93 protein-coding genes and 2 tRNA genes (1 of these 95 cut by a window edge) are annotated in these 99914 nt (G+C 61.4%); 55 read left to right on the forward strand and 40 right to left on the reverse strand.

From position 1 onward, the window contains the following. The 9 genes from TSA66_RS09190 to TSA66_RS09230 form a co-directional block, all read left to right on the forward strand. A protein-coding gene (locus TSA66_RS09190) for an SDR family NAD(P)-dependent oxidoreductase (RefSeq protein WP_040039781.1) crosses the window boundary here: on the forward strand, nt 1-337 show its 3' end. 410 nt of this gene lie to the left of the window's left edge; only the last 337 of its 747 coding nucleotides appear in the window; the start codon falls outside the window, past its left edge; it ends in the stop codon at nt 335-337. A 9-nt stretch (nt 338-346) separates the two neighbouring features. Further along, the gene (ybgC, locus tag TSA66_RS09195) at nt 347-778 is read left to right on the forward strand and encodes a tol-pal system-associated acyl-CoA thioesterase (RefSeq protein WP_040039782.1); all 432 of its coding nucleotides are present in this window, start codon (nt 347-349) and stop codon (nt 776-778) included. Nucleotides 779-843: 65 nt separating this feature from the next. Next, nucleotides 844-1533, forward strand: a complete 690-nt coding sequence (gene tolQ, locus TSA66_RS09200; RefSeq protein ID WP_040039783.1) for a protein TolQ — start codon at nt 844-846, stop codon at nt 1531-1533. Further along, entirely contained in the window at nt 1533-1973 is a 441-nt protein-coding gene (locus tag TSA66_RS09205; protein ID WP_040039784.1) for an ExbD/TolR family protein, read from the forward strand. The genes tolQ and TSA66_RS09205 overlap by 1 nt, the downstream gene beginning before the upstream one ends. A 5-nt stretch (nt 1974-1978) precedes the next feature. Then, complete coding sequence (gene tolA / locus TSA66_RS09210) at nt 1979-2917, forward strand: cell envelope integrity protein TolA (RefSeq protein ID WP_040042371.1); 939 nt, start codon at nt 1979-1981, stop codon at nt 2915-2917. 6 nt (nt 2918-2923) lie between these two features. Beyond that, complete coding sequence (gene tolB / locus TSA66_RS09215) at nt 2924-4192, forward strand: Tol-Pal system beta propeller repeat protein TolB (protein ID WP_040039785.1); 1269 nt, start codon at nt 2924-2926, stop codon at nt 4190-4192. A gap of 43 nt (nt 4193-4235) precedes the next feature. Next, complete coding sequence (pal, locus tag TSA66_RS09220) at nt 4236-4760, forward strand: peptidoglycan-associated lipoprotein Pal (RefSeq protein WP_040039786.1); 525 nt, start codon at nt 4236-4238, stop codon at nt 4758-4760. A 3-nt stretch (nt 4761-4763) separates the two neighbouring features. Continuing rightward, nucleotides 4764-5513 (forward strand): tol-pal system protein YbgF, encoded by a 750-nt coding sequence (gene ybgF, locus TSA66_RS09225; protein WP_040039787.1) that lies wholly within the window; start codon nt 4764-4766, stop codon nt 5511-5513. A 91-nt stretch (nt 5514-5604) separates the two neighbouring features. Continuing rightward, a tRNA-Lys gene (locus tag TSA66_RS09230) sits at nt 5605-5680 on the forward strand. Nucleotides 5681-5791: 111 nt separating this feature from the next. On the opposite strand, the gene TSA66_RS09235 is transcribed toward TSA66_RS09230, so the two are convergent. The 8 genes from TSA66_RS09235 to TSA66_RS25480 form a co-directional block, all read right to left on the reverse strand. After that, nucleotides 5792-6835, reverse strand: a complete 1044-nt coding sequence (locus tag TSA66_RS09235; protein ID WP_040039788.1) for a hypothetical protein — start codon at nt 6833-6835, stop codon at nt 5792-5794. Nucleotides 6836-6984: 149 nt separating this feature from the next. Further along, a complete protein-coding gene (flhD, locus tag TSA66_RS09240) occupies nt 6985-7302 on the reverse strand; it encodes a flagellar transcriptional regulator FlhD (protein ID WP_040039789.1) in 318 nt (105 codons plus the stop codon). A gap of 17 nt (nt 7303-7319) precedes the next feature. Further along, on the reverse strand, nt 7320-7640 hold the full coding sequence (locus TSA66_RS09245) for a type II toxin-antitoxin system PemK/MazF family toxin (protein WP_040039790.1): 321 nt from the start codon (nt 7638-7640) through the stop codon (nt 7320-7322). Beyond that, nucleotides 7634-7888: an AbrB/MazE/SpoVT family DNA-binding domain-containing protein gene (locus TSA66_RS09250; protein WP_040042372.1), complete on the reverse strand. Its 255-nt coding sequence runs from the start codon at nt 7886-7888 to the stop codon at nt 7634-7636. The genes TSA66_RS09245 and TSA66_RS09250 overlap by 7 nt, the downstream gene beginning before the upstream one ends. A gap of 280 nt (nt 7889-8168) precedes the next feature. Next, complete coding sequence (locus TSA66_RS09255; RefSeq protein WP_040039791.1) at nt 8169-9149, reverse strand: hypothetical protein; 981 nt, start codon at nt 9147-9149, stop codon at nt 8169-8171. 430 nt (nt 9150-9579) lie between these two features. Beyond that, nucleotides 9580-10839, reverse strand: a complete 1260-nt coding sequence (locus TSA66_RS09260) for a L,D-transpeptidase family protein (RefSeq protein WP_084199442.1) — start codon at nt 10837-10839, stop codon at nt 9580-9582. Then, nucleotides 10839-11987 carry a nuclear transport factor 2 family protein gene (locus TSA66_RS09265; protein WP_040042374.1) on the reverse strand — a complete coding sequence of 383 codons (1149 nt, stop codon included), beginning with the start codon at nt 11985-11987 and terminating at the stop codon, nt 10839-10841. Before TSA66_RS09265 ends, TSA66_RS09260 begins: the two co-directional genes overlap by 1 nt. 280 nt (nt 11988-12267) lie before the next feature. After that, nucleotides 12268-16257 carry a hypothetical protein gene (locus TSA66_RS25480; RefSeq protein ID WP_052452198.1) on the reverse strand — a complete coding sequence of 1330 codons (3990 nt, stop codon included), beginning with the start codon at nt 16255-16257 and terminating at the stop codon, nt 12268-12270. A gap of 396 nt (nt 16258-16653) precedes the next feature. On the opposite strand from TSA66_RS25480, the gene TSA66_RS09285 reads away from it, so the two are divergent. Continuing rightward, complete coding sequence (locus tag TSA66_RS09285; protein ID WP_157691641.1) at nt 16654-17094, forward strand: Hpt domain-containing protein; 441 nt, start codon at nt 16654-16656, stop codon at nt 17092-17094. A 2-nt stretch (nt 17095-17096) separates the two neighbouring features. Beyond that, on the forward strand, nt 17097-18788 hold the full coding sequence (locus TSA66_RS09290) for a putative bifunctional diguanylate cyclase/phosphodiesterase (protein WP_040039793.1): 1692 nt from the start codon (nt 17097-17099) through the stop codon (nt 18786-18788). On the opposite strand, the gene TSA66_RS09295 is transcribed toward TSA66_RS09290, so the two are convergent. From TSA66_RS09295 to TSA66_RS09330, 8 genes are all read right to left on the reverse strand, one after another. Further along, nucleotides 18789-19775, reverse strand: a complete 987-nt coding sequence (locus TSA66_RS09295) for a succinylglutamate desuccinylase (RefSeq protein ID WP_040039794.1) — start codon at nt 19773-19775, stop codon at nt 18789-18791. A gap of 14 nt (nt 19776-19789) precedes the next feature. Continuing rightward, on the reverse strand, nt 19790-24541 hold the full coding sequence (locus TSA66_RS09300; protein WP_040039795.1) for an NAD-glutamate dehydrogenase domain-containing protein: 4752 nt from the start codon (nt 24539-24541) through the stop codon (nt 19790-19792). Between the two features lie 357 nt (nt 24542-24898). Then, complete coding sequence (gene astB / locus TSA66_RS09305) at nt 24899-26245, reverse strand: N-succinylarginine dihydrolase (RefSeq protein ID WP_040042378.1); 1347 nt, start codon at nt 26243-26245, stop codon at nt 24899-24901. Nucleotides 26246-26258: 13 nt separating this feature from the next. Continuing rightward, the gene (gene astD / locus TSA66_RS09310; protein WP_040039796.1) at nt 26259-27722 is read right to left on the reverse strand and encodes a succinylglutamate-semialdehyde dehydrogenase; all 1464 of its coding nucleotides are present in this window, start codon (nt 27720-27722) and stop codon (nt 26259-26261) included. Beyond that, nucleotides 27715-28752: an arginine N-succinyltransferase gene (astA, locus tag TSA66_RS09315; protein ID WP_040039797.1), complete on the reverse strand. Its 1038-nt coding sequence runs from the start codon at nt 28750-28752 to the stop codon at nt 27715-27717. Before astA ends, astD begins: the two co-directional genes overlap by 8 nt. 8 nt (nt 28753-28760) lie before the next feature. Further along, on the reverse strand, nt 28761-29789 hold the full coding sequence (locus tag TSA66_RS09320; RefSeq protein ID WP_040039798.1) for an arginine N-succinyltransferase: 1029 nt from the start codon (nt 29787-29789) through the stop codon (nt 28761-28763). A 98-nt stretch (nt 29790-29887) separates the two neighbouring features. Then, entirely contained in the window at nt 29888-31393 is a 1506-nt protein-coding gene (gene amaB / locus TSA66_RS09325) for an L-piperidine-6-carboxylate dehydrogenase (RefSeq protein WP_040039799.1), read from the reverse strand. Nucleotides 31394-31408: 15 nt separating this feature from the next. Further along, nucleotides 31409-32500, reverse strand: a complete 1092-nt coding sequence (locus TSA66_RS09330) for a saccharopine dehydrogenase family protein (RefSeq protein ID WP_040039800.1) — start codon at nt 32498-32500, stop codon at nt 31409-31411. A 129-nt stretch (nt 32501-32629) separates the two neighbouring features. Here TSA66_RS09330 and TSA66_RS09335 point away from each other — a divergent pair, with 129 nt between their 5' ends. Next, entirely contained in the window at nt 32630-33076 is a 447-nt protein-coding gene (locus TSA66_RS09335) for an Lrp/AsnC family transcriptional regulator (RefSeq protein WP_040042379.1), read from the forward strand. A 51-nt stretch (nt 33077-33127) separates the two neighbouring features. Next, nucleotides 33128-33466 (forward strand): hypothetical protein, encoded by a 339-nt coding sequence (locus tag TSA66_RS09340; protein ID WP_040042380.1) that lies wholly within the window; start codon nt 33128-33130, stop codon nt 33464-33466. A 3-nt stretch (nt 33467-33469) separates the two neighbouring features. On the opposite strand, the gene TSA66_RS09345 is transcribed toward TSA66_RS09340, so the two are convergent. Then, entirely contained in the window at nt 33470-34462 is a 993-nt protein-coding gene (locus TSA66_RS09345; protein ID WP_040039801.1) for a serine/threonine protein kinase, read from the reverse strand. Between the two features lie 245 nt (nt 34463-34707). Between TSA66_RS09345 and TSA66_RS09350 the strand changes: the two genes are divergently transcribed. The 6 genes from TSA66_RS09350 to TSA66_RS09375 are packed head-to-tail and all read left to right on the forward strand — an operon-like array spanning nt 34708 to nt 42114. After that, nucleotides 34708-35169 carry a type IV pilin protein gene (locus TSA66_RS09350; RefSeq protein ID WP_269748370.1) on the forward strand — a complete coding sequence of 154 codons (462 nt, stop codon included), beginning with the start codon at nt 34708-34710 and terminating at the stop codon, nt 35167-35169. Between the two features lie 11 nt (nt 35170-35180). After that, entirely contained in the window at nt 35181-35705 is a 525-nt protein-coding gene (locus TSA66_RS09355; protein ID WP_040042382.1) for a GspH/FimT family pseudopilin, read from the forward strand. A 12-nt stretch (nt 35706-35717) separates the two neighbouring features. Beyond that, nucleotides 35718-36137, forward strand: coding sequence for a type IV pilus modification PilV family protein (locus TSA66_RS09360; RefSeq protein ID WP_040039802.1), 420 nt, complete (start codon nt 35718-35720; stop codon nt 36135-36137). After that, entirely contained in the window at nt 36134-37195 is a 1062-nt protein-coding gene (locus tag TSA66_RS09365; RefSeq protein ID WP_040039803.1) for a PilW family protein, read from the forward strand. The genes TSA66_RS09360 and TSA66_RS09365 overlap by 4 nt, the downstream gene beginning before the upstream one ends. Next, nucleotides 37192-37818 carry a pilus assembly PilX family protein gene (locus tag TSA66_RS09370; RefSeq protein WP_040039804.1) on the forward strand — a complete coding sequence of 209 codons (627 nt, stop codon included), beginning with the start codon at nt 37192-37194 and terminating at the stop codon, nt 37816-37818. The genes TSA66_RS09365 and TSA66_RS09370 overlap by 4 nt, the downstream gene beginning before the upstream one ends. A 9-nt stretch (nt 37819-37827) precedes the next feature. Further along, nucleotides 37828-42114, forward strand: a complete 4287-nt coding sequence (locus TSA66_RS09375) for a pilus assembly protein (protein ID WP_040039805.1) — start codon at nt 37828-37830, stop codon at nt 42112-42114. Between the two features lie 118 nt (nt 42115-42232). On the opposite strand, the gene TSA66_RS26825 is transcribed toward TSA66_RS09375, so the two are convergent. Continuing rightward, a complete protein-coding gene (locus tag TSA66_RS26825; protein WP_157691642.1) occupies nt 42233-42859 on the reverse strand; it encodes an energy transducer TonB in 627 nt (208 codons plus the stop codon). A 272-nt stretch (nt 42860-43131) separates the two neighbouring features. On the opposite strand from TSA66_RS26825, the gene TSA66_RS09385 reads away from it, so the two are divergent. Continuing rightward, on the forward strand, nt 43132-43827 hold the full coding sequence (locus TSA66_RS09385; RefSeq protein ID WP_040039807.1) for a UPF0149 family protein: 696 nt from the start codon (nt 43132-43134) through the stop codon (nt 43825-43827). Between the two features lie 25 nt (nt 43828-43852). On the opposite strand, the gene TSA66_RS09390 is transcribed toward TSA66_RS09385, so the two are convergent. After that, entirely contained in the window at nt 43853-44359 is a 507-nt protein-coding gene (locus TSA66_RS09390; RefSeq protein ID WP_040039808.1) for a glycine zipper 2TM domain-containing protein, read from the reverse strand. 203 nt (nt 44360-44562) lie between these two features. Next, nucleotides 44563-44793 (reverse strand): hypothetical protein, encoded by a 231-nt coding sequence (locus TSA66_RS09395; RefSeq protein WP_040039809.1) that lies wholly within the window; start codon nt 44791-44793, stop codon nt 44563-44565. A 370-nt stretch (nt 44794-45163) separates the two neighbouring features. Here TSA66_RS09395 and TSA66_RS26830 point away from each other — a divergent pair, with 370 nt between their 5' ends. From TSA66_RS26830 to TSA66_RS28195, 6 genes are all read left to right on the forward strand, one after another. Further along, the gene (locus TSA66_RS26830) at nt 45164-45415 is read left to right on the forward strand and encodes a hypothetical protein (RefSeq protein ID WP_157691643.1); all 252 of its coding nucleotides are present in this window, start codon (nt 45164-45166) and stop codon (nt 45413-45415) included. A 186-nt stretch (nt 45416-45601) separates the two neighbouring features. Beyond that, on the forward strand, nt 45602-46009 hold the full coding sequence (locus TSA66_RS09400; protein ID WP_198358753.1) for a hypothetical protein: 408 nt from the start codon (nt 45602-45604) through the stop codon (nt 46007-46009). A gap of 398 nt (nt 46010-46407) precedes the next feature. Continuing rightward, nucleotides 46408-46665 carry a DUF1488 family protein gene (locus TSA66_RS09405; RefSeq protein ID WP_052452201.1) on the forward strand — a complete coding sequence of 86 codons (258 nt, stop codon included), beginning with the start codon at nt 46408-46410 and terminating at the stop codon, nt 46663-46665. Between the two features lie 260 nt (nt 46666-46925). Then, a complete protein-coding gene (locus tag TSA66_RS09410) occupies nt 46926-47234 on the forward strand; it encodes a hypothetical protein (protein ID WP_040039811.1) in 309 nt (102 codons plus the stop codon). Nucleotides 47235-48323: 1089 nt separating this feature from the next. Then, nucleotides 48324-49448: a mechanosensitive ion channel family protein gene (locus TSA66_RS09415; RefSeq protein WP_084199450.1), complete on the forward strand. Its 1125-nt coding sequence runs from the start codon at nt 48324-48326 to the stop codon at nt 49446-49448. A 262-nt stretch (nt 49449-49710) separates the two neighbouring features. Continuing rightward, entirely contained in the window at nt 49711-50151 is a 441-nt protein-coding gene (locus TSA66_RS28195) for a J domain-containing protein (protein ID WP_040039812.1), read from the forward strand. Between the two features lie 24 nt (nt 50152-50175). Here the strand turns inward: TSA66_RS28195 and TSA66_RS09425 are convergent, their stop codons facing one another. Next, nucleotides 50176-50553, reverse strand: coding sequence for a hypothetical protein (locus TSA66_RS09425; protein WP_040039813.1), 378 nt, complete (start codon nt 50551-50553; stop codon nt 50176-50178). Between the two features lie 90 nt (nt 50554-50643). Then, nucleotides 50644-50961, reverse strand: coding sequence for a hypothetical protein (locus TSA66_RS09430; protein WP_040039814.1), 318 nt, complete (start codon nt 50959-50961; stop codon nt 50644-50646). Nucleotides 50962-51149: 188 nt separating this feature from the next. Here TSA66_RS09430 and TSA66_RS09435 point away from each other — a divergent pair, with 188 nt between their 5' ends. From TSA66_RS09435 to TSA66_RS09445, 3 genes are all read left to right on the forward strand, one after another. Then, a complete protein-coding gene (locus TSA66_RS09435; protein ID WP_157691644.1) occupies nt 51150-51905 on the forward strand; it encodes a substrate-binding periplasmic protein in 756 nt (251 codons plus the stop codon). 62 nt (nt 51906-51967) lie between these two features. Then, the gene (locus TSA66_RS09440) at nt 51968-52174 is read left to right on the forward strand and encodes a hypothetical protein (RefSeq protein ID WP_040039815.1); all 207 of its coding nucleotides are present in this window, start codon (nt 51968-51970) and stop codon (nt 52172-52174) included. Between the two features lie 2 nt (nt 52175-52176). Continuing rightward, nucleotides 52177-52641: a thermonuclease family protein gene (locus TSA66_RS09445; protein WP_040039816.1), complete on the forward strand. Its 465-nt coding sequence runs from the start codon at nt 52177-52179 to the stop codon at nt 52639-52641. A 45-nt stretch (nt 52642-52686) separates the two neighbouring features. Here the strand turns inward: TSA66_RS09445 and TSA66_RS09450 are convergent, their stop codons facing one another. Continuing rightward, complete coding sequence (locus TSA66_RS09450) at nt 52687-52848, reverse strand: type II secretion system protein (RefSeq protein ID WP_157691645.1); 162 nt, start codon at nt 52846-52848, stop codon at nt 52687-52689. Nucleotides 52849-53000: 152 nt separating this feature from the next. Between TSA66_RS09450 and TSA66_RS09455 the strand changes: the two genes are divergently transcribed. Both TSA66_RS09455 and TSA66_RS09460 read left to right on the forward strand, forming a co-directional pair. After that, on the forward strand, nt 53001-53405 hold the full coding sequence (locus TSA66_RS09455) for a cupin domain-containing protein (protein WP_040039818.1): 405 nt from the start codon (nt 53001-53003) through the stop codon (nt 53403-53405). 217 nt (nt 53406-53622) lie between these two features. Next, nucleotides 53623-54102 carry a GDP-mannose mannosyl hydrolase gene (locus tag TSA66_RS09460; protein WP_040039819.1) on the forward strand — a complete coding sequence of 160 codons (480 nt, stop codon included), beginning with the start codon at nt 53623-53625 and terminating at the stop codon, nt 54100-54102. Nucleotides 54103-54150: 48 nt separating this feature from the next. Here the strand turns inward: TSA66_RS09460 and TSA66_RS09465 are convergent, their stop codons facing one another. Beyond that, a complete protein-coding gene (locus tag TSA66_RS09465) occupies nt 54151-54702 on the reverse strand; it encodes a phasin family protein (protein WP_040042386.1) in 552 nt (183 codons plus the stop codon). A 41-nt stretch (nt 54703-54743) separates the two neighbouring features. Continuing rightward, nucleotides 54744-56459 carry an AMP-binding protein gene (locus tag TSA66_RS09470; protein WP_052452204.1) on the reverse strand — a complete coding sequence of 572 codons (1716 nt, stop codon included), beginning with the start codon at nt 56457-56459 and terminating at the stop codon, nt 54744-54746. A 321-nt stretch (nt 56460-56780) separates the two neighbouring features. On the opposite strand from TSA66_RS09470, the gene TSA66_RS09480 reads away from it, so the two are divergent. The 4 genes from TSA66_RS09480 (at nt 56781) to TSA66_RS09495 (ending at nt 59333) form a co-directional block, all read left to right on the forward strand. Beyond that, a complete protein-coding gene (locus TSA66_RS09480; protein WP_198358755.1) occupies nt 56781-57605 on the forward strand; it encodes an OBAP family protein in 825 nt (274 codons plus the stop codon). Nucleotides 57606-57634: 29 nt separating this feature from the next. After that, on the forward strand, nt 57635-58045 hold the full coding sequence (locus tag TSA66_RS09485; protein ID WP_040039821.1) for a DUF2892 domain-containing protein: 411 nt from the start codon (nt 57635-57637) through the stop codon (nt 58043-58045). Nucleotides 58046-58069: 24 nt separating this feature from the next. Further along, complete coding sequence (locus TSA66_RS09490) at nt 58070-58819, forward strand: MBL fold metallo-hydrolase (RefSeq protein WP_040039822.1); 750 nt, start codon at nt 58070-58072, stop codon at nt 58817-58819. Nucleotides 58820-58880: 61 nt separating this feature from the next. Then, nucleotides 58881-59333, forward strand: coding sequence for a methyltransferase family protein (locus tag TSA66_RS09495; protein WP_040039823.1), 453 nt, complete (start codon nt 58881-58883; stop codon nt 59331-59333). A gap of 10 nt (nt 59334-59343) precedes the next feature. Here TSA66_RS09495 and ppsA read toward each other — a convergent pair whose 3' ends face one another. After that, a complete protein-coding gene (gene ppsA / locus TSA66_RS09500) occupies nt 59344-61779 on the reverse strand; it encodes a phosphoenolpyruvate synthase (protein WP_040039824.1) in 2436 nt (811 codons plus the stop codon). A 149-nt stretch (nt 61780-61928) separates the two neighbouring features. Further along, nucleotides 61929-62375 (reverse strand): Hsp20/alpha crystallin family protein, encoded by a 447-nt coding sequence (locus TSA66_RS09505; protein ID WP_040039825.1) that lies wholly within the window; start codon nt 62373-62375, stop codon nt 61929-61931. A gap of 330 nt (nt 62376-62705) precedes the next feature. Here TSA66_RS09505 and TSA66_RS26835 point away from each other — a divergent pair, with 330 nt between their 5' ends. Next, the gene (locus tag TSA66_RS26835) at nt 62706-62858 is read left to right on the forward strand and encodes a hypothetical protein (protein WP_157691646.1); all 153 of its coding nucleotides are present in this window, start codon (nt 62706-62708) and stop codon (nt 62856-62858) included. Between the two features lie 49 nt (nt 62859-62907). On the opposite strand, the gene TSA66_RS09510 is transcribed toward TSA66_RS26835, so the two are convergent. The 3 genes from TSA66_RS09510 to TSA66_RS09520 form a co-directional block, all read right to left on the reverse strand. After that, entirely contained in the window at nt 62908-64050 is a 1143-nt protein-coding gene (locus tag TSA66_RS09510) for a 6-phosphofructokinase (protein ID WP_332309940.1), read from the reverse strand. Nucleotides 64051-64177: 127 nt separating this feature from the next. Further along, nucleotides 64178-64381, reverse strand: coding sequence for a hypothetical protein (locus TSA66_RS09515; RefSeq protein WP_040039826.1), 204 nt, complete (start codon nt 64379-64381; stop codon nt 64178-64180). Nucleotides 64382-64487: 106 nt separating this feature from the next. Further along, nucleotides 64488-65375: a mechanosensitive ion channel family protein gene (locus TSA66_RS09520; protein ID WP_052452206.1), complete on the reverse strand. Its 888-nt coding sequence runs from the start codon at nt 65373-65375 to the stop codon at nt 64488-64490. Nucleotides 65376-65718: 343 nt separating this feature from the next. On the opposite strand from TSA66_RS09520, the gene TSA66_RS09525 reads away from it, so the two are divergent. Continuing rightward, complete coding sequence (locus TSA66_RS09525; protein WP_052452207.1) at nt 65719-66558, forward strand: hypothetical protein; 840 nt, start codon at nt 65719-65721, stop codon at nt 66556-66558. A gap of 22 nt (nt 66559-66580) precedes the next feature. Here the strand turns inward: TSA66_RS09525 and TSA66_RS09530 are convergent, their stop codons facing one another. Together TSA66_RS09530 and TSA66_RS26840 are read right to left on the reverse strand one after the other, a co-directional pair. After that, on the reverse strand, nt 66581-66931 hold the full coding sequence (locus TSA66_RS09530) for a hypothetical protein (protein WP_040039827.1): 351 nt from the start codon (nt 66929-66931) through the stop codon (nt 66581-66583). A 167-nt stretch (nt 66932-67098) separates the two neighbouring features. Continuing rightward, the gene (locus tag TSA66_RS26840) at nt 67099-68901 is read right to left on the reverse strand and encodes an SLC13 family permease (RefSeq protein ID WP_040039828.1); all 1803 of its coding nucleotides are present in this window, start codon (nt 68899-68901) and stop codon (nt 67099-67101) included. On the opposite strand from TSA66_RS26840, the gene TSA66_RS27295 reads away from it, so the two are divergent. Together TSA66_RS27295 and TSA66_RS25485 are read left to right on the forward strand one after the other, a co-directional pair. Beyond that, nucleotides 68900-69163 carry a hypothetical protein gene (locus TSA66_RS27295; RefSeq protein ID WP_198358757.1) on the forward strand — a complete coding sequence of 88 codons (264 nt, stop codon included), beginning with the start codon at nt 68900-68902 and terminating at the stop codon, nt 69161-69163. The two genes, TSA66_RS26840 and TSA66_RS27295, sit on opposite strands and share 2 nt — an antisense overlap. A 28-nt stretch (nt 69164-69191) precedes the next feature. Then, entirely contained in the window at nt 69192-72740 is a 3549-nt protein-coding gene (locus tag TSA66_RS25485) for a sensor domain-containing protein (protein ID WP_198358760.1), read from the forward strand. A 112-nt stretch (nt 72741-72852) separates the two neighbouring features. Here the strand turns inward: TSA66_RS25485 and TSA66_RS09545 are convergent, their stop codons facing one another. The 4 genes from TSA66_RS09545 to TSA66_RS09560 form a co-directional block, all read right to left on the reverse strand. After that, complete coding sequence (locus TSA66_RS09545; protein ID WP_040039829.1) at nt 72853-73926, reverse strand: porin; 1074 nt, start codon at nt 73924-73926, stop codon at nt 72853-72855. A gap of 29 nt (nt 73927-73955) precedes the next feature. Further along, nucleotides 73956-75302, reverse strand: a complete 1347-nt coding sequence (guaD, locus tag TSA66_RS09550; protein ID WP_232429437.1) for a guanine deaminase — start codon at nt 75300-75302, stop codon at nt 73956-73958. Between the two features lie 140 nt (nt 75303-75442). Further along, entirely contained in the window at nt 75443-75649 is a 207-nt protein-coding gene (locus tag TSA66_RS09555) for a hypothetical protein (RefSeq protein WP_040039830.1), read from the reverse strand. Nucleotides 75650-75699: 50 nt separating this feature from the next. After that, nucleotides 75700-76083, reverse strand: a complete 384-nt coding sequence (locus TSA66_RS09560; RefSeq protein WP_040039831.1) for a DUF427 domain-containing protein — start codon at nt 76081-76083, stop codon at nt 75700-75702. Between the two features lie 377 nt (nt 76084-76460). Between TSA66_RS09560 and TSA66_RS09565 the strand changes: the two genes are divergently transcribed. Beyond that, on the forward strand, nt 76461-76769 hold the full coding sequence (locus TSA66_RS09565; RefSeq protein WP_040039832.1) for a hypothetical protein: 309 nt from the start codon (nt 76461-76463) through the stop codon (nt 76767-76769). A gap of 31 nt (nt 76770-76800) precedes the next feature. After that, the gene (locus tag TSA66_RS09570) at nt 76801-77073 is read left to right on the forward strand and encodes a hypothetical protein (RefSeq protein WP_040039833.1); all 273 of its coding nucleotides are present in this window, start codon (nt 76801-76803) and stop codon (nt 77071-77073) included. Between the two features lie 368 nt (nt 77074-77441). Here TSA66_RS09570 and TSA66_RS09575 read toward each other — a convergent pair whose 3' ends face one another. The 3 genes from TSA66_RS09575 to TSA66_RS09585 all read right to left on the reverse strand — a co-directional run bounded on the left by TSA66_RS09575 (nt 77442) and on the right by TSA66_RS09585 (nt 80390). Further along, nucleotides 77442-78869: an amidase gene (locus TSA66_RS09575; RefSeq protein WP_040039834.1), complete on the reverse strand. Its 1428-nt coding sequence runs from the start codon at nt 78867-78869 to the stop codon at nt 77442-77444. 103 nt (nt 78870-78972) lie between these two features. After that, a complete protein-coding gene (locus tag TSA66_RS09580) occupies nt 78973-79893 on the reverse strand; it encodes a delta(1)-pyrroline-2-carboxylate reductase family protein (RefSeq protein ID WP_040039835.1) in 921 nt (306 codons plus the stop codon). Between the two features lie 23 nt (nt 79894-79916). Beyond that, nucleotides 79917-80390, reverse strand: coding sequence for a CreA family protein (locus tag TSA66_RS09585; RefSeq protein ID WP_040039836.1), 474 nt, complete (start codon nt 80388-80390; stop codon nt 79917-79919). A 304-nt stretch (nt 80391-80694) separates the two neighbouring features. On the opposite strand from TSA66_RS09585, the gene TSA66_RS09590 reads away from it, so the two are divergent. The 7 genes from TSA66_RS09590 to TSA66_RS09620 all read left to right on the forward strand — a co-directional run bounded on the left by TSA66_RS09590 (nt 80695) and on the right by TSA66_RS09620 (nt 87349). Beyond that, nucleotides 80695-81132, forward strand: coding sequence for a hypothetical protein (locus TSA66_RS09590; RefSeq protein ID WP_040039837.1), 438 nt, complete (start codon nt 80695-80697; stop codon nt 81130-81132). 257 nt (nt 81133-81389) lie between these two features. Then, a complete protein-coding gene (locus TSA66_RS09595; RefSeq protein WP_040039838.1) occupies nt 81390-82712 on the forward strand; it encodes a dicarboxylate/amino acid:cation symporter in 1323 nt (440 codons plus the stop codon). An 8-nt stretch (nt 82713-82720) separates the two neighbouring features. Further along, nucleotides 82721-83086 (forward strand): GlpM family protein, encoded by a 366-nt coding sequence (locus tag TSA66_RS09600; RefSeq protein WP_232429438.1) that lies wholly within the window; start codon nt 82721-82723, stop codon nt 83084-83086. Between the two features lie 79 nt (nt 83087-83165). After that, complete coding sequence (locus TSA66_RS09605) at nt 83166-83927, forward strand: sulfite exporter TauE/SafE family protein (protein ID WP_040039839.1); 762 nt, start codon at nt 83166-83168, stop codon at nt 83925-83927. A gap of 69 nt (nt 83928-83996) precedes the next feature. Further along, nucleotides 83997-85883 (forward strand): ATP-binding protein, encoded by a 1887-nt coding sequence (locus TSA66_RS09610; RefSeq protein ID WP_040039840.1) that lies wholly within the window; start codon nt 83997-83999, stop codon nt 85881-85883. Beyond that, nucleotides 85876-87213, forward strand: coding sequence for a sigma-54-dependent transcriptional regulator (locus TSA66_RS09615; RefSeq protein WP_040039841.1), 1338 nt, complete (start codon nt 85876-85878; stop codon nt 87211-87213). The genes TSA66_RS09610 and TSA66_RS09615 overlap by 8 nt, the downstream gene beginning before the upstream one ends. A 60-nt stretch (nt 87214-87273) precedes the next feature. Next, nucleotides 87274-87349: transfer RNA gene (locus TSA66_RS09620), tRNA-Asn, on the forward strand. A 57-nt stretch (nt 87350-87406) separates the two neighbouring features. On the opposite strand, the gene TSA66_RS09625 is transcribed toward TSA66_RS09620, so the two are convergent. After that, on the reverse strand, nt 87407-87760 hold the full coding sequence (locus tag TSA66_RS09625) for a hypothetical protein (RefSeq protein ID WP_040039842.1): 354 nt from the start codon (nt 87758-87760) through the stop codon (nt 87407-87409). Nucleotides 87761-87904: 144 nt separating this feature from the next. Here TSA66_RS09625 and TSA66_RS27300 point away from each other — a divergent pair, with 144 nt between their 5' ends. From TSA66_RS27300 to TSA66_RS09665, 7 genes are all read left to right on the forward strand, one after another. After that, nucleotides 87905-88765 (forward strand): hypothetical protein, encoded by an 861-nt coding sequence (locus tag TSA66_RS27300; RefSeq protein ID WP_198358762.1) that lies wholly within the window; start codon nt 87905-87907, stop codon nt 88763-88765. A gap of 253 nt (nt 88766-89018) precedes the next feature. Then, nucleotides 89019-91781, forward strand: a complete 2763-nt coding sequence (locus TSA66_RS27995; RefSeq protein WP_157691648.1) for a bifunctional diguanylate cyclase/phosphodiesterase — start codon at nt 89019-89021, stop codon at nt 91779-91781. A gap of 248 nt (nt 91782-92029) precedes the next feature. Beyond that, the gene (locus tag TSA66_RS09640) at nt 92030-94231 is read left to right on the forward strand and encodes a carboxy terminal-processing peptidase (protein ID WP_052452210.1); all 2202 of its coding nucleotides are present in this window, start codon (nt 92030-92032) and stop codon (nt 94229-94231) included. 782 nt (nt 94232-95013) lie between these two features. Beyond that, complete coding sequence (locus TSA66_RS09650) at nt 95014-95703, forward strand: acetate uptake transporter (protein ID WP_040039844.1); 690 nt, start codon at nt 95014-95016, stop codon at nt 95701-95703. 59 nt (nt 95704-95762) lie between these two features. Beyond that, nucleotides 95763-97412, forward strand: coding sequence for an acyl-CoA synthetase (locus TSA66_RS09655; protein WP_040039845.1), 1650 nt, complete (start codon nt 95763-95765; stop codon nt 97410-97412). Between the two features lie 92 nt (nt 97413-97504). Further along, entirely contained in the window at nt 97505-97990 is a 486-nt protein-coding gene (locus tag TSA66_RS09660) for a MaoC family dehydratase (protein WP_052452211.1), read from the forward strand. 25 nt (nt 97991-98015) lie between these two features. After that, a complete protein-coding gene (locus TSA66_RS09665; RefSeq protein WP_040039846.1) occupies nt 98016-99806 on the forward strand; it encodes an acyl-CoA dehydrogenase in 1791 nt (596 codons plus the stop codon). The last annotated feature ends 108 nt before the right edge of the window (nt 99807-99914 follow it).

Genomic DNA, 99914 nt, shown 5'->3' on the forward strand with positions numbered 1-99914 from the left:
CACCTACCCTTATCCGGGCGGGAATGTGTATGGCGCGACCAAGGCTTTTGTCGACCAGTTCACACTGAACCTGCGCGCCGATCTCGTGGGCACTGGCGTACGGGCCACCAATATTGCGCCCGGCTTGTGTGGCGGCACCGAATTCTCGAACGTACGCCTGAAGGATGACGCCGCTGCTGCCAAAGTCTATGAAGGCACAGTACCGCTGACAGCCGCCGACATAGCGGAAACCGCCTACTGGATTGCGACGTTGCCGCCGCATGTGAATGTCAATTACATCGAATTGATGCCATCCTGCCAAGGTTTTTCCCCCTTTGCGATCAAGCGGAGCATCTAGGCAGCCGATATGCAATCCGATTTCACCTGGACCGTACGCGTCTATTACGAAGACACCGATACGGGCGGCATTGTCTTTTATGCAAATTATCTGAAATTTTTCGAGCGTGCCCGTACCGAATGGCTGCGTGCGGCGGGCATCGGGCAGCAAGCATTGTCGGAGTCGCACCATGCAATGTTCGTCGTCAAGAGCACAGCCGTCGATTATCATGCTCCAGCGAAACTAGATGATGAACTGAAACTCACCGTCGTTGTCGAACGGCTCGGACGTGCCTCAATGCAATTTATTCAGGAGGCTTGGCGCGTTGGCGGCGAGCAGCCGCAATTACTCACCAGCGGGCGCATCAAGGTCGGCTGCGTGAGTACCGAAACTTTCCGGCCCTGCCCGATACCGGACGAGGCGCTTGAACGCATAAAAGGCACCGGATCGATTTCCAGTTAGGGAGCGCAGCCCGGTTGTTGCCACGGGCCGCTTTTTATAATTACAAATCAGAGTTGAACGTTTCAATGACCGTCACCCAAGATCTCTCCTTCCTTTCCCTAATTACCAATGCATCACTGCTGGTGCAGCTCGTCATGGCACTGCTGCTGCTGGTGTCCGTGATGAGCTGGTCATATATCTTCCGCAAGATGTTCGCTATTAAAAGCGCGCGCAGCCAGACCGAGGAATTCGAACGCGCGTTCTGGTCAGGCGGCAATCTCGGCGCCCTGTATGAGGAGGCCGGCTCCAATCGCCGCCGTACCGGCGCCCTGGAACGCATCTTCGAGTCCGGCATGGGCGAGTTCAACAAGGCCCGCGCAGCCTTCGGCAGCAAGAGCATGGTCGACGCCGGCGGTGTCATCGACGGCGCGCGGCGCGCCATGCGGGCAGCCTACCAGCGCGAGATGGATGCGCTGGAATCGCACCTGGCCTTCCTGGCATCTGTCGGCTCGGTTTCCCCGTATGTCGGCCTGTTCGGCACGGTATGGGGCATCATGAATGCTTTCCGCGGCCTGGCTAACGTGCAGCAGGCAACGCTGGCGGCAGTCGCGCCCGGCATCGCCGAAGCGCTGATCGCTACTGCCATCGGCTTGTTCGCGGCGATTCCCGCCGTCGTCGCCTATAACCGCTATTCGCACGATATCGACCGGCTGGCGATTCGCTTCGAGAGCTTCATCGAAGAATTCTCCAACATCTTGCAACGGCAGGTCCGCTAATGGCAGGCTTCAGTTCCATGCGCGGAGGGCGCGGCCGCAAGCTCAAGTCCGAAATCAACGTCGTGCCGTATATCGACGTGATGCTGGTGCTGCTGATTATTTTCATGGTTGCCACACCGGTGTCGAATCCGGGCGTGGTCAACCTGCCGACTGCGGCCAAATCAGCGCTGCCGCCGACCGAATACATCCAGATCGCGCTCAAGCCCGACACCACCGCCACCATCGGCATCACTGGCGGCAAGGACAGCCGCCAGCAGGCCGAATCTGTGCCCGGACGCAGCGCACTGATGCAAAAGCTGCGCACGATGCACGAGGCCAATCCTGAACTGCCTGTGATGATCGCAGGGGACAAGGACATCAAGTACGACGACGTCATCCAGGTGATTTCGGAAGCGAAAAAGCTCGGCGTCAACCGCGTGGGGCTGGCAACCAAGCAATGAAACCGATGACTGACGCAATGCCGTACACCGTACCGCAGGAGCCGGGACGCTGGCGCGCCATCATCCTGGCGGCGCTGGTGCATGCTGCACTGCTGGCCTTTCTGTGGGTCGGCGTGCGCTGGCAGAACGAAGCGCCGACCACGATCGAAGCGGAAGTATGGAGCCCGCAGCCGCGTGAAGCTGCCCCTCTGCCCGAACCTGCCGCCGAAAAAGAGCCCGAACCGGCGCCCGTGATCAAGGAAGCGCCGCGCGAACTCCCGAAACCGCAGGTGGAAGAGCCGCCAGTCGTCAAGCCGGACATCGCCCTCGAGCAGGAAAAGAAGCGCAAGGAACTGGAAAAGAAGAAGCGCCCGGAAGAAGAACAGCTGGCCAAGCAGAAGAAGATCGAGCAGGAGAAGCTAGCGCAAAAGAAAGAGCGCGAAGAACGCGAGGCGAAGCTAAAGAAAGAGGAAGAGCTGGCAAAGAAGAAGGCGGAACAGGAACGCCTAGCCAAGCAGGAAGCCGAGAAGAAGGAAAAGGACAAGAAGGCCGCCGACGCCAAGCGCAAGCAGGAAGCTGAAGACAAGAAGTTCGCAAAGCTGCGGGACGAGGAAATGCGACGCCTCGCCGGCGGCGTGACTGGTACAGGCGGCAGCGGCGAAGCGGCCAAGTCTCAGGGTGGCCGCGCCGATTCCGGCTATGCGGGACGGGTAGCAGCCAAAATCAAGTCGAACATCGTGTTCAACGTGCCCGAAGGAGTGGCCGACAACGCCCCGGTCGAATACGAAGTCAACCTGCTGCCGGACGGCTCGATTGCCGGCATGAAGAAGATCAAATCCTCCGGCGTGCCCGGCTTCGATGAAGCCGTTCGCCGCGCCATCGAAAAATCGCAGCCGTATCCGAGAGATAAATCGGGTTCGGTCCCGTCCAGTTTCATTGGAACCCACAGACCCAAAGACCAGTAAGCACTTATGAAAAAACTATTCTTGCGCTGCATACTGTTGATCGGCGTCGCCGCAGGCTCGCTTGCGCACGCACAGTTGCGGATCGAAACCTCCGGCGTCGGCGCCACCCAAATCCCTATCGCCATCGCCGGCTTTGCCGATGAATCGATCGTGCCGCAGCAGGTCTCCGGCATCATCAAGGCCGACCTTGAGCGCAGCGGCTACTTCAAGATCATCGATACCGGCAATGCCATCTCCGAAACCGCGCCGGTCAATTACGGCGAGTGGAAATCGCGCGGCGCCGACGCGCTGGTGGTGGGTAGCGTGCAGCGCCTGGCCGATGGCCGCTTCGATGTGCGCTACAAGCTGCTCGACACCATCAAGTCCGCCAGCCTGTCCAGCATCGGCCTGGCGACCTCGCCGAACCGGGTGCGCGTGGCTGCCCACAAGATCGCCGACGACATCTACGAAAAACTGCTCGGCGTGCGCGGTGCGTTCAGCACGCGCATCGCCTACGTCACCAAGTCCGGCCGCGACTATCGCGTCGAGATCGCCGATGCCGACGGCGCGGACATGCAGGTTGTGCTGACCTCGAAGGAGCCGATCATTTCCCCGGCATGGTCACCCGACGGCACCAAGGTCGCCTACGTTTCCTTTGAAAGCAAAAAGCCAGTGGTCTACGTACAGGACCTGGTCACCGGCAAGCGCGCCGTCGTCGCCAACTACAAGGGCAGCAACTCCGCGCCCGCCTGGTCGCCGGACGGTACGAAGCTGGCTCTGGCACTGTCGCGCGACGGCCTGACCCAAGTCTATGTCGTCAACGCCGACGGCGGCGGTTTGCGTCGTCTGACGAATACCGATGGCATCGATACCGAGCCGCAATTCTCCCCCGACGGCCAATCCATCTATTTCACCAGCGATCGCAGTGGCGGACCGCAAATCTACCGCATGAACGCAAGCGGCGGATCGGCGCAGCGCGTGACATTCCGCGGCAGCTATAACATCAGCCCGCGCATCTCCCCTGACGGCAAGACCCTCGCCTATATTTCGCGCCGCGACGGCCGTTTCCAGCTGTATGCGCTCGATTTGACCAGCGACCAGGAAATGCGCCTATCCGACACGGCCAAGGATGAATCGCCCAGCTTCTCGCCCAACGGCAAGTACATCATGTATGCAACCGAGTCCGGGCGGCGCGGAACGCTTGCCGTGGTGTCGGTCGACGGCAGGGTCAAACACACCCTGACCACGCAGGCAGGCGATATCCGCGAGCCCACATGGGGCCCATTCATGAAATAATGCCGTTTTACAACAACACCGCTTCACTCCAGGAGAAATTTTCATGCGTAAATTCACGACTTCCGCCCTCATTCTTTCCAGCGCACTCGTGCTGGCGGCCTGCGGCTCGTCCGTCAAGCTTGACGACAAGGCCAAGGTCGAAGAACGCAATCCCGTCCCGACCGCCGGCGCAGACACCCGCACGGTGACTCCGGTTGCCGCCGTCACGACCGACCCGCTCAACGACCCGAAGGGCGTGCTTGCCAAGCGCAGCGTGTACTTCGACTTCGACAGCTACATTGTCAAGGATGAGTTCAAGCCGGTAGTCGAGGCGCACGCCAAGTACCTCGGCTCGAACAAGGGACGCAAGATCGTCATCCAGGGCAATACCGACGAACGCGGCGGCCGCGAATACAACCTGGCGCTGGGCCAGAAGCGTGCCGAAGCAGTGCGCAAGTCGCTGGCGACGCTGGGCGTGTCGGAATCGCAGATGGAAGCGGTTTCCTTCGGCAAGGAAAAGCCGAAAGCGACCGGCAGCGATGAAGCATCCTGGGCAGAAAACCGCCGCGCCGATATCGTCTATCAATAAAATATGAACAAGATCATCAAATCTTCGATTGCTGCGGCCTTCATGGCCGCATTTTCTTTGGCCCCGCTCGCGGCGCAGGCAGCACTGTTCGAGGATGACGAAGCGCGCCGCGCGATTCTCGAAATCCGCAAGCGGCTCGACGGCATGCAGGGCGACCTCAACACCAAGGCCGACAAGAGCAGCAACTTCGACTTGAACAACCAAAACGAACAGTTGCGGCAGGAAATTTCGAAGCTGCGCGGGCAGATTGAAGTGCTGACCAACGAGCTGGCGAATCAACAGCGGCGCGAGAAGGATTTCTACGTCGACCTCGACACTCGTCTGCGCAGGCTGGAACCGCAGAAGGTCACGATCGACGGCAAGGAAGTTACGATGGAACCGGGCGAGCAGAAAGCGTATGACGCGGCGCTCGGCCATTTCAAGACCGGCAGCTACAAAGAAGCTGGTGCAGCGTTTTCCGACTTCCTGCGACGCTATCCACAATCCGGGCTCGCCCCATCGGCGCAATACTGGCTGGGCAATACCTATTACGCACTGCGCGACTATCGCAGCGCGATCAGCGCGCAACAAGTGGTAGTGAAAAATTATGCCGATAGCCCGAAGGTTGCCGATGCGCTGCTCAACATCGCAAGCTGCCAGATGGAACTGAAGGACAAGACCGCCGCGAAAAAGACGCTGGAAACACTGATTGCGCAACACCCGGAATCGCAAGCGGCACAGACGGCGAAAGAACGTCTGACAGCGCTGAAGTAGGATGTCTTGGCCGGACTGTGCGAATGCATGCAAATGATTCCGCAAAGCATTTGACAGAACAACCAAAACTTCTCTATAATCTTTGTCTCTCGGGTCGTTAGCTCAGTCGGTAGAGCAGCGGACTTTTAATCCGTTGGTCGCGTGTTCGAGTCACGCACGACCCACCAAAATCAGGGGCTCAGGTAAAAACCTGGGCCCTTTCTGTTTTCTGCCGCCCCTCTTCTCTTCATTGCCCGACACGGCAACACGCTGCGTCAGCAAAGCGCGCTTGACCAGCGTCAGTCAAACACCCGCATGACGATGCAGTACACGACAATCGCCACGCATACCAAGGCCAGATGCGACAGGTGGAAGACCAGTTTTCTCTTGTCGCGAATCGCGAATTTCACTTTCAGCTTGTCGCGGATCAGCCCCGTCGATATCTTGCGCACGAGGCCAGCCTTCGGTTCCGATACTCTCGTCTCCGGCGGCGCTGCTTCCTGCTTTCTCGGGGTCGGTTCGGCCACCACGGCTGGCGCTTTCGGCGGATACAGGTTTTCTGCCATTTCCGGCCGCCGCGGCTGAATCTCCTCCGGGGGCTTTACACGGCCTGTGGTCAGCATGAAGTGCAGCTCGGATACGGAGGGCTTGCGGCTATGAACTTTTTCCCAGGCCTGCACGAGGTTGACGTAGCCTTCCCCAAGCAAGGCGTCGTAAAGATGATTACCCATCTCGCGCCCTTTTTCGAAGGCCTTCGCGAGCTGGTTCTCATGCACGTCGCGCTCATTCCCGCTTATGGCTTGGGCCGGCACATCCTCTGCATATTCGACTGGTCCGTTGATCTGCACTGCCGGCTCAAGGATGACTTTGATGTCGATCCCCTTGAGTTCAAGCAGCGCCTGCACTGCGGCATCGACGCGCAGGCCGGAACCGGCGGCTGCGTGCTCGGGAAACAGTGCTGATGCACGGTAGCCGCGCAGGAAGGATAGCCAGGGCTCCATGTCGGCCCTGGGCAGGGAAAACGGCTTGCTCCAGGTTGCGCCATCCGCATCATCAATAGGGATCAGCGCGGAGCGCATGTCGGGGACGCTACGCAGCGGGACGACAAATTCGGCAGGAGGCGGCATTTCGTCGCTAGGTAGCGGCAGCGCATGATCCTGCCGCCCCTCCTCCCGCAATTCTCCCCGCTGTGGAACGGGCATCGCCGGCAGCTCGTCGAGCCTCGGCTCGATTCGGCGCACACCGCCCTGGCGCATGCGCACCTTCTCCTGCTCGACAGCCTTTCGGGCTTCCTCCAGGAGGCGCCTCTGCCGTTCGGTTTCCTGCTGCAGGAGATCGTTCAAAGCGATTTGCCCCTACGCCGATCCAGAGCTTCGGATTACCCCCGTAACCATGGAATGCAAGCGCACGCAAGCCGCATCCAGTGGAGTGTGGCTTGCGGGTGCAGAATCATGGTCGGACATAATCGGAAGATCTCGAAGGAGGTTCCGGCTTACACGATCGTTTCCGGAGCCTGGGATGCCATCAGGATGGATGCGTGCACCATGGCCGCAGCTGTGCCTGCTTTATCGTTCAACAGGGCCGACAGAATCGTGGTGTCATTGAAGCGGAATCGCGACAGCATCATGTTGCAACTGGCCAGCTTCAACACTTGTGCATTGCTCATTCCCGCGATCAGGTCTGCGATTTCGCCGCTGATGCCGAGCCGGAAAATCGCCTCAGCCCGATCTTGCCGGATCATTTGTTGCGCGATCATCAGGTAGCTCAGGTTGACGTCGCGAATTTCGGATGTGTAATCGTTATTCGACATGGCAGTCCATCCCTTTTTCAATGAGCAAAAACTTCTTGTAATGCGTCGAGTATCTTGGCCAAGGTTTCATTGCTGACCGTGCCCAACTTGCGGACCAGCCGCGTCTTTTCCGTCGCGCTAATTTGATCCAGCAAAATCAATCCGTCTTTCCCCATAAAACTTATGGGAATCCGGAAAGGTGCCGGCAAGTCCAGCGTACTCATCGGCGCCACGATCAATGTGTTGAGATGCTCGTCCATCTCTTCGGGCGAGACGACGACGCAAGGCCAGCGCTTTTGCGTCACGCTGCCGATCGGCCGGTCAAAGTCAATCAGCCATATCTCTGCACGCATCACCATGAAAATTCCACGTCCGACTCCTTCGGCAGAAGCGGCCAGACAATCGCTTGTTCAGCGGAATGAGCGGCGATCAGCTGGCATGCCTGCGCCCATCCTTCGCGCGATTTCTTTTTCGGCTTGCGGATCACAATTGCGTCCTTTTCCACTTGCAGGTCTACTTCCCCGATGTCGAGGCCCGCTTGCAGCAAAAAGGGCTTGGGGATCAACACGCCTTGCGAGTTGCCCATTTTGCGAATTGTGGTCTTCATCACAACTTCCTTTAACAGCATGTTCTCATATAGTGCGTTAAATTACCACAAGGCAAGTTACATATGGACACATTGTTGTTACAAGGCATCCATTTGTTCTTACATTGTTTCCACTAAACAACAAAACATGGGATATTGGTAATAACAACGTGAAAACGCGAGGCCACCCTTGGACGTACAGCGGTACCGGACATGGATGAACCCAGACTGCGAGGAATGGTGAGATGCCGCGCGGCAATGCGCTCTGACAATGCAGCAATGTGGAATGTAAGCAGCCTAATCAGTACGGCTTCGCATGGGCATAAGATGGGCAACCATTCTTTCCCCACATGCCACTGCATAAGCGCCACTTGCATTGTTCGCGCCGGATCAAATTGCCGGCACGCGTGCATTTGGCCAATTTCGGCTGCATGTGCGCTGAGTTGAGCGAATCGTGGCGCCTCACATCTTTTTCGGCTACGTGGGAAGATGGCGCACGGGAGCGGGTCCGTGCTTCGTTTAAGGTCCGACTGCGCTCAGATTTTTTTTTTAGTTCTTCATCGGCCTGCTGCCGAATCCGTTCGATCTCGCGGTCCTTCATTCCCCGCGCCGCGGAACGACTTCTTGGGGTCTTGTGCGGCGCGGCTTGCAACTGTGCTTTGGCCCGCTCGGACAAGGCGGCCTGCCCAGTGGCGGCACGCATTGGCTGGTTCGCCGCCTTCGCCTTTCCCGCATCCACTTCAACGTGGCTTTGCTTGCCTTCGTCGGGCTGGCCACTGTATGGCAACTCGCCCGGATTCAGTATGGGAACAGATGAGTCCATGCTCGTGGCAGGTGGCTTGCGACCATCATACGGCAACTCACTGGCGCTGATCCCGCTGCGCGCCGACGCCGGCGACTGGCTATCCCTGGAAGCCGAAACAGTCGACAGCGGCCCGGAAAGACTCGGTGGCAAAGGCCTTGTTCTGGCGCCGGAAAACCACCATGTTGCCGCCAGGCCGACGCCAGCGCCGAGTGCGAAGATAAGCAGCATGAGAACTGTGCGATACACGGAGCGACGCTTCATCCGCTGCGGCTGCTCATAGAGCGCCGCGAGTGCCCTTAACCGTTCATAGTCGGGTGCGGCGAAATCGCCAGCGTTGCCCGCCGAGCGCGGCTCCGGAATGGAAGTGTGCCCGCCCTCATTGAGGGCGTCGGCAGCATCCGTCGGCGCCGCACTTTGGCTTGCAGAATCACGGTCTTCCTGGCCCGATAATGGCCGTCGCGATGTGGCACTCGTCAATCGGCTTGTCCTCGCAGGTTTTCCGGGACGTGCATGTTCCGGATTCAGTCTGGATGGGGATAACGTCCACCTCTGCCGCCGAGCATGCTCGCATATTTTTTCCGAATTGCTATTGCTGGTTCGGCAGCGACATGAGCTTCTTGTAAGACACGCAAATCCGGGCAGATGCGACATTTTCTAGGCCGCAATGTCAGCATTGCATTTCAAGCAGCTTCGCCCATCAAGGCGGTCTTAATGAAATGACAGCAAGAAGTAAAAGTAAGTTCACTTGGAGCAGCATGTCCGGCGACCATCAGATTGTAGGAAACCGGACAAATCTGCTGTTGAGGCGGGTCATGCCGTCAGGCGGCTGTCGGCAACGTTACTTGCTGCACGAAAAAAAAACGGCTGCCGAAATGGCAGCCGTTCGCATCGGCAAGAGGGATAACGCTTAGATATTGAGCTCGTAAACGATTTTCCATTGCGCGCCTTCCTTGGCCCAGTACTGGCGCTTGCGTGTCAGGCTCTTGCTGCGGCCGACCGATGTCTCTTCGGTAAACGTGCTGACGATCATGTCGTCATGCCCCGGGTAAAAGAAATACGTCGCATCGCTCAGCTTGACCGACAAGTTCTTTACGCCGCTCATGAACGGCAGATGCCTGGCCAGCCAGGCTTTCACATCCTCTCCGCGGTCGGATTTGAACTTGCGCGAATAGTTTTCCATCACGCGCGTCGTACTCCGGCTTTCCATGTCGCGCCGCCAGTCTTCGACCAGCCTGGCTGCGGTATGCCGATCACTGTCCCATTTGGACTTGCTGACGAACTCCACGCTCTCGCTGATGACCACCGGTGTCTTGCCGATCTCGACCGAGCTGGTCAGCTGGTACAGGTCGGGATTGGTCAGCACCACGCAGCCGTCGGACGACAGCGGCGGGCGGCTATAAGTGTCCGATGGCGTGCCGTGCAGCCAGATGCCGGATCCGCTGCGGCCATGGAGCTTGTCCCATTCGTTCGGATAATTGATCGGCAAGGCGCCTGAGCCGTAAAAGTCAGGCAGCCGCGCGCCGGACAGCTGGCTGGTGATGTAGTAAATGCCGACTGGCGTTTTCTGGTCGCCCTCTTTCAGCTTGTTGACACCGAGCTTGCCCTGACTGATGTAGTAATCGGTGACGAACTTCGGACGCCCGCCATGGTTCTCGTACACGTACAGGCGCGAGCGTTTGGCGTCGACCACCAGCGCATGCTTCTGGTCCTCGCGCAATTGCAGCAGAGAACGCGGGATCAGCGCCGGGTCAGGCCGCTCGCGCAGCGACTTCAGGCGCACCATCGCTTCGTCACGCAGATTCTTGAGCTTGTCTTGCGGGCCGTCGATCGCCCCCAGGGTCTTGATGGGGCGCGTGTGCATCAGCAGCAGGTCGCCCCTGATCAGATGCCCCAGGCGGAAATTCGGATAGGCCTCGACCAGCTGGTCAGCCTTCTCCTGGGCGGTGCGCAGGTGATTGGCACCAAGCTCCTTGTACACCCCGATCAGCAGGGTTTCCGGATCCGGCTTGTTGGCGGCCAGGACATCCTGCACGGCCTGCACGGCCGAGTTCCCTGCCAATGCCGCCGGCGCCAATACGGCGCCGCCCACGGCCAGCAGCCAGGACAATATCAAAACCCGCTTGGCTCTCACGTTGATCCGGCAGTCGGTTGATTCAGAACGATACATCAGCTACCCGTGCTCTCCTGCTTGATGAGCCACTTGCCGCCATGCTTGGTCAGGGTCAGCGTCTTGCGGGTATTCGCCGTCAGACGATCGGACGCATACACCTGGCGGAATTTCACGGTGGCCGAATTGCCGTTCACCGCGACCTGCGGCGACTCGACCTTGACACTGATGCGGCCCTTGCCAGCGATGCGCGCGCGGCGATCGTCTTCCCACGCCTTGCGAGGCTGCCCGTTCGGCGTCTGGAAATCGCCGCCATAGAAATTCAGATACGACTTCACGTCTTGCGCGCTCCACGCCTTGGCCCAGCCGTGCACCGCATTCAGCACGTCGTCGCGTTCGACATTGGCGGCCGGAGTTGGTTTCGGCTCGCGCTTGACCGGTTCCGGTTTGGCGGCCTCCGGCTTGATAGCATCCTGCTTGGCGACGACGACCGGCTTAGCCGGCACCGCCACAGGCGCCGGCTTGGCCGGAGCTGCCGGGGCCGGTGTGACAGCGGCCACCTTCGGCACACTGGCGGGCGCAGCCGGAGCTGGAGCTGGAGCCGGTGTCACCTTGGCGATGGCCGGCGCGCTCGGCGCAGCAGCGGCCTTCGGCGCGCTGCCGTTGAGATTGCCGACCAGCGAGCGCACCAGCGTCAGCTTGGATTTTGCGACTGAATTAGCGGAGTCGAGCTGCAGCGCCTTGTCGTAGGCCTGGCTTGCCAGTTTCGCATGCACGTCCCCCAGGTTCTCGTATGCGGTGGCATAGCTCGGATTGGTGCGGATCGCTGCGTCAAGTGCGGCGCGCGCCTTCTCATATTGTCCTGCCGCCGCGTACAACACGGCGAGGTTGTTGTACGGCTCCGGCAGCGCCGGATAGTCCTCGGTCAGCTTGGTGAACACCGTGATCGCTTCATTCGACCTGTTCTGTTCGGTCAGGATCACGCCTTTCAGGAATCGCATCTGGGCGTCGCGCGGATTCTTGCCAAGGAATGCGTCGGCGCGGTTCAATGCTTCAGCATATTGTCCGTTCTTCACCAGCCGGGTCACATCGGCCAAATCATCCGCAAAAACGGGCGCCGCCAGCAGCGCGGCCAGCAAGCCGGACAGTGCGACAGTTTTGTTCAGGGCTGGGCGCAGATGGGTCATGCAGCGCGAGGAGAATGTCATGTTTGTCATTGATGTAATGGACGGCAGGTCGAAAGCAGTGTCTCCGGACGCCTGATCCTGCCGGTCGCCGTTGCGGCCATCCGTTCGCGGGGAATGACGCTTTCGCAATGTGATTCGCAAGAGCGGCGCCAATCCTGCACGGCCAGATTTTTGATCTGCTGCATTCTATACTTACTGGGCCAAATTCGCCATTTGGCGCCGCGTTTGTGCCTGTTCATGCAACGAAGTGGACAGGACAACAATGGCTGCACGCAGCGCAATGCCGCGCTCGGGCATTGCGCTACTCCTTGGCCAATTGTTCCGGCCTGGCCGGCTCGCCTTGCGGCTGGTCGGCAAGCTGGTAGCTGATCTGCAGCTTCGACCGTTCCGGCACAGGGGCGGCGGCGAGGTGAGATGGTGCCGGCGCCGGCGCTTGCCCGGCCACCGTGATGACACCGGCAGCCTGCGCCATCCGGTGCGCCGTTTGCGGCTCCTGCACGATCCACACTACCGTGGCCGCCACGCCGACGACGAATGCCGATCCGCCGAGCAGCGCCGCCAGCGAGCGCCGCACCACCTTCGGCCGCGAGATCGATTCCGGGGCCTGCGCCAGCACTTGTTCGGCGCGTCCCCGCCAGTCGGCGATCTGCTCGTATTTGTGCGCCATGCGCTCGATGAGCTGGCGCGCCGTCTCCTGCGCCTGCGCTTGCTCGTTTCTGCATTTTTCGCGCAGCGCCCTGGCCTTCGCCGTTGCGGCCGCGTCGGCTTCCTTCTGCCGGCGCGCAGCCTTGAGCGCGCGCTGCTCCACCTTCGCGCGCTTTTCGTTCTCCGCCCTGGCTTCGGCTTCCTCCGCCTGCCGCTGCCGGGCCAGCTCAAGCGCTTCGCGTTCGGCCTCGGCGCGCTTCTGCGCCTCGGTGCGGGCAGCATCCGCCGCACGCACCTTGTCTTCAAGGAGGGCAAGCGCCTGCTGTTCCGCCTTGGCGCGAGCCTGCTCGATGCGCGCAAGTTCGATTGCCTTGCAGGCCTTGGCCTCGGCTGCCTCGGCCGCGATGCGCTGCAGACCGGCCAGTTCCTCCGCCTTTTCCAGCATCTGCCTTTCGGCGGCAGCGCACGCTTCTGCCGCCAGTCGGGCGGCGCGGGCGGCGCGCTCACGCACCCGCGTGATCGCAGCCTGCTCTTCTTCAATTCGCGCCCGTTCCTCCGCCTCGGCGCATGCGCCCTTTTCGGACGCGAGCTGCTCCTGCGCCGCTGCCGCGGCCTTCTGCTCGGCCACGGCGCGCGCGCGTTCCGTGCGCAGTTTTTCCTGCAGGTCCTGCAGCGCGGCCTGCTCAGCATCGGCGCGCTCGCGCTCAACCTTCGCCAGCTCGATTGCTTCGCGCGCCTTGGCCTGTGCAGCCGCGGCTGCCTCGCGCTGCGCCTCGGCCTGCTCGGCAGCCTTCTCCAGCAATTGTTTTTCGGCGCTGCATTGCGCTTCGCCAGCTTCACGCGCGGCACGTTCGATATGTTCGCGCGCTTGCGCCGCCTGCGCCGCTTCCAGTTCGGCACGGGCGCGTGCTTCAGCCTCGCTTTGCGCCGCCTTTTCGGCAGCCAGTTTCTGCTGCAACGCTTCGAGCACCTGCTGTTCGGCCGTGGCCCGCTCCTGCTGCACGCGCGCCAACTCGCCCGCCTCACGCGCCTTGGCCTCGGCTGCATCGGCCGCCAGGCGCTCCTGTTCTGCTTCGCGCAATGCGTCTGCCAGCATCCGCTTTTCGGCTTCGCATTTCGCTTCGATCGCTTCGCGCGCGGCACGCTCGGCCTGTTCGCGCTCGCGCATGGCTTGCGCATGCTCGCTTTCGGCACGTGCGCGGGCTTCGGCGCATTCTTTCGCTGCCTGCTCCGAAATGCACAGCTGCTGCGCCGCTTCCAGCGCCTGCTGTTCGGCCAGCGCGCGTTCCTGCCGGGTGCGCGCCAGCTCTACGGCTTCGCGTGCCGCCGCTTCGGCTGCCGCCGCTGCCTGGCGCTCGAATTCCGCCTGCTGCTCGGCCTGTTCCAGCAGCTGTTTTTCGGCCGCATGTCTGGCTTCGATCGCCAGACGCGCCTGTCGCTCTTCCCCTTCGCGCGCGCGCAATGCCTGCGCCAACTCCTGGTCAGCGCGCTCGCGCGCTTCCGCTTCGGCGCGGGCCGCTTCGTCCGCCTGGCGCTTCTGCTCGGCGGCCAGCAGCGCACGCTGCTCGGCCTCAGCCCGCTCGCGCTCGGCGCGCGCGGCCTCGGTCAGTTCGCGCGCCTTCTTCAGCGCGATCTGGGCCGCCTTGCGCTGCGTCTCTACAGCGGTTTTGGTCTGGTCCGCGGCATGTCTGGCCGCCGTGGCCTCCGCCTCGCGCGCCAGTCGCAATTCGCGATCAGCCTGCTCGCGCGCGCGTAATGCTTCTGCCTGATCCTGTTCGGCACGCAAGCGCGCCTGCTCTTCGGCAAGCGCAGCCTGCTCGGCAGCGAGTTTTTCCTGCGCCGCCTTCAGCGCCTGCTGCGCCAGCTCGGCGCGCTCGCGCTCGATTTGCGCCTTTTGCCGTAATGCGTCAAGCGCCGCCTGCTCATCCTGGGCGCGCTCGCGCTCCACGCGCGCCAGCTCGACCGCCTCGCGCGCCTTCTCCAATGCCGCCTGGGCTGCCTTGCGCTGCAGGTCGGCACGCTCCATGGCCTTGTCGAGCGCCAGCTTGGCGGCTGCACACTCTTCTTCCTTGGCGATGCGCGCGGTCGCATCGGCCTGCTCCTGCATGCGCAGCATCTCGGTGTGGCGCTGCTCGGCAGCCACGCGCGCCTTGGCCTGCGTGCCGGCAGCTTCTTCGGCACGCACCTTGTCCTTCAACGCCGCCACGGCCCGCTGTTCGAATTCGGCCCGTTCGCGCTCCACGCGCGCCAGCTTGACTGCTTCGCGCGCCTTTTGCGCGGCTGCTTCCGCCGCCTTCTGCCGCAGTTCCGCCTGTTCGGCCGCCTTGGCATACGATTCTTCCTCGGCGGCGGCCTGCTCGGCAGCCTTCAGGGCGGCGACGCGCTCCAGTTCGACGCGCTTTTCCGCCAGCTGGGCGGCGCGCTGCTCTTCATCGCTGCGCATGCGCGCGGCTGCGGCGGCCTGCTGTTCGGCTTCGGCGCGCTGGCGCGCGTCGGCCGCTGCCTTGGCTTCCGCATTGGCGCGGGCGCGCGCTTCGGTCTCGGCCTGGTGTTCGGCCTCGACCCGCGCCAGCGCCAGCTCCTGCAATTCCCGTTCGGTGCGCACACGCGCTTCGGTCGCCTCGCGGATGCGCTCTTCGGCCTCGGCGCGCGCCTTGGCGGCTGCCGCTGCGACGGATTCCGCATGATGACGGCGCACGGCGGCTTCGCGCATTTCCGCTTCTGCATCCAGGCGCATCTTGAGCGCCTCGGCGGCCCGGCGCTCCAGTTCGATGCGGGCCTGCGCGGCCGATTCGCCTTCCTGCTCAGCCAGCGCGCGGGCGCGCGCTTCTTCCCTGGCGCGCACTTCGGCCGGCACGCGGTTCAATGCAGCCTGCAGCGCGAGTGCTTCGGCGCGCTCACGTTCGCGCGCCACTTCCAGCGCCTCGCTGCGCGCCTGGGCCAGCAATTCCGCGGTCTGGCGCGCTTCCCTTTCGCGCCGCTCCCTTTCGCGCGTCAGTTCCAGCATGCGCGCTTCGGCGCGGGCGCGCGCCTCAGCCTCTTCCTTGGCCGATTCGGCGACGGCCAGGCGTTCCACGGCCTGGCGGCGCGCCTGTTCGCTGTCCTTGGCCACCTGCTCGACGGCGGCTGTGGCACGGGCCACCAAATCAGCGTCGGCAGCCATCTGCTCGGTGGCACGCTTGCGTGCTTCTTCTTCCAGTCGGGCGCGCTCTTCCGCCAGGCGTCTGGCCTCAATATCTGTAGCGGCGCGGGCTTGCATTTCGGCGGTTTCACGCTTGGCTGCGGCAGTGAGCGCTTCGCTGGCTTCGCGCGCCTGGCGCTCTGCTTCGAGGCGTGCGCGTTGAGCGGCAATCGCCTCTTCCGATGCCTTGGCGTTCTGATGGGCTTCGGCGGCAGCGGCCGCTTCCAGGCGTGCGCGTTCCTCGGCGAGTGCGCGGGCGCGCGCTTCCGCATGGGCGCGGTTTTCGGCGGCGACCGTGGCCTTGGCTTCTGCCTCGACGCGCGCAATCGCCTCGCGAATGGATTTCAGGTCGACGCGCGCGTCGACGGCACCCGACTGTGCGGCCAAGCCGCTGTCGGACTGCTCGCCCTCCGGGGATTTGCCCTCGAGATCGCGTTTTTTGCGCATCGCCTGGTTCGTTTCCATGTTCGACTCCTGCTGTATACCGATTCCGTGGTTTTCATTGTGAACACGCTGGCCGGAATTTCTTACTTCGGGATTATCCGGAGAGTTCCGTCAAGCCAGCCCTGAAAAAGAAGGAGAAATCCCGATCACTTTGCACTTATGCGCAGGCCCAGAGTAAAGAGCCCTGCCGGCGCCGGCCACGGCAACTGTGGCGAAAGTGTCACGTTTCGATGTGCCAGCCATGCCCGTGGCGCTGTTTTTCGAGATGGAATGACTTTTATTCGCGTTGCACCGCAGTATTTCCATACAGAAACGTGACAGCTGTCGCTATACTTCGAGTGTTTGTTATAGGAAACTTGCTTTTTATATAATTTCCAGCAAGTTCCCGAGGAATCAATGCGCCCAAATCACAACAACATGAAGAGACATCAGGACGCGCAGGGAGAAATGAGGGAAGACTCCGCGCCAGCGCTAGGCGCGGATGCCGGCGCCTGCGCGGAGGAACTGGACGTGGTGCGCGGCATGTTCGGCGCCGCTTTCGCGGAGCTGGCAACACTCTACCGCAACGATGGCATGCCGCGCATCGAGTCCCTGCGCCATGCCGGCGCGGCCCGCGACTGCGCGCATGTGGCCAAGATTGCCCACGCACTCGGCGGCAGCAGCATATCGATCGGCGCCAGCGGTCTTGCCTTGCTGTGCAAGGAGCTGGAGCTGTGCGCCAAGGCGGGCGAGCTGGGCGATTTCGGCACCAGACTGGCGGCCATCGAAACCGAATATGGCCGCATCAGCCGCAAGCTGCAAGCAATGCTCCAGGCGGACACGATCGACAATGGAATGACATTCAAGCAGCAAGGATAACTATGTCTATGTTCGACGGTAGCGTACCCGACGATAACGATAGCCCGGCAAAAACCGCCCTGGTTGTCGACGACGGCCCGGTGGAGCGGCTGGCCGGCAAGGCAATGCTGGAAAAGCTGGGCTTTGCGGTGGCGACTGCAACCAGCGGCGAGGAAGCGCTGCAGCTGCTCAACGGCCAGGCCGTGGACCTGGTGCTGTGCGATATTTCCATGCCCGGCATGAGCGGCCTCGCCTTGCTGGAGGCTACGCGCGCTCACGCACGGCCTCCGCTGTTCATTATGTCGACCAGTCATGACGACGCCGAAAGCGCGCTGGCGTCCATGCGCAGCGGCGCCTACGGCTACCTGACCAAGCCGCTGCGCTTCGATTCCCTGCGCCTCACCGTGGCCGATGCAATCGCCAAATACCGGGCCGAGCAAAGCCATCTCGCACCGCAGGCCGAGACGCCACGCGACGCGCTCACCGGACTGATCAATAGGCACGAATTCACGCGCGTACTGACCGAACGCATGCAGAATACGCAGCCCGGCGCGCCGTGCGGTGCGGTACTGTTCGTCAAAATTTCAGGGCTCAACCACATCAATCATAGTTACGGTCGCGCCGAGGGGAACAAGGCGCTGCAGGCGTCGGCCCGCATCCTGTCCGGGCTGGTGCGCCAGGACGATCTGCTGGCGCGCTTCGGCGGCGACCTGTTCGCCATCCACTTCAACGGCATCGATGAAAAGCAGATGGAAGTGCGCACCGCGAGCGTGGTGGAAACCATCGAAGGCACCAAGATGGCGCTGGCCGGCGACGCGTTTTCATTGACCGTGGTAGCCGGCGGCGCCTGCGGGCAGACCGGCATGGAGCCGGAAGAACTGCTCAACCGTGCCGACTTTGCGCTCCATCTGGCGCGCGACCGCGGGCGCAAGCGCGTCCACATCTACAGCGAAGCCGACGAGGTGCACAAGCGGGAATTGTCGCGCCAGCTCAACCTGCTGGCGCAGGCGCGCGCCGCGCTGCACGACCCGAAGCGCATGGCGATGCATTACCAGCCGATCAACGATCTGGTCACCGGCAAGGTCAGCCATTATGAAGCGCTGCTGCGGCTCCTCGACGAGCATGGCAAGCCGTGCAATACCGGCGAGCTGATCAAGGTATGCGAAGTATTCGGCCTGATCGGCCAGATGGACCGCGCGGTGGTGAAAGCGACGCTGCTGGACATGACGCGCCTGCCCGGCAACGCGAACGTGGCGATCAACCTGTCGGGGCAGTCAATCGGCGACCCTGACCTGCTGCAATTCATCGAAACCGAGATGAACGCGCTGAAGGTCGATCCGGCGCGCGTCATCTTCGAGCTGACCGAAACCGCCGCCTTCCATAATGTCGATGAAGTGCGCCAGTTCGTGCGCCATATCAAGAGCCTCGGCTGCCGCTTTGCGCTCGACGATTTCGGCGTCGGATTCTCCTCGTTCTACTACATCAGGGAGCTCGACTTCGATTACCTGAAGCTGGACGGCTCCTTCATCGCCAAGCTGCCGCACAGTCCGAACGACCAGGTGTTCGTGCGCGCGATGGTGGAGATTTCGCGCGTGTTCGGCCTGGCGGTGATCGCCGAATGGGTGGAAGACCATGCGACGGCGGTGATGCTGCGCGATTTCGGCGTCGCGTTCGGACAGGGCTACCACTTCGGCAAGCCGGCGCCGCTCACCTAATTACTCCACGCGCACCACCATCAGCCCGGCGCGCAGCCCGATGCGTACATCAGGGTTGGGAAACACCACATATTCCGTCTCGGCGCCAACGCGATAGATGGCTGCGCCGTCCTGCGCGACCACCATACCCGGCTGGAATGCGGCAAAGTTCGGCGTGTCCCGGTCAAAAGCCAGGCGAAACGACTCGCTGCGCTTGACCAGTTCCTGCGCCACCTTGAACACGTGCGGCATGCCGGCGCTGGCGGGCGGCGCTCCGCCGCGCAGGAAAGCGGCGAGCGCGGCGCGCGCTGCATCGAATCGGCTCAGGTCATTGCACCCGAGCGCTGCGACCTGCCCCAGCTCGATCGTGGCGCTGGTCGCGCCGCATGCGCCGGCCGTATAGGCGCTGTAGGTGCCGGCCGGGTTTCGGTTCAGGATGGCCGCGCCAATGCCGGCGCTGCCCAGCCAGCCGAGCAGGATATGCCTGCGCGCGCCTTCAAGGACGCCGGGCAGCACGGCGAACGCCGGATAAAGTGAAGGACGGATCGCGGTATGCAGGTCGAAGTGCCATTTCTGCGTGCCCCCTTCCGCAAAAAACGAAGCGGTAGCGCGCATGATCTCGTCGGCGCGCACGGCTTCGGCCGCCGCCTGCACTGCGTCGCGATGATCCGAAAACATGCGGTTCAGGTCGGCGTCGACAAACCTCTTTTCCTGCTCAATCGCGGCCGGATTGCCGACCACAATCATCAGATCCAGCGCAAGCGCACGCGGCGTTTGCGCCAGTTCATGCAGCAGGTGTCCCAGCAATTCGATCGGCGCCGTCTCGTCGCCATGAATGCCGACCGACAGCAGCAGACGCGGCCGGCGCGGCGAATGCGTGGGCGAGGTGAGCTGCAGGATGCCACTCGCCGGCATCCGCACCGACCATCCGGCATTGCCGAAACTGCCGGCAATGCCCGAGACGTTGGCTTGTGCCAGTGCGCGTACCGCTTGCGACAGGCCGTCCACCCTCCCCCCCCGCGTCAGGCGGGGTCGGCTGCCGACGACGCAGCCTCCGACAGGGCCCACGCATCCAGCACCGCATGCTCCAGATTGGGCTCAGTGCTCGCCTGGATGGCGCCGACCTTCAGCTTGCGCATCAATGCCTCGACGACCGCCGCGGGACTGTCGGACGGCTTGCTGCCGACCGGTATCTGCTGCAGCAGGCGCATCAAGAGCCGCTGCTGGGCGCGCCGCAATGCCTGCAGGGCGTGGTCGCGCAGCGGGGCCTGCGCGGCGCTGGCCGGTGCATGCAGCAGTACGCGCTCCAGCCCGTCGATGCCGGCCTGGCGCCGCAAGGTCATGCCCAGCTGCAGGAATTGCGGCAGGCTCATGCCTTCCGGGCGCGGCACCGCGAGGCCCGCGAACAGGAAGTCTGCAATGCCTTCGAGTGCTTCCACCGTCTCGCAAGACTGTGCGAATTCAGCCGGCAGGCCTTGCACCGCAATCGTGGACAGGGTTGCCGGCGCCAGTTCGCGCATCGCCTGCGGCCGGCTGAACAGCTGCGTCAATTCCCGCAATGCGCCACTTTCGCGCAACTGCTGCTCGGGCACCGACAGCACGCCTTCCATCACCGCCTTTTGCAGCGTGCGGGTATGACGATCGACATCGATCGACACTTCGCGCGGCACTTGCAAGGCATGCGCGTCGAGCGCTGCGAACACCGGCGCCAGGTTCAGCGCGGCCCACGCCTGGGCCCATGCGCACAGCACCTCAGTTTCCTTCACGCCGCGCGCGGCGGCGATCTCGGCGACCATCACCGGGCCGCAACGGTTGACCGCTTCATTGGCCAGCACGGTGGCGAGGATCGCATTGGCCAGTGGATGCTCCAGCGGATTGCGGCTGGCCACCAGCGCCGGCGGGAAATACGGCGTGAGCAGCGTCGTTGCCCACGGCTGCTGGGTGAGCGGCAGTTCGGCCAGGATGCGCTTGTAGCGATTCTTCACGTGGGCCAGCACGACCGCGAGTTCCGGCGCGGTAAGGCCCTGCCCTTTCGCCTTGCGTTCGGACAGTTCGGACGCGGAGGGCAGCTGTTCCAGCTTGCGCGAAATCACGCCTTCCGCCTCCAGCTTCGCAATCAGTGCCGCGTAGCTGTCCTGCACCGCACTGTCGCCCTGCGCCTGCGTTTCGCGCGTCAGCAGATGGGTTTGCAATGTATTGTCACGCAAGACCAGCGACACGATGTCCGGCGTGATCTCTGTCAGCAGGCGGTTGCGTTCTTCCTGGTTCAGGATGCCGGCGTTGACCTCGGTGTCGAGCCAGATTTTGACATTAACCTCGTGGTCGGAGCAATCCACGCCGGCCGAGTTGTCGATCGCGTCGGTGAAGATGTGGCCGCCCTTCAGTGCGTATTCGATGCGGCCAGCCTGGGTCGCGCCGAGGTTGCCGCCTTCGGCGACCACCTTGCAGCGCAATTCTGCACCGTCGACGCGGATGGCGTCGTTGGCGCGGTCCTTCACCTGCTCGTTGGTCTCGGTCGAGGCCTTGATGTAGGTGCCGATGCCGCCGTTATAGAACAGGTCGGCCGGTGCCATCAGGATGGCGTGCATCAATTCGTCCGGCGTCACGCTAGATGCCGCAATGCCCAGCGCGGCGCGCGCCTCCGGCGCCAGTTCGATTGCACGCGCTGTGCGCGGCCATACGCCGCCGCCGGCCGAAATCAGGCTCTTGTCGTAGTCGTCCCATGAGGAGCGCGGCAGCGCGAACAGGCGCTGGCGTTCCGCCAGCGAACGCGCCGGATCGGGGTTGGGATCGACGAAGATGTGGCGATGGTCGAAGGCCGCCACCAGCTTCATCTGGTTCGACAGCAGCATGCCGTTGCCGAACACGTCGCCCGACATGTCGCCCACGCCGACGGCCGTGATCGGCGTCGTGTTCAGGTCGTGGCCGAGTTCGTAGAAATGGCGCTTGACCGCTTCCCAGGCGCCCTTGGCGGTGATGCCTAGCTTTTTGTGGTCATAGCCGTTGGAGCCGCCGGACGCGAACGCGTCGCCCAGCCAGAAGCCGCGCTTGACCGCGATGCCGTTGGCGATGTCGGAGAAGGTCGCGGTGCCCTTGTCGGCCGCCACCACCAGGTAGGGATCGGGGTCGTCATAGCAGACCGTCTCCACCGGGCGCACGACTTCGCCGCGCACGCGGTTGTCGGTTACGTCCAGCAGGCCGGCGATGAACTGGCGGTACACTGCCTCGCCCTCGACCGCGATCACGTCGCGCGTCGCATCCTTGGGCATCATCTTGCACACGAAGCCGCCCTTGGCGCCGACTGGCACGATCACCGCATTCTTGACCATCTGCGCCTTCACCAGGCCCAGCACCTCGGTGCGGTAATCCTCCATGCGGTCGGACCAGCGCAGGCCGCCGCGCGCCACCGGGCCGCCGCGCAGGTGCACGCCCTCGAAGCGGCGCGCGAACACGAAGATTTCGCGGTACGGACGCGGCTGCGGCAGCAGCGCAAGCTGGCTGCTGTCGAACTTGAAGATGATGGTGTCACCAGCCTGCGTGCTCTGGAAGTAAGACGTGCGCAGGGTCGCCAGCATCAGCGAGGCGATGCTGGCAAGGATGTTTTCGGTGTCCGCATGATTCACCTCCGACAGGCGCTGCCTGAACGACGACAGCGTCGCCGTGCCGAAGGCGCGCTGTTCGGCGGAGAGCGTCGGATCGAAGCGCGCGGTGAAGCTTTCCACCAGCGTGCGCACCAGCGCCGGCTGGGTCTTCAGGCGCTCGGCGATATAGCGCAGGCTGAACTTGCAGCCGGCCTGGCGCCAGTAGCTGGCGTAGGCGCGAATCAGCTGCACCTCGCGCATGCGCAGGCCGGCGTCGATCACCAGCGCATTCATGCGGCCATCCTCGGCTTCGTCGTTGAAGAGCGCCTCGAACAGTTCCTGCGCCACCTGCGCCACCTGCGGCTGCGCCAGTTTCATGGCGCTTTGCGCGTCGACCGACAGGCTGGTGACGAAATAGCGGGAGCCGTCGGCGGCCGGGATCGCGTGGGTGCGTTCGCGCCCGATGGCCACGCCGGCGTTCTGCAGCGCCGGTAGGATGGTCGACAGCGCCGGCACCGTATTGACCGAATGCAGGCGGATGCTGACGGCTTCGGCTGCGCTGACTTCGATGCGCACTTTCACGCGCGACGGCTGCGGATTGGACAGGAGTGTGCACAAGTCGCGGTAAGCCACCTGCGCCGTCGCGGATGCGATGTAGTCGGTCGGAAGGATCAGTTCCATCTTACGCAGCGCCTGACGCAGCGCCGCGTCCTCGGTGCCATCGACCAGGCTCTCGAAACTGCTGTGCCAGCCCTCCAGCGCCACCTGCATCGGCTGCTGGATGCCGGCGTCCAGTTCCAGCGCCATGTCGGCGCCGGTCGCGATCAGGTACAGGCGCGCCAGCGGCCCGTCCGACAGCAGCGTCTGGGCACGTACGTCGCTCGCGCCGGAGATGGTGCGCAGGGTCTGCGCCAGGTGATCAGCCAGGCTGCCGCTGTAGCGCTCGCGCGGCATGTAGATCAGCACGTTCAGATGGCGTCCGTACACGTCGCGCCGCGCAAACACCTTCGCGCGCGGCTGCTTGTACAAGGCCACCACCGCACCGCATACCTCGGCCAGCCATGCCGGCTCGGCTTCCAGCAGTTCGGTGCGCGGCAGGGATTCCAGGATTTCCAGGAACTTCTCGGCGCGGAAACCTTCCGAGCGCACGCCTGCCAGCGACAGCACCTGCTTGATGCGGCCGCGTGCGAACGGCAGTTGCGGGAAGGTGCTGAAAGTGGCAGTGCGCGAGAACAGGCCGACGAAGCAGTGCTCGCCGAGGACCTCGCCCTGGCTGCCGGTGTCGCGCACGCCGATGAAGTCGAGCTGCTGGTCGCGGTGCAGCGTCGACTGCACGTCTGCCTTCACCACCGACAACGTATCCTTGCGCGCGGCCAGCGTGTCGAAGTCGCCCGGAATGCCAGCCAGGCAGTCGCCGTATACCGGGTGATTCCTGTCTTCCAGCACGCCGAGCGCGCTGCCGGGCGTGCGGACCAGTTCGCGCTGGCCAGCCTGCACCTGATAGCGCGCATAGCCGAACAGCTCGAAGCCGCCGTTCTTCGCCCACTCCAGGAAAGCAGCCACCTCCTGATCGTCAACCCCGCCTGCCTGGGCAACGGCGCCGGCCGCGACCTCGGACAGCTTGGCGCGCAAGGCGGCCGCGTCGTGGCGCACGGTCGCGGCATCATTGGCGGCCATGCGTATGTTGGCGAGCAAGGTATCCAGGTCCGCCTGGCCCGGCTGCTCCGCCAGCAGGCACAGCACCCAGGATTCGGCCGGCGCGCCGCCATTACCCACTCTAGCCACCCCGGCGACGCTGCCGTCGGCGGCGCGCTGCACCGACAGCACAGCGTTGAGCACGGCGCGCGACGGCACGCGCAGCTTGCGCAGCGCCAGCACCATCGAATCGACCAGGAACGGCATGTCTTCGTTGAGGATCAGCAGCGCGGTGCCCTGCCCGCCACGGCCGTCCGCATACGGCAGCTGCTCGATGCGGCAGCCTTCCTGCGGCGTCCATTTCGCCAGCCGGGAAAAGCCCTCCCACAGCGGCGAGGCCAGGCTTTGTGGCGCGATGCCCGCCAGGTCTTCATCTTCGATCGAATCGAGCCAGGTGGCGATCAGCGCCTCGACCTGGGCCCGGTCGCCTGTGGCCGACTGACCGGCTTCAGCCAACGCAAGTTGCAGCGCCTGGGAACGTAGGTCTTGTTGTTTCATAGGTTCTCCATTGAAATGGTATTCGTCTGCGCCGATTCGGCCGACCGAACAAAAAGGGAAAACCGTCAACACGCATTGGCAGGCCTTTCCTTGTTGCTCGGGCGGCGTCATTCGACCGATTCATCTTAAGGCGGCTTTCACCGATGAATATTTTTTTATTTATGCAAAGCTCCGAACTTATTCGCAGGCCAATTTGCAGCTCAACAAGCAATGCGGACGGCCCAGCCGCAGTCATTTCCTCTTAACTATCAATATATTGCATTCCTTCTCCAGCGCAATCTCTACGCTTGAGCGGAGCAAAAAAGAACGAAAAAAGCCCCGTGCAAACGGGGCAGTAAACGAGGGACAACGGCCGGGTCAGCGCTGGAATTCGTACAGCCCTGGCAATCCCAGGATTGTTGTCAGTTCGTCCAGGGTCGCATGGATCTCGTCTGCCAAGGCTGGATCGGCCAAGTCGTCCGGCGCCAGGCGGTCGCGATAGTGCTTTTCGACCCATGCCACCAATCGCGCATGCAAGGCGTCAGTCATGATGACACCCTGATGCATGGCGACCGCTTCCGCCTCGGTCAGCACCACGCGCAGGCGCAGGCAGGCCGGACCGCCGCCGTTGCGCATGCTCTGGCGCAAGTCGAAGCTGATCAGCTCGTCGATCGGACCGCCGCTGGCGACCAATCCTTGCAGGTAGCGCGCGACGGCCTGGTTTTCGCGGCATTCCTGCGGCACCACCAGCGCCATCTTCCCGTCCGGCCTGGACAGCAGCTGGCTGTTGAACAGATAGCTCGACACCGCGTCCGCCAGCGATACCTCGGCGGCGTCGACGCGTACCGGTTGCAGCGACGTCCCCGTCGCCGCCAGCGCCTGGCGCAGCTGGTCCAGAACGCTCTTCTCGTCGAGAAAAGCGTTCTGGTGGTAGAACAGCACGTTGCCGCTGCCGACCGCGATCACGTCGTTGTGGAACACGCCGCAGTCGATCGTCTCCGGTGCCTGCTGCGCATACACCGTGCGCCGCCCGTCCAGCCCATGCAGGCGCGCCACGGCTTGGCTGGCTTCGAGCGTCTGGCGCGCCGGAAAGCGCCTCGGCGCAGGCGCGTTAGGATCGAATTCGACGCGGCCGTAGACGAACATCTCGACGCCCGGCGCGCCGTGGTTTGCGCACAGCCGGGTATGGTTGGCCGCGCCTTCGTCGCCGAACGCCGGGGTCGACGGCAGCGCCTCGTGCACCACGAAATGCGCCTCGTCCCCAAACACGGCGCGCAGGGTGCGCCCGGTCTGGACGTGCTCGTACGAGCGGTGCAGCTTGTTATTGAGATTGGCCACCGTGAAATGCGTGCGTGCGTCGGCGGTATCGGCACAGGGGCTGACTGTGCAGGCATTGGCCGTCCACATCGGCGACGCCGAGTACGCGCAGGCCAGGATCGCCGGCGCTTCCTTGTGGGCGCGCGCGATGACCTCGGCATCGCTGCCGCCGAACCCGATGTTGCGCAGCAGCCTGAAGTTTGGCCGGTGATGCGGCGGCAGCAGCGCCTGCGCGAAGCTGCGTGAGGCCAGCACGCGCATCTTTTCCAGCCCCTGCAGCGCGGCTTGCTTCGGGTTGGACACGCTCTTGACGTTATTGAACGACGCCACGTTGCCGAAGGACAGGCCGGCATAGTTGTGCGACGGCCCGACCAGGCCGTCGAAGTTGAACTCGCGTGCAGTTGTCATGATTGGCTTCATGCTAAAAACTCAAACCCGGCGAAAGCTGCTGCGGCATCTCCAGCGCGCCGCTCTCGATCGAGGCCACCGGATACGCGCAATAATCGGCCGCGTAATAGGCGCTCGGCCGGTGGTTGCCCGACTTGCCGATCCCGCCGAACGGCGCCGTGCTGGCGGCGCCCGTGGTTGGCCGGTTCCAGTTGACGATGCCGGCGCGCGCCTGGACCAGGAACTGCTGCCATAGCCGCTCGTCATCGCTCAGCAGGCCGGCGGCAAGCCCGTATTCAGTTGCGTTCGCAGCGCGCATGGCCGATGCGAAATCGGGTGCGCGTATCACCTGCAGCAGCGGGCCGAACCATTCCTCGTCCGGGATATCGCGCGCCTCGCTGACATCGACGATGCCCGGCGATACGAAGCCCGTGCCCTGTGCCAGATGGCGCATCGCCAGCAGCGGCCTGCCGCCGCGCGCGATCAGGTCATCCTGCACCTGCAGCAATTCCGCCGCGGCCCGCGCCGACACGACCGGCCCTATGAACGGCGCCGGATCCTCGTCGAAGCGGCCGATGCGGATGGCGGCCGCCACTTCCAGCAGGCGGGCGATCAAGGCCTGGCCTTGCGCGGAATCTTCGACGATCAGCCGCCGCGCGCAGGTGCAGCGCTGGCCGGCGCTGACGAAGGCGGAAAAGATGATGTGGTGGACTGCCGCGTCGAGATTGCCGGTATGCCAGGCCAGCAGCGGATTGTTGCCGCCCATTTCCAGCGCCAGCATCTTGCTCGGCTGGCCGGCGAATTGCCGATGCAGCAAGGCGCCGGTGCGATAGCTGCCGGTAAACAAGATGCCGTCCAGCGCCCCGTTCTGCGCCAGCGCGGCGCCGGTGTCGCGCGCGCCGTTCACGAGGTTCAGCACGCCCGGAGGCAGGCCGGCCTCGATCCACAGTTCGACAGTGCGGATCGCCGTTTGCGGCGCGTATTCGCTTGGCTTGAACACGATGGTGTTGCCGGCGATGAGCGCCGGCACGATATGCCCGTTCGGCAGATGGCCGGGAAAATTGTAGGGGCCGAACACGCCCATCACGCCGTGCGGGCGATGCCGCAGTACCGCATTGCCGTCGGCCACACGGGACAGCGATTCGCCGGTACGCGCGTGATACGCCTGCACCGAGATATCGACCTTGTTCGCCATCGACGCGATTTCGGTACGCGCTTCCCACAGCGGCTTGCCGACTTCAAGCGAGATCAGGCGGGCCAGCTCCTCGCCGTGGTGCTTGAGCAGGTCGCGAAAACGCCCGCAGATGGCGATGCGCCGGTCGGGCGCCGTCCGCGCCCAGGCACCGAAGGCATCGCGCGCTGCATCGCACGCGGCAGCGACTTCCCGCTGCGTCGCCGCGCAACCCGACCAGATTTGGCGGCCGCTGGCCGGATCGCAGGCCGTCAGCGGCGCGCCTTCGCCCGCGATCCAGCTTCCGTTGATGTAATGATTAGGCATGGGGATTCTTTTTCGGAGTGAGTGACATGATGCGAACCGCGTCGCCGGGACGGCAAGCCAGCACCGCCTGCTGATCGGATGACAGCGTCATGCGGCCATCGGCGGCGGCGAGCGGCGCGGCAATCACGCGGAAGCCTCCCAGCGCCGTATTGGCCACCAGCGCCGGCGGCCCGGCCTCGGACGACGGCTCGCCGCTTTGCACGATGGCCAGTTCGCTGTCGCGCAGGGCGCGCAGCTCGGACACGCGCGCCTGCAGCACCGGGCCGGCGTCGAAGATATCGACGTAGCCTTCGTAATGCATGCCTTCCTGTTCCAGCAGCCGGCGCGCCGGTGCAGTATCGACATGCACCATGCCGATCACGTCCTGCGCTTCCTGCGGCAGGTAGGCGACGTACAGCGGATGACGCGGCATCAGCTCGGCGATGAAGGATTTCTTGCCGAGGCTGGTGAGGTCGTCGGCGCGGCTGAAGTCCATCCTGAAGAAATGGCGCCCCAGGCACTCCCAGAACGGCGAGGTGCCGTCGGCGCGCTGGAAGCCGCGCATCTCCGCGATCAGCTTTTCCGGGAACAGGTGTGCAAACTGCGCGATGAACATGAAGCGGCTCTTGGACAGCAGCTTGCCGTTGCTGCCGCTGCGGTAATCCGGATGCAGGAACAGCGAGCACAATTCGGCGCAGCCGGTCAGGTCGTTCGACAAGTAGAGCGTGTCCATGCGGGTGAACACTTTCAGTTCCTTGCTGGAGTGGACCAGGGTGCCGATGCGGTAGTTATAGAACGGCTCGTCCAGCCCGACCGCCGCCTTGATCGCGCAGACGCCGGCCAGCCTGTTGTTGGCCGTATCGTCCATCACGAACACATAGTCGCGCTGCTGTATGGGGATGCGCTCGGCAAACGAGGCGCACGCCGTTTCCACGCGCTGGGCCAGGCTGTCGCGGTCCGGCTTGAGCGTCGTCATGCCTGAGCCGACCTGCGCCGCCAGGCTCAGCAAGCCGTCGATATCCTGTTCCACAATCGCGCGCACCACGAGCATCGCCTGCCTCACAATTCCACACACAACACGGCGTCGCCGTCGGCCACGTCCAGCGCGCGCCTGGCGTCTGCCGGCAAGGACACCTGCCCGGACCACTCCGGGCTGGAACATTCGATCACCGTCGCCCGGAACTTCTCTTCGCGCATGGCGGCGACCAGATAGGCGCTGGGCGGCGCTTCGCCGGCGCCGCCCGCGTCCGCAACCTGGCACCGCATCGATGCCGAGAACGAGCGCAGCGCATTCCGGCGCGCACGCAGGACCGGCCCGCCGTCGAAGATGTCGATGTACTCGTCCGGCACGAAACCTTCGCCCGACAGGATGCGGAACGGCAGCTCGCCCTCCGCGTGCACCCGCCCCATCGCCGCCTGCGCCTCGGCCGGCAACAGCGGCACGTAGACCGGGTAATGCGGCATCAGTTCGACGATCAGCGTGCGGTTGCGCGCCCCTTCGATCATGCGCTCCGCTTCCAGGAAATCCATCTGGAAGAATTTGCGGCCCAGCGCTTCCCAGAACGGCGAGCGCAGGCCGGCGTCGGTGATGCCGGGCATCGCCGCGAAGAATTTGTCGCCGAACCGGTGCGGCGCGACCGCCGCGAACAGCAGCCGCGCGCGCGACAGCAGGCTGGCCTGTGGCCACGCACGGTTGCGTTCGCACAGGAAAAAGCCCGACAGCTGCGAATAGCCGGACAAGTCCGAGCACAGCGTGAGTGTATGCACGTTGTGACTGATATCGAGGTCGCGCGAAACCTGCTGCAGCACGTCATTGCGAAACGCGAAGAAGGCGCCGTGTGCGCCAGCCGTGGCCGATATCGCCGCGGCGCCGGCAAGCGGCTTGCCCGCGTGCGACTCAAGCACGAAAAAATAGGACTCATCTCCCGGCATTTCCGGGCACGAAGCGAACGATGCGATGGAGCGCACGACCGCGCGCTCGATCGCCTTGCGCGTCCTGGGCAGAGTGTGCACGCCGTGCATGGCGATCCCGGCCAACGCCTCAAGCGCCGGAATATCCGATGTTTCCGCGGGCCGCACGACGAACATGGCGCCTCCATCTGAATTGTTCGTACCTCCTGCCGGGAGGAGGCAATTCGTACTTTACTGCGCGGCAGCCAGATCCGCATCCGCCGCGCGCCGCGCCCTCAAAAGTCGAAGCTGACGCCCTGCGCCAGCGGCAAGGCATGACTGTAATTGACGGTATTGGTGGCGCGCCGCATATACGCCTTCCAGGCGTCGGAACCGGACTCGCGCCCGCCGCCGCTCTCCTTTTCGCCACCGAACGCGCCGCCGATCTCGGCGCCGCTCGGACCGATGTTGACATTGGCAATGCCGCAGTCGCTGCCGAGCGTGGACATGAACAGTTCCGCTTCGCGCATGTCGGTCGTGAAGATGGACGACGACAAGCCCTGCGGCACCGCGTTGTTCCAGGCGATTGCCTGCTCCAGCTTTTGATAGCGCACTACGTACAGGATCGGCGCGAAGGTTTCATGATGCATCACCTCGGTCTGGTCCGGCATCTCCGCCAGCGCCGGACGCGCGTAGAAGCCGCTGGGGCATCCGGGCACGTCGAGGCGCTCGCCGCCGCAGACCTGCCCCTGCTGTGCGCGTGCCCTGGCAAGGGCATTCTGCATGGCGTCGAACGCGGCGCCATCGATCAGCGGCCCGACCAGCGTCCCCGATTTCAGCGGATCGCCGACAGGCAGCGCGGCATACACTTTCCGCAGGCGAGCCAGCAGCGTGTCGTAGACGCCTTCATGCACGAACAGCCGGCGCAAGGACGTGCAGCGCTGCCCCGCCGTTCCCACCGCAGAAAAGACAATCGCGCGCGCGGCCAGCTCCAGGTCGGCGCTGGGTGCGACGATCATGGCGTTATTGCCGCCGAGTTCAAGAATGGTGCGTGCCAGCCGCTGCGCGCAAGCCTGTGCCACCGCGCGCCCCATGCGCGTGCTGCCGGTGGCGCTGATCAGGCCCACCCTCGCATCGTCGACCAGCTCCTGGCCGCGTTCATGCCCGCCAATGATCAGTTCCGACAAGCCCTGCGGCGCGTCGCTGCCGAAGCGCGCCATCGCCTTTGTAAACAATGCCTGCACCGCGATGGCTGTCAGCGGCGTTTTTTCCGACGGTTTCCATACCACGCTGTTGCCGCAGACAAAGGCCAACGCGGCATTCCATGACCAGACCGCGACCGGAAAGTTAAAGGCGGAGATCACGCCGACCACCCCGAGCGGATGCCAGGTTTCCATCATGCGGTGGCCGGGACGTTCCGACGCGATCGTGAGGCCGTAGAGCTGGCGCGACAAGCCGACCGCGAAATCGCAGATATCGATCATTTCCTGCACTTCGCCCCCCCCCTCCTGCAGGATCTTGCCGGATTCCAGCGTCACCAGCCGGCCGAGCGCTTCCTTGCTCGCGCGCAGCTCGTCGCCGAACAGGCGGATCAGTTCGCCGCGGCGCGGCGCCGGGACGCAGCGCCATTGCTCGAAAGCCCGCTGCGCGCGGCCGATCTTTTCTGCCACCTGGTGGGGCGTATCGGCATGCAGACTGGCCAGCGTGTCGCCGGTGATCGGTGTCGTGCAATGCAGATCCCGCCCATGCCAGGAGGACAGATCGGCCCCTAGTTGCGCCAGCAGATGCGTCACGGATTCCATGGTTGCGCTCCTTTCTCAAGAAGCATAGAAGCGCCCGAAGCGGTTCGCAAGAAAATCATCCAGCCGCGCCTGCTCCTGCCGTATCAGGCCCCGCTTCGGCAGCTTGCCCTGCATGAGCATGTCTACCATGGCGCAAATGCCGGCGGCGGTCGTGACCTGGATCGCGGACAGCAACTGGCCGTTCACGTTCTGGCTATAGATTTTCCTGGCATAGGTTTCCTGCTCCAGGCGCCCTTCTCGCATGCCGGAGACACTTACGAACACCAGCACCACGTCCTGCCGCGTGATCGGGATCGCCGCCTCCAGCACATCCTTCAGGATGTGGCGGCGCTCCGGCATGCCCAGCTGCAGGTCGCGCACCAGCATCTTGACGATGTCCCGATGGCCGGGATAGCGCACCGTCTTGTAATTCAGGTTCTGCACGCGCCCGGCCAGGCTTTCGCACAGCGAGCCCAGTCCGCCGGAAGTATTGAAGGCCTCGTAGTCGATGCCGTCCAGCGAAAAGTGCTCGACTTCCTCCAGCGGCGACACTTCGCGCCGCTGGCCGTCGACGATCGCCTCGCATGGATTGCAGTATTCGTTGATCAGGCCGTCGGTGCTCCAGGTCAGGTTGTACTTCAACGCATTGCTCGGATAGGTCGGCAGCGCGCCGACCCGCATGTGCACGTCGCGCAGGCGGTCAAAGCGGCCAGCCACATCGCTGGCGACGATCGAAATGAAGCCGGGCGCCAGCCCGCATTGCGGCACGAAGGCCGTCGGCGCATCCTCCGCCAGCCGCCAGACCACGCGCGTGCTTTCGACATCCTCGGTCAAGTCGAAATAGTGGGCGCCGGCCTGCCTGGCAGCCGTCGCAATCACCGGAGTCAGGAAATACGGGCACGCCGACAGCACCGCATCGTGACCGTCGACCAGGCCCCGCACCATCTTCGCGTCGGCGATGTCGGCCTCGACCGTTACCACGCCCGGAAAGTTCATCTCCCGCACATGCTGCAGCCGGCGTGCGTCGCGGTCGGCCACCGTCAGCTGGTAGTCGCCGCAATGCGACAGCAGGTTCAGGATTGCATCGCCTATCTTTCCTGCGCCGAGCAGGATGAGCCTGGTTTTCATGGTGCCTCCTCCGCTGCCTGTTCTCGTTACCAGTTTAAGTTTGGCAACTGTCAGAAAACAGGGAGCAAGGCGTTGTCAAAATGTATGATTCCGATACAAAATGACGAAATACACATACAAGTCGCACACATGAAACCGCTGCTCGACGATATCGACAACAAGATCCTGGCCTTATTGATGGATGACGCGCGCATGCCCGTCTCCACCATCGCCAAGCGGGTGGACATTGCGCGCACCACCGCGATTGCGCGCATCAACAATCTGGAACAGCGCGGCATCATCGCCGGCTACGGCGTGAAGCTCAATCAGGCACTGTACCAGCCGGCAGTGCGCGCCTATGTCGGCATGGCCGTCGATGCGCGCAAGGCTGCCGCGCTGGTGAAGCTGCTGGAGAAAATGCCGCAGGTCGAGACCCTGTGTGCCGTCAGCGGCCCGGTCGACTACATGCTGACGCTGCGCTGCCAGTCGACCGCCGAACTGGACCGCCTGCTCGACCAGATCGGCGCCATCGACGGCGTGCGGCAAACCTCGACCTCGATCATTCTGACCAAGCGAATCGACCGCAGCCCTATTTGAATCGGCAAAAATCCTCTAAGCTTGGCGCCGACACAACCGAAGGAGATCGTAGTGCATTCCATCCCCGAAACGAAGAAAAGCCACCTGTGGCGCAAGATCATCTGGCACACCGATCCGGAAGACCATCCGCTCGGGCCCTATCACTGGGTGGAAATCTACTGCTGCGAAGAGTCCAACGGCTACGCCGTGTGGTATGTCCGCAAGCTGGCCAGGGACGAAACGCGCGGCGTGCCGGGCGTCGAGAGCGGTGACTACCTGCTCAACTTCTATCCCAGGACCAGCCGCGACGATGCCATCGAGCGCGCGGTGCTGCTGGCCAATTGCGCGCCGACGGCCGACCAGGTCATCCGCGAACTGGACACGCTGGCATCCACGGCCCAGAAAGTCTGAAGCTCACGCCGGCCACAACGGCGGCTCATCCATCAGCGACACCTGCTCGCGCAGTTCGAGGATGCGGTCCTGCCAGTAGCGCTGCGTATTAAACCAGGGGAAAGCGGCCGGGAATGCGGGATCGTCCCAGCGCCGCGCCAGCCACGCCGCGTAATGCATCAGGCGCAGCGTGCGCAGCGCCTCGATCAGGAACAGCTCGCGCTGATTAAACTCGAAAAAGTCTTCATACCCGGCCAGCAGGTCCGCCAGCTGCCGCGCCATGTCGCCGCGCTCGCCCGACAGCAGCATCCACAGGTCCTGGATCGCCGGTCCCATGCGGCTGTCGTCGAAGTCGACGAAGTGCGGTCCCGCATCCGTCCACAGCACGTTGCCGATATGGCAGTCGCCATGCAGGCGCAATTGGCGCACGTCGCCGGCACGGTCAAAGCAGCGGCGCACGCCGTCGAGCGCCTGTCGGGTGACGCTGCGGTAGGCATCGCCTAGATCGGCCGGGATAAAACCCTGCGCCAGCAAATAGTCGCGCGGTTCCTCGCCGAAGGAGGCGATATCCAGCACAGGCCGCTCGACAAACGGCCGCGACGCGCCGACCGCATGGATGCGCCCGATAAAGCGCCCCAGCCGTTCCAGCGTGGCGCGGTCATCCAGCTCCGGCGCCCGCCCGCCCTGGCGCTTAAACACGGAAAAACGGAATCCCTCGAAATGGTGCAGCGTACCGCGCCCGGCTAGCGGCAATGCAGGCACCGCCGGAATCTCATGCTCGGCCAGCTCCTGCACGAACGCATGCTCCTCCAGGATTGCCGCATCGCTCCAGCGTTGCGGACGATAGAACTTCACCACCAGCGGCGGCCCGTCTTCCATGCCGACCTGGTAGACGCGGTTTTCATAGCTGTTTAGGGCGAGCAGGCGGCCGTCGCTGTGGAGGCCGATGGAATCAAGCGCATCAAGCACGACATCAGGCGTCAGAGCAGCGAAGGAAGATACCGTAGTTGCATTCATTTGTTGAAATCCCGATACCAATTGCGTCATCGCCAAAAATTTAATAAAACAACAATACTGTTCATACACAACATTTCTAATGCCATTCACCCTTTGGAAAAAGCCGTCCGTCGGGCAAATCTTTCATTATTTCAACTGGTTAATATAAGGTAATGTTGAAGGGTGGTAATTACATTTAGCCCGTTGCCATATAGCTGCAGCTATGGTGTACGTCAGCCTCACTTGAAAAATCAAAGGAAGAAGTAATGAACCGTACCAAAGCTCCAATGATGCGATCAAGCGGTTTTACGCTGATTGAACTGATGATCGTCGTTGCAATTATTGGCATCCTGAGCACAATCGCACTGCCATCGTATTCCAACTATGTCACTCGCGGGAGAGTTCCGGACGCCACGTCCACGCTGGCCGCCAAGCGAATACAGATGGAACAGTGGTTTCAGGATAATCGCACCTACCAAAACGCCCCTCTCTGTGCTGCAACCGATTCCACCACCAGCAAATCATTCGATTTTGACTGCAACCCCGCCCCGACAGATACGACCTTCAGACTCCGGGCAGTGGGCAAGGGACAGATGACCGGCTTTACGTACTTCATTAATGAGAGCAATCAAAAATGGACCACGGTCGATACCGGAGCACCCTCTGGCTGGACCGGTAATACGGCGGCCGACAACTGCTGGATCACCAACAAAGGCGGCCAATGCTAACCCCGAGGAAAATGCAGAACGGCGTCAGCCTGATCGAGCTCATGGTCGGGCTAACGATCGCTGCATTACTGCTTGCCGTGGGTGTACCTAGCTTTAGCACGTTTATTCAGAATTCGAAAATCCGCAATGCTGCCGAGTCGATACAGAACGGTCTGCAGCTGGCTCGCTCCGAAGCTGTCACGCGCAATACTTTTGTGCAGTTCACTTTGGGTACCGGGTCGAGCTGGACAATAGGATGTGTCAACGCCGTCACTGGCTGCCCTTCAGTCATCCAAAGCCGGGCCGCCAAAGAGGGTTCTTCCAGCGCAGTCACAGTAACGGCCACTGACGGGACACCGATCGTTTTCAATAGCCTCGGCCGGATGACCGCTCCTGTTCCGGCGGGCGGCGCCTCTTTTACCTCGATAAATGTCGATATGAATTCCGCCGTACTGCCTGCCGCACAGAGCAGAGATCTGCGGATTACGGTCGACGTCGGTGGCAGCGTGCGTATGTGTGACCCGAACGTAGCGTCGCCAGACACGCGCGCATGCTAGAGAAAGCCAGCAATGAAAAAACCAACATCTCTTCCTTCGTATGTCTCTCAGCATGGTATCGCCTTGCTGGAAGTATTGGTCGCCATCCTGATTTTTTCATTCGGCATACTTGGCGTCGTTGGCCTACAGGCAGCCATGATCAAGGACACGACTGAAGCGAAGTACCGGGCAGAAGCTGCATCCATCGCCCAGAAGAGATTGGGTGAGCTTTGGGTAGATCAAGATAAGCTCTCCATGTATGCGGAAGAAAATACCGATATATCGGCGTCGTCCGGCCTGCCCAACGGTAAGCGAAGCACGATCAGAGGCGGAGGCACCTGCAACGGCGACCCGTCCTGTTTTATCGTCACGGTCACCTGGCAAGTTCCTGGAGCCGCTACGACGCATAACGTCACTATTGTTGACTGGGTCGCCGGAGGATCGACATTATGATGACGAATCATCATTCCTCCATTCGCCAAGCTGGTTTTGGCCTGGTCGAAATCATGGTGGCGCTGGTGATCGGCCTGGTCACCACCCTGGTCATCATGCAGGTGATGACCAATTTTGAAGGCCAAAAGCGTACAACCAGCGGTAACGCCGATGCGCAAACCAACGGCAGCATCGCGCTGTACACCATACAGCGCCAAGTTCAGATTGCCGGATATGGTTTGCCTGTCTTCAGCCACCAGAATCAGCCGCTCCATTGCGCCCCATCCCCGACGGTTGATCACGATGGCGACGCAGCCACGCCCAACATAGGCATATTTCCGATTTCTATTATCGATGGCGGAAATGCCGCAGGCGCCAGCGATCAAATCATCATCCACAGTGGCAATTCCGCGACGGGAGGCATTCCGGCCACGATCTCCAACGTAGTCGGAAATGATCTGAGCGTAGCCAATAATCTGGGTTGTCAGGCCAACGACATCGCGATCGTCACGAACGGCACTTCATGCGTAATGACGAAGGCGACCGCGATTACCGGGACAACACAGATCACCTTGGCAAATGCGACCGGCGTCATGACCGGCGCCACCCTCGGCTGCATGACTGGCTGGCACGAGATGCAATACCAAGTAAGCGGCAATAGCCTAACGGAAAACGGCGTAGCGAGCGTGCCCGGCATCGTCAACATTCAGGCGCAATACGGGATTTCAGACGCGCCCAACCAAAACCAGGTGACGGCATGGGTCGATGCCAGCGGTGCCACCTGGAGTGCGCCCACTGTCGACAATCGCAACCGGATCAAGGCCATTCGCATAGCCGTCGTAGCGCGCAACGGCTTGCTGGAGAAAGACAACGTCTCCGCTCCGTGCAGCTCCTTAACCGCAGACTCGCCAACCGGCCTGTGCGCCTGGGCCGGGACCACGGACAACCCTGCCCCGGCGATCGACCTGAGCAAGAACCAAGACGGTACGGATAACCCGAACTGGCGGCGTTACCGCTATCGCGTCTTTGAAACCATTGTCCCTTTACGCACCATGATCTGGTCCAGTGACACGCTATGAAACCACTACGTCGAACTTTCGAGGAGCATCCCGGGCTCGCTAAAAAGCAGCGCGGAGCGGTTCTTGTCGTCGCTCTTATCGCGATGGTGGCCATCATGCTTGCCGCCGTCGCGCTGGTGCGCTCCGTTGATACCAACACTGTCATTTCCGGCAACCTCGCATTCAAGCAGGCAGCAACCGCGTCCGCCAATGGCGGACTGGAGAGCGCCATTGCCTGGATGAAGCAGGTCAATGCCAATGCGACCGGGGCGTCCCAGGATCCCTTTCTCGACCCGTCCCATGCGTTCAATAACGACAACGCCGCGGCAGGCTACTATTCCAGCGTGGATCCCGCGCTGAACTTGATGGCGGACGCGACATGGGCCAACAACGTCAGCGCGAACGCTGGCACCGATGCCAGTGGCAATTCCATCCGCTACATCATCCAGCGCATGTGCCGCAATCCCAATGAGGTCTTGTCGGACGCGAATTGCATGTTCAGCGATGAGACCAGTGATACCGATTCGCACAATACCGGCCAACCGTATCCGAAAAAGGGCGGGAAACATCCCCTTAATCGCGTTACCGTCAGAGTCACGGGCCCGAGAAATACCGTGAGCTATGTCCAGGCATTCATTTACTAGGAAGCCGCCATGAAACGAAATCCGCTCCTTCGCCCTGCCGCACGAACGATGACGTGCATTGCGCTTTCCCTCAGCATCGCCCTGCCGCTGCCCGCCCTGTCCGCCTCGGTTTCGCTCGCGACGACGCCGTTGGCGACCGCCACTAATACCACGGTGCTGCCGAATTTGATGTTCGTGCTTGACAGCTCAGGCAGTATGGGCTGGAATTATTTGCCCGACTGGGCAAATGATAATTTATGCAAAAACACAACCGGCGCTTATGACAAGGCATGTGTGAATCAGCCGCCGTTTCAGAGCCCGGACTTTAACGGGGTCTACTACAACCCTGAAATTCGATACGTCCCGGCCGTCAATTTCGACGGCACCAGCAAGCCAAGCCAGACCACCTGGACTTCGGTAAAGAATGATGCCTATGGTGTGCAAAGCACCGGTTCGACCAACTTGGTCACCGGTTATGTGGATGTCGAATGGTGCACTGACACCAGCTATACGGATTGCCTGAGAAACGATAATTACATTCTGCCAGGCGTCGTCAACGGGAAAACCTACAGCCGCATGCATACCACGACGTCGAACGGCAGCGGCAGTGTTGCTACCGGCATGACGAACTCCCCCATGACGCTGTCCAGGACGTGGGGGCCGCATTATTACAGGATTATCCCCGCGGAATACTGCGACTCGTCGAAACTGACCAACTGCCAGTCAACTCAGGGGGGTAATTTCAACTATCCCGCCAAGGTACGCTGGTGCAATACTGAGGCAAACGCGACAGCCGCCACGCCGGCAGCCGGCTCTTGCCAGGGATTGCGGACATCGTCCTTCACGTATGCACGTTATCCGACGAAATTTCCTTCCTCGGCTGGCAATGCAGGTTCTCCCGCTGTGCCGGCATCGGCGACGTTCGACGTCAACGTGTCATGCACCGATGTAAAAACCGTCAAGGTCGGGAGCGTCAATGTCGGCAATACCAACATCATCAGTTCAGCGACAACGTCCACGAGTTATTCAAGCACGCTGGCGACCTCGATTCGCGACCAGATCAATAACGGTGGCAGTGGTTACACCGCATCAGTGGCCTCGTCCAATAAAATTACCATTACCGCCCCTGTCTCTGCGGGGAATTTAACTGCTGGCGTCACTTTGGGCAATTTCACGTATTCCGGCAAGAAGGGAACCTGTAGCGTTTCGATCGACCCGGCCAACGCCAGCTTCAGTAATTATCGCGCAGCGATCCCTGCGTCCGACTACCCGGGATTCGTCCGCACGGACATCGTTCCCGGCAATACCTACCCCCGTAGCGCCGGTCGCAGTGACTGCACCACCAGCACCTCGTACTGCACCTATGACGAGGAAATGACCAACTTCGCCAACTGGTGGACCTACTACCAGACCCGCATGCAGTCGATGAAGACCGCGGCGAGCCGGTCCTTCAAGCCGATCGACAACCGGTATCGCGTCGGCTTCATCGATATTTGGGGCAATAACTACTTACCTATCGCGAAATTCGATGCCGGTACGGGAAATGCCAAGGATTTGTGGTACCAAAAGCTGTTTTCAATGAATCCGGCAAACGGCACACCATTGCGCTCGGCGCTTGCCCGGGTGGGGTTGATTTTTGCTGGAAAGAAGCCGGTCGGCTCAGATGATCCGGTACAGTATTCCTGCCAGCAGAACTTCACGTTGCTCACCACCGACGGTTACTGGAATACCGACAACTACAATTCGTCGACCAACAGCTATTATCCGACTACCGGAAACAATGGCTCGGACATTAAAAAGATCGACGGCACGAATATTGGCGATCAGGATGGTGGCACCACGGCTCGTCCGATGTACGAGGGTCCGACCGCGACTTACAACACCCTCGCTGACGTCGCTAAATATTATTACGACACCGATCTACGCAATGCTGCATTTGGCAACTGTACCGGCGCTCTCGGGACCGACGTCTGCGAAGATAACGTATTCAAGAGCGACACCGATAACAAGAAGACCCAGCACATGACGACGTTCACTCTCGGCCTCGGAGTGGATGGCACGTTGAACTATACAAGCGATTACAAAACTGCCACTTCGGGCGACTACAGTAATCTCGCGAAAGGTACAGGATCGCCTGTTGTGAACTGGCCCGTACCAAGCGCGGATTCGGAAACCGCGGTGGACGACTTGTGGCATGCGGCAGTCAATGGCGCGGGAACCTATTTCAGCGCCAAGGATCCGGCCCAACTGACCAGCGGGCTGAATGGGGCCCTCTCTGCCCTCAATTCCAAAGTCGGTGCCGGCGCCGCAGCTGCGACCAGTACCTTGAACCCGGTCGCAGGAGATAACTATGCGTTTGTCGCAAGTTATACAACGGTGAAATGGAAGGGGAACCTCGAATCACGCACGATCGATACCAATACCGGAGCGGTCAGCCGAACTGCAACCTGGTGTGTGGAAAACGTCGTTGCCGAAACATGCACCTCACCCAGCACGTTCGTCACCGATACCAGCGGTGGCAGCACGGCATATTACTGTGTCACGCCGAACTCCACAGCGGACACCTGCAGCGGCACACTCGACGGCACGAACTGCAAAGTCCAGCAGCCTGTCGCCTGTACTGGCACGATGGCTTCGAAGGTCGCCCCCGCCGCCGACACAAGAAGAATCTATATGTCGAATGGTTCAAGCCTGGTTGACTTCACGTACAACAATTTGTCGGACGCGCAGAAGGCGTACTTTACCGGGACATCCCTGAGCCAGTGGGCGGACCTTGATGCGACTCAGAAGTCCAATGTGCCCGGTAATTTAGTGAACTTCCTGCGTGGCCAGACAGGCTATGAAGATCGAACAAGCAATGTCACGATCAATGGAGCCCAGGTTACCGACAACCGGCTGTTCCGATACCGCGAGGCCACACTGGGTGATGCACTCGAATCCCAGCCAGCTTTTGTCGGACAACCGTACTTCAACTACACCGATACGGGTTATAGCGACTTCAAAGCCGCAAAAATCAACCGTCCCAAGACCGTCTACATCGGCACCAACGACGGCATGCTGCACGCCTTTGACGCCAGTAACGGAACAGAACGCTGGGCGTACGTTCCGAGTATGGTCATACCCAACATGTGGAAACTGGCTGACAAAAATTACGCCACCATGCACACCAATTATGTCAACGGGCGGCCGATCATCGGTGACGTCTATGACAGCGCCACGAGCAGCTGGCATACGATCCTCGTGGGCGGACTCAATGGCGGCGGACGCGGTTATTACGCACTCGACATCACCGATCCGACTACCCCGACATTGTTGTGGGAAATCGATTCAAACACCGAACCCAATCTTGGCTATAGTTTTGGATATCCGGTGATTACCAAGAAATCGGATGGCACATGGGTTGTGCTTCTTTCCTCCGGCTACAACAATACCAACCCGGGCGATGGTCAAGGTTACCTTTATGTGCGTAATGCGTTGACCGGCGCGCACATCAGCAGGATAGCAACAGGCATTGGCGATCCCACGACACCCAGTGGGCTGGGCCGAATCGCAAACTGGGGCGACGACCCGGACAAGAACAATATGTCGGTTTACGCTTACGCCGGTGACCTGTTGGGTAATCTCTGGCGTTTCGACATCAATTCCGAAACTAAATCGAAGTTTGCCGTTTTAAAGGATTCAACTGGCGCCTCCGCAAGGACCCAACCGATTACCACCAGACCAGAACTGGGACGCATCAAGGGCAAGCGTGTTGTGTTCGTCGGAACCGGCAAATATCTGGAGCTATCAGACCTCGAAAACACCCAGACGCAAACCATCTATGCAATCAAGGATGACGATGCCACCACGACTTTGGACAACCCGCGCCTGAACCTCGTACAGCAAACCATCTCTGCACCTACAGCTGATGGCACACGCACTGCGTCGTCCAATGCAGTAGATTTCACCACCGGTCTTGGCTGGTATGCTGACCTGCCGGATAGCCGCGAGCGCGTCCACGTCGATCCGGTTTTGGATTCCGCTTTGCTGATCGTGCCAAGCACGGTGACGTCGAATGCAGTCTGCTCGCCTGGCGGTTATGGATGGCTCAACTATTTTGATTACAGGACCGGAACCAATATAACGGGCGTCGTTTCACAAAAATATGATGCACCGATTGTCGGTATCAACGTTATTTACACGAATGGAGGCCGAGTCGTTTCCGCCGTACGGGCAGACGATCCGACACCTGATCCGCCGCCGGTACCACCGCCTCAGACTGAAGGCTCTACCGGTTTTGTAGGAAAGAGAGTGATCTGGCGCGAGTTGATTCAATAAAGTGCTTTGTCTGCCATTTTATAAACGGTAGCAACTCGAATGCGCATTTAAAAAGCCTCCGCAATTTTTGTGGAGGCTTTTTAGTTTTGATCTCTGAGTTGCAAGGACGTACGGCTCCTCACTCCGAATAGGGGCGAGCGACGATATTTTCAAGCGAAATTTCGATCTTCAGTTCACTCTTCACCGGATTGCCAGCAATCTTCCCCGCATGGAATTTCATTTTCGAAAACGCGTCCTGCACAAGACGCTGATTCGCTTCCGAGAAACCGGATTCGTCAATGACGACTTGATCAATTTCACCGCGCTCATTTATAAGCAGCCGCAGGACTCCTGATTGGGGCAGCTCGCCAGTCAAGCGACTGGCGAGATCGGATGCAATATCTGCCAATACCTGTGGCTTCTCATCAAGTTCGCTGGCTTTAAAATAATACGGTTCCTGCGTCGAGGAAAACTCGACGATCGCGTAGGACGCCTTGGGAGAACGAGCCTCGGTTCGAGTCGATTTTTCCGGCATGCGCTCCAGCTTAATATGAGGTTGATCTTTGCCTGCAGGAGGAACGTCCGACAATGCAGACGACGCTTCAATAACAACGACTTTCAGGCTTTCTGACGCTCCCCTAATATTTGATTTCATGTCATCCGAGGAGCTGCCTCGAACGCCAATGCCGAAGAGCACAAAGAGATGCATTATCAACGTCAGTATCAGCGCCCAATGACGATATGCCTGGTTCAGATGTGTTGACATTTATTGAGCCGAATGGTGTTCCACCATTTCTGTAATGACGGCGTAGAGACGGATTTCGTGACGCACCGAGGATTACCGGTTTCCGTTAGATTTGCATGTCAGCATATTTCGATGAGTCGATAGTGGACCATGCCACCGCGTTTCACGTCAAGACGAAGCCGTTGTGGAATCTGGCGCCATGGAATATGCGCGTTGTCACACTCGCCCAGTGGCTGCCGAGGCCAGCACTAAGGTACACTCCCGTTCATCCGCATCCTCGCCAAACAATTGATATGCACTTCGACGAACCCCTCTCCGACAAAGAATTCAAGGAACTCGACCAGTTCCTGCTCTCCGACCGTTGCGCCGACGATGGCATGACGATGGATTCGCTGCATGGCTACCTCACCGCGCTGGCGATCGGACCGGAGGAAGTGCTGATGCCGGAATGGCTGCCGCGCGTGTGGGGCTCGTTTGGCGCGGAAGGCCCGAAGTTCAAGACACCCAAGGAAAGCGAACGCATCACCGGCCTGATCGCGCGTTTCATGAATGAGGTGGCGATCACCTTCGAAGTCGCGCCCAAGGAATTTGAACCGCTATTCTGCGAACATGAAGTCGACGGCCGCACGCTTCTCGATGGCGACGCCTGGGCTTGGGGATTCTGGGAAGGGATGAACCTGCGCGCCGAAGCATGGGAGCCGATCTGGAACGCGAATATCGCGGAGATGGTGCGTCCGATCTACCTGCTTGGCGCCGAAGAAATCGAGGAAGAGGAAATGGCGCTGGTCGACACACCGGCCAAGCGCCACAAGCTGGCGCTGGAAATGGAAGCGGCAATCCCGCATATTCATCGTTTCTGGCAGCCGCATCGCAAATCGGCGGTACAGCAGGTACAACGCGACACGCCGAAAGTGGGCCGCAATGATCCCTGCCCGTGCGGCAGCGGCAAGAAATTCAAGAAATGCTGCGGCGCCGACCTGGCAGAGTAATAAGCTCTTGCCCCGACTTGCCCGATTAAGGCAGCGGCAGCACCGACACCCTTACGCGCAAACGCTGGCCCGGATCGTAGGGCATGACCGAGGTATAGGTATGGCCGCGATATTCATAGGTGACTGCGTAGCCATTGGTACGCGTTTGCCAATTGTCGACCATCACGCAGCGCTGCACCGGTTGCTGCTCCATGACCGCGCCACCACCAGTATTGTTTTCCATACGGTCGCCGACGATCGCTCCAGCGATGGCACCGGCCGCGGTGGCGGCCGTGCGTCCGTTACCACCACCCACCTGGTTGCCGAGAATGCCGCCGGCAATGCCGCCGATAATTGAGCCGCCCATGCTGCGCTGGGGTTGGCGCTGTGTGGTGACATATTCAGTGCGGCACTCTTGCCGCGGCTGATTAACTTGTTCGACTTGTGGGTTGACGCTGACGACGCGTGCGCTGTCTTCAAAATCGTTGGCGACCGCGACCGACAAAACGCCGAAACAGACAGCTGCGACTGCCGCCTTGACTTGCATGTTCATTAAATGCCTCCCGTTTGAAACCGAATCATACTACGTGGTTAAACGCAGGAAACATTCAAATGTCATACAGGAAAATGTAACGATGTGTATCGTCCAGTATCGTTCTGCAAAAATACAAAACTGTAGGATGCGCGACAATTCACTTCGGATCAGCCGGTCTGATTAATTGCGCCGTTGCGGCGCTTACTTGTCATCCGGGCAAATCAAGCGCCGGATCGGTCCTTTTGTGCGCCAACTGTGCGCGTCAATTGGACCAGCAATGCGCCTTTTACCATCGACAAGGAAACATTACTTCCCAGCTTGAATCCCTGCATCGCAGCGGCATCCATCAGCGCCAGCACTTGCTCATGCGTGAGGTTCCGATAGTCGTCGCGTGCATATAGCGCATCCCGATTCTTGCTGTTGAGATCGGCAACAATTTCTTCCGGCGTCATCTCTTACTCCTATCTTCCGGCAACGCCGGACCAATTTGTAAATAAGTCATCCTGTCGGCCAAGATAGGCTTAAACGCGAGACAACTTTCTGTGCAAACTGGAACGAAACCGTACAGGCTTATTGTTGCCGCTCAATCTTTGAGGAGAATTTATTGCAAAGCAGCGAGATTACTTCGCAGGATTATGCGGAGGGATTGTTGAATGCTTCTTCTTCGGTCCGATAATCGTCGGCACATGACTTGCTGCAAAAGCGCCGCACGTTATCAAGCGGTGTGTTGCAATACCAGCATGCGCCCTTCGGCTTTAGCGCAGCCATGGTTCTCGGCGCCATGGCATCATCTCGTCCGCCAGGTGCAGTACGATCATCAATATGCTCTGCATCATTCATGATTCAGCCGCCAAGAAAAAAGTACCAAGCCACGATCGCGCAAAAGGCGCTGACAAAAGTATAGCCCTATCTGAAGCGGGCGTGAAAAGCCCGGCAAAAATTCGGACTTCTTCGACGTCTTACAAACTGACGTCGCTCCAAGCTGATGATATTCAACAACATCACGCTTGTCTGTCCTTCCTCCTGCTTTTTTCCAGCCTCTGCAGAAACAAACACACCGTTCTTGATTTTTGACAAGTATGTAACAGGGCGCAGCACCGCTATGGCATGGCAAAAATAAAGCGTCTGGGCTGTACGCAAGGAGGCAATGAAAAGGGATTGTTTCCTCAGTGAACTTTTCCAATTCATGCTACGTCAAACAACGCCGATTCGACAAAGGGGAGCGGCGATTCAATCAAACATCGACGGCGGGGAGGAAAAGTGTCAGCAGTGTTCAATCCAGATGAAGCGGTTTCCGGCATTGCGGCGAAATCGTGCGCCATCGAAATCCGGGAAGGCGATTGGCAAGCCTATGCGCAGTCGGTCGCCCGCGGCCAGAACGAGAAAGGCTTGGCCGAGCGCTACGGCAGCATCATGGCCTACAAGCGGGCTTGCGCGCTGGCCTATCTGGGCAAGCGCGCGCAATTGCATGGCGGGGTATGCAGCACCAGGCATCCGCATATCATGACCCCGCAATTCATCGCGGATCTTGAAGTGTCGAACCGTGCGATCCGCTATGCACGCTATCCATGGTTAAAATTGCTGATGAACTTGCTGGGCGAAATCGAACAGATTCAGGACCAGATTTCGTCCACCAACGTGATTACGTTAGTACCTGCGCCTAAATAGCTTGTGATCCACAGGTAACAATTTTTGCAGACACGGCACGTCCCCACGTGCCTCGCAATTCTTTTCTCCATTGGCGTTGGCGAAACCAACCGTATCGCCATAAACGTAGTTCTTTCCCTTCAAACCGGTCTGGCTCCGTGCTGTTGTTAGAGGCGTTGATTCTCGGTTGATTTCGATGCCTCAGGCTTCTGTCTGAACATGCAATGATGCGCTACCGGAGCAATGTTTCGGCGGCCCCCATATCAATATCGGCACCGTTGCCGCTCTTATTTCACACTCATTTCCCGCGCCCTGCCGTGCCGCTTCAAGGAGTTGACGCCAATCAAAACCTCACCACTGTCGGTCATTACCATCGAAGGCACAAATTCGAATAACTCTTCTAACAAGGATATGGAGACATGGTGAACAAGACGACAGCAGATCCTCAAATTGCCGATGAAGGCGTGAAATTCACGGTTGAAGTTGGTTTTGTCGACCGCGAATGCATCGTTTCAAAAAATGCGCTGGCACATCTGCGTCGCCTGAAAGGCGGGCAGCAGGATTTCATGGAAACCTACCGCAGTTTTGAAGACCAGATCCACAGCGTCGCCCGGCGACTGGTAGTGGCTGGCGTCAGTGGCTCTCCACTGGTTCTGGGCGCCGCTTACTTTGTTTGAGCCACGCCAAGCACCTGCCCAAATGAATCTGAGATGCTGTGAAGCGAAGTCTGTGCTGACTTCATCGGTCATTGCGGATTTTTGTCGCACCGTTTTTTGCAGGCCGTTATGCAAGGTGTGCGGTGGTCGTCATTGACGAAGCGCTGGACGCGTCTTCAACTGACGGTATAGAAATTACCACCTCTGAGAATTCTCAAAAAAATATCCGCATATTTAATCAGAATAGATTCAACTTGAACCAGAAACGGGGACGATGACAGATGAACGAAACTAACGAAACAAAGGCTGCCGAGCAGTTCCAGTACGATCCCAACAATCTGCTGGAGTCATTGATCGAAAAGCTCAACCTCAAGAACGACGCCGCGCTGTCCCGTGCACTTGAAGTCGCGCCTCCGCTGATCAGCAAGATTCGCCATCGCAGGTTGCCGGTGGGAGCGTCTCTCCTCATTCGCATGCACGAGGTTTCCGATCTTAGCATCAAGGACCTACGCACGTTAATGGGAGACCGTCGCAACAAGTTCCGTATCAGTGACAAGCAATTCAAGCCAAAGCCGCAGGCATCTTCGTAATTAATCCATACTTGGCCAACTGTGCAGTTTGAAATAGACGTGGCCATTGAATGGAAGAATTACTTTTCCACAGCAGCTGTGGTTAAGCTTGTTGATAACCATGTGGGTTACTCCGCAAGCTATTGTTTTAACTTGATTTTGTTGCCTTGATGCAGAATCGAACAAAGGAGCTATTGAAGCGAATGCATCAATAGCTCCTTTGTTAATAGTTCCTTTATTGTCTGCCACCAGTGCGGGCTTTCGTCCATATCCCCCACCTGTTCCACGGCATGTCACATCTTCGCAGTGCTGCCTTCACCTTCATGCAGACTTAAAGGCCAAGGTCCGCATCCAGCGGATGAAATTTACGGATATGGCAATATTGCTGACTCTGATATTGAAATCCCAATCGCGTTTACCGCCAAAATCTAAAAGGCAAAAAAAAACCCGCAGACCTTGCGGCTGCGGGTAAATCCAATTCAAGGAGAGTTGGAGGAGACAGAGATAACTATACCGGAGCACCAATCATAAGTCCGCTTTCATCTTCCAATATCAGATATTCTATTTATGTATATCTCATAAAGAAAGCCGTACAAACATCTTCCTTTTTTATTTTCATAAAATAGCAGGCTCCCTTCCATCTTTTATTGCCCCCGCATCCAGGCGAGGCTGTGCATGAGCTCTATCAATATAGCTGGCTGCGATCCGGGAGTAGCATGATTGGATAAGCCGATAGGAGCGAAATATGGCGATATATGAAGAGCATCAGGTTCCGCCTGAGCCGTCACATCCGGAAGAGCCGGTGCCGGACCCGGATCGGCCCGAAGAGGAGCCCATCCCCAATCCCAACCCGACGAGGGGCAACCGCGCGCGGGGCCGCTGAACCGGGCACATCGGTCATTCCCCGTATTTTCCCGCCTCCCGGCCTGCTCGCCTGCCATTGACCAAGGCAGCGAGCCACATTGTGGCTGGACATGGCGGCTGTGCCGATCGTCCAGCCTGCCCTCTAGGTTGCTGCAACGACTCCAGCCGCATTTCAATCTACTTTAGCATGCGCCTTTACTCAGTCCACTCGCTGCCCAGATCCCGTGTCGTCGATGCTGTCCACGCATGAGCGCTTCATTTGATTGGCTCGCCACAATCGTCTACGCCGTCAGCCCATGGATCGTGCTCATACGCGAAATTCCGTGGACCGTGATCCTGCTTCAGTTGCTGATCGCAATGTCCGCCACGATGGTATTACATCATGTGGGCACGTCGATCTTGCTGCGTCTGACGGCATCGCTGCCATTTTCACGCCGCCTGGTCGAGTACGGACACCGAGCCGGCGGCCTAGCCGTGTTTCTGCTGGCGGCTCAGATCATCTTGCGCAACGCCCCCGTCACGCTGTGGGGCATCAATGCGGCCCTTCATCTGAGCGCGTTGTGCCTTATCGGCGCCCTGACTTGGCTGGGCGTGCGCTGCGTGCGCGCGATTGCCCACACCATCATTGAACGTAACCCAGCTGATACACCGGACAATCTGCAGGCGCGCCGCGTTCAGACCCAGACCAAAGTTCTGGCCCGCTCCGCAATGGTGCTGATAGTCCTGATTGGGACCGGAACGGCATTGATGACTCTGCCGCTGCTGCGGCAGATCGGCACCAGCTTGCTTGCCTCGGCCGGCGTGGCTGGTCTGGTGGTGGGTTTTGCGGCGAAGCCCGTTCTCGGGAATCTGCTTGCCGGAATGCAGATCGCGCTGACACAACCGATCCGCCTCGACGACGTAGTCATTGTGCAAAACGAATGGGGACAGGTTGAAGAGATTACCGGCACTTATGTCGTCGTGCGCTTGTGGGACCGGCGCAGCATGGTTGTCCCGCTGCAGTGGTTCATCGAAAACCCTTTCCAGAATTGGACAAAGACCGCTTCCGACCTCCTTGGCACGGTACTCATTTGGGTTGATTACCGCATGCCGCTTGAGCCGCTTCGCCAGGAGGCCGAACGCGCCTGCCACGACGCGCCCGAATGGGATGGACGCTTGTGCCTGATACAAGTCGTCGAGGCGGGAGAACATGCGATGCAGTTGCGCGTATTGGTTAGCGCAGGCGATGCGGCCCGTCTGTGGGATTTGCGGTGCCGACTGCGCGAAGCCCTGCTCGGCTTCATTCAGCGCGAATTTCCCGAGTACTTGCCCAGGATACGAGCCGAAGCCAGCCCAAGCAGTGAACCTCAACACGGGGGAGAATTGCATTGAGGCCTGATGGCCTTGAACAACTTCAAATCGACGTGAATGATGGGGGGGATTACCGTAGCGTCTTCTTTTTAGTCGTAGTGCATAAAGGCACTCTCATCTTCGCCGATTATTTTTCCCGCTAACGTGGGGAAATACGTAGTTGCCCAGGTTCCGGGAATAACAGGTTAAACTTTGTTAGTTGATATATAGCAGGAATAGCAATATTCGCTAGTCTTAATATAATCTATAGTTACTCAGACAACCATTACCATTCAAAACAATAATGGCGCGTATCCATACGCATTACGATAATCTGAAGGTGGCACGCAACGCGCCTCCGGAAGTCATCCGTGCTGCCTATAAAACCCTGTCGCAGAAATACCATCCCGACCGCAACCCCGGCAACCCCGACGCGATCCGCATCATCAAGATCATCAACTCGGCTTATGAAGTGCTGTCCAATCCCCGCAAGCGCCAGGAACATGACGAATGGATCGCCAAGGAAGAAGCGGCGCAATTCAGGAAAGCCGATAGCGCGCCGAATTTCGGCTTCATGGCCGACGCCGATGACCTTAACGCGATGCGCAATGCGGCGATGCAGCACAGGCCCGTCACCAGCCGCCGCTCGCGCAGCCGGCAAAAGGGGGTATTCAAGCCGTGGGACATCATCGTGCAGATATCCCGCGTGATTGCGGACCGCTTCTCGAAATACCGAAAGGTGTGACGCGCAGCACGCAACTTGCCGGCATCAACGTTCGACGTAGGTCAGGAACAAATACGCGGTAACGAGAATCGCGATGACGATGCAGGAAAACGCAAACCCGATCCCGGCGCTAACGCAAAAAACGGTCGCGCACAAGTGATCGGCGCTTTGTGCCACTGTTTTTCCCATGAAGTCCGAAAGCACGCGTGTCAGCTGCATCATGCATGCCGCGATACCTGCCCACTTCCCCATGTAGAAAGGCAGGACCTTGCGCTGCGACCGGTTATAGCGATAGTTGGCGGCACGCTGTTCGACCGTGCCCCGCCCGGCATCACGGAAAATCCAAAATGGAATGGCCAGGCGCCAGAAGTATTGAAGCCGTGAAAAAAACCTTTTCAGCCACAGCGGGTTGTTGCTGTCCATGAAACCGATCCCTCCGATTACTTAGTCGCGTACCACGCACCTGCGTTCCACCGGACCAACATAAAGGAATGCGTCTTCGATGCGCCGCGCTTATTCCGGCACCGTCCCCGGATAGGCGGCGTCAAATGCCTCGTCGAAGGTTTGATAAATGGTCCCGTTCGCGGCAAAACCGGCCTTTGCCTCCGATTGCGCTTCCAGTTGTGCCTTCATCCGCAGGTAACGTTGCGCAGCTTGCCGTAATTGTGCCTCCGCCTGTTCGAGCTGCCTGATCCGTTGATCGCGCCTGTGCAGCTCTGAACGTAGTCTTTCAATGGTTTCTGCGGCATTTTCGGCGAGATTGACGATCTGATCCAAGTGGATGTCTTTATCGTCCGGCTGTTGTAGAGATTCTTGCATTCCTGATTCCATTTATTTGCCTTATGGAATGCTTAGGCCGGGTAATGACGCGCGAGTTCCTCTGCACGTCGATTTCAGGCACGAGGAGGAAGAATACTCAAACGCACGCATCAACCGATGCTGGCAGTGTCGCCAGCGATATATGACATTGCCGGGCCAGATTCGCATTGATTAACGGATGGTTCCTGCCGATGAGCTTCATGTTGCAATGGGTTCTTGCCGCGCTGTGCCTGCTGCCACCGCAAGCCGAAGCGGCTGCGCAAGCGCCGGCTTCCCGGGCGCCCGTGATCCGGCTCGCGTCGTCGGAGTGGCCGCCCTACGTGGGAAAGGATCTCTCCGCCTTAGGCGCGAGCACGGCCGTGATACGGGCGGCGCTGGCGACGGCGGGCTACCAGTTGCAGGTGGATTTTTTCCCGTGGCGCAGGACGATCGCGGCAGCCGGCCGCGACTCCGACTTTGTCGGGTACTTCCCGGAATACATGTCCGCCGATGTTGCGCAGAACTGCCTGCTGTCAAAGCCCATCGGCACCGGCCCCCTCGGCTTTGCCGAGCGGGCTGATATGCCGATTCGCTGGCAGCGCCTGGATGAATTGTCCCGTTACACCATCGGCGTCGTCGATGGCTATATCAATACCCGCGAGCTGGACCAGCGTGTGCGCGAACACCAGCAACCGGTCGATGCTGCGCATAACGATGTACAGAACCTGGTCAAGCTGGCGGCTGGCCGGGTTTCGCTGGCAGTGATCGACCGCAGGGTTTTCGAGTACCTGAGGCGCAACGATCCGCAGATCCGGAAAATTGCGTCGCAACTGCGGTTCAACAGTCATTTGCTCGAAGAAAAGCCGCTGTTCGTCTGCTTCCGGCGCGACCGGGCGGGTGAACAGGCACGACGGGCATTGAATGAAGGCTTGAAAACTATCGATATCGCCGCGGTCATGGCTACGGCACTGCGATGAACCATCTCCCCTCGCGCTTGCGTATCGGCCAGCTACAATGAATAGCGACATGGAGGTATCACATGGATATTGAAGAATTCATCGAGGCAAAGCGCACGCTCGATCAAAACGTCGCCATCTCTATTCAGGCAGAAATCGACAAGTTCGAGCGCGCCACCGGCAGAACGCCGAGTTACATTGATGTGGAAATGATCGCGATCGAAAAGGAAGGCACTCCGAAGCGACGGTTTACGGTCGGCACGGTACGTAGCGAAGTGCCGCTCGACTAGCCGTGAACACACACCAGGGCAGCGCGCTGCTGGCTGTCTGGCTGGGCGCGGCCGTCATGCAACCGGCTTTCGCCGAAGACATATCGAGCTTCGCCTTCGTGCAGCCGGACGGTTCGCTGCAGGTTGCCGGCGATGTCGTTCATTTGTACGGTATTTATATTCCGCCGACCGAGCAGACCTGTTATTCATTCATCCGGCCGATGCCATGCGGTACGCGCGCATCGCTGGCGCTCGAATTCCAGATTTCAGGCGATTTCGTGCATTGCACGAAAAAATTCGCCAATCCCGACGGCAGCATCACCGCGAGCTGTCGTGCAAACGGCCAGGACCTGAGCGAATGGATGCTGCAGAAAGGATGGGCGATCGCGTTACCGGATGCGCCGTTCCAGTATGCGGCGCTGGAAAAGATCGCACGCGCCAAGGGAATCGGTGTCTGGGGCATCCCGGTCGATGCGATCGGAAGGTAGTAGCTGCAGGTAGCACCTGGTCCCGGTCTAACTACAGGGCGTCGCTTATTTGTCTGGTGCGGCGCGCCTGCTTGCGCATAGCGCCTCGGCCGGATCGTCCCTGCAACGCCGGTCGATGAGTGCTTTAGCCGCAGCCCAGAGGACGATGCCGACAACCAAAAGAATCACCATGACCTGGATAATCGTGAAGCCATCGTCGCGTTTCATCCAATACTCCTTATGCCAATCCATTGGCATGGTAGCGGCGGTGACGTCACCGAACTTGTTCATTCCGCTTGCACAGCGGTGCGCGGGTTGATGAAAATCAGGGCATCCCGACGCGAACGAGACAAGCTGAAGCCAATGACGGGAGCACCGCAATGACGGATTCGAAATCTGCGCAGCGCGTGGTCGCCCTGCGCCCTCAGCAAGAAATCATGACGCGCCAGCGCCTGCCCTACTTTGTCGGCGTATCGGGGCAGACAGCGGGTGCGACCGGGCTGTCGATGCACATCGTTGTCATCCCGCCGGGTGCCAGGGCCGAGCCGCACCTGCATGAAGGCTATGAAACGGCAATTTACGTTCTGCAGGGACGCGTGGAAACACGTTACGGCGAGAATCTGTCCCAATTCGTCGTCAGTGAGGCGGGAGACTTCCTGTTCATCCCGCCCGGCATGCCGCATGAAGCGATCAACCTGAGCGAAACGGAGCCGGCACGCGCCATTGTGGCGCGCAACGATCCGAATGAACAGGAACGCGTGGTGCCGTACCCACTGAAACCGTAGCGCATCCGTACCGCCAATAAAAAAAGCCCGCGAACCTGATGGCCGCGGGCAAATCCACTGGAGGGTGGAGGAGACGGGAGAGAGACAGAAATTGTCTCGAAAGCATTCTGTCACCCAAAACTTAAATCAGACTTAAAGAAGGCCGTTTCATCGTTGTGCCAAGCCGTACGAAAGTACGCACTACAATGAGCGGCAAGGACGACACTTGGATTTACGCATGCACGTTGACAAAGACACCTTTCTTCGCGTTATAGAGGCAACGCCATTTGTTTCGATCGACCTGATCATCCGCAATGCCCACCGCCAGGTCTTGCTCGGCTACCGGTGCAATCGCCCCGCCCAGCATTGCTGGTTCGTTCCGGGCGGGCGCATCCGCAAGAACGAGCGCACGCAGGATGCCTTGCAGCGCATCGCGCAAGCCGAATTGGGAATTCCGGCCAGACAGGGAAAGCTCCTCGGCGTATTCGACCATATCTACGACGACAATTATTTCGGCGTTGCCGGGATAGGCACGCACTATGTCGTTTGCGCCTACCAGTTCGAGGTCGGCGCCGATACCGCATTCCGGCAGGACGAGCAGCACGCCCGGCTCAAGTGGTGGAGCGTGGAAGAACTGCTGGCGAGCCGGGAAGTGCACGACAATACCAAGCTGTACTTCCGCGACGTGCCCGACAACGGATTTCGCTGCGGCAGCTGACTGCGGATTTTAAGTCGGTACGTTCGCCTTGCCGCTGTCGGCGGCATCTCAGACGCGACTTGCAGCCCCAGACGCGCTCTTGCGGCCGGTCGTCCGTGCCTTCTTTTTCGGCGCCGCCTTTTTCACCGTGCTTTTTGCTGCCTGCTTGGCTGGTTTCGCGGCCTTTCTGGCAGCCGGCTTTTCACCTTTCTTCTGGGCGATCAATGTGTTGACCATCTCATGCAGTTCGCCGATGCGTTGACCAAGCGTCTCGATGTCGTCGTGCGTCGGCACGCCCAAGCCGCGCATGGCCTGCGCCACGCGGTCTTCAAATACGTTCTCGAGCTTTTCCCAGGAGCCGGATGCCCGCTTGCCCAGGCTTTCGGCCATGTTGGCAACGGTTTCGGACAAGCCCGACAGCTGTTCGCCCGCCATTTCCTGCGTGCGCTTTTGCACCGCCATACCTTCCTGCACCAGTTTGGAAAACATTTCCTCGCCTTCCTGCTGCGCCTTGGCGAAGGCGCCCAAGCCGGCTTGCCAGATCTGCTCTACCGAATCGCGAATCGCTTCCACCATCCGGCTGTCGTCCGCGTGCTCGAGCTTGTTCAATTTGCGTGCCATTTTGCTTTCCTTCATTGGTCATGTGGATAAAATCTGTCCCTCTATGCCGCCTGCTCCGTGCTGTAACCGGCGTCGCCGCCCTGCCCTGCCCGCATCTCCTCCTCCTTGACGACGCGCCGCAGGATCTTGCCGATATTTGATTTTGGCATCGGGGTTTCGCGGAACACTACGTACTTCGGCACCTTGTATGGGGTAAGGTTCTTGCGACAGTGCTCGATAAGCGCGTCGGCGGAAAGTTGGGGATCCTTCCTGACCACGACCACCTTGACCACCTCATCGGAATGCTCGTCGACGGCGGCGATCGCGGCGACTTCAAGTACGCCGGGGTGCATCGCAACCACATCTTCGACTTCGTTCGGGAACACCTTGAACCCGGAAACGACGATCACATCCTTCTTGCGATCCATCAGCCTGACATAGCCTTGCTCGTCCATGCAGCCGATGTCCCCGGTGTGCAGCCAGCCATCCGCATTGAGTACGCGCTCGGTTTCCTCCGGCCGGTTCCAGTAGCCTTGCATCACCTGCGGCCCGCGCACGCAGATTTCGCCAGTCGCGCCGATCGGCAGCATGTTGTCCTGCTCATCGAAGATGGCAACCTCGGTGGAGGGAACCGGCAGGCCGATGCTGCCGGTATAGGTATTGATGTCCAGCCGGTTGGCGCACACGATGGGCGACGTCTCGGTCAGGCCGTAGCCCTCCACGATCGGCATGCCGAACAGGCGCTGCCACCGGTCCGCCACGTTGCGCTGCACTGCCATGCCGCCGGCAATGAATAGCTTGGCAGACGTGGTATCGATTTGCTCGATGCCAGGCGCGTTGAGCAAGGCATTGAACAGGGTGTTCACGCCGATCATGGCGCTGAACTTCGTGTGCTTGAGTTCCTTCAGGAATGCAGGAATATCGCGCGGATTGGTGATCAGCACGTTGTTCGCGCCCAGCGCGAAATAGGTCAACATCGCCGTAAGCGCGAACACGTGATACAGCGGCAGCGGAATGATGGCGACCTCTTTGCCTTCTTCAAGCACTCCCTTCACCCATGCAGTGGTCTGGCGCACATTGGCAACCAGGTTGCGATGCGTGAGGATGGCGCCCTTCGGAATGCCGGTCGTGCCGCCCGTGTACTGGAGAAAGGCCATGTCGTCGCCGGCCGGTACGCCGTGGCGCAACTGCATTGCCGAGCCTTCGTGCAACAGGTCGGGCAAGGCCAGCGCGCCGTCGATGTGCCAGTCGGGCACCATGTGCTTCAGGTGCGTGACGACGAAATTGGCGATCTGCGCCTTGGGGAAGTGCAGCAGGTCGCCGACACGGCTGACGATCACATGCCTCACCTGTGTATGCGGCAGCGCTTCCTGCACCGTGTGCGCAAAGTGATCCAGCACGACGATGGCCGTCGCGCCCGAGTCGGCCAGCTGATGCTGCAGTTCGCGCGCGGTGTACAGCGGATTGGTATTGACAACGGTGCAGCCTGCGCGCAAGGCGCCGAACACGGCAACCGGCTGCTGCAGCAGGTTGGGCATCATGACGGCGACGCGATCGCCCTTGCCAAGCCCGAGCGCGTTCTGCAGGTAGGCGCCAAACGCGCGCGACATCCGATCAAACTCGCCATAAGTGATCGACGCGCCGAAGTTGCTGAACGACGGCAGCTCCGGGAAGCGATCGCACGACGATTCGAGCAAGCTGATCAGCGACTCGCTTGCATCGACATGAATTTCTGCCGGCACGCCGGGCGGATAACTCTTCAGCCAATTTTTTTCCATGATCACCTCCGAAACGGGTTTCAGTACAGTGCCATGCGTCCCCCCGGCCGAGATCAGCTTTCGTGCTCGCTGCGGCCCGCTTGTCTTTGTCATCACGATGCGCCGAGGGATACGGAAAATCTTTGCGCTAGATCAGCGGAACGAAGTAAAGGCTGGCAAAGCGTATTCACTGCACGCCGCGGCACAGGCGCGGGAAGAACGTTGGGCCGTCGTGTGTGTCAACAATCCAGGCGAGGAATGCGATCGACGTCGCCTCGTCCCACGGAGCTTTACATTCATAATGGAAACGCTCGACGCGAGCGGCACACGGAAGGGATATTCATGATCAGCTTCTCCCGGCCCTTGTTTGCAATGCTGCTGGAAGCCGTCGCCCTACTTGGCGGCATGTCTGTGGCCGTGGCAGAAGACCGTGCAGCGCGCAAAACCGCGCCGCCTGGAACGCAGACCTCCGCCAAGACGAAGACGCTGGAGGCGGGCGCAATTGCATTGCAGGGCAATGCGCCGGTAAAGGGTTTCGACATCTACCTGCTGGGCTTTCATCCAATGAAGGAACATCCGGAACAACAGATGGAAGTCCATCACTACTGTCACCAGGTAAACGAGGATTTTGCACAGTGCGTCTTGTTCGACGGGAATACCAAGGATGCCAACATGAATGGCATCGAATACATCCTCTCCGAAAAGCTGTTCGAGTCACTGCCTGCAGAGGAAAGAAAATACTGGCATCCGCATAACGGCGAAATCCTCTCCGGCCAGCTGGTGGCGCCAGGCATCCCGGCTGTCGCGGAAAAGGCGCTCATGCAGAAAAAGATGAATAGCTACGGCAAGACCTGGCACTTCTGGAATACCGGTTACCCAGGCGGCACGGCTGACAAGCTCCCGTTGGGCGATCCGATGCTGGCCTGGTCGTTCAACCGCGATGGCGAAGCGATGCCGGGACTGGTCGAACGGCGCGACCGGGCGCTGGATATCAGCACGATGGAAAAGCGCGGGGACCGCGCGGAACTGCGGCAACTCGCGCATCCGCAGTCCGGCGTCGACGACTTGAAGGGCAAGTTCGGCCGGCCGACGCAGGATATTCCGGGCGTGCTGGACAAAGGGCGTGCGCCGCCCCAAGGCCGGCGAAGCACGCCATCATCGAACTAAGCTGTTTTTTCTTCCTATGGAGGGCCATCATGGCGCTTTCCTCATACCCCATCGATAACGACGCCGACCGGGTGCGGCGCTCCACATCGGACGCGATCAACCAACAAATCGACCGCCTGACCGACAGCCATATCGCGCATTACCGGCATGCCAGCCACGACGAGATCGTGCAGCGGATGCGCGCGCTGGACCGCGAATGGGACATCGAACGCGTGCTGGAAGTCAATGCATCGACGCTGGCGCTCACCGGGCTGGCGCTGGGCGTGACCGGCAACCGGAAGTGGCTGTTTCTCACCGGAAGTGTCCTGGCCTTCCTACTGCAGCATGGCTTGCAGGGCTGGTGTCCGCCCTTGCCGGTGCTGCGTCGCCTGGGCGTGCGCACCCGCGATGAAATCGGCCGCGAAAAATATGCGCTGCAGGCAGCGCTGGACGTGCGGTAAGGCACGGGGCAAGGAGACGCGGCCATGTTCTTCCGCCAGTTGTTCGAACCCTTGTCGAGCACGTACACGTACCTGCTCGGATGCGAGGAAACCGGGCAGGCGCTGTTGATCGATCCGGTGATCGTCACGATGGATCGCGACCTGGCCGAGATCGACAGGCTCGGCCTGCGCCTGGCGTACACGCTCGACACGCACATCCATGCCGACCACATCACCGCCGCGCTCGAGCTGAAGAAGCGGGCCGGCAGCCGGATTGCCGCGCCGGCTCACGACCGCCTGCCTTGCGTCGATGTCGCCGTCGAGGAAGGCACCCCGTTCGAGGTCGGCAGCGTGACATTGCAGCCGCTGCACACGCCCGGCCATACCGACGGGCATTTTGCTTACGTGTGGCAAGACCGCGTGTTCACGGGCGATGCACTGCTGATCGACGGATGCGGCCGCACCGACTTCCAGAACGGAAATACGGATGCGCTGTACTACAGCGTGACGGCCAAGCTGTTTACGCTGCCGGACGACGCCCTGGTGTATCCGGCCCACGATTATCAGCAGCGGCGGGTGTCGTCGATCGCCCAGGAAAAGGCACGCAATCCACGCCTCGGCGGCGGGCGCAGCCTGGAAGAATTCCGCCGCATCATGGAAAGTCTCCACCTGCCCTATCCGAAATTCATCGACTATGCGGTGCCCGGCAACCGCCAGTGCGGCGTCTGTCCGCCCGACCTTCCGGACAATCTGCAGCAGTATTGCCGCCACATGACGGAAAGTCCCCAAGGCTAAGGGCTGTCATGCGCGCCGGCTTATGGAACAATACGCGTTCTCGTAGCGTAAAGGAGCAGCGATGGGTCGTCGCGGAGAATCATGGGTGCTGGTGCAGGCGATACTGCTGCTTCTGTTTCTGGTCGTGCCGCGTGTCGGACCGGAATGGACGCACCCGGATCTGTTCCGTCTGATCGGCGCAGTGCTTGCCGTCACCGGCATGTTGCTGCTGGCATGGAGCGCAGTGAACCTGGGCCGGTCGTTGACACCCTTCCCGCGTCCACTGCCGCAAGGCAAGCTCGTTACCGGCGGCGCGTACCGCTTCGTGCGGCACCCGATCTATTTTGCCGTCCTGGCCGTCTGCGTCGGACTCGGGCTCGCGACTTGGAGCCCGCTACGCCTGGCGCTGGCTGCCGCGCTCCTGGTCTTCTTCGATCTGAAAGCCCGGCGCGAAGAAATCTGGCTGCAGGAACGTTATCCGGAGTATGCCTCTTACCGGCAGCGGGTCAAGAAGCTGATCCCCTGGATTTACTGAGTTTATTAAATCAGGACGCCTTGTCGTGCGGCGCTTTCCCGAGACGCTTTTCCACCTCCAGCACGAGGCGCGTGGTCTTGAGCAAGGTATCCGGGTTCAGGCTCATCGAATCAATGCCCAGCTCCACAAGGTATTCCGCCATCTCCGGATAGTCGGACGGCGCCTGGCCGCAGATGCCGGAGTGCCTCCCGTTGCGGCGCGCGCCCTCCACCGTCATCCGGATCATTTCCTTGACGCCTTCGTCGCGCTCGTCGAAATCGAAGGCAACGATTTCCGAATCGCGGTCCACGCCCAGCGTCAGCTGCGTCAGGTCGTTGGAACCGATCGAGAAGCCGTCGAACAGCTGCGAGAACGCGTCGATCAGCACCACGTTGTTCGGGATTTCGCACATCACGTAGATTTCCAGGCCGTTGTCGCCGCGCCGCAGCCCGTGCTGCGCCATCGCGTCGAGCACTGCCTGCGCTTCGCGGATGCGGCGGCAGAACGGGATCATGAGCTTCACATTGCTCAGCCCCATCTCGCCACGCACCCGTTTCATCGCCTCGCATTCGAGCGCGAAGCCTTCCGCGTAGGCGGGGTGCGCATAGCGCGACGCGCCCCGAAAGCCGATCATCGGATTGGCTTCGTCCGGCTCGAACCAGCGCCCGCCCAGCAGGCTCGCATACTCGTTGGTCTTGAAGTCCGACATGCGCACGATCACCGGCTTCGGATAGAAAGCGGCGGCAATGGTGGCCACGCCTTCGGACAGCTGGCGCACGAAGAAATCGGCCGGCCGTGCAAAACCGCGTGTCAGCTGGGCGATTTGCTCGCGCACTTTCTCGTCATCCACCCGTTCCGGATGCACCAGCGCCATCGGATGCACCTTGATGTGCTCGGCCACGATGAATTCCATGCGCGCCAGGCCCACGCCATCGGTCGGCAGAAAACTGGTTTGGAAGGCAACATCGGGATTGCCGAGGTTCACCATCAGCCTGGTTTGCGGCTTGGGAAGCGACGATACGTCGGTGCGGATGGTCTGGAACGGAATGCGGCCGACATAGACGCGGCCGGCATCTCCTTCGGCGCAGGATACGGTCACTTCATCGCCGGTACGGATGACTTCCGTCGCGTTGTCGCAGCCGACCACCGCCGGGATGCCGATCTCGCGCGCCACGATCGCGGCATGGCAGGTGCGCCCGCCACGGTTGGTCACCACGGCGGCGGCGGTCTTCATCACCGTGCCCCAGTCGGGCGCGGTGGTGTCGGTCACCAGTACTTCGCCCGGGCGGAACTGATTCAGTTGCGACACGTCGGTGATCACGCGCGCCACGCCGGTGGCGACCTTGCCGCCGACGGCACGGCCGCGCGTACGCACCTCGCCTTTGCCTTCCAGTACATATTCCTCCAGCATGCCGGACACCTTGCGCGACGCGACTGTTTCCGGCCGCGCCTGGACGACGTACAGGTTGCCATCGACGCCATCCTTGGCCCATTCCATGTCCATCGGCATCGGATGGCCGGCCTTGGCGCTGTAATGGTTTTCCACCTTGATCGCCGCTTCCGCCAGGCGCAGCACTTCATCGTCGGACAGGCAATAGCGGCGCTGGTCGTCCTTGGGCGTCGGGACGTTGCGCGTGGTGTCGCGCCCGGCGGCGCTGGCGTACACCATGCGGATTTCCTTGCCGCCCAGCGAACGGCGCAGCACCGCGCGCCGGCCGGCGTTGAAGGTGGGCTTGAAGACGTAGAATTCGTCCGGGTCGACGGTGCCCTGCACCACGTTCTCGCCCAGGCCATAGGCGCCGGTGATGAAGACCACGTCGCGGAAGCCCGATTCGGTATCGAGCGAAAAGATCACGCCACTCGACGCCAGGTCGGCGCGCACCATCTTCATGACACCGACCGACAGGAAGACCTTCATGTGGTCGAAGCCGTTATCGATGCGATAACGGATCGCGCGGTCCATGAACAGGCTGGCAAAGCAGCGCTTGACCGCATCGAGCAGCTTCGTTTCGCCGGCGACGTTGAGATAGGTTTCGTGCTGGCCGGCGAAACTCGCCGTCGGCAAGTCCTCGGCGGTGGCGGAACTGCGCACGGCGACCGTCAGCTGCTCGCCGTATTCAGCCCTGAGGGCCCGATAGGCTTCGACGATCTGCGCCGCCAGATCGTCCGGCAAGGGTGCGCCGTACACAATCTCGCGCGCCTGATGGGCGCGCCTTGCGAGGTCATCGACATCGTCCGGATTCAATCCGTCCAGTGCCTGCTTCAGCTTTGGCCAGGCCTCGGCGCGGTCCAGAACGTAACGGTAGGCTTCGGCGGTGACGGCAAAGCCGTTCGGCACCTTGACGCCTTGCGGCGTGAGTTCCCGGTACATTTCCCCGAGCGAGGCATTCTTTCCGCCCACCAAGGGAACATCGTCGATACCGAGGTCCGAAAACCAGCGAACATACTGCGCGTGCTTGTCTGCCATATCCGACTCCCTGTCCGATTGCTCAACCAACGCCGTCATTCATTTGAACACAACTGGCTTCTCACCCAAACATGTATTTGGTGCGCTTGATAGACAAAAGGCCGATGGCGCTGCCGCGCACATCGGCCGGATGGGCTACAGGCACCACCTTACTGAATGGTGATCTGCTTGCTGGTCGCGCCGGCCTTCTTCGGCAGGGTCAGGCTGAGCACGCCATCCTGGTATTTCGCCTGCGCCTTGCTCTCGTCCACTTCCTGCGGCAGCGTGAAACTGCGGTACTGTTCGCCGAAATAGCGTTCGCTGCGCATCATGTTTCCTTCCATCTTTTCCTGTTTCTCCTCCTTGGTTTCAGCGCGGATGGAAACGGTATTGCCCTCGATGGAAATCTTGATGTCATCCTTCTTCACGCCCGGGATGTCGGCCTTGACCATGTATGCCTGCTCGGTCTCGGCGACATCCATTCGGATGCGCGGTTCAGCCTCGATTCCGCGCAGTGAAGGCAGCATCGAAAACTCCTTTAAAAAATCATCGGCATTACGGAAAGGGTCGAGCCGCATCATTTCCCTGAACGGATCAAAACGCGTCAAATTCGCCATAGCAGCCTCCATATCGCTAGTGAATGATTAAAACAACCCGGAAAACTTCCTGGCCACGTTCGCACCGTGCAAGCACTCGGTACGTAAGCCATCACATCCGAGTTCATCATAAGAAGAGGCCGGCGCCCCGATCTGAGGACGCTCAATGCTCCATGCATCGTGGCGAAATTTCAGTGCATCTTGCCTAACGTAATTGTCACAACGGCGTGATGGCTACGATCAAGATCCAAACTACTCTGCATCAAGCTTTTCCCTGCCCGCACTTGAGGCGCCGAATAATTTTTCTATACTGAAATTGAAGTATGGGAAGACGTTTAGTGGAGCAAGATCATGAGACTGCATGCATTGCGTGTCGTGCACGCCGCCGGACCCGCGCGTTATCGGGATCTGATGTACACCGTCATGTTCATTGTCGGCGCGCCGCTTGTGGTGCGGGGCGCCATCTACCTGGTCGATAGCCTGTTCGACCTGCTGTGGCACTGACGACGCCAGGTTGTCCGATGGCGTGCACCGACAAAACGGCGCGCTGCGCTCAGTCGCCGAAGCAGATGCCGAGATCGCGCGCCGTCTGCAGCGTGTCACTGTCCATCGGCACGGCCTTCATGCGGCCGGCGACTTCCTCCAGCGAGACGTAGGCGACATTGGGGAACGCCAGCGAGACCATCACGCCGGAGCGTCCCTCCTCTAAGGCGCGCACCGCCGCCGCGCCAAACCGCAATGCGGCCAGCCGGTCGAATGAAGTGGGGCTGCCGCCGCGCAGCAGGTGGCCGAGCACGACCACCCGGGCATCCTTGCCGGTACGTTCCTGCAATACCTTGGCGACGCGCTCGCCGATGCCGCCCAGCCGTTCGGCATGGCCCACTTCGGCGGGCGCAACGATTTCGCGATGACCGTCGACCGGTTCGGCGCCTTCGGCCACCACCACGATCGAATACATGCGGCCGAGCGTATCGCGGCGTTTGATCTTGGCGACCACGCGATCGAGATCGAACGGGATCTCGGGAATCAGGATGCCGTGCGCCCCACCGGCGATCCCCGAATGCAGCGCGATCCAGCCGGCATAGCGGCCCATCACCTCCACCACCATCACGCGCTGGTGGCTCTCTGCAGTGCTGTGCAGGCGATCCAGGCATTCGGTGGCAAACGCCACTGCCGTGTCGAAGCCGAAGGTGGTGAAGGTCTTGTCGAGATCGTTGTCGATCGTCTTGGGCACGCCCACCACGCGCAAGCCCTTCTGGTGCAACGCATTGGCGATGGTGAGCGAGCCGTCGCCGCCGACCGACACCAGCGCGTCGAGACCGTTCTGCGCGAAGAAGGCCAGCACGTCGTCGGAGCGATCGACTTCCTTGACCGTGCCGTCCGGTGCCTGTTTGGGGAAATGCAGCGGATTGCCCTTGTTGGTGGTGCCCAGAATGGTGCCGCCCAGGTGGGCAATGCCGCGCACGCGCTCCGGGGTGAGCCGCACCACGCCGCCGTCGGGATAACGCTCGGGACAGAGGATGCCGTTGAAGCCGTCGCGAATGCCGTAGCATTCCCAGCCACGGTTGTTGGCGGCGATCACCGTCGCCCGGATCACGGCATTCAGGCCGGGTGCGTCACCGCCGCCGGTGTTGATGGCAATTCGTCGAATCGGGCTGGTCACCGCGGCTCCTTCGGTCAGGTGGGCAATGGACACGAGCGCATAGCGATGCGTGTCCGCAGGAGCGCAGTATCACCGGCGCGAATGGTCCAAGTCAACGCCCGGCCCGAGTGGAAAACCGGGCCGCAAAGGATGGCGCGTGTCAGGCGGTGATGGCTGGGTGTCAGTGACGCTCGGCGATGCCGCGCAGCTGGGCTGCCAGCTTCGGGCTGATCGCATCGAAGTCGGATGCGAGCTGGTACAGCAGCCGGATATCGTCTGCCCGCAAGCGGTCCGGCACCGCGCTCTTGGCACGGGTGGCGGCCGGGGCAACCGCTTCGGCCGTGGGGAAGACAAAGGACGGTGCGGCTAGGTTTGGATTAAACATTTCCTACATACAGGGTAGTGCGTCACGCTACCAGTATCGTGCGTGCACTTGGGAAAGCTAATTTCCATTGTGAATATCGGCCATCGCTTTCGTGAATACCAGAGCTTCAGGCAGCTTCGGCAAGAATGCGCTGATCGCGCGCCGCGCTTGCCGGCAGCGTGCCGCGATATTTCAGGAAAGCGCGCAGGATCGACTGCTCCACCTTCACGCGGTCGTTGGGCCGGCAGCAGTAGCGCAGCGCCAGCGTGTATTCGCGCGCCGAGTGCAGTTGCAGCAGCACGCGCGGCTCAGCGGACGGCAGGTTGACGAGGTCGCGCGATTCCAGCTGTTGCAGATGGCTGTCGGCGTCGCGCAGCCAGGGCGCGCAAACCTCCTTTGCCGCCTGCAGCAGCGCCTTTTCCATCGAGAGCAAGTCGTCGGCCGGGTCGGCGGCGATATTGAGCAGGTTGATCACATACGCGCCGGTGGCGGTCAGGTTCTTGACCGGCCTGACCAGCAAAAGCGAATTGGGCAGCACGGCGGTGCGCCCGGTAAGCTGGTGCCCTTCCAGGGTTTCGGCGATGGTCGTGACCATCAGGTCGGTATCGAGCACGCGGCCAGTGGCGTCGCCCATTTCAATGAAGTCGCCCACCCGGTACGGCCGCGAGATCGCCAGCATCGCCGAGCCCAGGACATTGGCCAGGAACTCCTTGCTGATGATCAGCACGGCGCCGGCGACCGCCGCCAGCGACAGCGCGGCGCCGGCGATCTTGGTGGCCCAGATGGAACCGACCGCAACCAGCGTCAGGCCGATGATCAGGTTTCTTGCCAGGACCAGGTTGCCGCGCCGGTGTTCGACATCCAGCATGGTGGCCGAACTCAGGCGCAGGCGTTTTTGCGACACCCGCCACAGGATTGCCGCGATGCTGACCGAGACAACCGTGGCGATGATGCGACCTAACTCTGTTTGTGCAAAAGCGGCAAGAATGCCAAACAGGGGATATGTGCTATGCATGTATGCAGTTTTCCGGTAAAGAGACGAGGGACAGCATGCAGGAACTGCCGCACGCGCAGCGCCGGGCAGCTCCTGCGGCGACGTTGCCTTTTCCGCCTCTTAGCAAGCGAGCAACATTTCTTAAAAGAAGCTTTGTTTAAGACGGATCAGGTAGTAAATAGTTCAGCCTGGAATGTGCGGAAAGTTTTTACCTCCGTCCCGTCTAAGCGGAAGTCGGCCCTAAGAACGCGCGAAGCTGACCGGCAAGCGGCGCCGTACATTTTGAAATAAATGCCGTTTCGTCCATGACGTAGAATCCGGACGATACGGCTAGCGCCCATCTTTTCCGTCTTACAACTCAGGCATGCCAACTCTTGCTGCTTCCAATGCCAGGCATTCTCACGGCGCGCGCCATATTGCGGCGTTTGTCGCCCTGTCGCTGCTGATCCATGGCCTGCTGTTTTTCACACTGATGCGGCAACGCGAGGACACGCCACGCGCTACCGAGGCACGGCGTGCACCGATCTCGGTGCGCTTGCTGGAGGCGCCCCCGCCGCCCTCGGCGGCAGTCCCTGCGCCGCCTCCCGTGGCCCGCGCGCAGCCGCGCCCGAAACCCGCGCACAAGCCGGAACCGAAGCCGGCAGCCAGGCCGAAGGTGGCGAAGGAGAAAAGCGCGCCGGCGAAGATGGCAAAACGCGAAGCGCAGCCCGCGCCGCCGCAGGAGCCGGTGCGTACCACGCCGCCCGAGATGGATATGATGAGCATGCTGAACGCCGCCCGCGAAAGGCGCCGCGCCGCCGCCATGGACAACGACATGCCGGCGGACAGCGCGCCATCGACGAACGATGTCGCGCTCGCCAACATCAATCGTGACCTGCAACGCAACGCCGGCGCCAGGAATGGCATGGGAAATGTTTATGTGCGGCTCACCCACAAGGGCGTGCGCACCGCGCAATTCCAGATCCGCGGCTGGAACCCGGTGTCAGGCAATCGCTGGAGTCAGACTATCGACGTCGACGCGGGACCGAACGGCGATGTCGAGCAGGCGACCGTGCAAAAAATGATCGAATGGATCCGCGCGCACTACCGCGACAAGTTCCAATGGGAATCGCACCGGCTGGACCGCGTTTTCACGCTGTCGGCGCGGCCGCGTGACAATGCCGAACTGCAGAATTTCCTGATGCAAGAGTTCTTCTCGGGCTGAACGCTGGCATCCGATACCGGCTTTAGCGCTGCGGCGCCAGCGCGCTCTTGATGATGGTCCGCTGGCCTTGCCCGAGGTATTCGTCGAGCCGCATGGCTGCCTGCAGCAGGCTGTCGACTGGATTCTTCTTGCAGTACTCCGATACCCAGTAGACGAAATCTTCCGAATTGGCCGATACCTGGCGCGCGCGCAGGTAATTGGCGCCGGTAACGAATCCCATGATGAACAAGTTGTACTCGTGGTCGAGCTGGGTCGCCTGCTTGAGGTAGTCGCGGCAGAAAATGTGGGTGCCATAGCCGGTGAACGGGCCATCCTTGGCGCCGGCGATACCGGACAATGCCAGCGCAACAGCGAACACAGCGATCTTCTTCATGCTCCGACTCCTTCGCGAAACAGTCTCTTGGCCGTGGATTGACACGCCTTGTGGGCGTTTTCATTATCGGCCTTCGCATTACCATAAAGCAACATCAACGATGTGAAAGCGCCACAGGAACATCAAAATTCCGCGCCTTTCCAAGCCAGATCTGGCTCTTTTCGCAACTAGGCAAAAACGATCGGCGCCAGCCATGCCACGGCCAGCCCGATCAGCACGGTCAGCGGCGTGCCCACCTTTACAAAATCCGAGAAACGGTAGTTGCCCGGGCCAAACACCAGCAGGTTGCCCCAGTGCGCAATCGGCGTCACGAAACCGGTCACGGCGGCGAACGCAATCGCCAGAACATACGGTTCGGGGGCGCGGTTGAGCGCATGGGCCAGCGCAATGGCGACCGGCCCGAAAATGGACAGCGTGCCCGCATCGGACAGCACCTGGGTCACCAGCGCAGCGACGGCAAACAGCGCGAACAGCGTCGCCATGGGCGGCCAGCCGCCCATCACGCCTTGCAGCAGATGCGCAATGCGCTCGGCAGCCCCGGTTTTTTGCATCGCCAGGCCCAGCGGAATGGCGCCGGCGATGAAGATAAAGATGCGGGTATCGATTGCCTGATAGGCCTGGTTGACCGTGACGCAGCCGACCAGCACCATGGCCAGCGCGCCGGCCACCAGTACCACGGGCAGCGGCAGGATGGACGCGGAGGCAAGGCCGATGGTGATCACCATGATTGCGGCCGCCACACGGGCTTTGCGTGGGCGCGGCTGGCCGGGGAACGGCGCGAGCATCAGGCCAGGCTGGTCGCGCGTGAGCTGCTGGATTTCATCCTCGTCGCCTTCCAGCACCAGCACGTCCCCCACGCGCAGGCGCACCCGGTCGATCTCTTCCGAGGCCGGCGTGCCCGCGCGCGAGACGGCCAGCGCAACCACGCCGTATTTGCGCTGCAGGCCGAGTTCGCGGATCGTGGCGCCGACCAGTTGCGAGCGCGGCATCACCACCGCCTGCACCATGTGCGCCGACAGTTCTTCGCCGGGCCCCTCGCTGTGCGCGCCCGGCCGGTCGAACTGATCGACCGGCTTGAGCTTGAGGCCGTCCGGCTCCTGCCGCAGCGTGGCCAGTTCGTCCGAGGTGAGGTGAATCAGGAGCGTGTCGCCCGGCTCGAGCACCTGCTTGCCGAAAGGCCGCCGCAACGATTCGCCGTTGCGCAGCCACTTGATCAGCTCGAACGAACCCAGCCCGGCGCTGCGCAACTGTTCCAGGTGGGTGCCGACCAGCGCCGAATCCGGCAGCACGGTCAGCTCCGCCAGATAGCGGTCTTCCTGGAACAAGTCGTTGCCGGCGCCGCGCCCCTTGTGTGCGGGCAAAAGGAAGCGGCCGATCAGCAGCACGTACAGCACGCCGAGGAGGGAAAGCGTCAGGCCGATCGGCGTGATCGAGAACAGCGACAGGCCGGGGCGCCCTGCCTGCTGCAACAGCGTGCTGGAAAACAGGAAGGCCGGCGCGCCGATCAGGGCGATGGTGCTGCCCAGCGACGCGGCGAACGACAGCGGCATGAGCAATTTGGAAGCCGGGATGCCGCGCTCGCGCGACAGCTTCAGCAGCGCCGGCATCATGATGGCGGTGGGCGTGACGTGTTCGGTAAAGGTGGAGAAAGCGGAAACGCCGAGCATCATGACCGCCAGCACGCGCGATTCGCTCTTGCCTGCCGCCCGCAGGATCCAGTCGGTGATCAAGTCGGACAGCCCGCTCAGCTGCAATGCGCGGCTCAGCACGAAAATGGCCGCGACGATCACCGCCGGTTCGCTCGACAGCCCGGAAAATGCTTCCTGCGGCTTCAGGATGCCGCTGATGGCCAATGCCAGAATGATCAGCACGGCGACGATATCGACCCGCAGCCACTCGGTCACCAGCAGGGCGAGCGCCCCCCCAGCGATGAGGAAGACGATGATCTGCTGCGCGTCCAGTGTAGGCATGAACAAGCTCCGGCGTTGTTGTAAATACGATGAAAGCAATCTCAAAAGTCCCCGCTGCCTGCCTGTCCGAAATGCGGTCCGGCATGTCCACTGGAATGAATCACCATTCAAGCAAATCACGTTCCATCTTGCGCTACAGCACCTCTTTGGCTCAATGCAACAAAAAGTGCTGGTGCGCATCGCCGCCACAGATATCGCAATGTGCGTTGACGCGCGTGCGGAAATCCCCTATAAAGAGTCACTTTCCCATATGCAACATTAATTGCGGCACTTTCCCGTCATCTCGCGCAATGCATCGAGAATCACCGCCACCGGGCAGCCAGCCACCTCCCCTTCCGTCACCCACCGTGCAGGCGCTGCGGCAGCTTGCCGACTCCTGCCGGATGATCGTCTGGATGACGGATGTCGACGACCAATGTATCTACCTCAACAAGAGCGCCGCCGACCTGCTCGGCGGCTGCGGGCAGATCAACCTGGCGGACTGGGCGCGCTTCGTTCATCCGGACGACGCGGCAAAGCTGCGTCAGGTGTATCGCGAAGCCAAGCAAGCGCGCGCCGAGTACCAGTACGAGTACCGCGTGGTGCGCAGCGATGGCGGAATCCGCTGGATGCTCGGTTCGGGCGCGCCGCGCCATGACGCCGCCGGGGAATTCATCGGCTATACCGGCACGGTGCTGGAAGTCACGGAACAGCACGAGGCGCACGAGCGCCTGGCCCGCAGCGAAGCGCAGCAGCGCCTGCTCACCGAGTACAGCTCGGACCTGATCGCCCACTGCGACCAGGACGGCATCTACCTGTTTGTCTCCCCGTCCTATACGCGCGCGCTGGGCATCGAGGCAAGCGACATCATCGGCCGCAGCGTGTACGACTTCGTCCATCCCGACGACTGGCCGATCGTGCGCAACGAAGTCCAGCAACAGATGGAGGGCGGCGCCGAGAGCAACCTGCTCGAAATCCGCAAGCGCCACCGCGACGGACACTATGTATGGATGGGGACCAAGGCGCGCATCATTCTGGACCCGGTCACGAAGCACAAGATCGGCTCGGTGGCGGTATCGCGCGACATCACGCGCGAACGCCAGGCTCGCGCCGAGCTAAAGAGAAGCGAGGAACGCTTTCGCAGCCTGACGCAGCTGTCGTCGGACTGGTACTGGGAGATGGACGAGGCTGAACGGTTCACCTTTTTTTCGGACGGCTTGCAGCGGGTGTTCGGCATCGCGCCGGAATGCGCGCTGGGAAAAAACGGCTTCGACCTGACGCGATCCACGCCCCAGCCCGACCGGGAAAATTACCGCAGCAAGATTGACGCACGCGAGCCGTTCCGCAATCTCGTCTTCGTCGTGCACGACCCTGTCAGCGGCGGCACGCGCCACTCCTGCATATCGGGCGAACCGGTCTATGAAGACGGCGTGTTCAAGGGTTATCGCGGCATCGGGCGCGACATCACCGAAGAAAAGGAACTTCTGCAGCAGCTGGCCCGGCTGGCCGAGGAAAACAAGGCGCTGATCGAGCATTCGCCCGACATCATGATGCTGTTCGATGAACGAGGCAAAATCCTGCGCGCCAACCGCGCGGTCAAGCGTGTCATCGGCTACGGGCCAGAAGAATTGGTCGGGAGCCATCACCTCGAATTCGTCACGCCCGGCACCCGGGAAGAGACCAAGGCGATCGTCGCATCCATCGGCGACACCATGGACACCATTCCCGACCTCGAAAACTGCTGGTTGCGCAAGGATGGCAGCACGGTGCATCTGTCGTGGGCGGTGCGCCGCATGGCCGACGGCGGGCTGACCTACGCGACCGCGCGCGACGTGACGGAACGCCAGCGTACGCGCGCCAAGCTGCGCCGCGCCAACCAGCGCCTGAATACGATACTGGAAAGCATCGGCGATGCCTTTTTCTCGGTGGACCGCAACTGGCGCCTGACCTATGCCAACCGCAAGGCAATCGTCTTCGTCGGCGTGGCGCGCGACGCCGCAATCGGCAAGGTGATCTGGGACATCGTTCCGGGCCTTCGCAATTCCCCTGTCTTCGAGCATTACCAGCACGCGATGCGCTCCGGCGAAGTGGTGTCCTTCGAAGCCATGTACGAGCCGACCGGCGCCTGGGTCGAAGCGCGCGCCTATCCGCATGAAAGCGGGTTGTCGGTGTTCTTCCACGACATCACGGCACGGCGCGAAAGCGAGCTGCGGCTGCGGGAAATGCTCGAAATGACGCCGGCCGGCTATTTCCTGACCGACGCCAAGGGCATCGTGCAGGACGTAAACCCAGCGCTGTGCGCCCTGTCGGGCTATGCCAAGGATGAATTCGTCGGCAAGGACATCAAGCGCTTCCTGCCGAGCTGCCCGCTGGCCGCCGCGCTGGCGCCCGGCGGCGCCGGGCACGGCGTGGAAACCATCATGCGGCACAAGGACGGGCGCCCGGTCTACGTGCTGCTGAACCTGTCGGCCAAATCGGATGCCGGCGGCCCGCTCTCGCTGACCGCGTTCGTCACCGACATCACCGAACGCAAGCAGGCCGAGGCGCGCCTGCAGCAGCTGGCCAGCCACGACCCGCTCACCGGCTTGCCCAACCGCACGCTCATCGGGCAGCGCGTGGAATCGCTGCTGGAAGCCGGCCCCGCCGACGAAGCACTGGCAGTGATGTTCATCGACCTGGACGGATTCAAGCAGGTCAACGACTCGATGGGGCACGCCGCGGGCGACGTGCTGCTGCGTCAGGTCGCGCTGCGGCTGCAGGACAACACCCGCTCCGGCGACGTGATCGCGCGGCTCGGCGGCGACGAGTTCGTGGTCGCAGCGCACTGTCCCGAGGGCAAGGATTCGGCGCAGTCCATCGCGCAGCGGCTGCTGGCCGCGCTCACCGCGCCCTTCGACATCGAAGGGCAGGAAGTGTTCGTGAGCGCGTCGATCGGCATCTGCATGCTGGCGGCGGACACGCGCACCAGGGATTTGCTGTTCCAGAATGCGGATACCGCGATGTACCGCGCCAAGGCGGCCGGGCGCAACTGCTACCGCTTCTTCGAGGCCGAGATGAGCGTGGAAGCCAAGACGCGCATGACGCTGGAACACACGCTGCGGCGCGCGCTGGAACGCCATGAATTCGAGCTGCACTACCAGCCGCGCGTCAAGCTCAAGTCGATGGGCGTGGTCGGCATGGAAGCGCTGATCCGCTGGAACCATCCGCAGCTGGGCAACATCCTGCCGATGCAGTTCATTCCCATTGCGGAAGACCGCGGGCTGATCGAATCGATCGGGCAGTGGGTGCTGGAAGAAGCATGCCTGCAGACCCGGCGCCTGATGGACAAGTTCGGCCGCCCTCTGCATGTATCGGTCAACCTGTCGGCGCGGCAGCTCAAGTCTCTCACCCTGACCGAACAGGTCGAAGCCGCACTGGCCAAGTCAGGCCTGCCCGCCGGGCTGCTCGAACTGGAACTGACGGAAAGCGCGCTGGTGGACGATATCGACGAATCGGTCGACGTGATGAAGCGGCTCAAGCAGCTGGGCGTGCTGCTGTCGGTGGACGATTTCGGCACCGGCTATTCCGGGCTGTCGTACCTCAATCGCTTCCCGTTCGACATCCTCAAGCTCGACCGCTCCTTCGTGCACCACCGCCCCGAAGGCTTGAGCAGCTTCGAATTCGTCAAGGCGCTGGTCGACATGGCGCACGCGCTGAAACTGTCCGTGGTGGCCGAAGGCGTGGAGTCCGGCGAGATCCTGCACCTGCTGCGCGACGCCGCCTGCGACGAAGGGCAAGGCTACCTGTTCGCCAGGCCGCTGCCCCTGCCCGAGCTGGAAGCCTTCCTGGCGCGCCTGCCGTCCCCTCGCCCCCAGCCATAGCATCCTCAGGATAAAAAAGCGCCTTGCGCCGCCGCGTCCGCATTCGTGCGGTCGCGACGGCAGCAAGGCGCTGCAGTAGGCTGGGCCGGGCCGAACGGCCCCGCCCCGCTTGTCAGAACCCGTGGCGGATGCCCAGGCCGAAGCTGTTGCCGGCGTCAAATCCGGTGAGCTTGTCGTTCATGAGCATCGCGTACACGTCGGTGCGCTTGGACAATGCATAGTCGTAGCCCACGGTAGTGGTCTGGCGCTTGACTTCGGGCGCGGCGCCTGCGCTGCGCTTGGTCTGCGCATAGCCGGCCAGGATCTTGCCTGCGCCGAACGGCACCGACAAGCCCAGGGACGCGGTCTTGTCTTCCAGCGCGACGTCGTGGGTGGTCTTGTCGTAGGTCGCGTACAGCTTGGCCACGCCGAAATCGTAGCCGCCGCCGATGAACCATGCCTTCTGCTCGGCATAGCCGGCGGCCGCTTGCAACGTGGGCGTATCCAGCGGATTGTTGACCTTGACCTTGTGATAGAACGCCGTCAGCGACAGCGGGCCGTTGAAATACAGGACATTGGCGCCGACGTTGTTCTTGCCGTTGTTGCCTGCGGCTTCGCCGAACTGGTAGTGCAGGTTGGCGGTCAAGCCGCCGAAGGACGGCGTGGTGTACTTGATCTGATTGCTCCAGCCGGTGTCGCCGGCGACGGAGGAGGCGAAACGCGTCGAAAAGTTCGGGTTAAGCAGCGGCACCTGGTGCTGCAGCACCAGCGGCGAGAAGTTGAACGAGTCGCCGAACGGATTGAACAGGATCATCGGCAGGAAGTTGGGCGCCAGGCCGCGGCCGAGAGAAACTTCACCGAAGTTGCCGGCCAGGCCGACGTTCGCATCGCGCGAGAACAGCGTGTCGTTCGGGAAGCGCCCCTGGACGCCGTTATCGGCCTGGAAGAAGCTGGTCAGCTGGAAGTTCGCTTTCAGTCCGCCGCCGAGGTCTTCCGTGCCCTTGAAGCCGAACCACGACGTGGTCAGGCCGCCGCTGTTGACGCCTGCGGTGCGCCCGGCGTCGCCAGCGTAGCGCATCGATCCCGCGAACGCGTCGACCAAGCCGCTGACCGTGACCGAGGTTTGCGCCATCGCCGGTGCGGCCAGCGCGCTGGTCAGCGCGGCAGCCAGGGCCAGTTGCTTGAATTTGGAATTTTTGGATTGCATGAATTCTCCCAAGGAAGGAATTGTGAAAGTCATTCGGGCGTCGCATTGTGGCCCGAATGCTTGCGTTCATGCAATATTTTTCCCGCCACAAACGTGGCTTCCACGACACGGTCGTCGCCGAGGATCGCTAGCGCAAACAGCAATTCCTCCAGGCTCTGCGCACGTTGGGTGCGGCGCGCCAGAAGCGGCGTGGCGCACGGGTCGAGCACGATGAAATCGGCTTCGGCGCCCGCCACGAAGCTGCCGATGGTTCCCTCCAGCCCCATGCCGCGCGCGCCGCCCAGCGTCGCCAGGTAAAACAGGCGCAGCGCCGAAAGGTGCACGCCCGTCATGCGCGCCACCTTGTACATCTCGTTCATCGTCTCGAGCATGGAAAACGAGGTGCCGCCGCCGACGTCAGTCGCCAGCGTGAGCGTCATGCCGGCGCGGTCGGCGCTGCGCATGTCGAACAGTCCGCTGCCGAGGAACAGGTTAGAGGTCGGGCACAGCGCGGCCGCGGAGCCGGTGGCGGCCATGCGGGCGCGGTCGGTGTCGTCCAGCCAGATGCAGTGCGCATACATGGCGCGCGGGCGCATCAGGCCGTAGCGCTCGTAGACATCGAGATAGCTGCGCGCCTCCGGATAGAGCGACTTGATCCAGGCAATTTCGTCGGTGTTTTCCGCCACGTGGGTCTGCACGAAGGTGTCGGGAAAGGCGCGCGCCAGTTCGCCGGCCAGCTGCAGCTGCGCCGGCGTCGAGGTCGCGGCAAAACGCGGCGTGATCGCCACCATCTGCCGGCCGCGCTTGTGCCATTTGCGGATCAGCGCTTCGCTCGCGAGTGCGCCCTGCTCCGCGCTCTCGCGCAGAAACTCCGGGCAGTGCCGGTCCATCAGCACCTTGCCGGCCACCATGCGCATGCCGCGCGCTGCGCTCTCCTGAAAGAAGGCTTCAGCCGATTCCGGGTGCACGCTGCAATACACCATGGCCGTCGTCGTGCCGCAGCGTAGCAGCTCATCGAGGAAGAAGCTGGCGGTCGCACGTGCGTGAACGGAATCGGAAAACTGCCGCTCGGCCGGAAAGGTCCAGGTGTCGAGCCACGGCAGCAGGCCCTCGGCCGGCGACGCAATCATGTCGGTCTGCGGGTAATGGATATGGGTGTCGATGAAGCCCGGCGTGATGATGCGCCCGCGACAATCGATGGTCCGCACGCCGGGCTCGAGCGCGGGGCCGAGCGCGGCATAAGCGCCGGCTGCGCGTACCTTGCCGTCGGCGACGACCAGCAACCCGTCCTCTTCCCATCGATGCGCGTTTTCCGAAGATGCGGGATCGCCCCTGAAGTCGAGCAGGCTGCCGCGAACGGCGAAGATGTCGGGTCCGTGTTCGATACGCTGGGTCACGCGCGCCTCCTGTGGATTGCCATGTTTGCGCTCCCTGATGAAGCGCTGGAAGCGGCGATGATAGCGGATTCCGCAGTGGCGCTGCAGCGGCAGCGAAGGGTATGGTTGTTGGCCAGTCCCGTGCGCGGGGACCGTTGGCGTCACCTGCCTGCCGGCGGAGAATGCGGCGAGAAGCCCTGCGTCGAACCCCGGAAAACTGCTGCGTTCACGTCGTGATTGAGTTCGGGATCGCCGCTTGCGCTCGCGCCCGCCCCGGACGAGCCGCCCGAACCGCTCGACTGCGCCGCCTCCCGCGTTGCGCAACCGGCCAGAAGCATCACCGCGACCAACAATGTGTGCGTGTTCATTTCACCCTCACATGATCATCGGCTCCCTGCTGCCCCATGACGGCACCGGATCAAGCGTCGAGCCGGATCTTTATTTCCGGAATCTTGCCGTCATAAAAGGCAAGCCGGTCCTTCAGCTCACGGTGTTCATCGTACGGTGCTTCATAGGTCCAGACCGCATCGCTGAACCTGTCGTCGCCGACCTGCACATCGTAGTAATGTGCGGCTCCCTTGAACGGGCATTGCGTGATGGCTGCCGAGCGCCGCAGCACTTCGGCCTGCACGTCCGAGCGCGGAAAGTAAAAGCGCGCAGGATGGCCATCTTCGTCAACTTGGATCACGTCGCGCGAATCGGCGACGATGCTGCCATTGATTTCCACCGTCACGCGTTGCCCCAGATGCGATTCGCGGATCTTGTGGTTGGGCCATTGCTGATGTCCTGGCGACTTGTTCATGCGCGTTTTCTCCGGCCATGCGGGTGCCGACGATGGGCATGCCGTCTTGCTTGGACTGGAATGGATGGCATTCGTTTATCGCTGTTCGCCGGAACATATCCATAAGATCCGACAAGGCTTGCAACAGAGCCGAACTGTCGCTTGCGGCCAAACAGTCTTGCGCAAGCTGTTGGCAAACACCCGCCATTGCCGCACCGCGTCCGGCCCCCGCTATCGGCGCTCCAGGCTGTGCGTAACTAAATTTATCCTTGTTTTTCAATGACTTAAGAAAAATCCAGCGCTTGCCGCCGCCGCTGGCACACTCCCTGCTGTATGGCTGTCGTGTTCGACAAAACACTCACCAACCCGAAAATCCACTTCACCCAAGGAGCATTGAATTGAAAACCCTGACCATCAAAGACCTGACCCGCAGCCTAGAACTCGACCGTAGCGCTATGAGCGCCGTGCGCGGAGGAATGGGCACCAGCAAAGTTTCCGCCGCCTCGCCCTACCCGCACATGCCGTCGTTTTCCGCCCCGATGTTCGGCTTCACGCAAAGCGACTTTAGCTTCAACGCCTCGCAGTCGCTCGGCCAGAGCCAGAACACGCTCGTCAACAACGGCAACAACGTAGCGTTCGCGGACAATATCACTGCCAATGTCACGCCGCACCAAAGCGGCAGCAACAACATCAATTTCGGCCACTGATCGGCCAGCCACCACATTCAAGGAGAATGCTATGTCTACCCTCATGATTCACGATCTTCCCGGCAGCAAGGAAATGGACCGCAAGGCAATGTCATCGGTGCGCGGCGGCTATGCAGGAAATTCCTGGCTGGCTGGCCTGGGCCCGGTTGCCAACGTCAATGTCGGCGTGAACCAGAACATCACGCAGTTGCAAAATATCGAAGTCAATGCGCTCAACAACGTCGGCGTGATCGGCGCCGGCTTCGTCGCCCCTCGCTTCGACATCAGCCCGACACAGTTTGCCAACGCAAGCGCATTGCTCTGAGCGGTTGCCGCAGCACGAAAAAAAGACCTGCCGCGGCAGGTCTTTTCAATTTCCAGCGCCCCGCGGCAGCGATGCCCGGGGGTGTTTCTCGTTACGCCAGTGCGCCAACGCAGCAATCAGAAGCCGAAGGAGCTTGCCAATAACACAGCGATGGCCGATACCGCCACGGCAGCGGCGGTGGCACGAAACATAATGTTAGTCAGGTCACGAAACATGATCAAGTAAAAAGAGGAGACGGCCGCTACAAGATAGCACCGAATTTCCGAGGCTAAACATTGAAATAAGGGGCTTTTACAATCTGTTTCATGTGCGTGTATATCGGCTGCAACAGTGGTGCCATGCGTCGTCTTGCACAAAGCATAAATTCGCTAGCGGTCATGCATGCCGCAGCGCACATAACCGCGAAAACGCTGTTCAAGCTTGCGGCCGAAATGGAACAGCGCCTGTTCGTTGCCGACGGAAGCGACCAGTTGCACCGCCACCGGCATGCCGTGCTCATCGGTCCCGACAGGCACCACCAGCACCGGCAAGCCGTACACGTTGGCCAGCGCGACATAGGGCATGACGCGCAAGAAAGTGCGGCGCACCGAAAATATTTCGCCGTACACCCCGCCGTGCGGCAAGGCGGCGCTGTGATAGACCGGCAGCACCAGCACCCGGTTGTCCAGATAACGCGCCATGGCGGCGTCGGCTTGCTTGAGTTGCTGCAGCAAGCTGGCCCACTTGCGGCGCGACGGCCGGAACAGCGAAGAACCGATCAGCGCCCAGGTCAGGTAGCGGTGATACGACGAGCTGTGCCGCGTCACTTCCTTCAGGTATTCGGTCCAGATGCGCGGCGCCTGTCCGTTGAATGCAAGGCGGGCGATGCCGGCGCCGCCATCGACCGACATGACCAGTTGCCACCATGATGCGACCTGGTCGAAATACGGCGGAAAATCCTGCGCGACTCGCCCCTGCCCCGCGAGGAAATCCCGCACGTTATCCAGCAGCTGCTGTGTGGCTGCGTCCAGCGGGTAGCGCGGATGGGCCGGCGGCACGACTACGTCGAAGGCTGCCGCATCGACTGGCTGCGGGAGGCAGTCGGCAACGATCGCGTTGATCAGCTCGGCGTCGTCGACCGATTTCGCGATCGCGCCGATGCCCAGCATGCGTTCCTGCCATGGCTCTTCGGTAAACGGGAAATGCCCCTGCTGCGGCACTTGCCGGTCGCCGCTGCGAAAGCCGATCACGCCGTTGAAATGCGCCGGAAAGCGGATCGACCCGCCGATGTCCGAACCGAGCCCGACGGCTGCGCCGCCGATGGCGATCAGGGCCGCTTCGCCGCCGCTCGACCCGCCCGTGGTGCGCGCAGTGTCCCATGGATTATTGCTGCGCCCGTACAGCTTGTTGTCGGTTTCCTGGCAAAAGCACAGTGTCGGCGTATTGCTCTTGCCGAGGATGATGGCGCCTTCGCGCCGCAGCCTGGCGACCGCTTCCGCGTCGCCGCCGGCGCGATGGTCGCGCCGGTGCAGCAGCCCGCCCGTGGTTTTCATCCCCGCCACGTCGAACGCTTCCTTCATCGAGATCGGCACCCCGAACAGGCGCCCCGCCGCACGGCCTTGGGCGCGCAGCGCATCGGCTTGCCGCGCTTCCTCGCGCGCGGCCTCGAAGCGCTCTTCCACCAGGCAGTTCAGCGCGCGGTTCGCGTGCTGCAAATGGCCAATGTAGGCGTTGACCGCGTCGGTCGAGGAAATGTCGCCGGCCTTGATCTTCGCGGCCAGCGTGGTTGCGTCCATGTCGAGAATGGCACGATGCATGTTGTCGTCTCCTGCAAGTTTATTGGTTGTGTTTGTATTGCCAACATAACACTTTTACAGGTCGACATGCATCGATGAATAGCAAGGACAGGTTGCGGGAAGCTCAGGCGAGGGCTTGCACCGCCACGCGCGCAGCAGCCAGGTCCCATGCCGCCTGCCCCACCGTCTTGAACACCGGGACCGGCGACGCACGCCCGAGCTGCCCCGCCAGTGCACAGGCGATATCGCGCACGCCGCTCCAGTCGACATGTGCCTGAATCAGGTCGCCCGCTTCATGCCTGGCGCCGGCCAGGTCGTCGACCACGATTTGCCGCGCATGCAGCAATGCCGGCGGAAACTCGACCATGTCGGGCTTGAAGGCGCCGACCCCGATGGCCAGCGTGTGCGCTGCGATCGCCGCCGGAATCACTGGCGTCTTCGAGGTGGTCAGCGCAATCACGAGGTCGGTTTCGGGTATGTCGCGCTGCAGCGCGTCGGCCGCCAGCGGCCGGACCGCTAGCTGCGGATGGCGCTCCTGCAAGCGCTTGCAAAATGCATCGACGCCTGCCGCATTGCGCGCCGAAATCCAGAACTGCGCGATGCCGAAATGCTCGACCAGCGCGTCGGCATGTGCGGCGGCCTGCGCGCCGGTGCCGATGAGGAGCGCGGACTGCGGCTTTTTCGGCGCCAGCGTTTCGATGCCGAGCAGCGTCATGGCAGCGGTGCGGCGCGCCGTGACGGTCGGCCCGTCGAGGATGGCCAGCCGGCGCCCGGTAGCCGTGTTGAAGACAATCACTTCCCCCTGAATCGCGGGCAGGCCGTGCGCCGCATTGTTCGCATGCACAGTGATCTGCTTGGTGACGCTGATGTCGGCGCCGATGGCGGGCATGCCGAGCAAGACGCTGGCGGCGTCGATGGTCACCACCTGCCGTTCGGGCGCACGGATGGCACCGTCGGCCAGCTCGCGTGCGGCCCGCGCCAGGGCCGGAACCAGCTTGGAAAATGGCAGGGCCGCCGCCGTCCTGGCCTGATCGAGAATCTGCATGGAATGTTTCCCTGGCTGAGTTGCTATTTGACCGGAATGCGCAGGCCGACCGGGACGGGCACGGCCGTCACGCTGTTCTTGGGACTGCCCTCGATGACCCGGTCCGAGTACACCAGATAGACGAGCGCATTGCGCTTGCTGTCGACCATGCGCACCACCTGCACATGCTTGAAGAGCAGGGATGCGCGCTCGGAGAAGACTTCTTCCTGCTTCGGGATTGGGCCATTGAAGCGGATTTCACCTACTTGCCGGCAGGCGACAGAGGAATCGGACTTGTCCTCGGCAACACCGAACGCGCCCTTGATCCCGCCGGTTTTCGCGCGCGACAGGTAGCAGGCCACGCCACCAACCTTCGGGTCGTCAAACGCCTCGACCACGATCTTGTGATTCGGCCCGATGAACTTGAATACCGTGCTGACGTCCCCGATCTCTTCGGAAAACGCGGCATGCGATGCAACAAGGAGAATCGAGGCGACAGCCCATGTTTTTGGCAACATCGGTTTCCTTTCATGGAGTTTCTTTCAGCGCCGCATGTTCCATGCGCTGAAGTCAAAAGGAATACTGTAGCACCGTTAAGACTGGCCCGATTTAATGCCTTGACACGTGCACGCAGCACTTCACTGGCGCCGCCGGTCCGCGAAGCGTCAAGAATAAGAATGTCACTCAACCAAAGGTCATGTTGCATCGATCGATGCGAGGGCACGACACGCCCTGACGCACTTGCGCCATAATCTCGGGCCCCGAGTCCCAGTGCCGGCACCTCGACCGAATCGCCCCTCATTGCGCCTGTAATACCCACTTATGATTCTTTCGCCAGACCAAAAGCACGCCCTTCTCCAAGGCGTGGACCTCTCCAATGCCGTGCAGGTATTCGACGCCGTCGCCGCCGCGCTCGCCCAAGCCGCCGGATCGGCGCCGCAGCCGGCAGCCTGGGCGCGCCCGGACGAGCTCGACCGCTTGTCGGAACCCGGCGTCAATGGTCGCAGCTGCTATCTCAGCCGCGCCCAACGGGAACGCTGTACGGTCCCGCTGTATCCCGCCGCGCCGGATAACCTCGGCCCGGCCAGGGAACTGGTGCTCGCCGCCGTGCGCCATGCACTGGCGCGCACGCGCGAGGCGGCCAGCCAGCTGGAAGACTTGCAATTTCGTAGCGGTATGGAAGCCGCATGCGAAGAAATCGAAGCGGCCCTGGCACTCTCTTCCGCTGCGGACGGCGCACCGCAGGATCGAATGAGCTGACCGCGCACCGCCTCCGCGTTCGGATATCCGAACGCCCTCGCCTCCATTCATCCGGAAATTCGTCGCCCGCTCGCCGGGCGCACAATTTTTTTCCTTTTAAATCAGGGAATTGAATTTTCCTGCCCGGCCCTGCGGCATGGCATGAAGCCTGCTCAATAGCAAGGTCACTGCTTGCGCTGCATGACAGCCGCGCAAGCCGGCACATCATTTCAATTTGATCATTACAACGCCCCGGAGGCGGGCAAAGGATATTTCGGATGAAAAGGAACAAACTTACAACATGGATCGGCGTGGCTCTGGTCGCCGGCATCATCGTCGGTTACCTGTGCAACACGCTTGCGCCGAATGCCGCGATTGCCAAGGAAATCGCCGGTTATTTCTCCATCTTCACCGATATCTTCCTGCGCCTGATCAAGATGATCATCGCCCCGCTGGTCCTGGGCACGCTGGTGGCGGGCCTGGCCGGCATGGGCGACGCCAAGGCCGTCGGCCGCCTCGGCGCCAAGGCGCTGGGATGGTTCATCGGCGCGTCGCTGTGCTCGCTGATGATCGGCCTGGTGGTTGCCAACGTCGTGCGCCCCGGCGACTCAGTCGGCGTGCCCCTGCCTGACGTCGGCACCGCCACCAACCTGAAGACCTCGGCGCTGAACCTGAAGGATTTCATCACGCACGTCTTCCCGAAAAGTATTTTCGAGTCGATGGCGAACAATGAAATCCTGCAGATTCTCATCTTCGCGCTGTTCTTCGGTGTCGCGCTCGGCAAGCTGCACAATGGCACCAATGCCCCCAACAGCACCGCCAACAGCCTGCTGAAATCGACCGAAGACCTGGTGCACGTGATGCTGCAGGTAACCGACTACGTGATGCGCTTCGCGCCGGTCGGCGTGTTCGCCGCCGTGGCGGCGGTCATCACGACCCAGGGCCTGGGCATCCTGCTCGTCTACGGCAAGTACATGGCGACCTTCTTCTTCGCGCTGGCAACGCTGTGGGCCGTGCTTATCACCGCCGGCTTCTGCGTGCTGGGCAAGGACATCTTCCGCCTCATCAAGCTGATTCGCGGCCCGATGCTGCTCGGCTTTTCCACCGCCTCCAGCGAATCGGCCTATCCGAAGCTGATGGAGCAGCTGGAAAAATTCGGCATCAAGGACCGCGTCACCGGCTTCATCCTGCCGCTCGGCTATTCCTTCAACCTGGACGGCTCAATGATGTACACCGGCTTTGCCGCGCTGTTCATCGCCCAGGCCTACAACATTCCGCTCACGCTCGGCCAGCAGATCACCATGCTGCTGGTGCTGATGGTGTCTTCCAAGGGCATCGCCGGCGTGCCGCGCGCCTCGCTCGTGGTGGTAGCCGCGGTGCTGCCGATGTTCAACCTGCCGGAAGCCGGCCTCTTGCTGGTGATGGGCGTCGACCACTTCCTCGACATGGGCCGCACCGTCACCAACGTGCTGGGCAACGCGATTGCCACCGCCGTGGTCGCCAAGTGGGAAAACGCCATCACGCCGGTCAGCCCGGAACTGGCGGAATCCGACGAGGTGCTGCCGCTGCCGCAGGACGTGTCGCTCCCCAAGGCGGCCTGATTTAGCGCATGCAAAGCACCGCCATGTCGTCCCTCCTGTTGAAATGCCTGCTGGGCGCCTTGGCGGTGCTCCTGATCGCGCTGTTATCGAGAAGTAAAAACTACTACATCGCCGGCCTGGTGCCGCTGTTTCCGACCTTCGCCCTGATCGCGCATGCCATCGTCGGCGGCGAACGCGGCGCCGCCGAGCTGCGTACCACGGCGCTGTTCGGCCTGTGCGCGCTGCTGCCGTATGCCGTCTATCTGCTGGCGGTGTTCTGGCTCAGCGTGCGGCTGTCGCTTGCTGCCACCTTGGCAAGCGCCACGATGGCGTGGACGGTCGCAGCCGGCATACTCTTGCTGCTGTGGAGCCGATTCGTTCCTGCAGGGAACTAAACTACCGGTTACCATCTCTGCTCCGCTTATTCTTCCGCTTATTCCCGGCCCGCCGTGCCGGGTGCATTGACGATCTCCTATGGAATTCAATTGGTTTATCCTGGCTCCCGCAGCCTTCTTCGCCGGCATGGTCGATGCCGTCGTCGGCGGTGGCGGCCTGATCCAGATTCCGGTGCTGCTGTCGCAGTTTCCGCAGTCGCCGATCCCTTCCCTGTTCGGCACCAACAAGGTGTCGAGCATTGCCGGCACCGGCTCGGCGCTGTGGCGCTTTGCCCGCACCGTGTCGATTCCCTGGGCCGTGGTGCTGCCGGCCACGTTTGCCGCGCTGGTCGGCGCCTGGCTGGGCGCGGCAGTGGTGGCCTGGCTGCCACGCGAGGCGATGCGCCCGCTGGTGCTGGTGATGATGCTGGCGGTAGCCGTCTACACGTTTCGCCGCAAGGACCTGGGCCACACCTCCACGCGCGAGCTGGTGCCGGCCGACCGCTGGCGCGGCATCGCGCTGGGGCTTGCGATCGGCTTCTACGACGGCTTTTTCGGGCCCGGCACCGGCAGCTTCCTGATCTTCGCATTCGTGCGCCTGTTCGGCATGGACTTCCTGCGCGCGTCGGCCAGCGCCAAGGTGATCAATGCCGCCACCAATGTCTCGGCCATTGCCTTTTTCGCCAGCCACGGCCCGCTGCTGTGGGCAGTGGGCCTGGTCATGGCAGCCTGCAACCTGATCGGTGCGCAGGTCGGCACCATCATTGCCTTGAAGCGCGGCGCCGGCTTCGTGCGCCAGGCCTTTTTGGTGGTGGTGGCGATCCTGATTGTCAAGATGCTATGGGACATGGTGCATCCGTGATTCGCCGCCTGCGGCCCGCGCCGCGCCGGCTCGCGGCATAATTCGGAAATCCGAACGAATCCATTTTTGATGCATCCCCGCTCCCATCTCCCCCAGCGCTCGCGGCTGGCCCTGCTGGTCCTGGGCTTTGCGGCACTGGTCGCGGCCGTCAGCCTGTTCGCCTTCCGCTACAGCCTGAACCTGGGCCTGGCCGAGCTGCAGGCCACCGGGCGCCACCGGCTCGACCTGTACGCCGCCAGCCTGGAGCGGGAAATCGACAAGTACGCCTACTTTCCCACCACGCTGGGGCTGGAGCGCGACGTGCTGCAGCTGCTCGCCGCGCCCGGCGCGGACCAGGCCCGGGTCGAGCAGGTGAATCAGTACCTGGAGCAACTCAACGAGCGCGCCGGCAGCCTCTCCATCTACATCCTCGACCGCAACGGCAGGGTGGCCGCCACCAGCAACTGGCGCCGCGCCGACAGCTTCCTCGGCGAAGACCTGTCCTTCCGGCCGTACTTCCGGCAAGCGATCGATAATGGCAGCGGCCGCTTCTTCGGCATCGGCACCACGCGCGGCGAACCCGGCTACTACCTGTCTTCCGTGCTGACGGACAGTCGCGGCATGCTGGGCGTGGCCGTGGTCAAGGTGGGCCTGAAACAGCTGGAAAAATCCTGGACGACGGTCGAAGCGCCGGCGCTGGTATCTGACGAAAACGGCGTCATCATCCTGGCTTCGGTGCCAAGCTGGAAATTCACCACCCTGAAGCCGCTCGACGAAGCCACACGCAGCGCCTTCGACCGCACCCAGCAATACAACCGGCGCGCACTCAATCCGCTGGGCGTCAAGGAACTGGCCGAACTGGAGCACGGCGCGCGCCTAGTGCGCCTGCCGAAGGCGGAACCGGAAATGGTGTCGATGTTCCCCGTGGCCGGCACCTTCGTCGCCCAGACCCAGCCGCTGCCCGGCACCCCGTGGAACATCACCGTCTTCTCGCCGCAGGAGCAGGTGCGCGCCATCGCATTCAACCGCGCGGCGGTCGCCGGCGCGGGCGCTGCCTTCCTGTTCATCCTGACCCTGCTGCTAAACCAGCGGCGGCGCCACCTGAAAGACCGCCTGGCCGACCAGGCAGCACTGCAGCGGGCGCACGACGAACTCGAACGCAAGGTCGCCGAACGCACCGCCGACCTGTCCTCGGCCAACACCCGCCTGCAGCAGGAAGTGACGGAACGCACCCAGGCCGAACGCACCCTGCGCTCGGCGCAGAACGAACTGGTCCAGGCCGGCAAGCTCGCCGTCATCGGCCAGCTCGCCGCCGGTGTCGCGCACGAGTTGAACCAGCCGCTGGCGGCATTGCGCACCCTGTCGGGCAACACCAGCAAATTCCTCGCGCGCGGCAATCTCGCCACCGCCAGCAGCAACCTGGAACGCATCGGCGAACTGGTGGACCGCATGGGGCGCCTCACCTCGCAGCTGAAGTCCTTCGCCCGCAAATCGTCCGGCACGCCCCAGGCCGTGCCCGTGCGCCGCGCCGTGGAAAATTCCCTGTTCCTGCTGGAGCAGCGCTTCAAGCAGGCGCGCGCCGTGGCCTGCATCGACCTAGCCGACGAGGAACTGCAGGCGTGGTGCGACGCCAACCGGCTGGAACAGGTGCTGGTCAACCTGATCGGCAATGCGCTTGATGCAATGGAAGGCATCGCCGACCCGATGCTGAACATCGGCGCCGCCTGCGAAGACGGACGCATCCTGATCCAGGTGCGCGATCGCGGCCCGGGCCTGGACGAAGAAGTGCGCTCGCACCTGTTCGAACCGTTCTTCACCACCAAGGAAGCCGGCAGCGGCCTCGGGCTCGGCCTGGCCATCTCGGCCGGGATCGTGGCCGACTTCGGCGGCAGCCTAACCGGAGGCAATCACCCGCAAGGCGGCGCCGTCTTTACCCTGGAAATCCCCGCCGCCCCGGAGGGCAAGCAACATGACTGAATCCCTGCAAGTGCTCATCGTCGAAGACGATCCCGATGTCCGCCTCGGTTGCGAACAGGCGCTGCAACTGGAAGACATTCCGGTCGCCGGCGTGGACAGCGCGGAAAAGGCGCGGCGCAAACTCTCACGCGACTTCCCCGGCATCGTCGTAAGCGACATCCGCCTGCCCGGCATGGACGGCATGGCGCTGCTGCAGGAAATCCGGGCCATCGACCCGGACCTACCGGTGGTGCTCATCACCGGGCATGGCGACGTCTCGCTGGCGGTGCAGGCGATGAAAAACGGCGCGCACGACTTCATCGAAAAGCCCTTCTCCCCCGACTACCTGGTGGAGGTGGTGCGCCGCGCCCTCGACAAGCGCCGCCTGACACTCGAAGTGCGACAGCTGCGCGCGCGCCTGGAAAGCCGCGAACAGCTCGAAGGCAAGCTGATCGGCCGCTCCCCCGCCATGCTGCGCGTGCGGCAACTGGTGACCGAGCTGGCCAACAGCGCCGCCGATATCCTGATCGAAGGCGAAACCGGCACCGGCAAGGAAATGGCCGCGCGCTGCCTGCATGAATCCGGCCCGCGGCGTTCCGGCAACTTCGTCGCCATCAACTGCGGCGGCCTGCCGGAAACCCTGTTCGACAGCGAAATCTTCGGCCACGAAGCCGGCGCCTATACCGGCGCCGGAAAACGGCGCATCGGCAAGATCGAACATGCCAGCGGCGGCACCCTGTTCCTCGACGAAATCGAATCGATGCCGCTGGCGATGCAGACTAAGCTATTGCGCGTGCTGCAGGAGCGCAGCCTCGAGCGGCTCGGCTCCAACACCCCGGTTCCCGTGAATTGCCGCGTGGTCGCCGCCACCAAGTCGGACCTAAAGGCATTGTCGGACCAGGGACGCTTTCGCGCCGACCTCTACTATCGGCTCAACGTCGCCACCCTGCCGCTGCCGCCGCTGCGCGAGCGGCGCGAGGATATTCCGCTGTTGTTCGAGCATTTCCTGCTGCAGGGCGCCGCGCGCCACGAGCGTCCGGTGCCCGAGGCCGATGCGGCGCGCATGGGCCGCCTGATGGCCTACGACTGGCCGGGCAACGTGCGCGAACTGCGCAACGTGGCCGACCGCTGCGTGCTGGGCATCGAGAAGGGTTTTCCGCCATTCGCCGACGAAGCGCCCGCCGGCCCGCGCTCGCTGCCGGACACCGTGGCCGATTTCGAGCGCGCCCTGATTGCCGATGCGCTGGCGCGCAATGGCGCCAGCCTTGCGCGCGCGGCCGAAGCCCTCGGCGTGGCCAAGACCACCTTGCACGACAAGATACGGAAATACCGGCTGGGAGAACAAAATTGAGGGCCGCGTGCATTCTCTTTTGACGCCGCGCCAGACTCTCTTTATAATGCGCCCCTCAATTCCCTGATAGCTCAGTCGGTAGAGCGACGGACTGTTAATCCGCAGGTCCCTGGTTCGAGTCCAGGTCGGGGAGCCAGGAATGCAAAGGCCTAGTTTAAAAACTAGGCCTTTTTCTTTTGCGTGATACCGGTTGTTATTTCGGCGCCACGATCGTGATGCGCTCGCCATTCGTGATGACGTTCACCGGTTCGCCGACTTTGAATGCGGTAGTCGGACGCTCGATGATATACCGCTGTTGCGAGCCATCGGCAAAGAGCACCGTGAGGGCTTCCGGGCCACCGCTGGCCGTGGTGACCACGGCGCTGCTGCCGGAGCTCGTCGTTGCCACCGATTGATCGACGACGGCGACGGATTCGACGGCAGTCACTTTACCGCTTTGCACGCCTGGCTGCGCAGCTGCAACGGCTGGCGATTTCGATGATGACGCGCATCCGGTTGTGATGACGACGCCAAACGCACAGATAACGAACAATTTCATTGAATTCATGTAGTTCTCCTTTCTGGACGGCGAAACGTGAATTAATTCCCGGCATTGATAATTTGTCATGCCAATGTGTGACTTCAACAATGAGATTGAGTTCATTGCAGCACTTTCCAAAATAAAAAAACCCGGCGAGGCCGGGTTTTTTCTTTGACGCGAGACAAATATTACTGGGTCACGGCTGCAGATGTTGCCGGCGCGACAGTGCCAAGGTTCTCAGTCGGCGGGAGCGCGGACACTGCCGGATTCATCGCCGCAGCGACGGGCATCGCTGTGGTTGCTGCCGGTATTGCCGATTCCATTTTCTTTTCTGCTACAGCTTTCTCTGCCGGAACAACCTTCGTTGCGCCAGCGGCTTTCTTTGCGGGTGCAGCCTTTGCCGGTTGCGGCTTCGCTGCAGTTGCCGCCTTCTTTACCGGGGTAGCTTTTGCAACCGGTTCAGCCTTCTTTGCTGCTGCTTTCTTTACCGGAGCGGCCTTTGTTGCTACTGCCGCTTTCTTTTCTGCCGTTTTCTTGGCAGCCGGGGCCGCCGTCTTTGCAGCAGTCGCCTTCTTGGCGGTGGCCGCCGTCTTTGCCGGTGCAGCCTTTTTCGCGGTTGCGGCTTTCGTCGCCGGTGCCGGCTTCGTTACCGCAGCGGTCTTCTTCGCGGTTGCCGCTTTCTTTGCCGGCGCCGCCTTTGCCGCAGGTTCAGCTTTCTTTGTAGCTACCGTTTTCTTTGCGGGAGCCGCCTTCGTTACTGGTGCGGCTTTCTTTGCGGTGGTCGCGGTGGTTTTCTTTGCGGAAGCCGGCTTCGCCGCCTTTGCCGATTTTGCTTTCTTGGCGGCCTGTGCCGGCTTTTGCTTCTGCGCGCTCAATCCGGCCATGGTCTTGACCTTGTCGGCAACGCGTGCGGGTGCACCGAGGATATCGGCGGCCAACTGTTCCACCCGGATGTCGTGTTGCTCCATGACGTCCTTGATTCGGCGCAGGGTCTCTTTCCGCAGGTTTTCCATCTGTTGCTTGAGTCGTTGATAGGTCTTGTTCATGGTTTTTCGTGCAATTTTGCAAATGAAAGATTGGCATTTTAGCAGCAACATTTTTACGATCAAGCATTTGCTTGGGCTTTTCATGTGACGCAACTCTTGCGGCATCTTTTCTTTTCGAATTATTCAAGCTGCAAGAGGTCGAATTTGATACGTTGAATTCGCAGATACGAGAATTTCTCACTTGGTACGATCCGGGCCGAATATTGCTTCACAAAACTTTTTCCAGCACCAATTGGTCGGTGCGAACGTTGCTTACGTGGCTGGTCCTGGCCTGTTTGCTGCCTGGAGTTATCGGCGCCGGCATTCTTTTCATGTACGAGTACCAGGCTGCGCGCGCGCAGCAGGAAAAGGACATGATCCAGACAGCGCGGGCCCTGACGCAGGCCGTCGACAGCCATTTGCTGCGGGCGCAGTCGGCCGCGCAGGCGCTCTCCACCTCCAGGCTGCTGACCGAACATGACTTCGCCGGCTTCCACAAGCGCGCACAGGAATTCGTGTCACTGGCGGGTCTTGGCTCCAATGTCGTCCTGCGCGATGCTAATGGAAGACTCCTTCTGAATACAGCCGTGCCGTTTGGCACGCCCTTGCCGCGCGAACCTGCCCGCGAAAAAGTGGACGGAGTCTTGGCAACGGGAAAGCCGATGATTTCAGACCTTTTCATTGGCGGGGTGCTGAAGCGCCCGATCATGAGCGTGGATGTGCCGGTAATCATCAACGGAAAGATTACCTATTCCCTCGGCATCGGCATCCTGACCGAGCATTTCAATGCGCTTCTGCATTCGCAAGGCATGCCGCCACGGTGGGTTGTGGCGGTAATTAACAGTGCTGGCACGATCGTCGGGCGCAACCACGCCGCCGACCAATTCGTCGGAAAAAAAACAGTGCCGGCACTGCAGCAGGCAATGACTGCTTTCGGCGAAGGCTCGCTCAAGACGGTGACCCAGGAAGGCACCCCGGTCATTACCTCCTACAGCCGTTCGCCCGTCACCCACTGGGGCGTGGCCATCGGCATTCCGCGCCAGGCCATCCTCGGTTCGTTGTGGCGCACCTTGTCGCTGCTCGCGATCGGCGTGGCGGCGCTGTTCGGCATCGGGCTGGTCTGGGCCCGCTTTGTCAGCCGCCGGATTGCGTACTCGTTCGAGGTCCTGAGCGAACCGGCCGAAGCCCTGGGTGACGGCAGGTCGATGCCGGTCCCGCCGGTCCATGTCAAGGAAGCCGTCGACGTGGCAGCGGCCATTGGCCGCGCCGGAGACTTGCTGCAGGAGCGTGCCGCCATCATCAGCACCAAGGATGCCGAGCTGGCGGAAGCCCATCGCCTCGCCAGATTCGGCTCGTGGTACCTCGACCTGCATACTTGCAAGACCCAGATGTCGGATTCGCTGCGTGAGATCTATGGCTGCGAGGTTCCGCCTTGGCCGGGGATGCGCGGCACCCTGCTGCCCGAGGCATCCTGGGAGCGGCTGAATGCCGCGTTGCAGGAAACGATACGAAGCGGCGAAGGCCATGATCTGGAAGAACAGGCCTATTATGCCGATGGAAGCATGCTCTGGCTTAATTTCAAATGCCAAGCAGTGCGCGGCAATAACGGCGAGGTGGTCGGCGCGCGCGGCACGGTGCTCGACATTACCAAGCGCAAGCAGGCCGAGGAACGACTGCGGGCATCCAAGGAAGAGATGCGCAATGCCGCCTTGCACGACAACCTGACCGGATTGCCCAACCGGGCGCTGGTGTTCGAGTACGGCGGCCATGTTCTGGCGGCGGCGCAGCGCCACCATGGCCGGGGAGCGCTGCTGTTCATCGACCTTGACCGGTTCAAGCCGATCAATGACCTGTACGGCCATGAAACTGGCGACCGCGTGCTGCAGGCCGTCGGCCAGCGCCTCGTCGAGTGCACGCGCGCGGAAGACTTGGTCGGGCGCCTCGGCGGCGACGAGTTCGTCATCATCCTGCCCCACCTCGAGGAAGGCTTGCACCGGGCCGAGACAGTGGCGCAGCACGTGATCGAGCGCATCAGCCAGCCTTTTCGGATCGATGCGCTGGAGCTGTCGATTTCGCCTTCGATCGGCATCAGCTGCTTCCCGGACCACGCGGTCGACATGAATGCGCTGATCCATACCGCCGACCTGGCGATGTACCAGGCCAAGCAAGCCGGGCGCGCTGCCTATCAGTACTATCGGGACGAACTCGATCGGCGCGCCGCGCAGGCGCTGCAGGTGGAGCAGCGGCTCAAGAAAGCGCTCAAGCAGCACACCTTGCGATTGCACTACCAACCGGTCATCGATATCAAGAGCAACCGGCTGGTGGGCGCCGAAGCGTTGTTGCGCCTGGAGGACAACGATGGCGAGGCGATCGGTCCCGACCGCTTCATCCCCATCGCCGAATCGACCGGCCTGATCGGGCCGCTGGGCGAATGGGTCGCTGCCGAGGCATGCCGGCAGCATCAGGAATGGCTGGACCAGGGACTCAAAGCGACAATCGCGATTAATGTCTCGCCGCTTCAGTTTCGCCAGCAGAAGTTTGCCGAGAAGCTCAGCCGCATCCTCGCGGACACGGGGATGGATCCCACGTCGCTGGAAATTGAAGTGACCGAGAGTGCGATCATGGAAAACCTCGACGAGGCAGTGAAGATCCTGAACCGCATCAAGGCGCTCGGGGTGAAGGTGGCGCTCGACGATTTCGGAACCGGCTATTCCAGCCTCAGCAGCCTGTCGAGCCTGCCGCTCGACAAGCTCAAGGTGGACCAGTCATTCGTGCGGCGCATCGAGCGCGACCAGGCGAGCCGCGCCGTGACCGACGCGATAATCACGCTCGGCCGCAACCTGGAGCTCGAAGTCCACGGCGAAGGCATCGAGTCGGAAATCGCGCTCCGGTATCTGCAGGAGCACGGCTGCCATCAGGCACAGGGATACTGGTTCAGCCGGCCACTGCCAGCTGCCGAGTTCGCGCGCTGGTATTGGGAGCACTGGGCCCGGAGCAAGATCAGTGCCGTCGCCAATGAGTAAGGCCGGCGAGCCCACGCGCCCCTTGCCCACCCCGTCAATGCAAGGCTTCCGGCCGACGGCATCGGACAGGCCGGCGTTCGCTACTCTCTTGATGGACGGAAGCATCATCGTTGCCGTTTTCTAAATCGCCACCATGTTGTGTGACAGCATGTACTCCACCCGAACAGCGTCACTGGCTGCATGCGCGCGTCAAACCGGCACGGGCCATTGGCCTTATACTTGGTAGCGTTCATCCTTAGAGGACCCGCATGAAGCGTACACTGCTGTCAATCATCCTGGCGTTCGTCGCGGTGGCCAATGTCGCCGCCCTGGAACCGTCATCCCTGCCCCAGCTGTCGCCATCGCAGCAACAAGTCCAGACAGCCCATCTCGCTGCCAACATCCTCAAGCGGTTCCCGTACCGGCCCATACCGCTCGATGCAGTGACGTCGGAACGGATTTTCGATCGCTACCTGAAATCGCTGGATCCGGAAAAGCTCTTCTTCATCCAGGCCGACATCGACCAGTTTTCCGCTGCGCGCAACAAGCTCGCTGAGGATGTCGACAGCGGCGATTTGCGCATGCCGTTTGCCATATTCAACCGGTATGAGCAGCGCGTGGCCGAGCGTCTCGCCTATGCGCGCGATCTGCTGAAACAACCGCCCGATTTCACCCGGAACGAGAGCTTCCAGTTCGACCGAGACAAGGTTTCCTGGCCAAAAACCGACGATGAGGTGCGCGAACTGTGGCGCAAGCGTGTCAAGAACGACTGGCTGCAACTGAAGCTCGCCGGCAAGAACGACAAGGCGATCCGCAATACCCTCGACAAGCGCTATGGCAATTTGCTGTCGCGCATTCACAAGTCCAAGAGCTCGGATGCCTTCCAGGTGTTCATGGATGCGTTTGCGACCTCGGTCGACCCGCATACCGATTATTTCAGCCCGGCGGCATCGGCGGATTTCGATATCTCGATGCGGCTGTCGCTGTTCGGCATCGGCGCCGTGCTCCAGGAAAAGGATGAGTACACGACCATCCGCGAACTGGTGCCGGGAGGGCCGGCCGCCCTCTCCACCAAGCTGCAGGTCGGGGATCGCATCGTCGGCGTCGGGCAAGGCAGCGACGGCCCGATCATGGATGTGGTCGGCACCCGCCTGGACGAAGTCGTGACGCTGATTCGCGGCGCCAAGGATTCCACGGTGCGGCTCGACGTGCTGCCGGCCGATGCCGGTCCCGACGGCAAGCACAAGCTGGTGACGCTGGTGCGCGACAAGATCAGCCTCGACAAGCAAGCCGCCCAGAAATCCATTCTCCAGGTCAAGCAGGACGGCATCACGCGCCAGGTCGGCGTCATTGCCCTGCCCGCCTTTTATCAGGATTTCGAGGGGCGCCGCAAAGGCGAAAAGGAATTCCGCAGCGCCACGCGCGATGTAAAGCGCCTGCTGGAAGAGCTCAAGAAGAGCAAGGTCGACGCGGTGCTGATCGACCTGCGCAACAATGGCGGCGGCTCGCTCGATGAAGCGGTGGCGCTGACCGGCCTGTTTACCGGCATGGGTCCGGTGGTCCAGGAGCGCAATTCCCAGGGCCAGGTCAGAATCGATGGCAGCAACACGGCCAAGCGCGCCTGGGACGGTCCCCTTGGCGTGCTGATCAACCGTGGCTCGGCATCCGCCTCCGAAATCTTCGCGGCGGCGATCCAGGATTACGGGCGCGGCGTGGTGATCGGCGAACCGAGCTTCGGCAAGGGGACGGTCCAGACGATCATCGACCTCGACCAGATGGCGCATAACGAAAAGCCGGCGTTCGGCGAACTCAAGATGACCATCGCCCAGTTTTTCCGGATCAATGGCGGAACCACGCAACTGCGCGGCGTGACGCCGGACATCGGTTTTCCAGCCCTCTCGGATACCGAGCGCTTCGGCGAATCGAGCTTCGACAATGCCTTGCCCTGGTCCCAGATCCGGGCCGCCAGCTATGCGCCGGCCGGCGACATGTCGGGCCTGATTCCGCTGCTGAAGGCACGTCATGCGGCGCGCGTCGCCCAGGACAAGGATTTCCAGTACCTGATCGAGGATCTCGCCGAGCTCAAGGCGCTGCGCAAAAAGGCCGTGCTGTCGCTCAACGAAGCCGAGCGCACCAAGGAGCGCGATCTGCGCGAAGCCAGGCTCAAGCTGCGCAAAACGACAGATAAGCCGGACAGCACCAAGGCATCCTTCAAGACCGATGCGCCTGGCGCAAAAAAGGAAAAATCGCCGGAAACGGCCTTGCCCGACGAAAGCGACCTTGACGAAGAATCCCCGGTAGATGCAGTACGGAAAAATGCAAAGGATATCTGGCTCACGGAAGCGGCCAATATCGCCGCCGATGCGGCCGAACTGGTCAATGCCGGCACCCGGTTCGCGGCCCGCGCGCCCACATCCGGAGGGAAAGCCGCCAATGATCCGGTGATCCGAAAACCGATGGGCGTCAATTAGCTTGGTAGACGCGTGCAGCCGGGCGTGCGGCCACCCCGGCATGGACCTCAAGGGCGTACTTACGGTACGCCCTTTTTTTGTACTGACAAAAATGGTTCCGCACCACCACTTTCGCATGCTTGCGTCAAGCAACATTTTTCTAGACATGCTGATAAAAATCAATAAAATGATTCCTTCATGCATGCAAAACCACTTAAGTCGCACCGTTACGTTTCGCAACATTTGCGAAAAGATTGCGTAACCATTCCTTTCTAGAATTCCCCTCGCATATCAAGTTGACAAGCAAGCCAGCGCAACCGGCGACTGGCTTGCACGATACGGCCAGCCCGTTACAGCGCGCCTGGCAGGTACAAGACAACCCGGGAAGACCAGCTCCGGCCAAAGCATCAACCAGGCTGCACCTCATCGTAAACACCCGAAGGGAGTCATTAACGTGTTCGGTAGGCCCCGTACGATTGAAACGGAAATCGGAACAGAAATACGCTGCGCGGCATGTCTCGAATACTGGCCGGCCGCCCCGGAGTTTTTCGTGCCGCAGCCGGGAAATGCGAGCACCTCGCCACGCTTCTCTGCACGCTGCCTGGCCTGCATCCGGGCCGGATACTGGGGCGTTCGGCAAACCAGCCGCAGCAGCGCCGTCGCCATGGAAATGTAGCCCCCGGCGATTGCACGAAACAAAAAAATAAATCATGTGCGCGCAAACGGATAGTGCGCACGAATGGCGGATAAACACGCCAGCACCAGTTCACAGCAACATTCCATCAACTTCAGGAGACACATCCATGCAAGCATCCTCTTCGACCCCGGTCACCGAAACCAAGATCATCATGTCCGACCCCACCGCACTCGGCGTGTTCGGCTTGTCGATGGTGACCTTTGTCGCGGCATCCCAAAAAATGGGCTGGACCACCGGCAGCGTCTATATCATTCCATGGGCGCTGTTCCTCGGTTCGATCGCGCAGATCTGGGCCTCGTCCATCGACTTCAAGAAAAACAACTATTTCGGCGCCATCGTGCTCGGCGCCTACGGGCTGTTCTGGATCGCGGTGGCGATGCATTGGGCAACCAGCCTCGGCTGGCTGGGCGCCATCGGCGACAAGGCCGACGGCAAGCAGCTCGGCGTGGCCTGCATCGGCTATTTCATCTTTTCGCTGTTCATCATGGTCGCCGCTTTTGAAGCCAACAAGGTATTCGCCGCGATCCTGGTGCTGATTAACGTCCTGCTGCCGTCGCTCGCGCTGAGCATCTTCGGCATCAACGCGCCCTTCTTCAGCGCCCTTGCCGCCTATTCGGAACTGGCGATTTCGCTGCTCGGCTTTTACTGCGCGGGCGCCGTGTTCCTGAACAGCTATTTCGGCCGCACGCTGCTCCCGCTCGGCAAGCCATTCGGCCTGATCCGCAAGGGCCCGGCCGTCCATATGGCCAAGGAAAAGCACCTGGTCGAGCCGATCGCCGCAGCCGCCAAAAGATAACAGTACGTCGTTTGTTGATCTTCTCCCCCACCATCATCAGAGAATAGAAAGTCATCATCGTGCTCACCACCGCATCGACTACCAATCCCTACAGCGAAGGCCTGGATAAGAACGCCGCCAACTACACATCGCTGTCGCCGCTGAGCTTCCTGGCCAAAGCAGCCGCCGTCTACCCGCAGCGAATCGCGCTGATCCATGGCGAGCGCCGCATCACCTGGGCCGAAACCTATATCCGCTGCCGCCGCCTGGCCAGCGCCCTGCAGCGTCGCGGCATCGGCGCGGGCGACACGGTCGCCGTCATGGCGCCGAACATCCCGGCGACCTATGAAGCGAGCTTCGGCGTGCCGATGATCGGCGCCGTGCTCAATACGCTCAATATCCGCCTCGACGCGGAAGCCATCGCCTTCCAGCTCAAGCACGGCGAAGCACGCGTGCTGCTCACCGACCGCGAATTCAGCGGCACTATCGCGCGCGCGCTGGCGATGCTTGAAAATCCGCCGCTGGTAATCGATATCGACGACGCCTTGTATGAAGGAGGAGAACACGTCGGCGAAATCGAATACGAACAATTGCTGCAGGAAGGCGATCCGGATTTTGCCTGGAGCCTGCCGTGGGACGAATGGAATGCGATCGCGCTGAACTACACCTCGGGCACGACCGGCAATCCGAAAGGCGTGGTCTATCACCATCGCGGCGCCTACCTCAATGCAGTCTCCAACATCGTTTCATGGAGCATGCCGCAGCATTCGGTGTATCTCTGGACGCTGCCCATGTTCCACTGCAACGGCTGGTGCTTCCCGTGGACCATGGCGGCCAATGCCGGCACCAACGTCTGCCTGCGCCGCGTCGATCCGGCGCTAATCTTCGAAGCGATCCGCACCCACCGCGTCACCCACATGTGCGCCGCGCCGATCGTCTACAACATGCTCATCAACGCGCCCGCCGGGCTGAGCGAAGGCATCGAGCACAAGGTCGCCGGCTTTATCGCCGGCTCCGCACCGCCGGCCTCGACCATCGAAGGCATGGAGCGCCTCGGTTTCGACATCACCCACGTCTACGGGCTGACCGAAACCTACGGCCCCGCCGCCGTGTGCGCCAAGCATGAAAACTGGGCCGAACTGCCGCTGGACGAACGCGCGCGCCTGAATGCGCGCCAGGGCGTGGCCAGCCCGATGCAGGAAGCGCTGACGGTACTCGATCCGGTGACGATGCAGCCGGTGGCATGGGACGGCCAGACCATCGGCGAGATCATGTTCCGAGGCAATATCACGATGAAGGGTTACCTGAAAAACCGTGCTGCGACCGAGGAAGCATTCGCCGGAGGCTGGTTCCATACCGGCGACCTGGCCGTGGTCGACCCTGACGGTTATGTCCGCATCAAGGACCGTTCCAAGGACGTGATCATTTCCGGCGGCGAGAACATCTCGTCGATCGAGGTCGAGGATGTGCTGTACCGTCATCCGGCCGTGGAAGTGGTCGCCGTGGTCGCCAAGCCAGACCAGAAATGGGGCGAGGTGCCATGCGCCTTCATTCAGCTCAAGGAAGGCCAGACAGCCACGGAAGACGATATCCGCGCCTATTGCCGGGAACACCTTGCGCACTACAAGGTGCCCAAGTCGGTAGTGTTCGGTCCCGTGCCGAAGACCTCGACCGGCAAGCTGCAGAAATTCCTTCTGCGCGAACGCGCCGGCCAGGCGGCAGCAGCGTAAATCGACTGCGGGCGGCGTACCGTTCAAAGCCGCCGCCCGCTTCTCCACCGAATCGCGTAACACGGCAAGCCAGATCGTAAAGGATGCAATGCATGAATAATCTGGGCGGACTCGATATCGAGGATTTTTCGGTCGGCATGAATGCGACCTTTTCCAAAACCATTACCGAAGCCGACATCGTCCTGTTTGCCGGCGTCTCCGGCGACAACAATGCGGTCCACATCAACCACGAATTCGCGCAAGCCACGCCGTTCTCCGGACGCATCGCGCACGGCATGCTGACTGCCAGCGTGATCTCGGCGGCGATCGCCAACAAGCTGCCGGGCCCGGGCGCGATCTACCTCAACCAGAGCCTGACCTTCCGCGCGCCGGTGCGCCCCGGCGACACCGTACATGCCACCGTCACCGTCAAGGAAGTCCTGGCGGAGAAGCGGCGCGTGCTGCTGGAAACCACCTGCAAGGTGCGCGGCCAGACCGTCATCGACGGCGAGGCGCTAGTCAAGGTCGGCTCCGGGCAGGTGCTTGTCCAGCCGTTAGCCGGCGCCGCCGAGCACGGCAGGCTTGCAGCTTCGAATTGATAGAAAACAGAACCAGGGAATCACCATGAGCCAATACCAACCACCGCTGAGCGACATCGGATTTCTGCTCCAGCACGTCTTCAACTTTGACCAGCATGCGCAGCAATGCGGCATCGAGCTCGACGGCGACACCGCGCTTGCCGTCGCCGACGAGGCAGGCAAGTTCGCGCGCGAGCGCATCGCTCCGATCAATCGGATCGGAGACACCCAGGGCGCGCGCTGGGATGACAGCAAGGTCACGACGGCGGAGGGCTTCAGGGAGGTGTACCACGCCTTTCGCGAAGGCGGCTGGAATGGTCTGCGCTTTCCCGAGCAATTCGGCGGCCAGGGCCTGTGCGCGGTGATGTCCACCGTGGTTGAGGAGATGTGGCACGCCGCGAGCGTGAGCTTTGCGCTGTGCCCGATGCTGACCAACGGTGCGGTGGAAGCCTTGCTGACGGCGGCCAGCGACGAGCTCAAGGCGGCCTACCTGCCGAAGCTGGTCAGCGGCGAGTGGACCGGCACAATGAACCTCACCGAACCGGGAGCCGGCTCCGACCTGGCGGCAGTCCAGTCCCGTGCCGTGCGTCAGCCGGACGGCACCTACCGCGTGAGCGGCCAAAAGATTTTCATCACCTACGGCGAACACGACTTCGCCGACAACATCATTCACCTGGTGCTCGCCCGCACGCCGGATGCGCCGAAAGGCGTCAAGGGGATTTCGCTGTTCGTGGTGCCGAAGTTCCTGGTCAATGTCGACGGCAGCTGTGGCAAACGCAATGACGTGCGCTGTGCCTCGATCGAACACAAGCTTGGCATCCACGGCAGCCCGACTGCGGTGATGCTATTCGGCGAACAGGACGGCGCCGTAGGCTATCTGGTCGGTGAAGAAAACCGCGGGCTCGAATACATGTTCATCATGATGAACGAGGCGCGCTTCGCCGTCGGATTGCAGGGGCTGTCGATTTCGGACCGGGCCTATCAGCACGCGCTCGCCTATGCGCAGGAGCGCGTGCAGGGCCGCGCCGTGGGCGAAGACGGCAGCCAGGGCAAGACGATCATCCGCCACCCGGACGTGCGGCGCATGCTGCTGTCGATGAAGAGCAAGGTGGAGGCAATGCGCGCGCTTGCCATTTATGTAGCGATGCAAAAGGACATCGCGCACTCGGGCGCAGTCGATGCCGAAGCGCGCGCGCATGCGCAAAGCCGCATGGAATTGCTGATCCCGGTGCTCAAAGGCTGGTTCACCGAGAGCGCGCAAGGCGTCACCTATGACGCGCTGCAAGTATTCGGCGGCATGGGCTTCATCGAAGAAACCGGCGCCGCGCAGTTCTACCGCGATGCGCGCATTCTTACGATCTACGAAGGCACCACCGCCATCCAGGCCAACGACCTGGTCGGACGCAAGACCCTGCGCGACAAGGGCAATGCTGCGCTGTCGCTGATCGATACGATCGAACGGGATATCCGCGCGCTGCGCCAGCTCGACCACGCGACGGCCAACGCGCTGTCGGTACGTCTGGCCGACGGTTGCGACGCCTTGCGCAAAGCGGTGCGCTGGCTGCAGGAGCAAAACGAGAGCAACCCGCGCGCAGCCTACGCCGGCGCCGCGCCTTACCTGGAGTTGTGGGGCACGGTATGCGGCGGATGGATGCATGTGCGCAGGCTGCAGGCCGCCGTGCGCGACTTGGTGCAACCGGAACTGCTGACGGCGACCGCGCTCTCTGCGCAATTCTATGCCGAGCACATCCTGGTCGGCGCCCCGGCGCTCGGCGAAACCATTCGCACCGGTAGCGCAAGCCTTCTCGAATTCCCGGACACCGCCTGGCGGCTGTAACGAACGCACTCTTCTGAAAACATGACACAGACCCAAAATCTGATAGAACAGTATGGCCCGCGCGAGTCGATGGAATACGACGTAGTGATCGTCGGCGCCGGACCCGGC

The sequence above is a fragment of the Noviherbaspirillum autotrophicum genome, assembly GCF_000818395.1.
GTDB lineage: Bacteria > Pseudomonadota > Gammaproteobacteria > Burkholderiales > Burkholderiaceae_D > Noviherbaspirillum > Noviherbaspirillum autotrophicum.

Bases quoted from the DNA above. Each gene is read 5' to 3' on its own strand.
- amaB (WP_040039799.1), bottom strand. From the start codon at position 31,393: ATGGAATCCGTGACGCATCTGCTGGCGCAACTAGGGGCCGATCTGTCC.
- TSA66_RS09530 (WP_040039827.1), bottom strand. From the start codon at position 66,931: ATGAAGAAGATCGCTGTGTTCGCTGTTGCGCTGGCATTGTCCGGTATC.
- tolA (WP_040042371.1), top strand. From the start codon at position 1,979: ATGACTGACGCAATGCCGTACACCGTACCGCAGGAGCCGGGACGCTGG.
- TSA66_RS09300 (WP_040039795.1), bottom strand. From the start codon at position 24,541: ATGAAACAACAAGACCTACGTTCCCAGGCGCTGCAACTTGCGTTGGCT.
- TSA66_RS09465 (WP_040042386.1), bottom strand. From the start codon at position 54,702: ATGGCACGCAAATTGAACAAGCTCGAGCACGCGGACGACAGCCGGATG.
- TSA66_RS09390 (WP_040039808.1), bottom strand. From the start codon at position 44,359: ATGAACATGCAAGTCAAGGCGGCAGTCGCAGCTGTCTGTTTCGGCGTT.
- TSA66_RS09415 (WP_084199450.1), top strand. From the start codon at position 48,324: ATGAGCGCTTCATTTGATTGGCTCGCCACAATCGTCTACGCCGTCAGC.
- TSA66_RS25485 (WP_198358760.1), top strand. From the start codon at position 69,192: ATGCATCGAGAATCACCGCCACCGGGCAGCCAGCCACCTCCCCTTCCG.
- flhD (WP_040039789.1), bottom strand. From the start codon at position 7,302: ATGTCGAATAACGATTACACATCCGAAATTCGCGACGTCAACCTGAGC.
- ppsA (WP_040039824.1), bottom strand. From the start codon at position 61,779: ATGGCAGACAAGCACGCGCAGTATGTTCGCTGGTTTTCGGACCTCGGT.
- TSA66_RS26825 (WP_157691642.1), bottom strand. From the start codon at position 42,859: ATGTCAACACATCTGAACCAGGCATATCGTCATTGGGCGCTGATACTG.
- TSA66_RS09385 (WP_040039807.1), top strand. From the start codon at position 43,132: ATGCACTTCGACGAACCCCTCTCCGACAAAGAATTCAAGGAACTCGAC.
- TSA66_RS26840 (WP_040039828.1), bottom strand. From the start codon at position 68,901: ATGCCTACACTGGACGCGCAGCAGATCATCGTCTTCCTCATCGCTGGG.
- TSA66_RS09460 (WP_040039819.1), top strand. From the start codon at position 53,623: ATGCACGTTGACAAAGACACCTTTCTTCGCGTTATAGAGGCAACGCCA.
- TSA66_RS09585 (WP_040039836.1), bottom strand. From the start codon at position 80,390: ATGTTGCCAAAAACATGGGCTGTCGCCTCGATTCTCCTTGTTGCATCG.
- TSA66_RS09345 (WP_040039801.1), bottom strand. From the start codon at position 34,462: ATGAATGCAACTACGGTATCTTCCTTCGCTGCTCTGACGCCTGATGTC.
- TSA66_RS09410 (WP_040039811.1), top strand. From the start codon at position 46,926: ATGAACGAAACTAACGAAACAAAGGCTGCCGAGCAGTTCCAGTACGAT.
- TSA66_RS09520 (WP_052452206.1), bottom strand. From the start codon at position 65,375: ATGCATAGCACATATCCCCTGTTTGGCATTCTTGCCGCTTTTGCACAA.
- TSA66_RS09495 (WP_040039823.1), top strand. From the start codon at position 58,881: ATGGGTCGTCGCGGAGAATCATGGGTGCTGGTGCAGGCGATACTGCTG.
- TSA66_RS09570 (WP_040039833.1), top strand. From the start codon at position 76,801: ATGTCTACCCTCATGATTCACGATCTTCCCGGCAGCAAGGAAATGGAC.
- tolQ (WP_040039783.1), top strand. From the start codon at position 844: ATGACCGTCACCCAAGATCTCTCCTTCCTTTCCCTAATTACCAATGCA.
- TSA66_RS09455 (WP_040039818.1), top strand. From the start codon at position 53,001: ATGACGGATTCGAAATCTGCGCAGCGCGTGGTCGCCCTGCGCCCTCAG.
- TSA66_RS09660 (WP_052452211.1), top strand. From the start codon at position 97,505: ATGAATAATCTGGGCGGACTCGATATCGAGGATTTTTCGGTCGGCATG.
- tolB (WP_040039785.1), top strand. From the start codon at position 2,924: ATGAAAAAACTATTCTTGCGCTGCATACTGTTGATCGGCGTCGCCGCA.
- TSA66_RS09285 (WP_157691641.1), top strand. From the start codon at position 16,654: ATGAAGAGACATCAGGACGCGCAGGGAGAAATGAGGGAAGACTCCGCG.
- TSA66_RS09505 (WP_040039825.1), bottom strand. From the start codon at position 62,375: ATGGCGAATTTGACGCGTTTTGATCCGTTCAGGGAAATGATGCGGCTC.
- TSA66_RS09265 (WP_040042374.1), bottom strand. From the start codon at position 11,987: ATGACATTCTCCTCGCGCTGCATGACCCATCTGCGCCCAGCCCTGAAC.
- TSA66_RS26835 (WP_157691646.1), top strand. From the start codon at position 62,706: ATGAGACTGCATGCATTGCGTGTCGTGCACGCCGCCGGACCCGCGCGT.
- TSA66_RS09245 (WP_040039790.1), bottom strand. From the start codon at position 7,640: ATGGTGATGCGTGCAGAGATATGGCTGATTGACTTTGACCGGCCGATC.
- TSA66_RS28195 (WP_040039812.1), top strand. From the start codon at position 49,711: ATGGCGCGTATCCATACGCATTACGATAATCTGAAGGTGGCACGCAAC.
- TSA66_RS09355 (WP_040042382.1), top strand. From the start codon at position 35,181: ATGCAGAACGGCGTCAGCCTGATCGAGCTCATGGTCGGGCTAACGATC.
- TSA66_RS09555 (WP_040039830.1), bottom strand. From the start codon at position 75,649: ATGAACACGCACACATTGTTGGTCGCGGTGATGCTTCTGGCCGGTTGC.
- TSA66_RS09625 (WP_040039842.1), bottom strand. From the start codon at position 87,760: ATGAATTCAATGAAATTGTTCGTTATCTGTGCGTTTGGCGTCGTCATC.
- TSA66_RS09375 (WP_040039805.1), top strand. From the start codon at position 37,828: ATGAAACGAAATCCGCTCCTTCGCCCTGCCGCACGAACGATGACGTGC.
- TSA66_RS09515 (WP_040039826.1), bottom strand. From the start codon at position 64,381: ATGTTTAATCCAAACCTAGCCGCACCGTCCTTTGTCTTCCCCACGGCC.
- astB (WP_040042378.1), bottom strand. From the start codon at position 26,245: ATGACAACTGCACGCGAGTTCAACTTCGACGGCCTGGTCGGGCCGTCG.
- TSA66_RS09430 (WP_040039814.1), bottom strand. From the start codon at position 50,961: ATGGAATCAGGAATGCAAGAATCTCTACAACAGCCGGACGATAAAGAC.
- TSA66_RS26830 (WP_157691643.1), top strand. From the start codon at position 45,164: ATGCTCTGCATCATTCATGATTCAGCCGCCAAGAAAAAAGTACCAAGC.
- TSA66_RS09615 (WP_040039841.1), top strand. From the start codon at position 85,876: ATGACTGAATCCCTGCAAGTGCTCATCGTCGAAGACGATCCCGATGTC.
- TSA66_RS09205 (WP_040039784.1), top strand. From the start codon at position 1,533: ATGGCAGGCTTCAGTTCCATGCGCGGAGGGCGCGGCCGCAAGCTCAAG.
- TSA66_RS09435 (WP_157691644.1), top strand. From the start codon at position 51,150: ATGTTGCAATGGGTTCTTGCCGCGCTGTGCCTGCTGCCACCGCAAGCC.
- TSA66_RS09290 (WP_040039793.1), top strand. From the start codon at position 17,097: ATGTCTATGTTCGACGGTAGCGTACCCGACGATAACGATAGCCCGGCA.
- TSA66_RS09395 (WP_040039809.1), bottom strand. From the start codon at position 44,793: ATGACGCCGGAAGAAATTGTTGCCGATCTCAACAGCAAGAATCGGGAT.
- TSA66_RS09650 (WP_040039844.1), top strand. From the start codon at position 95,014: ATGCAAGCATCCTCTTCGACCCCGGTCACCGAAACCAAGATCATCATG.
- TSA66_RS09260 (WP_084199442.1), bottom strand. From the start codon at position 10,839: ATGTATCGTTCTGAATCAACCGACTGCCGGATCAACGTGAGAGCCAAG.
- TSA66_RS09575 (WP_040039834.1), bottom strand. From the start codon at position 78,869: ATGCATCGTGCCATTCTCGACATGGACGCAACCACGCTGGCCGCGAAG.
- TSA66_RS09320 (WP_040039798.1), bottom strand. From the start codon at position 29,789: ATGTTCGTCGTGCGGCCCGCGGAAACATCGGATATTCCGGCGCTTGAG.
- TSA66_RS09590 (WP_040039837.1), top strand. From the start codon at position 80,695: ATGATTCTTTCGCCAGACCAAAAGCACGCCCTTCTCCAAGGCGTGGAC.
- TSA66_RS27295 (WP_198358757.1), top strand. From the start codon at position 68,900: ATGAACAAGCTCCGGCGTTGTTGTAAATACGATGAAAGCAATCTCAAA.
- TSA66_RS09350 (WP_269748370.1), top strand. From the start codon at position 34,708: ATGAACCGTACCAAAGCTCCAATGATGCGATCAAGCGGTTTTACGCTG.
- TSA66_RS09360 (WP_040039802.1), top strand. From the start codon at position 35,718: ATGAAAAAACCAACATCTCTTCCTTCGTATGTCTCTCAGCATGGTATC.
- TSA66_RS09335 (WP_040042379.1), top strand. From the start codon at position 32,630: ATGAAACCGCTGCTCGACGATATCGACAACAAGATCCTGGCCTTATTG.
- astD (WP_040039796.1), bottom strand. From the start codon at position 27,722: ATGCCTAATCATTACATCAACGGAAGCTGGATCGCGGGCGAAGGCGCG.
- astA (WP_040039797.1), bottom strand. From the start codon at position 28,752: ATGCTCGTGGTGCGCGCGATTGTGGAACAGGATATCGACGGCTTGCTG.
- TSA66_RS09470 (WP_052452204.1), bottom strand. From the start codon at position 56,459: ATGGAAAAAAATTGGCTGAAGAGTTATCCGCCCGGCGTGCCGGCAGAA.
- TSA66_RS09485 (WP_040039821.1), top strand. From the start codon at position 57,635: ATGGCGCTTTCCTCATACCCCATCGATAACGACGCCGACCGGGTGCGG.
- TSA66_RS09545 (WP_040039829.1), bottom strand. From the start codon at position 73,926: ATGCAATCCAAAAATTCCAAATTCAAGCAACTGGCCCTGGCTGCCGCG.
- TSA66_RS09480 (WP_198358755.1), top strand. From the start codon at position 56,781: ATGATCAGCTTCTCCCGGCCCTTGTTTGCAATGCTGCTGGAAGCCGTC.
- TSA66_RS09250 (WP_040042372.1), bottom strand. From the start codon at position 7,888: ATGAAGACCACAATTCGCAAAATGGGCAACTCGCAAGGCGTGTTGATC.
- TSA66_RS09450 (WP_157691645.1), bottom strand. From the start codon at position 52,848: ATGAAACGCGACGATGGCTTCACGATTATCCAGGTCATGGTGATTCTT.
- TSA66_RS09580 (WP_040039835.1), bottom strand. From the start codon at position 79,893: ATGCAGATTCTCGATCAGGCCAGGACGGCGGCGGCCCTGCCATTTTCC.
- TSA66_RS09600 (WP_232429438.1), top strand. From the start codon at position 82,721: ATGCAAAGCACCGCCATGTCGTCCCTCCTGTTGAAATGCCTGCTGGGC.
- TSA66_RS09490 (WP_040039822.1), top strand. From the start codon at position 58,070: ATGTTCTTCCGCCAGTTGTTCGAACCCTTGTCGAGCACGTACACGTAC.
- TSA66_RS09560 (WP_040039831.1), bottom strand. From the start codon at position 76,083: ATGAACAAGTCGCCAGGACATCAGCAATGGCCCAACCACAAGATCCGC.
- TSA66_RS09370 (WP_040039804.1), top strand. From the start codon at position 37,192: ATGAAACCACTACGTCGAACTTTCGAGGAGCATCCCGGGCTCGCTAAA.
- TSA66_RS09525 (WP_052452207.1), top strand. From the start codon at position 65,719: ATGCCAACTCTTGCTGCTTCCAATGCCAGGCATTCTCACGGCGCGCGC.
- TSA66_RS09610 (WP_040039840.1), top strand. From the start codon at position 83,997: ATGCATCCCCGCTCCCATCTCCCCCAGCGCTCGCGGCTGGCCCTGCTG.
- TSA66_RS09640 (WP_052452210.1), top strand. From the start codon at position 92,030: ATGAAGCGTACACTGCTGTCAATCATCCTGGCGTTCGTCGCGGTGGCC.
- TSA66_RS25480 (WP_052452198.1), bottom strand. From the start codon at position 16,257: ATGGAAACGAACCAGGCGATGCGCAAAAAACGCGATCTCGAGGGCAAA.
- ybgF (WP_040039787.1), top strand. From the start codon at position 4,764: ATGAACAAGATCATCAAATCTTCGATTGCTGCGGCCTTCATGGCCGCA.
- TSA66_RS09605 (WP_040039839.1), top strand. From the start codon at position 83,166: ATGGAATTCAATTGGTTTATCCTGGCTCCCGCAGCCTTCTTCGCCGGC.
- TSA66_RS09330 (WP_040039800.1), bottom strand. From the start codon at position 32,500: ATGAAAACCAGGCTCATCCTGCTCGGCGCAGGAAAGATAGGCGATGCA.
- TSA66_RS09595 (WP_040039838.1), top strand. From the start codon at position 81,390: ATGAAAAGGAACAAACTTACAACATGGATCGGCGTGGCTCTGGTCGCC.
- TSA66_RS09440 (WP_040039815.1), top strand. From the start codon at position 51,968: ATGGATATTGAAGAATTCATCGAGGCAAAGCGCACGCTCGATCAAAAC.
- TSA66_RS09665 (WP_040039846.1), top strand. From the start codon at position 98,016: ATGAGCCAATACCAACCACCGCTGAGCGACATCGGATTTCTGCTCCAG.
- TSA66_RS09405 (WP_052452201.1), top strand. From the start codon at position 46,408: ATGGTGAACAAGACGACAGCAGATCCTCAAATTGCCGATGAAGGCGTG.
- TSA66_RS09425 (WP_040039813.1), bottom strand. From the start codon at position 50,553: ATGGACAGCAACAACCCGCTGTGGCTGAAAAGGTTTTTTTCACGGCTT.
- ybgC (WP_040039782.1), top strand. From the start codon at position 347: ATGCAATCCGATTTCACCTGGACCGTACGCGTCTATTACGAAGACACC.
- pal (WP_040039786.1), top strand. From the start codon at position 4,236: ATGCGTAAATTCACGACTTCCGCCCTCATTCTTTCCAGCGCACTCGTG.
- TSA66_RS09365 (WP_040039803.1), top strand. From the start codon at position 36,134: ATGATGACGAATCATCATTCCTCCATTCGCCAAGCTGGTTTTGGCCTG.